Source organism: Corynebacterium sp. HS2168-gen11 (assembly GCF_024834075.1).
Lineage (GTDB): Bacteria > Actinomycetota > Actinomycetes > Mycobacteriales > Mycobacteriaceae > Corynebacterium.
The window spans coordinates 115,343-230,685 of sequence record NZ_JANUXR010000003.1 but is presented as its reverse complement, the minus strand read 5'-3'; the positions used below and the strand labels follow the sequence as shown (position 1 = coordinate 230,685).

At 50.4% G+C, this 115,343-nt stretch carries 96 protein-coding genes, 3 tRNA genes and 3 pseudogenes (2 of these 102 running past the window's edge); 31 read left to right on the top strand and 71 right to left on the bottom strand.

Translation table 11 applies throughout. From position 1 onward, the window contains the following. The 3 genes from NXS99_RS03540 to NXS99_RS03530 form a co-directional block, all read right to left on the bottom strand. Window positions 1-864, bottom strand: partial view of an HNH endonuclease gene (locus NXS99_RS03540; protein ID WP_259287288.1) — the 5' portion only. The gene continues 303 nt to the left of window position 1, outside the view; the window shows 864 of its 1,167 coding nt (coding positions 1-864); the start codon lies at window positions 862-864; its stop codon lies off the left edge, out of view. A gap of 418 nt (window positions 865-1,282) precedes the next feature. Beyond that, window positions 1,283-1,355 (bottom strand) — tRNA-Val (locus NXS99_RS03535). Window positions 1,356-1,863: 508 nt separating this feature from the next. After that, window positions 1,864-2,286: a DUF3052 domain-containing protein gene (locus NXS99_RS03530; RefSeq protein WP_259287287.1), complete on the bottom strand. Its 423-nt coding sequence runs from the start codon at window positions 2,284-2,286 to the stop codon at window positions 1,864-1,866. A gap of 237 nt (window positions 2,287-2,523) precedes the next feature. Here NXS99_RS03530 and aceE point away from each other — a divergent pair, with 237 nt between their 5' ends. Then, window positions 2,524-5,262 (top strand): pyruvate dehydrogenase (acetyl-transferring), homodimeric type, encoded by a 2,739-nt coding sequence (gene aceE, locus NXS99_RS03525; RefSeq protein WP_259287286.1) that lies wholly within the window; start codon window positions 2,524-2,526, stop codon window positions 5,260-5,262. 213 nt (window positions 5,263-5,475) lie between these two features. Here aceE and NXS99_RS03520 read toward each other — a convergent pair whose 3' ends face one another. Continuing rightward, complete coding sequence (locus NXS99_RS03520; protein WP_259287285.1) at window positions 5,476-6,408, bottom strand: alpha/beta fold hydrolase; 933 nt, start codon at window positions 6,406-6,408, stop codon at window positions 5,476-5,478. 76 nt (window positions 6,409-6,484) lie between these two features. Here NXS99_RS03520 and NXS99_RS03515 point away from each other — a divergent pair, with 76 nt between their 5' ends. After that, the gene (locus NXS99_RS03515) at window positions 6,485-6,769 is read left to right on the top strand and encodes an acyl carrier protein (protein ID WP_259287284.1); all 285 of its coding nucleotides are present in this window, start codon (window positions 6,485-6,487) and stop codon (window positions 6,767-6,769) included. On the opposite strand, the gene NXS99_RS03510 is transcribed toward NXS99_RS03515, so the two are convergent. From NXS99_RS03510 to NXS99_RS03500, 3 genes are all read right to left on the bottom strand, one after another. Further along, window positions 6,728-7,033, bottom strand: a complete 306-nt coding sequence (locus NXS99_RS03510) for a hypothetical protein (RefSeq protein ID WP_259287283.1) — start codon at window positions 7,031-7,033, stop codon at window positions 6,728-6,730. The genes NXS99_RS03515 and NXS99_RS03510 overlap by 42 nt on opposite strands. Before the next feature lie 147 nt (window positions 7,034-7,180). After that, window positions 7,181-7,984, bottom strand: coding sequence for a serine hydrolase (locus NXS99_RS03505; protein WP_259287282.1), 804 nt, complete (start codon window positions 7,982-7,984; stop codon window positions 7,181-7,183). 11 nt (window positions 7,985-7,995) lie between these two features. Then, window positions 7,996-8,757 carry a trimeric intracellular cation channel family protein gene (locus NXS99_RS03500; protein ID WP_259287281.1) on the bottom strand — a complete coding sequence of 254 codons (762 nt, stop codon included), beginning with the start codon at window positions 8,755-8,757 and terminating at the stop codon, window positions 7,996-7,998. Window positions 8,758-9,063: 306 nt separating this feature from the next. On the opposite strand from NXS99_RS03500, the gene NXS99_RS03495 reads away from it, so the two are divergent. Beyond that, on the top strand, window positions 9,064-9,315 hold the full coding sequence (locus NXS99_RS03495; protein WP_259287321.1) for a hypothetical protein: 252 nt from the start codon (window positions 9,064-9,066) through the stop codon (window positions 9,313-9,315). A 91-nt stretch (window positions 9,316-9,406) separates the two neighbouring features. Here NXS99_RS03495 and NXS99_RS03490 read toward each other — a convergent pair whose 3' ends face one another. Together NXS99_RS03490 and NXS99_RS03485 are read right to left on the bottom strand one after the other, a co-directional pair. Continuing rightward, window positions 9,407-9,712 carry a hypothetical protein gene (locus tag NXS99_RS03490; protein ID WP_259287280.1) on the bottom strand — a complete coding sequence of 102 codons (306 nt, stop codon included), beginning with the start codon at window positions 9,710-9,712 and terminating at the stop codon, window positions 9,407-9,409. A gap of 402 nt (window positions 9,713-10,114) precedes the next feature. Then, the gene (locus tag NXS99_RS03485) at window positions 10,115-10,804 is read right to left on the bottom strand and encodes a GAP family protein (RefSeq protein WP_259287279.1); all 690 of its coding nucleotides are present in this window, start codon (window positions 10,802-10,804) and stop codon (window positions 10,115-10,117) included. Between the two features lie 142 nt (window positions 10,805-10,946). On the opposite strand from NXS99_RS03485, the gene NXS99_RS03480 reads away from it, so the two are divergent. Next, complete coding sequence (locus tag NXS99_RS03480; RefSeq protein WP_259287278.1) at window positions 10,947-11,576, top strand: TetR family transcriptional regulator; 630 nt, start codon at window positions 10,947-10,949, stop codon at window positions 11,574-11,576. A gap of 536 nt (window positions 11,577-12,112) precedes the next feature. Here the strand turns inward: NXS99_RS03480 and NXS99_RS03475 are convergent. Continuing rightward, window positions 12,113-12,189, bottom strand: a tRNA-Ile gene (locus tag NXS99_RS03475). A gap of 253 nt (window positions 12,190-12,442) precedes the next feature. Between NXS99_RS03475 and NXS99_RS03470 the strand changes: the two genes are divergently transcribed. Further along, a tRNA-Asn gene (locus NXS99_RS03470) sits at window positions 12,443-12,515 on the top strand. 177 nt (window positions 12,516-12,692) lie between these two features. Here the strand turns inward: NXS99_RS03470 and NXS99_RS03465 are convergent. The 6 genes and pseudogenes from NXS99_RS03465 to NXS99_RS03445 all read right to left on the bottom strand — a co-directional run. Then, window positions 12,693-13,652 (bottom strand): annotated as a pseudogene (locus NXS99_RS03465) (phage major capsid protein); the annotation flags it as partial. A 54-nt stretch (window positions 13,653-13,706) separates the two neighbouring features. Further along, entirely contained in the window at window positions 13,707-14,063 is a 357-nt protein-coding gene (locus NXS99_RS03460; protein WP_259287277.1) for a hypothetical protein, read from the bottom strand. Between the two features lie 355 nt (window positions 14,064-14,418). Further along, a complete protein-coding gene (locus NXS99_RS03455) occupies window positions 14,419-14,625 on the bottom strand; it encodes a hypothetical protein (RefSeq protein ID WP_259287276.1) in 207 nt (68 codons plus the stop codon). A gap of 199 nt (window positions 14,626-14,824) precedes the next feature. Beyond that, window positions 14,825-16,258: a phage/plasmid primase, P4 family gene (locus tag NXS99_RS03450; RefSeq protein WP_259287275.1), complete on the bottom strand. Its 1,434-nt coding sequence runs from the start codon at window positions 16,256-16,258 to the stop codon at window positions 14,825-14,827. Window positions 16,259-16,299: 41 nt separating this feature from the next. Then, complete coding sequence (locus NXS99_RS09175) at window positions 16,300-17,067, bottom strand: bifunctional DNA primase/polymerase (protein ID WP_396124806.1); 768 nt, start codon at window positions 17,065-17,067, stop codon at window positions 16,300-16,302. An 89-nt stretch (window positions 17,068-17,156) separates the two neighbouring features. Further along, window positions 17,157-17,498: a hypothetical protein gene (locus NXS99_RS03445; RefSeq protein WP_259287274.1), complete on the bottom strand. Its 342-nt coding sequence runs from the start codon at window positions 17,496-17,498 to the stop codon at window positions 17,157-17,159. 464 nt (window positions 17,499-17,962) lie between these two features. Between NXS99_RS03445 and NXS99_RS03440 the strand changes: the two genes are divergently transcribed. The 4 genes from NXS99_RS03440 (at window position 17,963) to NXS99_RS03425 (ending at window position 21,135) form a co-directional block, all read left to right on the top strand. Further along, window positions 17,963-18,511, top strand: a complete 549-nt coding sequence (locus tag NXS99_RS03440) for a helix-turn-helix transcriptional regulator (protein ID WP_259287273.1) — start codon at window positions 17,963-17,965, stop codon at window positions 18,509-18,511. After that, the gene (locus tag NXS99_RS03435; RefSeq protein ID WP_259287272.1) at window positions 18,498-19,664 is read left to right on the top strand and encodes a site-specific integrase; all 1,167 of its coding nucleotides are present in this window, start codon (window positions 18,498-18,500) and stop codon (window positions 19,662-19,664) included. The genes NXS99_RS03440 and NXS99_RS03435 overlap by 14 nt, the downstream gene beginning before the upstream one ends. Window positions 19,665-20,324: 660 nt before the next feature. Next, window positions 20,325-20,567 (top strand): hypothetical protein, encoded by a 243-nt coding sequence (locus NXS99_RS03430; RefSeq protein WP_259287271.1) that lies wholly within the window; start codon window positions 20,325-20,327, stop codon window positions 20,565-20,567. Between the two features lie 40 nt (window positions 20,568-20,607). Then, complete coding sequence (locus tag NXS99_RS03425; RefSeq protein WP_259287270.1) at window positions 20,608-21,135, top strand: thiamine biosynthesis protein; 528 nt, start codon at window positions 20,608-20,610, stop codon at window positions 21,133-21,135. A gap of 62 nt (window positions 21,136-21,197) precedes the next feature. Here NXS99_RS03425 and dnaG read toward each other — a convergent pair whose 3' ends face one another. The 3 genes from dnaG to glmS form a co-directional block, all read right to left on the bottom strand. Beyond that, window positions 21,198-23,084 (bottom strand): DNA primase, encoded by a 1,887-nt coding sequence (gene dnaG, locus NXS99_RS03420; RefSeq protein ID WP_259287269.1) that lies wholly within the window; start codon window positions 23,082-23,084, stop codon window positions 21,198-21,200. A 362-nt stretch (window positions 23,085-23,446) separates the two neighbouring features. Next, window positions 23,447-24,292, bottom strand: a complete 846-nt coding sequence (locus NXS99_RS03415) for an SDR family oxidoreductase (protein WP_259287268.1) — start codon at window positions 24,290-24,292, stop codon at window positions 23,447-23,449. Window positions 24,293-24,559: 267 nt separating this feature from the next. Next, complete coding sequence (gene glmS, locus NXS99_RS03410; RefSeq protein WP_259287267.1) at window positions 24,560-26,419, bottom strand: glutamine--fructose-6-phosphate transaminase (isomerizing); 1,860 nt, start codon at window positions 26,417-26,419, stop codon at window positions 24,560-24,562. A 217-nt stretch (window positions 26,420-26,636) separates the two neighbouring features. On the opposite strand from glmS, the gene NXS99_RS03405 reads away from it, so the two are divergent. After that, on the top strand, window positions 26,637-27,218 hold the full coding sequence (locus NXS99_RS03405) for a ribonuclease domain-containing protein (protein ID WP_259287266.1): 582 nt from the start codon (window positions 26,637-26,639) through the stop codon (window positions 27,216-27,218). A 50-nt stretch (window positions 27,219-27,268) separates the two neighbouring features. On the opposite strand, the gene NXS99_RS03400 is transcribed toward NXS99_RS03405, so the two are convergent. Next, the gene (locus tag NXS99_RS03400) at window positions 27,269-28,528 is read right to left on the bottom strand and encodes a deoxyguanosinetriphosphate triphosphohydrolase (RefSeq protein ID WP_259287265.1); all 1,260 of its coding nucleotides are present in this window, start codon (window positions 28,526-28,528) and stop codon (window positions 27,269-27,271) included. A 281-nt stretch (window positions 28,529-28,809) separates the two neighbouring features. Here NXS99_RS03400 and NXS99_RS03395 point away from each other — a divergent pair, with 281 nt between their 5' ends. Further along, the gene (locus NXS99_RS03395; protein WP_259287264.1) at window positions 28,810-30,864 is read left to right on the top strand and encodes a TPM domain-containing protein; all 2,055 of its coding nucleotides are present in this window, start codon (window positions 28,810-28,812) and stop codon (window positions 30,862-30,864) included. Window positions 30,865-31,047: 183 nt separating this feature from the next. On the opposite strand, the gene NXS99_RS03390 is transcribed toward NXS99_RS03395, so the two are convergent. Together NXS99_RS03390 and NXS99_RS03385 are read right to left on the bottom strand one after the other, a co-directional pair. Further along, window positions 31,048-31,554: a hypothetical protein gene (locus NXS99_RS03390; protein WP_259287263.1), complete on the bottom strand. Its 507-nt coding sequence runs from the start codon at window positions 31,552-31,554 to the stop codon at window positions 31,048-31,050. Window position 31,555: 1 nt separating this feature from the next. Beyond that, window positions 31,556-32,941 carry a glycine--tRNA ligase gene (locus tag NXS99_RS03385; RefSeq protein ID WP_259287262.1) on the bottom strand — a complete coding sequence of 462 codons (1,386 nt, stop codon included), beginning with the start codon at window positions 32,939-32,941 and terminating at the stop codon, window positions 31,556-31,558. A gap of 1,223 nt (window positions 32,942-34,164) precedes the next feature. On the opposite strand from NXS99_RS03385, the gene NXS99_RS03380 reads away from it, so the two are divergent. Beyond that, window positions 34,165-34,590, top strand: a complete 426-nt coding sequence (locus tag NXS99_RS03380; RefSeq protein ID WP_259287261.1) for a Fur family transcriptional regulator — start codon at window positions 34,165-34,167, stop codon at window positions 34,588-34,590. Window positions 34,591-34,692: 102 nt separating this feature from the next. Here the strand turns inward: NXS99_RS03380 and NXS99_RS03375 are convergent, their stop codons facing one another. From NXS99_RS03375 to NXS99_RS03305, 15 genes are all read right to left on the bottom strand, one after another. After that, window positions 34,693-35,760 (bottom strand): VIT1/CCC1 transporter family protein, encoded by a 1,068-nt coding sequence (locus NXS99_RS03375; protein ID WP_259287260.1) that lies wholly within the window; start codon window positions 35,758-35,760, stop codon window positions 34,693-34,695. After that, window positions 35,757-36,494 carry an isoprenyl transferase gene (locus NXS99_RS03370; RefSeq protein ID WP_259287259.1) on the bottom strand — a complete coding sequence of 246 codons (738 nt, stop codon included), beginning with the start codon at window positions 36,492-36,494 and terminating at the stop codon, window positions 35,757-35,759. Before NXS99_RS03370 ends, NXS99_RS03375 begins: the two co-directional genes overlap by 4 nt. A gap of 33 nt (window positions 36,495-36,527) precedes the next feature. After that, complete coding sequence (gene recO, locus NXS99_RS03365) at window positions 36,528-37,259, bottom strand: DNA repair protein RecO (RefSeq protein WP_259287258.1); 732 nt, start codon at window positions 37,257-37,259, stop codon at window positions 36,528-36,530. A gap of 11 nt (window positions 37,260-37,270) precedes the next feature. Next, window positions 37,271-38,188, bottom strand: a complete 918-nt coding sequence (gene era, locus NXS99_RS03360) for a GTPase Era (RefSeq protein ID WP_259287257.1) — start codon at window positions 38,186-38,188, stop codon at window positions 37,271-37,273. Between the two features lie 83 nt (window positions 38,189-38,271). Beyond that, window positions 38,272-39,123, bottom strand: a complete 852-nt coding sequence (pdxY, locus tag NXS99_RS03355; protein WP_259287256.1) for a pyridoxal kinase PdxY — start codon at window positions 39,121-39,123, stop codon at window positions 38,272-38,274. Window positions 39,124-39,146: 23 nt separating this feature from the next. Further along, window positions 39,147-39,713: a pyridoxal 5'-phosphate synthase glutaminase subunit PdxT gene (gene pdxT / locus NXS99_RS03350; RefSeq protein WP_259287255.1), complete on the bottom strand. Its 567-nt coding sequence runs from the start codon at window positions 39,711-39,713 to the stop codon at window positions 39,147-39,149. Between the two features lie 3 nt (window positions 39,714-39,716). Then, window positions 39,717-40,613 carry a pyridoxal 5'-phosphate synthase lyase subunit PdxS gene (gene pdxS, locus NXS99_RS03345; protein ID WP_259287254.1) on the bottom strand — a complete coding sequence of 299 codons (897 nt, stop codon included), beginning with the start codon at window positions 40,611-40,613 and terminating at the stop codon, window positions 39,717-39,719. Between the two features lie 309 nt (window positions 40,614-40,922). After that, window positions 40,923-42,245: a hemolysin family protein gene (locus NXS99_RS03340; protein WP_259287253.1), complete on the bottom strand. Its 1,323-nt coding sequence runs from the start codon at window positions 42,243-42,245 to the stop codon at window positions 40,923-40,925. Continuing rightward, window positions 42,242-42,838 (bottom strand): rRNA maturation RNase YbeY, encoded by a 597-nt coding sequence (ybeY, locus tag NXS99_RS03335; RefSeq protein WP_259287252.1) that lies wholly within the window; start codon window positions 42,836-42,838, stop codon window positions 42,242-42,244. The genes NXS99_RS03340 and ybeY overlap by 4 nt, the downstream gene beginning before the upstream one ends. Beyond that, window positions 42,835-43,842: a PhoH family protein gene (locus tag NXS99_RS03330; protein ID WP_396124809.1), complete on the bottom strand. Its 1,008-nt coding sequence runs from the start codon at window positions 43,840-43,842 to the stop codon at window positions 42,835-42,837. Before NXS99_RS03330 ends, ybeY begins: the two co-directional genes overlap by 4 nt. 39 nt (window positions 43,843-43,881) lie before the next feature. Further along, the gene (locus NXS99_RS03325; RefSeq protein WP_259287250.1) at window positions 43,882-44,613 is read right to left on the bottom strand and encodes a 16S rRNA (uracil(1498)-N(3))-methyltransferase; all 732 of its coding nucleotides are present in this window, start codon (window positions 44,611-44,613) and stop codon (window positions 43,882-43,884) included. Further along, complete coding sequence (gene dnaJ, locus NXS99_RS03320; protein ID WP_259287249.1) at window positions 44,614-45,738, bottom strand: molecular chaperone DnaJ; 1,125 nt, start codon at window positions 45,736-45,738, stop codon at window positions 44,614-44,616. A gap of 222 nt (window positions 45,739-45,960) precedes the next feature. Beyond that, the gene (gene hemW / locus NXS99_RS03315; protein ID WP_259287248.1) at window positions 45,961-47,103 is read right to left on the bottom strand and encodes a radical SAM family heme chaperone HemW; all 1,143 of its coding nucleotides are present in this window, start codon (window positions 47,101-47,103) and stop codon (window positions 45,961-45,963) included. Further along, a complete protein-coding gene (locus NXS99_RS03310; protein ID WP_259287247.1) occupies window positions 47,104-47,775 on the bottom strand; it encodes a hypothetical protein in 672 nt (223 codons plus the stop codon). Window positions 47,776-47,893: 118 nt separating this feature from the next. Then, a complete protein-coding gene (locus NXS99_RS03305) occupies window positions 47,894-49,726 on the bottom strand; it encodes a long-chain fatty acid--CoA ligase (RefSeq protein WP_259287246.1) in 1,833 nt (610 codons plus the stop codon). 151 nt (window positions 49,727-49,877) lie between these two features. On the opposite strand from NXS99_RS03305, the gene NXS99_RS03300 reads away from it, so the two are divergent. Then, window positions 49,878-52,001, top strand: coding sequence for a 4-alpha-glucanotransferase (locus tag NXS99_RS03300; protein ID WP_259287245.1), 2,124 nt, complete (start codon window positions 49,878-49,880; stop codon window positions 51,999-52,001). 193 nt (window positions 52,002-52,194) lie between these two features. Here the strand turns inward: NXS99_RS03300 and NXS99_RS03295 are convergent, their stop codons facing one another. The 5 genes from NXS99_RS03295 to NXS99_RS03275 form a co-directional block, all read right to left on the bottom strand. Next, complete coding sequence (locus NXS99_RS03295) at window positions 52,195-53,331, bottom strand: hypothetical protein (RefSeq protein ID WP_259287244.1); 1,137 nt, start codon at window positions 53,329-53,331, stop codon at window positions 52,195-52,197. Window positions 53,332-53,664: 333 nt separating this feature from the next. After that, a complete protein-coding gene (crtI, locus tag NXS99_RS03290) occupies window positions 53,665-55,170 on the bottom strand; it encodes a phytoene desaturase family protein (RefSeq protein ID WP_259287243.1) in 1,506 nt (501 codons plus the stop codon). Between the two features lie 7 nt (window positions 55,171-55,177). Continuing rightward, window positions 55,178-56,008, bottom strand: coding sequence for a squalene/phytoene synthase family protein (locus tag NXS99_RS03285; protein WP_259287242.1), 831 nt, complete (start codon window positions 56,006-56,008; stop codon window positions 55,178-55,180). A gap of 270 nt (window positions 56,009-56,278) precedes the next feature. Continuing rightward, entirely contained in the window at window positions 56,279-56,419 is a 141-nt protein-coding gene (locus tag NXS99_RS03280; RefSeq protein WP_259287241.1) for a hypothetical protein, read from the bottom strand. A gap of 228 nt (window positions 56,420-56,647) precedes the next feature. Then, window positions 56,648-58,684: a M3 family metallopeptidase gene (locus NXS99_RS03275; protein ID WP_259287240.1), complete on the bottom strand. Its 2,037-nt coding sequence runs from the start codon at window positions 58,682-58,684 to the stop codon at window positions 56,648-56,650. A 32-nt stretch (window positions 58,685-58,716) separates the two neighbouring features. On the opposite strand from NXS99_RS03275, the gene NXS99_RS03270 reads away from it, so the two are divergent. Then, entirely contained in the window at window positions 58,717-59,877 is a 1,161-nt protein-coding gene (locus tag NXS99_RS03270; protein WP_259287239.1) for an alpha/beta fold hydrolase, read from the top strand. Window positions 59,878-59,946: 69 nt separating this feature from the next. Here NXS99_RS03270 and idi read toward each other — a convergent pair whose 3' ends face one another. The 3 genes from idi to NXS99_RS03255 form a co-directional block, all read right to left on the bottom strand. Beyond that, entirely contained in the window at window positions 59,947-60,492 is a 546-nt protein-coding gene (gene idi / locus NXS99_RS03265; protein WP_259287238.1) for an isopentenyl-diphosphate Delta-isomerase, read from the bottom strand. A 10-nt stretch (window positions 60,493-60,502) separates the two neighbouring features. Then, the gene (locus NXS99_RS03260; RefSeq protein WP_259287237.1) at window positions 60,503-62,404 is read right to left on the bottom strand and encodes a hypothetical protein; all 1,902 of its coding nucleotides are present in this window, start codon (window positions 62,402-62,404) and stop codon (window positions 60,503-60,505) included. A 216-nt stretch (window positions 62,405-62,620) separates the two neighbouring features. Continuing rightward, complete coding sequence (locus tag NXS99_RS03255; protein WP_259287236.1) at window positions 62,621-63,109, bottom strand: hypothetical protein; 489 nt, start codon at window positions 63,107-63,109, stop codon at window positions 62,621-62,623. An 859-nt stretch (window positions 63,110-63,968) separates the two neighbouring features. Between NXS99_RS03255 and brnQ the strand changes: the two genes are divergently transcribed. The 5 genes from brnQ (at window position 63,969) to NXS99_RS03230 (ending at window position 70,293) form a co-directional block, all read left to right on the top strand. Beyond that, a complete protein-coding gene (brnQ, locus tag NXS99_RS03250) occupies window positions 63,969-65,291 on the top strand; it encodes a branched-chain amino acid transport system II carrier protein (RefSeq protein WP_259287235.1) in 1,323 nt (440 codons plus the stop codon). A gap of 255 nt (window positions 65,292-65,546) precedes the next feature. Continuing rightward, window positions 65,547-67,076, top strand: coding sequence for an ABC transporter substrate-binding protein (locus tag NXS99_RS03245; protein WP_259287234.1), 1,530 nt, complete (start codon window positions 65,547-65,549; stop codon window positions 67,074-67,076). Beyond that, on the top strand, window positions 67,077-68,027 hold the full coding sequence (locus NXS99_RS03240) for an ABC transporter permease (RefSeq protein WP_259287233.1): 951 nt from the start codon (window positions 67,077-67,079) through the stop codon (window positions 68,025-68,027). After that, the gene (locus tag NXS99_RS03235) at window positions 68,024-68,845 is read left to right on the top strand and encodes an ABC transporter permease (protein ID WP_259287232.1); all 822 of its coding nucleotides are present in this window, start codon (window positions 68,024-68,026) and stop codon (window positions 68,843-68,845) included. Before NXS99_RS03240 ends, NXS99_RS03235 begins: the two co-directional genes overlap by 4 nt. Beyond that, complete coding sequence (locus NXS99_RS03230) at window positions 68,845-70,293, top strand: ABC transporter ATP-binding protein (RefSeq protein ID WP_259287231.1); 1,449 nt, start codon at window positions 68,845-68,847, stop codon at window positions 70,291-70,293. Before NXS99_RS03235 ends, NXS99_RS03230 begins: the two co-directional genes overlap by 1 nt. A 200-nt stretch (window positions 70,294-70,493) precedes the next feature. Here NXS99_RS03230 and NXS99_RS03225 read toward each other — a convergent pair whose 3' ends face one another. Then, a complete protein-coding gene (locus tag NXS99_RS03225; protein ID WP_259287230.1) occupies window positions 70,494-71,396 on the bottom strand; it encodes a hypothetical protein in 903 nt (300 codons plus the stop codon). A 267-nt stretch (window positions 71,397-71,663) separates the two neighbouring features. Beyond that, entirely contained in the window at window positions 71,664-72,953 is a 1,290-nt protein-coding gene (locus NXS99_RS03220; RefSeq protein WP_259287229.1) for an alpha/beta hydrolase, read from the bottom strand. Window positions 72,954-73,218: 265 nt separating this feature from the next. Here NXS99_RS03220 and NXS99_RS03215 point away from each other — a divergent pair, with 265 nt between their 5' ends. From NXS99_RS03215 to NXS99_RS03200, 4 genes are all read left to right on the top strand, one after another. Then, a complete protein-coding gene (locus NXS99_RS03215) occupies window positions 73,219-73,965 on the top strand; it encodes a YggS family pyridoxal phosphate-dependent enzyme (protein ID WP_259287228.1) in 747 nt (248 codons plus the stop codon). A gap of 6 nt (window positions 73,966-73,971) precedes the next feature. Continuing rightward, window positions 73,972-74,913, top strand: coding sequence for an AEC family transporter (locus tag NXS99_RS03210; protein ID WP_259287227.1), 942 nt, complete (start codon window positions 73,972-73,974; stop codon window positions 74,911-74,913). Between the two features lie 374 nt (window positions 74,914-75,287). Next, window positions 75,288-76,592 carry an alpha/beta hydrolase family protein gene (locus NXS99_RS03205; RefSeq protein WP_259287226.1) on the top strand — a complete coding sequence of 435 codons (1,305 nt, stop codon included), beginning with the start codon at window positions 75,288-75,290 and terminating at the stop codon, window positions 76,590-76,592. 218 nt (window positions 76,593-76,810) lie between these two features. Beyond that, window positions 76,811-77,917 carry an alpha/beta hydrolase family protein gene (locus NXS99_RS03200; protein WP_259287225.1) on the top strand — a complete coding sequence of 369 codons (1,107 nt, stop codon included), beginning with the start codon at window positions 76,811-76,813 and terminating at the stop codon, window positions 77,915-77,917. On the opposite strand, the gene NXS99_RS03195 is transcribed toward NXS99_RS03200, so the two are convergent. After that, window positions 77,867-78,931, bottom strand: coding sequence for a sialidase family protein (locus NXS99_RS03195; RefSeq protein WP_259287224.1), 1,065 nt, complete (start codon window positions 78,929-78,931; stop codon window positions 77,867-77,869). The two genes, NXS99_RS03200 and NXS99_RS03195, sit on opposite strands and share 51 nt — an antisense overlap. Window positions 78,932-79,477: 546 nt before the next feature. On the opposite strand from NXS99_RS03195, the gene NXS99_RS03190 reads away from it, so the two are divergent. From NXS99_RS03190 to NXS99_RS03175, 4 genes and pseudogenes are all read left to right on the top strand, one after another. Further along, on the top strand, window positions 79,478-81,556 hold the full coding sequence (locus NXS99_RS03190; protein ID WP_259287223.1) for a pyruvate formate lyase family protein: 2,079 nt from the start codon (window positions 79,478-79,480) through the stop codon (window positions 81,554-81,556). A gap of 113 nt (window positions 81,557-81,669) precedes the next feature. Next, the gene (grcA2, locus tag NXS99_RS03185) at window positions 81,670-81,921 is read left to right on the top strand and encodes an autonomous glycyl radical cofactor GrcA2 (RefSeq protein WP_259287222.1); all 252 of its coding nucleotides are present in this window, start codon (window positions 81,670-81,672) and stop codon (window positions 81,919-81,921) included. A gap of 47 nt (window positions 81,922-81,968) precedes the next feature. Continuing rightward, the gene (gene pflA, locus NXS99_RS03180; protein ID WP_259287221.1) at window positions 81,969-82,835 is read left to right on the top strand and encodes a pyruvate formate-lyase-activating protein; all 867 of its coding nucleotides are present in this window, start codon (window positions 81,969-81,971) and stop codon (window positions 82,833-82,835) included. A gap of 370 nt (window positions 82,836-83,205) precedes the next feature. Beyond that, a pseudogene (locus NXS99_RS03175) lies at window positions 83,206-84,702 on the top strand (nucleobase:cation symporter-2 family protein); the annotation flags it as partial. Between the two features lie 209 nt (window positions 84,703-84,911). On the opposite strand, the gene NXS99_RS03170 reads toward NXS99_RS03175, so the two are convergent. Next, window positions 84,912-86,222: a DUF5692 family protein gene (locus NXS99_RS03170; protein WP_259287220.1), complete on the bottom strand. Its 1,311-nt coding sequence runs from the start codon at window positions 86,220-86,222 to the stop codon at window positions 84,912-84,914. A gap of 222 nt (window positions 86,223-86,444) precedes the next feature. On the opposite strand from NXS99_RS03170, the gene NXS99_RS03165 reads away from it, so the two are divergent. After that, a complete protein-coding gene (locus NXS99_RS03165; protein WP_259287219.1) occupies window positions 86,445-87,479 on the top strand; it encodes a hypothetical protein in 1,035 nt (344 codons plus the stop codon). A gap of 42 nt (window positions 87,480-87,521) precedes the next feature. Here the strand turns inward: NXS99_RS03165 and NXS99_RS03160 are convergent, their stop codons facing one another. From NXS99_RS03160 to nrdI, 7 genes are all read right to left on the bottom strand, one after another. Next, entirely contained in the window at window positions 87,522-88,520 is a 999-nt protein-coding gene (locus NXS99_RS03160; protein WP_259287218.1) for a DUF5692 family protein, read from the bottom strand. Window positions 88,521-88,705: 185 nt separating this feature from the next. Then, window positions 88,706-89,365 (bottom strand): hypothetical protein, encoded by a 660-nt coding sequence (locus tag NXS99_RS03155; protein ID WP_259287217.1) that lies wholly within the window; start codon window positions 89,363-89,365, stop codon window positions 88,706-88,708. 171 nt (window positions 89,366-89,536) lie between these two features. Next, window positions 89,537-90,715 (bottom strand): HNH endonuclease, encoded by a 1,179-nt coding sequence (locus NXS99_RS03150; protein WP_259287216.1) that lies wholly within the window; start codon window positions 90,713-90,715, stop codon window positions 89,537-89,539. 182 nt (window positions 90,716-90,897) lie between these two features. Then, window positions 90,898-91,458, bottom strand: a complete 561-nt coding sequence (locus NXS99_RS03145; protein WP_259287215.1) for an NADPH-dependent FMN reductase — start codon at window positions 91,456-91,458, stop codon at window positions 90,898-90,900. Between the two features lie 63 nt (window positions 91,459-91,521). Then, a complete protein-coding gene (nrdF, locus tag NXS99_RS03140) occupies window positions 91,522-92,535 on the bottom strand; it encodes a class 1b ribonucleoside-diphosphate reductase subunit beta (RefSeq protein ID WP_259287214.1) in 1,014 nt (337 codons plus the stop codon). A gap of 19 nt (window positions 92,536-92,554) precedes the next feature. Next, window positions 92,555-94,717, bottom strand: coding sequence for a class 1b ribonucleoside-diphosphate reductase subunit alpha (nrdE, locus tag NXS99_RS03135; protein ID WP_259287213.1), 2,163 nt, complete (start codon window positions 94,715-94,717; stop codon window positions 92,555-92,557). 27 nt (window positions 94,718-94,744) lie between these two features. Next, on the bottom strand, window positions 94,745-95,179 hold the full coding sequence (gene nrdI / locus NXS99_RS03130; RefSeq protein ID WP_259287320.1) for a class Ib ribonucleoside-diphosphate reductase assembly flavoprotein NrdI: 435 nt from the start codon (window positions 95,177-95,179) through the stop codon (window positions 94,745-94,747). Between the two features lie 234 nt (window positions 95,180-95,413). Between nrdI and NXS99_RS03125 the strand changes: the two genes are divergently transcribed. Continuing rightward, window positions 95,414-97,252 (top strand): phosphoenolpyruvate carboxykinase (GTP), encoded by a 1,839-nt coding sequence (locus tag NXS99_RS03125; protein ID WP_259287212.1) that lies wholly within the window; start codon window positions 95,414-95,416, stop codon window positions 97,250-97,252. Between the two features lie 306 nt (window positions 97,253-97,558). Here NXS99_RS03125 and NXS99_RS03120 read toward each other — a convergent pair whose 3' ends face one another. The 3 genes from NXS99_RS03120 to lepA all read right to left on the bottom strand — a co-directional run bounded on the left by NXS99_RS03120 (window position 97,559) and on the right by lepA (window position 102,741). Next, the gene (locus tag NXS99_RS03120) at window positions 97,559-98,251 is read right to left on the bottom strand and encodes a metal-dependent transcriptional regulator (RefSeq protein WP_259287211.1); all 693 of its coding nucleotides are present in this window, start codon (window positions 98,249-98,251) and stop codon (window positions 97,559-97,561) included. A gap of 265 nt (window positions 98,252-98,516) precedes the next feature. Beyond that, window positions 98,517-100,385 (bottom strand): BCCT family transporter, encoded by a 1,869-nt coding sequence (locus NXS99_RS03115; RefSeq protein WP_259287210.1) that lies wholly within the window; start codon window positions 100,383-100,385, stop codon window positions 98,517-98,519. Window positions 100,386-100,893: 508 nt separating this feature from the next. Continuing rightward, the gene (lepA, locus tag NXS99_RS03110; protein ID WP_259287209.1) at window positions 100,894-102,741 is read right to left on the bottom strand and encodes a translation elongation factor 4; all 1,848 of its coding nucleotides are present in this window, start codon (window positions 102,739-102,741) and stop codon (window positions 100,894-100,896) included. A 12-nt stretch (window positions 102,742-102,753) separates the two neighbouring features. Between lepA and NXS99_RS03105 the strand changes: the two genes are divergently transcribed. Both NXS99_RS03105 and rpsT read left to right on the top strand, forming a co-directional pair. Further along, a complete protein-coding gene (locus NXS99_RS03105; RefSeq protein WP_259287208.1) occupies window positions 102,754-103,458 on the top strand; it encodes a growth inhibitor PemK in 705 nt (234 codons plus the stop codon). Window positions 103,459-103,871: 413 nt separating this feature from the next. Continuing rightward, entirely contained in the window at window positions 103,872-104,135 is a 264-nt protein-coding gene (rpsT, locus tag NXS99_RS03100; protein WP_259287207.1) for a 30S ribosomal protein S20, read from the top strand. A 127-nt stretch (window positions 104,136-104,262) separates the two neighbouring features. Here rpsT and NXS99_RS03095 read toward each other — a convergent pair whose 3' ends face one another. The 12 genes and pseudogenes from NXS99_RS03095 to NXS99_RS03040 form a co-directional block, all read right to left on the bottom strand. Continuing rightward, window positions 104,263-106,242, bottom strand: coding sequence for a cation-translocating P-type ATPase (locus tag NXS99_RS03095; protein ID WP_259287206.1), 1,980 nt, complete (start codon window positions 106,240-106,242; stop codon window positions 104,263-104,265). A gap of 117 nt (window positions 106,243-106,359) precedes the next feature. After that, window positions 106,360-106,680: pseudogene (locus tag NXS99_RS03090) on the bottom strand (ArsR/SmtB family transcription factor); the annotation flags it as partial. 87 nt (window positions 106,681-106,767) lie between these two features. Further along, on the bottom strand, window positions 106,768-107,409 hold the full coding sequence (locus NXS99_RS03085) for a LysE family translocator (protein ID WP_259287205.1): 642 nt from the start codon (window positions 107,407-107,409) through the stop codon (window positions 106,768-106,770). After that, window positions 107,406-107,840, bottom strand: coding sequence for an ankyrin repeat domain-containing protein (locus NXS99_RS03080; RefSeq protein WP_259287204.1), 435 nt, complete (start codon window positions 107,838-107,840; stop codon window positions 107,406-107,408). Before NXS99_RS03080 ends, NXS99_RS03085 begins: the two co-directional genes overlap by 4 nt. Before the next feature lie 19 nt (window positions 107,841-107,859). Further along, on the bottom strand, window positions 107,860-108,807 hold the full coding sequence (gene holA, locus NXS99_RS03075) for a DNA polymerase III subunit delta (RefSeq protein WP_259287203.1): 948 nt from the start codon (window positions 108,805-108,807) through the stop codon (window positions 107,860-107,862). An 89-nt stretch (window positions 108,808-108,896) separates the two neighbouring features. Further along, the gene (locus tag NXS99_RS03070; RefSeq protein ID WP_259287202.1) at window positions 108,897-110,618 is read right to left on the bottom strand and encodes a ComEC/Rec2 family competence protein; all 1,722 of its coding nucleotides are present in this window, start codon (window positions 110,616-110,618) and stop codon (window positions 108,897-108,899) included. Next, window positions 110,615-111,700, bottom strand: a complete 1,086-nt coding sequence (locus NXS99_RS03065) for a ComEA family DNA-binding protein (RefSeq protein ID WP_259287201.1) — start codon at window positions 111,698-111,700, stop codon at window positions 110,615-110,617. Before NXS99_RS03065 ends, NXS99_RS03070 begins: the two co-directional genes overlap by 4 nt. 143 nt (window positions 111,701-111,843) lie before the next feature. Beyond that, window positions 111,844-112,707, bottom strand: coding sequence for a DegV family protein (locus tag NXS99_RS03060; protein WP_259287200.1), 864 nt, complete (start codon window positions 112,705-112,707; stop codon window positions 111,844-111,846). 77 nt (window positions 112,708-112,784) lie between these two features. After that, entirely contained in the window at window positions 112,785-113,504 is a 720-nt protein-coding gene (locus NXS99_RS03055; RefSeq protein ID WP_259287199.1) for a histidine phosphatase family protein, read from the bottom strand. Window positions 113,505-113,523: 19 nt separating this feature from the next. Then, window positions 113,524-113,988 carry a ribosome silencing factor gene (gene rsfS / locus NXS99_RS03050; RefSeq protein WP_259287198.1) on the bottom strand — a complete coding sequence of 155 codons (465 nt, stop codon included), beginning with the start codon at window positions 113,986-113,988 and terminating at the stop codon, window positions 113,524-113,526. 224 nt (window positions 113,989-114,212) lie between these two features. After that, entirely contained in the window at window positions 114,213-114,842 is a 630-nt protein-coding gene (gene nadD / locus NXS99_RS03045) for a nicotinate-nucleotide adenylyltransferase (protein WP_259287197.1), read from the bottom strand. Between the two features lie 21 nt (window positions 114,843-114,863). Beyond that, window positions 114,864-115,343, bottom strand: the final stretch of a protein-coding gene (locus NXS99_RS03040) for a glutamate-5-semialdehyde dehydrogenase (RefSeq protein ID WP_259287319.1). It continues 819 nt past the right edge of the window; the window shows 480 of its 1,299 coding nt (coding positions 820-1,299); the start codon falls outside the window, past its right edge; the stop codon is at window positions 114,864-114,866.

Here is a 115,343-nt window from a genome sequence, read left to right as displayed (position 1 = left end):
GATCGCGCGGAAGCGATCGTCTTCGTTCGCGAGTCTTTTAATGTCGAAGATCTCCTGCGGCCGGGCGACGCCGGTGTGATCGCGGTAGATGGCGATGGCGAAGCCCATGTCCGCAATGCGCTCATTAAGAATATCGGCGATATTAATGAGTTCGCCGTCGCTGTTGACCACGGTGCCGTCAATCTGGCTTTCGGCCTCGGCGATCGGCACGAGCAGGCATGGCCGTTGCCGCATGTCACGTGGATTGTCCGGATGATCGGTCTCGCCAATATGCTCTGGAGCAAACTGGCTATACTTTTCGACGCAAGCCGCGAGTGCCAGCGCCAATCCCTCCGAATGCGCAACTGCCTGGCCTTCGCTGACAAGTTGCTTGGCCTGTTGGTCTAATGCAACCTGCATGCGCGTACACATCGTTGATGGAAGCTTAAACAAGCCGTATCGCATACCGTCGGCATCCGCATTGGCAGAAAAGCGCAGCAGCGATTTGCGCGGCTTTTGATGATCCTCATTATAGGACTCGAGAATTTCTTTAATGTGAAGGTGAAAGTCGTAGACCGTCTTTTCCGGCGCGACTGCCAGCAGCTCTTGCCGCAAAACCGCCCGATCAATATTAGGATTACGAAGTTGTTTCTGTGCCTTGGCGATCAAGCGAAATTTTGCGAAGCTAATGGGGTGCTGTTGGGCGTCGTGAAGCTCGGATTCCTCGAAGACCGACGCGACGGCGAGCATGAGGCTGGCGTCTTGGTGGGTGGTGTCGAGTTTCTCGGCGAGTTGCTCCCTATTAAGACCGGAGTTCCTAATAGCAAGCAGCAGCTCGGCGCCGCGCGGGGCGATGCTGGCGAGTTTCTCTAATAGGTCGGTCATAGTGGGCAGCATAAGGAGTTTCGCTGGCACTTTTCAACTGAAAAAGCGTGACATTTCTAACGCCAATTTTGGGAACCGCCGCATCCTGCTTGACGACACTGCGGGCGCTGGCGTTGATTCTACAGGCAGGGAGGGTGGGCGTCGGCACGGTAGGTCCTTCCCTTTCAAGAACTGGATCCACCTGATTGAGGGTAGCCGCGTTGGGCCATCTAGCGATGGGAATCGGCTGAAAGTATTGGGAATCGGCATGCCATCGATTCGTCACAGCCTCCAATGGCGGCTGAGTACCGCGCGTCGTCTCGCACCACCGCGCGCCGGGGCTTCACACAACGATGCCACCGAGCATCACGTTCGCCATTGATGGCTCCAAAACAAAAGGAGCCACATTCTCTAATAGGAATGTGGCTCCTGATATCTGTGCGCCCTGACGGGCTCGAACCGCCGACCTGCTGGGTGTAAACCAGCTGCTCTCCCAGCTGAGCTAAAGGCGCATACTGTGTTGCTCGCTGCAACGCAGATAACATTAACAGCTTCGGACTAACTTTTGCAAAACGCGACGTCAAAGACCATTTTCTCATTGCCTACAACTCGCTCAGCACCAACACTCGCTTAACGACGCCAGACTCCTCCCCGCAACGCAGCAAAGCATGTAACGCAGCAAAGCATGTGCAGCGTTGTCGGCAATACAGTAAAAAACGCGCCTTGCAATATCGCAAAGCGCGTCAAGCGAACTTACAAATCAATATCGACTGCAAGCAGGATCATTGTATATGTACAAAATTGGCAACCAGTCGCATTGCCCCAAAGCATCTTAGCTGGCTCTTGCAGCCATCAAGTACCGTGCCAGCAGCCGGCACCGCACCACGCGACAGGACAGTGCCATGCGTACACTCGCGACAGCACCGGCACCGCACCAGCAACCAATCCCAAGCTCAGCGCACCCTGGCACGCAACACAGGCACACCACAAAGCACGCCCCAGCTGCGCCAAGCTTCGCGATTATTTACTTCCGCGCGGCACGAGGCAAGATCCTTGCCATGCTCCTAATCGTGAGGCCTTGGTTTGAACCATGCCGGCAAGCTGTGCTGATTCTGGAATGACACCAGGTTCAAGCGCACCTGGTTTTCCGGCTCCTGGGGTGAGCAGCCATACTCGGCCGTTGTCCGACAGAGGGCGTACCGCGTCGACCAGGGCGTCGACAAGGTCACCGTCGTCTTCACGCCACCAGAGTAGGACGACATCAACAATCTCGTCGGTGTCTTCGTCGAGAAGCTCATCACCGATGATGTCTTCAATTGCTTCACTCAGCGAGGTGTCTGAATCTTCATCCCAGCCAAGTTCTTGAATGGCCATGCCTTCTTGGAGCCCAAGGTGAGCGGCGTAGGCGAGAGCGTTATTCTCCTTGTTTTCGTTCGTGTTCATCACCGCAAAGAATACAAGCTTTTTGCGAAATCTTCGCGTAATTACGACATTTTTGTGAATTTTTTTTCAGATTATTCCCCCTTTTTGTGCACTATATCGGCCCAAGAAGCCAAATTTGGGTGTTACCACGTACACTAGGAGGAGAAAAACTCGTCTTATTAGGATAACCTTGTTTGGCATTCTCGTTAATAGGAACGAGTATACGAATTTTATCTACAATCACCTTGGAGGTGTCGAATGGCTGACCCAAACAATGAGAAGCACACTGAGGATACAAACTTCGCGTTGATTCGCGATGGCGTCGCATCGTATATCAATGATGCCGACCCAGAGGAGACTCACGAGTGGATGGAATCCCTCGATGGCATGCTGGAGCAATCTAGCCCTGAGCGTGCTCGCTTCTTGATGTTGCGTTTGCTTGAGCGTGCGTCTGCACGTCGTGTGCCATTGCCACCAATGACTTCAACTGACTATGTCAATACAATTCCAACTTCCATGGAGCCAGACTTCCCAGGTGACGAGGAAATTGAGAAGCGCTACCGTCGTTGGATTCGTTGGAACGCTGCAATCATGGTGCACCGCGCACAGCGCCCAGGCATTGGCGTTGGTGGCCACATTTCTACCTATGCTGGCGCTGCCCCACTCTACGAAGTTGGCTTCAACCACTTCTTCCGCGGCAAGGATCACCCAGGCGGCGGCGACCACATCTTCTTCCAGGGTCACGCTTCACCAGGTGTATATGCACGCGCGTTCATGGAAGGCCGCTTAACCGAGGACGATCTCGACGGTTTCCGCCAGGAAGTTTCGCGCCCACAAGGTGGCTTGCCATCGTACCCACACCCTCACGGCATGAAAGATTTCTGGGAGTTCCCAACCGTGTCGATGGGTCTTGGCCCAATGGATGCCATCTACCAGGCACGTTTCAACCGCTACCTGCACAACCGCGGCATTAAAGACACGTCCCAGCAGCACGTTTGGGCGTTCTTGGGCGACGGTGAAATGGATGAGCCAGAGTCTCGCGGCTTGATCCAAATGGCTGCCCTGAACAACTTGGACAACCTCACCTTCGTCATTAACTGTAACCTGCAGCGTCTCGACGGCCCGGTTCGCGGTAACACCAAGATCGTGCAAGAGCTCGAATCCTTCTTCCGCGGCGCCGGCTGGTCGGTCATCAAGGTTGTATGGGGTCGCGAGTGGGATCAGCTTTTCGACGCCGACAAGGAAGGCGCGCTGGTCAACCTCATGAATATCACCCCAGACGGTGATTTCCAGACCTTCAAGGCCAATGATGGCGCTTATGTTCGTGAGCACTTCTTCAACCGTGATCCACGCACCGCCAAGCTGGTCGAAGACTGGACCGATGAGGAAATCTGGCGTCTGCCACGTGGTGGCCATGACTACCGCAAGATTTACGCTGCTTATAAGCGCGCACTTGAGATCAAGGATCGCCCAACGGTGATCTTGGCTCACACCATTAAAGGCTACGGCTTGGGCCACAACTTCGAGGGTCGCAATGCAACCCACCAGATGAAGAAGCTGACCCTTGACGATCTCAAGAAGTTCCGCGACAAGCAAGGCATTCCAATTTCTGATGCCGAATTGGAGAAGGATCCATATCTTCCTCCTTACTACCACCCAGGTCAGGATTCCCCAGAGATCAAGTACATGCAGGAGCGTCGTCGTGAGCTCGGTGGCTATCTGCCAGAGCGTCGCGAAAACTACACCCCACTGCAGGTTCCTGGTCTCGACAAGCTGCGCAGCTTGCGTAAAGGTTCCGGTAAGCAGCAGGTTGCAACGACCATGGCTGTGGTTCGCGGCTTCAAGGAACTGATGCGCGATAAGGAACTGGGCAAGCGCGTTGTTCCAATTATTCCTGACGAGGCTCGTACCTTCGGTATGGACTCTTGGTTCCCAACCATGGGTATTTACAACCCACATGGCCAAAACTATGTGCCGGTTGACTATGACTTGATGCTTTCCTACAAGGAAGCTACCGACGGCCAGATCATGCACGAAGGTATTAATGAAGCTGGCTCCACTGCCGCTTTCATTGCAGCTGGTACCTCCTACGCAACCCATGGCCAGCCAATGATTCCGCTGTACATCTTCTACTCGATGTTCGGTTTCCAGCGCACTGCTGACTCCTTCTGGGCAGCTGGCGACCAGATGGCTCGTGGCTTCATCTTGGGTGCTACTGCAGGTCGTACCACCTTGACTGGTGAAGGTTTGCAGCACATGGACGGTCATTCCCAAATCCTGGCGTCGACCAACCCAGCTGTCGTGTCCTACGATCCTGCATTCGCCTACGAAATTGCGCACTTGCTCCATGAAGGTGTGGATCGCATGTACGGTCCAGGCCGTGGCGAGAACGTGATGTACTACATCACCATCTACAACCAGCCAATTTATCAGCCTGCTGAACCAGAAAACCTCGATGTCACTGGTCTGCACAAGGGTATTTACCTGTGGGATAAGGCTTCTGGCACCAAGACTCACGAAGTTTCCCTGTTGGCTTCTGGTATTGGTATGCAGCAGGCAATTCGCGCCAAGGAGATCCTGGCAGAAGAGTTCGACGTAGATGCCAACATCTTCTCTGTCACCTCTTGGGTTGAACTGGCTCGCGACGGCCACGCAAAGGCCAAGGAGCAGCTGCGTAACCCAGGTGTCGATGTTGAAGAGCCATTCGCAACTCGTCAGCTCAAGCAGGCATCGGGTCCATACATCGCTGTGTCTGACTTCGCAACCGACTTGCAAGAGCAAATCCGTGCCTTCGTCCCAGGTTCGTACACCACCTTGGGCGCAGACGGCTTCGGCTTCTCTGATACTCGTGCAGCAGCTCGTCGTTACTTCAACATCGACGCTGAATCCGTCGTTGTTGCAGCACTGAGCGCATTGGCTAAGGAAGGCAAGATTGACCGCCAGGTTGCAGCTGAAGCTGCTCAGCGCTTCAATCTGACTGACCCAACCAAGGCATAAGCGCACTTGACATAAAAAGTCCAGCTAGGTTCGTTCCTAGCTGGACTTTTTTCGTTCATTTTTCACAGAGCCACTCATTGCTTCACGACGCCGGCACGCAACGTCGCAGATGCGCACGATGCCGGCCGGGCCACAGACTGCAAACACGCACCACCGCAGGTATGCACGACGCCACGGCCCACTACCTACCGCGTCACCCGCACACGCTCATACTTATTCTCCAATAATTTCTTTAATGGAGAGAGTCACTGTCTGTGGCTGCTCCAACTGCAACATATGTGCAGCCCCCGGCAACACTTGAAGGCTCGCAGTCGACCAATGCTGTGCAATAAATTCAGCTTGTTCTTGCGGCGCCATAACATCATTATCACCAACGAGAATGCGTCCCGGGATGCCTTGTAACGCTCGTAGTGCGTCAGTTTCGTCGTGAGTACTGAGATCTTCGAGAAATCCGAGGATGGCTTCGATGGAGGTTTCGCGCATGAGCTGCAGGTGCAGGTTGTAGGTGGTTGGCTCAGTCTTAAATCCAAATGCTGCCGAGGCAAGAAGCGGCATCACGGATTCTTCAATGGTGTCGCGAATAGCCTCGGTTGTAGGCAAGTTTTCAACAGCTGCGCTTTGCAAATATTCCATGACGGGGGTACGTAGCAACTTGGCTACACCCTCAGTCGCAAATGGTCGCGCAGAGGTGGCGAGGAGAACGACACCAGCACAATTGTGCCGAAATTGTGGGTAGCGTCGCAAGAAATTCAAAACGACCATGCCACCGAGAGAATGGCCAACGAAGATGATTGGGCCTCGCAGGTCAGCGTCGTCAAGCACTGCCATGACGTCATCGGCGGCACCGTCAACGGTGCATTCTTCGACAGGGGTAACTGCGGAGTTGCCGTGGCCTCGCAGGTCCATTGCGACACAGCGGATGGTGTCGCTTAGGGCAGCAATTTGGAAGTGCCAGACCGTGGCGGCAAGTGTATAGCCGTGCACGAACACGACGGTAACGGGAGCGTCCTCTGGGCCTTCAACGTAGTAGCGGATGCCGCCAACTTTTCGGCCGAGGGAAAACTGCGGCGGTCGGAATTCTTCTTCTCGAATGTTGTCTAAGCGACGCCATTCGCGATACCGCTTCGCAATGAGCTCAAAAATCATACCTGCAAGCCTACTCTTTTCCCTTGCCTGGAGCGTACTGTTACAGTAGCGATATTGCCCACGTTTAGGAGTCAGTATGTCTTCATTGCACGATCAGCTGCAAAAATTTCATCAAACGCCTGCTCAGCAGCCCGATTCACAGCAAGTACGGCTGGTCGCGTTGTTGGCCAAACTTGCCGATCGCGACCCTGCCACCATCGACGGCTCCATGCAGCTTCTCGACGATCTTGGCTTGCAATCCTTAGACATTATTGAACTTGCCGTTCGGCTTGAGCAGGAGTTTTCCATTCCAGTTGAGCGCGATATGTGGCAGCCACAGTTACGCGTGCAGGAGCTTTTCGACAGGCTGGAGCAACACTAATTCACCAGCAACACCTAACCTGCTACACATGTGCGTCAGTTGTGCTGCACATTCGTGGAGTTCCGGCACAATGCCAACAATCATTTGCCGGCATGAGGTCAAGCCTCCACGACTTCCCCGCTGCCACTGGATGGTTGCAGCAAGATCCAAAGTTGCCTGCGGCAGGGTTGGCAACGTCTCGACGAAAAGCGTTTCGACGCGCTGCCGGTACCGACACGGCAAGTCTTTAATAGTGACGATCGCATAAAAGGCGGTATCTTCCATTGCGTCACAATCCTTTCATTTGAGTTCAGAACGCCAAGTGACGTCTTCCCCAACGGACTTGTGCTCAACGCAAACAAAAGGTGCGATTGCTACTTCATCACATCAGCAATCGCACCTTCAACTGTAAAGTTGGGCTTTATCCCCCGTTTATTCAACCTCAGCTTGAAATATCTCCCCATTAAAGGAATCCCACAGCGGCTTCGCCCATGGCCCAAACGGCCGATCGGTCAAAACAACCGCAGCCTGCTGCGTTGGACGGTGCACCCACACAAACGTACCTGCCTGCCCAAAGTGCCCCACCACGTCTGCCGGCATGTTTGGTGCGAGCCAATGCGGCTGCTTGTGTCCGTGAATTTCAAATCCTAATCCCCACTGACATGGCTTGTGCATGCCATAGCCAGGCACAATACCATCTAGCGTTGGAAATTGTACTTCTAATGCAGCAGCCAACGTTGATTCAGCCAGCAATTGCGGCGCAAGAATTTCATCAGCAAACAACAATAAATCGCGCACGGTTGAGGTGGCTTCATGTCCTGGGCTTCCCCACAACTTGGTACGCTGCATTCCTAATGGGGCGAACACCGCTTCATGAAGATACTCTGCAAAGCTCATCTCGGTTTCGGCCGCAATGGCATCACCTAACAGCTCAAACCCATAAGAGGAATAAATCCTGCGCGTTTCGATTCCTTTAATGGGATCCGTGCGATGAAAGCCCACCCCACCAGCATGTGCAAGCAGGTGACGAACGGTTGCTTGCTCAAAAATTGGGGTGTCGAGTTCAAACACGCCTTCTTCAATTGCAATAAGTACTCCATAGGTTGCAAGGAGTTTCGTCACCGATGCCAATTGGTATTCGCGGTCAAGATCGCCAGTCGTTGTAATAGCTGTTCCGCGACGTACGGCTCCAGCTACATTGAGTACCGGCCAGGTGTGCAAGTGTTCCAGGTTCATAGGTTCTTAGGTTACTCGTGTGTTTCAGTATTGCTGGTAGATTCAGAAATTGCATTGCGCGCCTTGCGGCCGAGCTTCCAGCCTTTGTTTTCCGATCTGCGCACCAAACTTCGCACTTGGGCGGCTGTCATATTCACCGGCGCCCACTCAGCACTGCGGAATAGCACCCAACCTTTCCAATACGACACAATTGCTAAACCACCGCCTAACAGCGGTGAAATAATCATGCCTAGCGCATTGAGGTCGTATTGGTAGAAAATTACCATTGCGGTAGCACTCACGGTCGCAGGTACCGCATACAGGGTGCCACCACCGAAAATAGTTGGGATTTGACCGGTCACCACATCACGAATCATGCCGCCGCCCACGGCTGTCAGCACACCCATGAACACCGCTGGCACCAGTGGCACAGAGTAGGTCAAAGCCTTCACGCATCCAGTTACTGCCCAGACACCCAAAATGATGGCATCACCGTGGACTTTAAAATATTCCCAAGACTTGCCTTTCAGGTCGGTTACCAGTGCGATGGTGGCTCCGATGAGTGCTAGCAGCAAATACGTGGAGTCGGCAATTGCGGCAGCGGTTCCACGCTGCATTAAAACGTCGCGAAGCATGCCGCCGCCTAAGGCAGAAAACAGCGCGAGAAACACAAAGCCAACGAAATCGAAGTTGCGTTGGCGGGCAATCGTGCCGCCGATAATGCCATTCAGGAGCACTCCGATCAGGTCAAATGTTTGATACAGATTCCAAATCAGCGGGTCAACCTGTGACATATGCGTCCTATTCCTTCGCCGTTATATGTTGCAGAAACAAGATTCCACTATAGAGTTTCCATGCTCAAAACTCATACTTGGCACAAGCGCGCTGCTTTTCGACGCTTCGTGCATTTCGCATACCAAGAAAAGTTGCGATGCAAGAGCGATGTACAGAACTCTCATACAGCGCTTCGCAGTACCATCTTGCACCGGCATTGGCTCGAACAGGCGTTTGAACTTAAGAGGTTGGATGTGCATGCAATTGTTTATGATCATTCTCAATTCATCACATCGATCAGAGGAAACGGAATTGGGGTGCAGAATATGCAGGTAGTGATCATCGATGCCGAGACGTCACGCGAATTATGGTTTGGTGAAGATTGTGCCAAGCATTGCAAAATAGCCCCCTCGACGTGGCGCAGTTATGCAACACAAGGCCGCACGCCGGAACGCGTCGCAACGATCTTGAAGAAAGTCCCGCTTTGGGATGCCGAAGAAGTCAAAGCGTGGCATGCACAGCGTCCTGGTTCTTCGACACAACGAGCAAATCATCACACACCTTCTGCCAATGCTTGACGACGCCTACCGCAACCCCACCCACCACCTACCTAGGTAGCGCGAACTAAAAATACCGCCACCAACAGGTGACGGTACTCGTAAGATGAAGTTAATCGTCTTCAGCATAGACCGTAAAATCCCAATACTCTTTGATGAAACGATCTGCTTCATCCATACTGTTTACCAGCCTAGCTTCCCCTGTTTCTTTATTCACAAAGCAACCAGGCAGTCCTTCTGGGCAATACCAATGCGGAGGGCCTTCATAAGGATACGCATAATAAAACTCATCACTTTCCATCCCCTCCTTATCATAAAACCCAATCCCTAACCGTTTATTTGTCTTCACAAAAGGATACTTAGCTGCCAAAGCCTCAAAAGCAATACGACGAGCTTGCGTAAAATTCGTCACCTTCATTGTCTTTACTCCTTCAATAATTGGCACCGTAGCAGCCGCAACATGAAAGCCTTTCAAATTCGTCCACCTAATAGTGCCAGGAATCGATTATTCTAAAAGCAATTCTAGATCGTTCCTCAAAGATTTTGCATCAATCCATGCAATTTTTCCGCACTATAACTTCCGACACCGCAACATGGACATAATCCATAATAAATGTTTCAGAAAACAAAGCTACGCGCTCTACACAGCTTCGCAAGGCTATCAGTACGACAGACCTTCGTCGATAAGCACATAAAATATGAAATTCATCAGAACCGGGTAACGATTACCATTTAAAACGGGAAATTACATAGGTTTTAGCATTCTCAATACTCGCAATATGGAAAATTCCGTGGATTTCTGAAAGCGCGATTCAGATCCTTATGTGTAATTCAAAAGCCCAAGTTGATTGACTGCATTCGCTGTCATATATACCCCAACAAAAGCTGCAATCCACAAAATGGTTACTTTCGCCTCGTACTCCAAACGCGGAATGATGTGAGTCAAACGCGAAAATAATGTTTCTCCCCATTGGTTACACAAAAACCCAATAAGTACAGCCGGGCCGATCATGACACAACAATAGATGGCAAGGATTAGTAGTTGCATAAGAAAACTGACATCCATGGATTGTATGATTCCAACCGCAGCTAAATACGGCAGCATGGTTGCTGCTTCAACCACTGCCGCGCCTACCGCAAGACCTATCATGGCTAAAACCGAGGTTGTGCCCATACCGTCGCAACGCTTGGCGACGATTTCCTCAATCGGCCGTCTCTTTGGATTCGGCGAAAGCACGCCAAAAGCTAGCAGCGCAATGCCAAGTGTCAGACTTACCCAAGCAAACCATGTGGTAGCACCAATGGATCCAATGAGTTCAAAAATCCAGTGCATTCCGAAGAACAGCGCAATCCCAATGCCAAAATACGCGACTGCAATAGTGCTCAAATAGGTTCCATAATGAACAACATGCATGCGGCCCCAAGTAATGAGAAGCACAAGTGGAATTACAAGAGTTCCTGCACTCAAACTATCGACTAAGGACAAGGCTAAAAGTGGGAAAAGTTCCATTGCGTCATACCAATCCTATAGAACATTACTCTCGTACGACCGTACGAGAACTATCGTATCATACAGTCGTATGAGACAATGGGCTTAGTGGAACGCTCCGCATTCATTCTCGAGTCATAGAAATGTCATTCCCTTAGCCATCATGTCTATTTTCAACGATTTCACCGATTTTTCGTCCCAAGAAAAAGCCATCCTAGATGCCGCAATCACGCTAATCGTCAGTCAGGGATTCGATAATGTAAGCGTGCGAAAAGTAGCCGCAGCCACCGGTGTTGCTGCCGGGACTGTCCAATATTTCATGGGCACAAAAGAACAGCTCCTCATAAAAGCACTCTTACGTTCGGTAGGACGCCAAGTCGAGCGCATCAAAAGCCTTGATCTTCCTGAAAACCTTTCTCCTCGAGAGCGCCTTATCCTCATACTGCAAGAACTTTTACCCATCGGTGAAATACAGCGTGAAGACGCAGTCTTATGGATTGTGATGAGTGCTGCCGCATCAACCCGTGAAAAACTTGCCGCTACATACCTCGAAGTTCTCAAAATTTTTCAAACCGAAGTAACCACGGGCATTCAAAGTCACCTTGAGACATTAAAGGAATCTCATCACAATGGAACGGCATTCTCAGCCGAGTGGATACAACAAACTGCACGGTTAATCACAGCATTGGTCAATGGACTCACCGTTGACTACATCAACGATCCAGTTACCACAGATTCCTCAGACGCTCTCATTTTCGATTTAACCGAAGGCTTAACGCGATTATTGCCATAAACAACCAACGCATACGACCAAGAACAGCAACCTAGCGGCTGACAAAACATTCAGCCACGATACAACCTACCCAAACCGTTGCCGCAAAACTCTTACCACCGCGTGAAAGCTCGCCATTCGATTCGCGCATCCCTTCAAAATCGCGGCGGATTCAACAACATCTAACCTCAACATAAACGCTGAAAATCATCACCTGCTTCCTTGAAGAAAAGCTAGAGGAATACGGTGGCCTATATGGGTGAAGCCTTGGGAGAAAGTGCAATTCTCTCGACGATATTGTTCGATTTTCTGGAGACTACATAGCAGCAGTGATCGCTCAAAGTTGATAGCCGTAAACATTAAATTCTTACGTCACAGCACCTAAAGGCACAGTTGTGCGGAATAAGGTACGAAAACATCTCTCGAATGCTCGAATACAACCGCATGTGAACACAATAAATGTCAAGATGCCGGCCAGAGCAAGACAAAAAGACTCCGGCTGCCAAAAACACTAAAAGGACTACTTTCGTGCATGTACATCACAAAAGTAGTCCTAATGGTGGGGCTACCGGGGCTCGAACCCGGGACCAACGGATTATGAGTCCGCGGCTCTAACCGACTGAGCTATAGCCCCAAGGCGATAGGATACAACAAAACAATGCCGTTGAAAAATATCCCACGCGTATTTCCCCTCCTCTCCCCCTTGGCAAGAGGTTGCGGCTCGATATTTTCACAAGTTTTATTTCTCGTTCACTCAATCTACTATCAACTTCTAACTCCAATTCCTTGGGCGAAAACATAGCGCTGCCTGCAAGTTTGCATGTTCAAGCGAATACTGTGTATAGTTTTCTTCGTTGCAAGGGAGCAAACAGGCTTCCAAACAATATTCCCCCATAGCTCAATTGGCAGAGCATTCGACTGTTAATCGAAGGGTTACTGGTTCGAGTCCAGTTGGGGGAGCAGAAACCCCAGCTAGATTGGTATAACACCAAAACTAGCTGGGGTATTTTTTACAAAAGTGTCTAAAAAGTGTCTAAAAACTCCACAACGGTGAAAAAACTGGGAACCCGTACAAACTGCCAAGCCCTATGCCCTCCGGTGGTCTGCCCACTAGGTAGGGGGGTATCCCCCCACCTGCTATTCACCTAGATTAATTTTTGCGATTGCTTCGGCAAAAGTGAAAATGAAACTCACGTGCCATGTCATACGAATAGCTAGGCGGTCACTTGTGAAGTACACGCTCTTATCTGGCTCGATTTCTGGTACACCTCTGAATGCGAATGTGCAGTATTTTCGTGGTAGTGCCCACGCGGTTCCCTTTTCGATTGCTGCAGAGCGTACTACCTTTAGGTTGCCGATTTTGTCTACCGCGCCGCTACCTGTTGGGTCTGACTGGAGTAGGTTGCGTTGGCTGGCCGCGCTTTCTTTTATGATTGATAGGGCCTTGAAGTCGTCGGGGTGTAGGCATAGGTACTTTTCTTCTGCCGCGTAGTCCTCGAGGTGTAGTTCTGCGTCGAGTGCCCAATTCAGGTTTTTGAGGCTACCTTGCATTTCTGTGACTCCCTTTACGGCGGCTAGACCGCGGGGTGCTTGTGCCCCGCCACCGTTGGGGCTAAAGAAGGCTGTGTCTACTTTTGTGCCGATTTTGCGTCCTAGTGAGTAGCCTAGTGCCTTTGTGACTTCTGGTCCTGCGTTGTCTGACATCTCGTTGGAGATGATTGTTAGCGCGGCGATTTTGCGTAGTTGTGTTGTGGCTTCTTTGAACTCTAGGTCACTGGCGGCGATTTCTGCGCCTTCTGCGGTCCATTCTGCGTCTACGTCTTTGGTTAGTAGTGGTACGCGTAGGCCGCGCCCGTGTGAGATTTCAGCCAGTGAGCATACTTGCCCTGCTGCTCCGAATAGTGTTTTACCCGCTGCGTCGACTAAGTCGCTTACTGCGTCTGGTTCTAATAGATGTTGTCCAGTGCCACTCATTAATAGTGCCATGGTTACTTTTCCTTCCTGTTGTTGCTCTGCAACGTGTTGTTGTGCTTCCCCAACGTGTTGTTGCTCTGCAACGTGTTGTTGTTCTGCCCCAACGTGTTGTTGCTCTGCAACGTGTTGTTGTGCTTCCCCAACGTGTTGTTGCTCTGCAACGTCGTGTTGTTGTGCTTATTGAATACGGTCGAATTGGTGCACTTTTTGAGTGTTCCAGTATTGATTTACGACTTCCCCGTTTTTTGTGATTGCTGTTTGTCGCGCGGGGAGTACTTCCCCGTCAATGGTCATTACGGCGGCTTCTACGCGTATGTGGTCGGGGCTGTAGTCACTGCCCACGCTTGTGAAAATGTGTGTAGGGATTCCTTCAGGTGTGTGCGCCGCTGGGTCATCGTGAGGTATTCCTACTGTGAGGTAGCCGACTACCTCGGCGGTTTTGTCTGTGTTTGCATAGTGCGCTTTTACCCCTAAGGAGACAGAAGGGGTAAAAGCAAGTATTTGATAATTGTTAAACGCTTTTGGTTTTTGCATAGTGCTTGTCCTTATGTGTCGAGGTACCAAGCGGGGAATTGCCAAGTGCCCTTGTGTTTGCGCCCGCCTAGTTGGTGCGCTCTTTTTTGTATTGTGCGAACATGCACGCCCTCATGTTGTGCGAGTTGTTTCGCTGTTATCCATTTTGCTTGGTGGCGGTGTTCTGTTGGGCGTTTTGTTCGTTGCTGCTGGCACTGGTAGGCGTTTCTAAGTGTGTTGAGTGCTTCTTGTTGTTCTGGTCTTAGTGTGTAGCCCATTCTGCTGCTGTGGCGCGCGCCTGCTGTGGCTAGAGACAATAAAGCGGGTATGTGTTTGCCTACAAGCGTGATTGTGGGGCCTTCAAACAGGTGGGCGGTCATTCCACTTCCTCGGTTTCGAGTAGGTCGGCGATACGGTTGATTAAGTTGGTGGCCGCCGTGCCCGTTAATTCAATGGTGTTCATGTCTACTGTTAGCCGTATTTTTTTGCGCTTACCGTCCTGCCAAACCATGGTGCGTATGTTGGTATTGTGCCAATTGTTTTTTGTTTGTCGTATGCGGGCGGGGGTGGTTTTGTGTGTCATTTTTCCTCATTTTCTCGATTCTGGCCGTGACCTGTTTGGAACATGTTCCGCGTGTTCCTGCTGGTAGTAGTGTTTTCATTTTTGTTCCAAACTTGTTCCAACTTGTTCCAACTTGTTCCAACTTGTTCTGGAACAAACTTGGAACAGATTAGAAATAGTGCTTGAACTGTTGGAACATATGGAACATGTTCCAAGCAAGTTATGTGCGTAAAGTTCTTTTCACGCCGAATAGGTAGCGGTTCTTTTTTACCCCCGCTGCTGGTATTGTGTTCATCATGACTACACCTCTGTGGGTGTAGGCGGCGGTAAACGCTTGTGCAAAGGTGGTCTGGTTCATTCTTCCCCGTTCCTCCCCGTTAGCCCATAACCTGTATTCCTGGTGCACGTCCCTTAGTGGGACATAATCAGCACGGTTGCCAGTGATTTCAAAACTCTCGCACTCATCAAAAAATACGTTTACTGGCCGTGCCATATCGTCCATTAAGGTGGCTAGTGCTTCTGCGCCTACTGGTTCTGTGAAACTATTGTTTTGGTTTAGGCGGTCTAGTCCTGCTAGTGCCCAGTTGAATATTCCTGGTAGTTCTTTCCGTAGGCGCGCGCCTAAGTGCTTATCTTGCTCATTGTTAGAAAATGACTTCTCTAAGTGGATAGCAACAAAACGTGTAAGAATAGCGCCGCTGCTATCTTTCAGCCGTGGTACCTCGTTGGACACTAGTAGTAGGCGGGTGTCTAGTCTGCCGTTCCAGTAGTCCTTGCCCTTGCGGTTAATGCTTACGGAATCATTGGCAATGATATTGAGTAGTCGTTCCACTACTAGGCCACTATTGGCGCTATCGCCGCGCGCGTCCTCAATTACGGTTAAGGGCTTACCGATAAGGGCGCTTAAACCAAACTCCCCGCCTATATCGTGCAACGTGGTGGTTGCTACATTCTCGTGCCCCATAAGGGCTTGAATAATCCCGCTTATCGTGCCCTTGCCAGCGCGGGAAGGCCCGATAAGCATAAGCCCCTTATGTAGGTGTGTGTTGCCGCTAATAAGGTAGCCACAAAACTCCTGCAGTGCGTCAATTGCTTGTGGATCATGGGAGAAAATAGAGTTAAGGAACTTTAACCAATTGGGGCACTGTGCTTTCTCATCATAGGCAAACGATAATCCCCATGTTGTGAACAACCGTGGTGTTAGTGCTTCGAGTTTGCGTGAATTAAGGTTGAATATTCCGTTAGTCATAGCAATAGTGCCTAGTGCTGGTTGCTGGGTATCAACCCACAACGGTGGTGCTAACACCAATGGTTGCTTGCAGCATATGGCCAATGGTTCCATTAACCCACTTATTTTGCTACTGGTTGGCGCCCATGCTTTATCGTCACCGTCCTTGTCATACGTCACTTGTTCAAGGCGCTTCCAAAGGATTGATTTAACGTCTAGTTCATCCTCAACACGTGCAAAATAGGCGCCGTTGTAGTGCCAATAGTCGCCGCGCCAATAGGCCAACGTGTAGTGCTCTGCTTGTGTGAAACAATCGGCTAGTAATCGTCGTGCTACTGCCATAGGTAGCGCTGGACTAGGGTAGCGGTAATAATCAGAAGGTGCTTCTAAATCGCCGTTGTCTATTAGCTCCCCGATTGGTGGCATAGGCGGTAGTGTGCCTATTGGTTGGTTGAGTTTTCTCCCCATTAGTGTTTTCCTCCCCGTGCCGCTGCTGCTGCACTGCATAGAGTTCTATTAATTTCTGTCTCATCAAGGCCATTAGCCAGTGCTGCTTGTGTAAGTTCATCTGCAATGTCTAGCCCCCTAAGTGCTGCTATATAGGCACAGCGGTTAAGTGTGTTATTCCTCTCCCCGTCAGGGGCGGTACGCACTGCAGTGACTAAACCATTAGCGCTTAATCCACCACGGGGGCGTAAGTTCACGGGCACTACTGCTCTAGGTGCTGGTGGTGCTTTGAAACAAAACCGTCTTAGGTGCTTCGGTAGTGGTGCTAGTCGTGCTGGGTCGCACCAATGCTCTACCGTGTAGTGCTCACCCGTAGCGGGGTGGACACTGCCAGGCATAACCAAATAACCCTTGTGTGTTTTAATGTCGATTCCTGCACCTGCAGTAGCCCTAATCCATGTAGGTGCTATGGCATAGGGCAAACTAAACCACACGTGTAGGCCACCGCTGCCAGTGCGTACAACAAGGGTGTTGTCAATAGGTTGATTGTTGTTAATCTGCTCCCACGTGGTCATACCATCATTGCGGGGGTCTACGTCGAGCACTATGGCATATGCTGGTGGTCGTGCACCAATGTTGGCCGTAGGCCATTTACTCCACCACCTGTGTACCTGTGCCATATCGTTGGTAAAGTTCCTATGGCCGTGTTGTGTCAGTGGTATTTTGCCGCGTAGCGGGCCTACTTCAAACCCCCATGTGGCTAACTCCACTGCTGCATCTTGCTGCATTGTGCCCAATGCTTAACCCCCGCTATTAACGTCACAGTGACAAAAGTACTATTGCGTAACGTCGGTATTACCGACCTCATCGCACGTACTTAGTCACTTTCATATTCCGCCCGTTCCTCTGCGTCGATTGCGGCGACTTTCCGCGCCATTCTCAACGCGTCGTCAATATCGCCTTCTAGTAGTGCATCAGCAATGTCGGACGCTAGTGTTGCGCGGGTCATAGTGCGTTGCTCGAACTTCTTTTCGCGTAGTTTCTTTTCTTCTGCTGCTTTACGCTTCGCGGTTGCTTCCTTATGTCCCTGCAAACACTCCCCGCATAGGTGGATCCTTGTACCCTCAAGTGAGTCATACAGTGCCCCTAACGGGAGTATTACGGTGACGTATTTTTTGCGGTCTAGTTGTTCTGCACCATAGGTGACGAAATTAACCATGGTGGTTTTATCCACTAGTTCAAGGTGGATTGTGCTATGCTTGGTGTGTTGTTTGGGTAGTCTCCCAATTTCTCCCCCTTGGTTCGTGACAGCGGCCTTGGGGGTGTTTTCGTTGGTGCACATATTTACTTCTCCTTAATTTCTTTTTGTGGTAGTTCACTTAATCCAAGCGCGTCTAACAGCGGTGCTACTGGTACCGTGTATCGGCGCTTCCCTGTGCGTAGTACTGGCACTGGGAAACTGTTCGAGCGTATGGCCGCATATGCTCCACTTTCAGACACTCCCATTAGTCTCGCCGCGTAGGCGACACTCACAGTGGTAGGCATGTATCCTCCTGATGTTGTCAAACTGAGCAATTCTTGTTCAGTACATCAACTACTATCACAGGTTTACATATTGTGCAATTTCCGTGTATCTTGTGAACTATTGCAACTACTGCAGCAATCAACCTAAGCTAGATCGACATGAGCACTTGGCAAGAGAAAACAGTGGCTAACATAGGGAAAAAAGTTCAACAAGCGCGCGGCGACCGCTCATTACAGTGGGTCGAACAAAGGACAGAACAACTAGGTTTCAAAGTAGGCCGCGGGGCACTCTCACGCCTAGAAAACGGCAAAAGGGAATCAATAAGCGTTGCAGAGTGGCTAACACTTGCAGCAGCACTAGAACTCCCGCCTAGTCTCCTACTATTCCCCCAGTACCCATATGGGGATACAGAATATCTACCTGAGAAAAATGACTCTGCCTACAATGCCGCCCAATGGGTAGGGGGCAATCGACAATTTCAAAACGACAAAATAGTTAAGTCAGCACACTTAGTAGTTAGCTTGGCTCAACAACTCGAAGAATTAAAAGAACACCAACTCAACAAACTTCTAGAGTTTATGCGCACACCCCATGTCGGTGGGGAAGATGAACTATTAGACGAGTTCGTCTTTACAATCCAGCAACGGATTAATGAAATCAAGCAAACTTTAATCGAACTCACTGGAGAGGAAAATGGCAACGGGTAGAACAGCCACACCACTAGGTACATGGGGCAAAATACACACCGCGCAAACCAACAACGGCAAAATACAAGCAAGTACATACCTGCGGCTACACAACGGCAACACCACCCGTGTACGCGCAACCGCAACAAGCAAAACAGCCGCAATAAACAAACTCAAACAAAACTGCCAACAGCGACTCAACATCACCACCAACACACCACACACACTCACACACACAAGCAAACTCAACGAACTACTCACACACTGGCTACAACAGCGCAACATAGCCCCATCAACACACAAAAACTACACAAGCAGAATCAACAACCACATAGCCCCAAACATAGGCAACGTAAGACTTAACGAACTCACACCACTACTACTAGACAGCTTCATACACACACTCCCACCAGCAACCGCCAAACAAACCCGCGCAATACTCTCCAACGCACTTAGCCTAGCCACCCGCTACCAACTCATACCCAACAACCCCGCCCGCGAAACAACCCCAATCAAACTAACCAAAAACAAACAAACCAGAGCATTAACACCCCAAGAGTTCCAAGCATTCAAAGCACTAGCCACCCACTACCAACACACCTCACCAACAGGCCACATACGCGCCGCAGCGCTCACAAACATACTCGACCTACTAGCCGCAACAGGTGCACGAATAGGCGAAATACTCACCCTCAAATGGCAGGACGTACAACTAACGACAAACCCACCAACCATTACCATTAAGCCCACCAAGGACAAAGGAAAATCCACACGCTACATAGAACTGCCCAACTTCGGCGTACAAGCACTGGAACGACAAAAAACACTCTCGCTACCACACATCTACCCTTATGTGTTCACCACCAGTACGGGCACACACATAGCGGTAGAAAAAGTAGAACTATGGATACGACAAGCCCGCCAAACTTGGACTACATGGCCAGGGCTGCCACAACAGGACGGCACAATATACAAGCCCGATTTAAGCTGGGTAACACCACACTCATTCCGCCGTACCATGGGCACACTATTGGCCAACGCTAAGGGCGAGTACATCGCCAGCCAACAACTAGGCCACGCGGATACAGCCACTACACGGCGGCACTACATAGAAACACCACGGGCGGGGCAAAAAGTGGCCAGTGTTGTCGAAGATTATTACCTTGGAACATGATTTTTGTTCTGGAACAAACTTGGAACAAACTAGAAATAGTGTTTGACCTGCTGGAACATACGGAACATGTTCCAGAGAGGTTCTATGAGAAAAAAATTATTCAAACTCTAATTTAACCCCCGTTAGTGTCTAAAAAGTGTCTAAAAACCACGTGATAACACCTGGACTATTTACAATTAATTGCACTATTTAGACTCGTGACCTGCAGTAATTAGAGAATATAGCACCACTTACAGCACAGGATAGAAAAAATCAAGTCCGAAGGGTTACTGGTTCGAGTCCAGTTGGGGGAGCAAAAACCCCAGCTAGATTGGCATAACGCCAAAACTAGCTGGGGTATTTTTATTGTATTTTCCGGAAAAGTGTCTAAAAACTCAAAAACCCAATTGCCCCCTTGAAGCAGTTTTCCACCTTAAGACATCCACATTGTTGCTTCTCACGTACAACACTCACCGTGTTCTTAATGAGCACTTCCTCAACTACATCGACCGACCAAGCCCCACCCTCCCCTAGAGCACAGCAAACCTTCCTCAACAACCATCTATTCTGGCTCTAAAGCACCCGCTGGCCTGAAAACTCGAATTGTAGGGTACAGTGGAACAACAAGAGTTTTTCCCTTTTGAAGGAAGTCCGCAAGGGAATGCAAAGGAGTGTATCCCTATGATTCAATTCATTATCGGCGCCGCCGCAGGTTACGTCTTTGGTACGAAGGCCGGACGTAAACGCTACGAGCAAATCAAAAAAGGCTACCAGGTTGCCGTATCGTCACCAGTCACGAAAAAAGCTGTTGAAGTGACACGTAAAGTGCTCGCTGACAAACTAGATCCACAGCCACGGATGAAGGAAATTAAAAACCTCCATACTGCTGAAAACACCACGATTTTAGAACCTGATACTGATTAACGCTGCTTTTCGCACTTGTTCATTGAAAGGTAATCATTCTATGTCGCGTGCTACACGCATGTTTATGAGCCTGACAGCTTTGAGCACAGCTATCATCCTCAGCGCTTGTTCGCCAGCACTAGAAGTCGATTCCACCGTAAAAATCGACACGGCTGTCAGCCTCGCTCCGCAGCCCTCTATGGTTGAAGCTATTCCGTACACCGAAACAAGCGAAGTCACGATCAGCTTAGATGCAACCGAATTCGCTAATGGCGATACCTTGACCGCTTCCCTATCTGGCTTATCTCCTAAGATGGGCTACTATGCAGCTATTTGTGCCCAAGATTCTGGCAAAGTTCCAGCGTGCACGGGCGAGCTTACCGACGCAGCCACCGCAGCCTGGATCACTTCCGATACCAAAGGTACTGTTGCACTGACTGAAGAAGGCAATGCCACTGTCACCTTAACAGCAACTGCTGTAGGTGAAGATGTTGATTGCACAACCGAGAGTTGCGTATTTAAGGTATTCGGTGACCACAGCTCTGGTTTTACTCCAGTTGCCGAAGTCCCAATCTCTTTTGCTTCTTAAAACACCTAAAAAACCGCTTGGCCACTGATCATCATGGCCAAGCGGTTTTTTTGATTTCCCCACTATTTAAATGCGCGTTCTAAGAGTTCGCGTCGAACTTGTTCGAGTGCGACAAGGTCAGCGAATAAGGTACTGTACACTTGCTCGTCGTCGCTTGGCCGCATGCGTTCGAGCTGGCTTTTAAGCTTGGCAATATTATTGCTGACATGCTGTTCTTGCAGTCGGGAAAGCGTGCGATCAATATGGGCAGTAATGGCTTCAGGTTCGGCCAACACCGGCTCAACCATCAATTCTGAAACCACGGATCGACCAATAATATCGCCAACGCGCTCTGCCACTGCGTTGACCCACTGCTCAGTTGCCGCTTCTACCCCGCCGAGCGCATCAATGGCCACACGGATCGCTAAATACGTAGGGTGCGTAAATACCTCTTGCGGCAAACCATCAAAATAATCACCTGCGTCTGCCGGATATTGCAAGGCCAACTTCAATGCCTCACGTTGGGCCCACAAGCGCGTGTCTTTGCGGTCCGGCTGCGGCAACATTTGCGGGTCAGCAGCTTGAGGCTGCGTGTGCTCAAACCGCTGTGCCCGCTTCGGAGCTTGACGACGCTGCACCTCCTGGCTTGCTTTTCGGACTTCTTCTAATACTTCGCCTTCGTCGAGCCACCCCACCCAACCTGTCAGCTGGCGAACATACTGCATTTGTAACGTGCGATCTGCAATCGTCGCCACAATTGGAGCAACGCGTCGTAACGCTTGCAAACGCCCTTCAACGCTATCAAGCTGGTATTCCTGCAGCAGCGTGCGAATAATAAACTCCACCATCGGAATCCGCGATGCCACCAGATCTCGCACGGCAGCATTGCCTTTCGCCAGGCGTAAATCGCACGGATCCATGCCTTGTGGCGCCACGGCGACAAACGATTGCCCAACAAAGTTTTGATTGCCTTCAAAAGCCCGGCGCGCAGCTTTCAGACCAGCTTCATCACCATCGAAGGTGTAAATCATTTGCCCATTAAAGTAATTATCGTCAAGCATGAAGCGACGAACGAGCTGCAAGTGGTCTTCACCAAAAGCGGTACCACACGATGCAACTGCTGTATTACAACCTGCTGCATGCATTGCCATAACATCGGTATAGCCTTCGACAATAATGCACTGGCGCTGTGCGGCAATATGTTTTTTCGCACGATCTAACCCAAAGAGCACTTTGGATTTTTTGTACAAGATAGTTTCGGGCGTGTTCATGTATTTGCCCATATTGTCATCGTCGAAAAGTTTGCGTGCGCCAAAGCCAATCACATCACCGGCGGCGTTCTTAATAGGCCACAGTAAACGGCGATGGAAGCGATCAATTGGCCCGCGCGGACCCATTTTAGACAGTCCTGCAGCTTCGAGTTCTTCAAAGCGGAAACGTTTAAGCAGGTGTTTGGTTAATGTATCCCAACCATCTGGGGCGTATCCGCACTCGAATTGGTAGATGATTGCTTTGTCAAAGCCGCGATCAAGTAAAAATTGGCGTGCAACGGCTGCCTGCGGGGTTTCGAGCTGCTGGCGATAGAATTCATGTGCGGCGCGATTAGCTTCGATAAGACGACGTCGCGTACCAGGGGCAAGTGCAGGCGCACCGGTCGAGGACTGTTCATAATTGATGTGGTAGCCGATTTTTTCCGCAACCGTTTGCACCGCTTCGGGGAAGCTCATGTGTTCGACTTCCATTAAGAACTTAAACACATCACCACCTTTACCGGTGGAAAAGCAGTGGAAGTAGCCATGATTCGGACGCACGTGAAACGATGGGGTTTTTTCGTCCTTAAACGGGCTTAAGCCTTTGAGGGAATCCACACCTGCTGGCTTGAGCTGTACGTATTCGCCAACAATTTCCTCGATCTGTGCTCGTTCACGGATCGCCTGAATATCTGCTTCTGGTATGCGCCCTTGTGCCATGCCAATAGCCTAGCAGCGAGTCATAAAGATCACTATTGTGAGTGCGTTATGCTCGCGTGCGTGCTCCTTTCATTGTTCAATTGGGATGCATGCAAAATAGGGATGACGGCATGCCGGTGACGATGGCATCCGCGAAGCTCGTCGCTGACTGGCTTGCCACGCGCAGCGGCTGCCAGCTCATCCTTGCAGCGGATACTACGTCGCCGCAGACGCAGCGGCTGCTAGCTCTCCACAACCACCGCCAACTGCAGCCGCCAGCCGCCAGCGAGCAACCACCAGTGAGCAACCGCAGACGCAGCCGCCAGCCGTCAATCATAACCGCCAGCTCGCCACCTGCTCGCGCTCTCGACAGTCTCCGAGCATCACTTATTGCTTCTTGGTGCAGCACTTCCGCCGGCGAGAATACCGCCATCCACATTAAGCTCAATACCTGTAACATATTTCGCTTCATCGCTTGCCAAATATACTGCGGCGTAGGCAACATCAATTGGCTCACCCATATGCCCCAGTGGAATACCTTTGGCCAGCTGTGCCATCGATGTTTCGCGCGGTACAGTTGGATCAAACATGTCATCCCACATGCGCGTATTAATTGCCGCAGGGTGAATGGAATTGCATCGAATGTTATAGCCTTGCGCTGCACAATATAAGGCCACGGTCTTCGTATGATTGCGCACAGCGGCCTTGGTAGACGCATACGCTGCCGCTGCAGGAACACCAACAATGCCAGAGCGCGATGAAATATTAATAATGCTGCTCTTACTGGTTGGATCAGTAGAGCGATGCTTCATTAAGGCAATGCCCATTTTGCATCCTAGGGCAACGCCATCAAGATTCGTTGCATGTACCTTACGCCAGGCATCTAAATCGAAATGCTCTGGATCGTGCAAACAGGTAGTATCTGCAAGTCCTGTGATACCGGCATTATTTACTAAGACGTCAATGCCATTGTATTTCTCCAGCAAATATTGCTCGATCGCGTGCCAATCGTCTTCACGCGAAACATCCACATGAACATACTCTGCGAATGTGCATCCATCCGTGTGTCCATAGTTTTCATTGATCTGCTTGCACGCGCGTTCGCCGGCGCTATCGTCCTTGTCCGTCATGACCACAATTGCGCCTTCTTGCACGAACAATTCCGCTATTGCCAAGCCAATCCCGTGAGCTGCACCAGTAATGACCGCAACCTTATTCTTGAGCCTCATGATCGTTCCTTATCTTTGAGCTTTCATGCTGAAAGTTCAGCGCTCAACTCAACAACATTCCTGCCAAATATGATACTGCACCCCTGTTCCATCACAAGGGTGCAGTTTCATAGTGCGAGCATGATCATAACGCTTGACGACGCCACCACCGGCACAACTATCGTCAGGTAAAAAACTTCTCTATAGCATCTCATCGCCGCGCGTGTACCGATGCCAACTTCGGCAATCTTGCTCACAGATCACACGCGCGGCCAACTCCCAGCTGGATTATTCAACCGTGACTGATTTTGCCAAGTTTCGCGGTTGATCAACATCATAGCCTTTGGCTTTCGCCACGGTAGCGGCAAAAATCTGCAGTGGCACAGTCGCCAACAGCGGTTGCATCAGACTTGGCGCTTGCGGAATACGAATAATCTCATTGGCATAGGCTGCAACTGCTTCATCGCCTTCTTCTGCCACCACGATCGTATAGGCACCACGGGCACGAACTTCTTGAATATTCGAAACCACCTTGGCATGCAATGAGTCCCGGCCGCGTGGGCTTGGAACCACAATAATCACCGGCTGGCCTTCGTCGATAAGCGCAATTGGGCCGTGCTTGAGTTCGCCGGCGGCAAAGCCTTCAGCGTGAATATAAGCAATTTCTTTCAACTTCAATGCGCCTTCAAGTGCCACTGGGAATCCAACGTGGCGGCCTAAGAATAATACCGAAGGTGCGCTGGAAAGTTGCTGGCCAAGAGCTTGCACATGCGCTTCCGCTCGTAAAATTGAGGCAATTTTTTCAGGAATCGCGCGCAATTCAGCAAGGATTTGGCTCACTTCATCGGCAAACATATTGCCACGCAACTGAGCTAAGTAGAGTCCCAGAATATAGGCAGCCGTAATTTGCGCTAAAAACGCCTTCGTCGAGGCCACAGCAATTTCTGGGCCGGCGTGGGTATAGATAATTGCATCCGATTCACGAGGAATCGTTGCACCATAGGTATTACAAATAGCAATCACCTTCGCGCCTTGTTCCCGCGCGTGGCGCACTGCCATGAGCGTATCCATGGTTTCACCCGACTGCGAAACTGCAACCACTAAGGTCTTTTCATTCACAATTGGGTCGCGGTAGCGGAACTCATGTGCTAGCTCCACCTCAGTTGGAATGCGGCACCAATGCTCAATGGCATATTTTGCCACCTGGCCGGAATACGCTGCAGTACCACAGGCAATCACAATGATTTTATCAATGCGGCGTAACAGGGATTCGTCGATACGCAGTTCATCTAAAGTAATATGGCCGCGCTCATCTACACGTCCTAAAAGGGTATCGCGCACAGCTGCTGGCTGGTCGTGAATTTCTTTTTCCATGAAGGAATCAAAACCACCTTTTTCGGCAGCTTTGGCATCCCACTCGATCTCGAATTCTTTACCGGTTGCTTCCTGACCAGCAAAATCTGTAATTCGATACGTATCGGCATGCAAGGTCACGATCTGATCGTTGCCCAATTCAACAGCATGGGTGGTGTGCTCGATAAACGCTGATACGTCAGAGCCTAAGAAATGCTCGCCTTCACCAACGCCAATTACCAGCGGCGAATTGCGGCGAGCCGCAACAATAACACCAGGGCTTTCGTGATGAATTGCTAATAATGTAAATGCGCCGGTGAGCTGCTGACAGGTTGCTTGCATCGCCGCTGTAAGATCTGACGCGGTACGCATCTCGAGAGCAAGCAAGGCACCAGCAACTTCACTATCCGTTTCTGATTGGAAGCTAAATCCTGCTGCAATCAAACGGTCTTTTAATTCTGCAAAGTTTTCAATAATTCCATTGTGCACAACTGCAATGCGACCATCATCAACCAAGTGCGGATGCGCATTTGCATCGGTTGGCCCACCATGGGTTGCCCACCGCGTATGCCCAATACCAACGGTTGCAACTGGCAATGGATTAGCTGCAATTTCTTGATCCAGCATGGCAACTTTGCCAGCCTTTTTCCGAATTTCAATGCCGTGCTCTCCCAGAATTGCAATACCGGCGGAATCATAGCCGCGATATTCCAAGCGTCGTAAACCTTCGACAACAACTTCCTGAGCACCATACTTATGAACGCCTGAACCGACGAATCCTACAATTCCACACATGCGCATGAGCATAGTCTTTCGCATCCAACGTGTGCGGCACGCCACGGCAAAAACACAGAAATTACATTCCGATTATGTTTATTTGTGCTTGTTTTCAATAACTTTTATGCTTGACGACGCTCACCTGCCTCCCGCACAGTCGAGTGCTATCAAAACTTTTCTCGTTCTGCAATCATCAACTGCTGCTTCTCAGCGTGAATGTGAAACAATAGAACGTATGGCCAAACGTCAATCACTTCCGTATCTTCTTGGTGCTTTAGCACTTGCAGCAGTTACCACCTATTTTGGGTTTGGGAACGCAGAGACTCCTCACGAGCAACAACAGGTAGCGACAAGCACACAACCAAAATCTCACGAACGCACCGCTGAGCCTAAAGGTAAACAACAATCAGATCGCGTCAAGCCAGGTAATACTTTTGACAACCAGGCTCAACCAGATAGAAATTCAAAGCAATCGTCGAAACAACCAGGCGATCAATATTCTCCTAATAATGACTTTGATCTGTGCTATACCAAGGATCTTCCTGCTCAAGCACATGAAACAATCAAAGATATTTTAGCTGGCGGGCCATACGAATATCCGAATAACGATAATCAACGATTCGGGAACTACGAGGGCGTACTTCCTCGCGAACGAGGTGTTTCCTACCGTGAATATACAGTGGAAACTCCAGGTAGTTCCCATCGCGGTGCGCGTCGCATCGTCACAGGTGGCGGCAGTGAAACTGATCCTGATACGTGGTATTACACTGATGATCATTACGGATCATTTTGTATAATTCCAGACGCCGAACAGTAAGTTTGAGTGTTCTTCCAGGCTGCAAGAGCGGTTGGATCGTGATACTTGCGTTATCCCCAAAAGCCGGCGACTTCAGCAGCCTGCTGCGCAATACGTTCCAGACGAGATTCGGTCAGTGATGCAATTTGATCGATAATCACGCGTTGCTGTTGCTGCTGGGTTTCTGCTTGATCCCAGAAATGGTGGAACATCGGATCTAACGCACCGCCTGCTGAGTAGTAGTCATACACGCGGAAAATGCGTTCGCGTTGGCGATCTTGGCGTTCCAAATGCACCGGAGCGTCCATCACATACAGCACAGCGATAGATTTCAACAGTGTGACTTCTGCTAATACTTGCGGCGGAATCACTAAGTTGCCACACATTCTTCCGACTTGCGTTGGATGCGCAGCCTTGGTTGCTGCCACAATCGCACTGACATAGCGCCCCACAAGTGTAGACGTCATCGCCTTTAATGCGGCAAAGCCGAAGAAGTCACCTCGAAAATCAGCAGCGTTGCGAATAACCGCTAATTCTCGTAAGTATCCGGCAGCATCTAATAACGCTTCCGGCGAGCTATGAAATGCTCGCGCACCTTTTTCAGCAAGGGCTGCTAACTCCACGAAATCCCACAGCACTTGCAAATTGATACGCCCAGAAACGATACCGTCTTCCACATCATGCACGGAGTATGCAATATCATCCGAGAAGTCCATAATCTGGGCTTCCATACTTGGGCGCTGATCATTATGGCCGTGGCGCACCCATTCTAAAATATGGCGGTCTTGATCGTAACACCCATATTTCTTCGCATAACTACCGTCTGCATTTGTGCGCACACGAGGATATTTACACGCAGCATCTAATGCCGCACGACTTAAGTTCAACCCAAAAGACTGCCCCGTGCTGCTCACAATTTTCGGTTCCAACACCGTTAAAATCCGCAGCGTTTGCGCATTCCCTTCAAACCCACCACAATCCTGAGCAACCTCATGCAATGCACTTTCTCCATTATGCCCATACGGAGGATGCCCAATATCATGCGTTAATCCCGCTAACTCACACAAGTCAGGATTCACACCTAAGGCGGTACCAATTTCCCGCGCAATTTGTGCAACCTCCAGAGAATGCGTCAATCGAGTTCGCGGGGTATCACCATCGCGTGGTCCAACCACTTGAGTTTTATCCGCTAAGCGTCGTAAAGCAGCACTGTGAAGAACGCGTGCCCGATCGCGTGCAAAATCATTCCGCGGCGGTGCCGCCTGCAGCTCACTTGATTTCGATGGCTCCTGAAATAACCGCTGCGTATCGGCCTCGCTATAGTGATACATGATTCTTACTCTCCTGTTCTCCGCCTACGCACGCCACACTCTATCTCGCGCAGCACACACCCGACACAGCCGCGCTTGCAACCGCCGAAAGCGTTGCGTCTACTCTAACGAGAAATCGTGACCTGCGCGCACAACCCACGCCGTCGATCATCACCTCAGCATGAGCGTATCGACGCACTGCTGCATTCTTCGACAGCATATTTCGCGCACACCCCTCTGTAAACGTGATTGCTCTACGTATAAGTCTGCCATATCCGTCAAGGCTCGCTATTGTGTTAAGTATGAAGAAGAAATTTGCATTATGTTCAGCTGCGGCCTTCATTGGGGTTGGCGCATTTTCCCTCGCCCCTGGCATGCCACCGCAAGCCCACGCATTAACAGTTACCGTTCAAGCTGAACCAGTTGCTGCCTACACTGAAGCAGTCACCGATTTCACCAATCGGATTTCTGCAGATGAACAAGTCGCAATTACTCAAGCTGCTGCTGACTATCACGATGCCACTGGTGGCAATTTCCACCTCGTATTAGTCAATGACCTTGCCGGACTCACGCCAGAGCGATACTCCGCAGATGTTTTAGCCCAAACTCAAAACGGCCCACACGATATTGTGCTCGTCATTGGTCCAAACAGTTTTGGATTTACTGGCGGCAGTGCCTTTTCCGATGCTGATCTCGATGCATTTTGGGAAGCTGCAGTGGGGCCTATGAATAATAAGGAATTTGGGCAAGCCGCACTAGCATTATTAGCCCGTGCTGGTGCACCAACGCTTGGCACCGAGACTTCCGCGTCATCGACGTCGAAAACTTCCGCCGCACCAACAGCGTCTTCATCGGGTGGTGCGGTCTTAGCAGGTGGTGTAGGTGCTTTAGCCCTTGCCGGTGGCGGTTTATTCTTATACTCACGTAAATCTAAGCGCAAGCACACTGCAGCTGTACTACAAGCAGCTGATCCTCAAAATGTTCAATCCTTAGCAGCGCTACCGCTACCAGCGTTGGTCAATCTCGCAGAAGAAGAATTGGTCAGTACCGATGATTCGATCCAAAATGCGAAGGAAGAATTGGATCGCGCTACTGCTGAATTCGGTGCTGAGCGCACCAGACAGTTTAATACGGCGATGAATCATTCCATCACCACGTTGCAAAAGGCTTTCCAGCTGAAAGCCCAGCTCGATGCTCGTACGGTCGCTGGTGAAGCAGCACAACGTGCCATGTTACTTGAGATTATTCAGTCATGTGCTGCAGCCGATGATGCCCTTGATGCGCAAGCACAAGATTTCGCACAGATGCATTCGCTCGTATTAAACGCAGCGGACAAACTTGATACGATTACGCAGCAGTTAGTGGATTTGCATACGCGTATTCCAGCGGCACAGCGTCAGCTGGCAACGCTCGAGCAGCGTTATCCGGCTTCTACTCTGGCAGCGATTGCCTTAAATGTGGAATTGGCAGAAGCTACGTTGCAACAGGCTCATGCGCATGCTGACGCTGGACGCGAGTTACTGAGTAAACCTGCTGGCGAACAAGGCGGAATGGTTGATGCGATTCGGTTAGCAGAACAAGCTATTGCCAAAGCCGATACCATGTTAGCTTCTGTTGAACATGCTGAAGCTGATATTGCCACTGCAGTTGCGAATATCCCAGATTTACATGCTGAAGTTCGTGCAGAGATCGAACATGCGATTCGACTGCGCGAAAAGGGCCAGCAGCTGGGGACGAAAATGGATTGGAACGCGGTTGATGCAACGATTGCGACCGCACGAACGAATCTCGAGCAAGCAACGCAACAGCAAGCCAATGAGCCATTACGTGCATGGTCGTTGCTGACTAATACAGATTCACAGCTCGACGCGATGATTGAGCAGTTAGAAGAAGGCACCACCAACCATGAACGTCTCTTGCAAGTCTTTACTCAGCAACAAGACGTTGCAACCACGCATATTCGTGCTGCTCGTGAGTTTATTTCCAGCCGAGGTCGTGTGGTGAAGGCATCTGCGCGAACACTCCTTGCAGAAGCTGAGCAGTTGCTTGCAAAAGCCACAGTTGCACGAGTTGATCACACTCGTGATGCCATTGAGTTTGCCCGCCTTGCCGCATTAAAGGCCACAGAAGCGCTGCAAGCTGCACAGCATGACGATCAGCGTTATCAGCGCAAGCACCATTCGAGCGGATCGAATATGGGTGGCATGATCGCTGGCATGGTGTTACAAGAAGTACTGCGTTCCCAGCGTCGTGGCGGCGGTTTTGGTGGTTTCGGCGGCGTCGGTGGCGGTGGCTCACGCGGCGGTGGTTCACGCGGCGGCAGCTTCGGCGGTGGTTCACGCGGCGGCAGCTTCTAGGGTACTGGCGCACTCACAGGCTGTACCTTCGCAGGCGTCCTTCGCAAGCGCCCCTCGCAAGCCTCTCGCAGACGCTATGGTCTCAAGCTATCAGCCCCGACGAGTTACCGCGTGTAAATAATAAGCCAGGTCAGAAGATATAAGTTCTGACCTGGCTTATTGCTACGCAATGCTACTTGTTGATTACAGAATCAACGCAAGGATTGCCACCGGCAGCATCAGCAGCAAGGAGGCAATAATTGCCACACTTGTGCCTAATGTTTTTGCCTCCAGCGTGGTGCGACTCACCCACGAGAGGAAAACTTGCTGCTCAAGTGTTAATGACTCATCTTCAAAGGCTGTGATGGATTTACGCACGCCATTATTGCCGCCGGAAAATTGTCCAAGTTTCCGATCCGCGTCATCGACATACACCCAGTCTGTCGCACCTTCATTGATCGCCTTTATGCTCATTCCGGCTGCATCAATCGAGATAGTCTTCGCGCGCCCAAATGGTTTGCCGTCAGCAGTCGCCACAAAGACGTCTCCGCTTGGCAGTTTCGCAGAAAGTTTTTGCTTCTCTGCCGTCAGCTGCCAAGTATCAGCGCCGACAATCGCGTGTGTTTTCTCAAACTTGGCTTGAACTTGCCCGGTTTCGTCGCAAAGCAGCGCCTGTGGTTGCGCTTGATCACGCCACATCGAGTGTTTCATTTTAGCATCCAACCAGTTGTGCACCCAGGTATGCCTGCAGGTCAGCGATCTTCACGCGCTCTTGCGCCATGGTGTCGCGCTCACGCACAGTCACAGCCTGATCTTCCAAGGTATCGAAATCAACGGTCACGCAGAATGGCGTACCAATTTCATCCTGACGACGATAACGACGGCCGATCGCACCGGAAACGTCATAATCAACGTTCCAGAATTTGCGCAGTTCAGCGGCCAATTCCTCAGCAATTGGGGTGAGCGTATCCTTCTTGGAAAGCGGCAACACCGCCACCTTCACAGGGGCAAGACGGCGATCCAACTTCAGCACAACGCGCTTATCGACGCCGCCCTTTGCATTTGGAGCCTCGTCCTCATGGTAAGCATCAGCTAAGAATGCCATCATCGCACGGGTCAAACCGAAGGAAGGCTCAATCACATGCGGCGTGTAGCGTTCGCCGGTAACTTGGTCGAAGTAGCTGAGATCTTCGCCGGAGCTTTGAATATGGCAGGTGAGATCATAATCGGTACGGTTTGCCACACCCATGAGCTCGCCCCACTGATTGCCCTGGAATCCGAAACGGTATTCGAAGTCAATGGTGCCAGCAGAATAGTGAGCGCGCTCATCTTCTGGAACGTCGAACTGGCGCATATTTTCTGGCTTAATGCCCAGATCAATGAACCAATCCCAGCATGCTTGTACCCATTCGTTGAACTTTTCTTCCGCCAACGCTGGTGGCACAAAGTACTCGATTTCCATCTGCTCGAATTCACGCGTGCGGAAAATGAAGTTACCTGGGGTGATCTCGTTACGGAACGCTTTACCAACCTGGCCGATACCAAACGGTGGCTTCATGCGGGAGGTGGTCATAACATTCTTGAAGTTCACGAAAATGCCCTGCGCGGTTTCTGGGCGCATGTAGTGCAGACCTTGCTCATTATCGACAGGACCAAGGTAGGTTTTCATCAGACCAGAGAACATTTGTGGCTCGGTCCACGAACCTGGCTGGCCGGTTTCTGGATCTGGCACATCGGCAAGACCATTTGCTGGTGGATGGCCATGCTTTGCTTCATAGGCCTCGATGAGGTGATCGGCGCGGTAGCGCTTATGTGTATGCAAGGATTCAACCAAAGGATCAGTAAAGGTTGCTACGTGTCCGGAAGCTTCCCACACCTGACGTGGCAAAATGATCGAAGAATCAAGGCCGACCATATCTGCGCGTCCCTGTACGAAGGTACGCCACCATTGCTTTTTGATATTTTCTTTCAGTTCTACACCGAGTGGGCCGTAATCCCATGCAGATCGAGTACCACCGTAGATTTCACCGCATGGATAGACCAAACCGCGACGCTTGCAAAGATTGACAACGGTGTCTAAGACGCTTTGTGGGGCCATGAAAAAAGTTCTCCTTGAATACTGGCAAGAACCGATAAGGCCATGAATGGATATCATGGATGCCGCGTTCTTGTATCGGGAGTACTGTTGCGGCAATTTCAAGCAGCATAGCTGCCTGTGCACGCGTATGCGCAAGCTTTTGATGCTGCCGGCGACAGTACACCGTCCACTTTAGCGCACCTCATGATATGCACATAGGACACGCAGGTGAGACGACCACAATACTGTGACTGCGGCAATCTCTTCCGCTCATATCATCGCATGTACTACGCAAAACTATACGGATGCCCTATGTGCCAGTTTTAGCTGGATACACCAGTTCATCGGCATCGAACGTTGCACTTATGTTCGCACATTGCAGTCCGGCTCATAACGCCAGTGGATGATGCGCACCGGCGTCTATCACTACCTTGCGATAGCCCAAACTTTCAAGGTCAAACGTTCACGAACGAACATTCACAATCAACACTGCACATGGTGCCACAATCGATGTAACACCACCACGTGCAGTAACGTATTCCTCTTTGAAAGCTGCATCACGTCTAACGACCATGCATGAGATATGAGATTTTCGTGCAGCTTGCCCCAATCTGACACGTATCAAAACTGCTTCTTGCAGCAATATATATATCCGTGTAAGGCTATCCAAACAATTCGAACCTCGTTTGAATGTTACAAATATCCTCCATAGATGCACTCAAACAGAGTTTTGCGGAAAAGTGATCACTAGATAGGGGTGACTGAAAAGGTAATTCAGTTCATAAATATGGGGGTAATAGGGGTATTTTTACTCGACCTGCCTAAAAATCTTCAATAACACACCCGCCAATCTTTGGAACTGTTGAACAAACTGGTCAAATTTTTAAAGTTTTCAAAGACGTTAATTGTTTTGATTGCTAAACTGACCAGCACCTATAAAAATCAGCCACCTTCACATTGCAAACCAACCAATCACAAATGTAATACTCGCCACATTTTACAATAGTTTTTTCTTTAAAATGCCAGTTCACGGGCGACATTAAACCTAAAACAGCACCTAAATAATAATTTCCTCCTTGTGTTATTGGAATTGGACACCTACTATGAACCTATAGGCATTTTTCAGATTGAAAACATTATCCCAGCTAAAGCTGTATTTTTAGCGGTAAATGAACATGATTTTAGATAAGTTTTCACAACTTTGTTAGGTGCGTTAGTCTTCACATACATTAAAGGGTAGATCCATGAACCGACTCAAGGAACACAACGTTCCAAAATTGGGTGTCCGCAGCACTCGCCAACGTACAGCTATCGTCTCTGTATTAAAGGACATGGAGAACTTCTCCTCAGCAAAGGCCATTCATCAAGAATTGCTGAAGCGTGACCTTAAAGTCGGTCTTACCACGGTTTACCGCACATTACAATCATTAAGCGAAGTTTCCGCTGTCGATGCATTGCATATGTCGAATGGTGAGACGCTGTATCGCCACTGCCTCAATGGCAAGCATCATCACCACTTAGTTTGCACCGAATGTGGTCGAACCGTTGAAATCGAAGGCGGTCCAATAGAAAAGTGGGCAAAAGATGTCGCCCGCACATACTCATTCCAGCTTACTGGTCACGATGCCGAAATCTATGGCTTGTGCCACGGCTGTAAAGCATCAAGCTAGTACACGCCTGTAACCGCAACACGCGCGAGTGATTTCCATCTTCGAAATCACTCGCGCGTGTTTGTATGTATTCCACACACGTACTGACCCTACATGCAGCCTCTACGCCAGTGCGACACCAAATGCTGCACCTAGCGCATACGTCACGACAGCTGCACCAAGGCCGATAATAAGTTGCCGCATGGCTCTGGCCAGTGGTGGCTTACCGGAAAGAATACCGGTAATTGCTCCAGTACACATCAAGGCAAAACTCACCAGCACTACCGCAGAAATACCCGCAACCACAGCAGATGAAAATACAATAAACGGCAGTAATGGAATCAGCGCGCCACTTGCAAAAAAGATAAAACTTGATGCTGCTGCACCCCAAGCACTTCCCAAATCTTCAGCTTCATAGGTTTCTCCGCCAGTGAAAAAATGCCCTTCTGATTCATGAAATTCTTCCAGGCGTTGTTGTGCTAAGGCTTCAGCTTCTGCCTCATCCATGCCACGAGCTCGATAGACCAGTGCTAATTCATTAGCATCGACATCTAAAAATGGAATGACATTTTGAGCATCATCTCGCGGCACACTCGCTTCAGTTAACTCATTGGCGCTTTTAACCGAGATATACTCCCCCGCCGCCATCGACAAGGCACCTGCCAGCAAACCAGAAACACCAGCTAACAACACAAACTGTAACGAGACACCAGATCCTAAAACACCTAAAACCAATGCCAGGTTCGACACCAAACCATCATTGGCACCAAAGACAGCGGCACGGAAATTCCCGCTGATATTTTGTCGTGCTTGAGTTGCTAATCCGCGTACAACCTCGGCATGAACTGCCTCATCGGCTTTAATTTGCTCGGTTGCATCCTCATCGTGTTCATAGGGGTTACGCGCCTCTGCTGTTTGCAGCATGGCTAATACGAACACCGTCCCGAATCGCGAGGCTAAAAACGCTAGCAATCGGGTTTTCAAATCTGGTGTGCGCGGCAGCCCCACATCGTCGCCAAGCTTCTCGCGCCAATACTGCTCATGTCGCATCTCAGCATGGGCAATCTGCATGAGAATATCGCGCTCTGCGCCTTCCCTGTTGCGCGCCAATTCGCGATACACCACGGCCTCGGCACGCTCATTCGCGAGGTATTGCTGCCAGCGTTTAATTTGTTTTGGTGATGGCGTCATGCAGTGCCTCCGAATCGACGATCACGCTTGGCGTACTCCTCAACCGCCGCAAATAGATCCGCTGGGGTGTAATCCGGGAACAATTTATTCTGATACACCATCTCGGCATACGCCGATTGCCATAATAAGAAGTTAGAGGTGCGCTTTTCACCCGATGGACGTAAAAACAGATCTACATCAGGCATATCAGGCTCGTCAAGGAAGCTTGCGAAAGTATCTTCAGTGATTTGATCTGGTTGCAACGTTCCTGCTTGTACCTGCCGTGCAATCTCGCGGACACCGTCGACAATCTCTGCTCGACCACCATAATTAACACACATATACAGTGTCATCGCGGTATTATGCTGCGTTAACTCTTCAGCCGATTCTAATTCGCGAATCACGCTGCGCCACAGTCGCGGACGACGCCCCACCCAACGCACGCGCACATTGCGCTCATGCAGCCACATTTTTTGCCGCGCCAACACGTCACGATTAAAGCCCATTAAAAAGCGGACTTCTTCGACACTGCGCCGCCAGTTTTCCGTGCTAAACGCATAAGCTGATAAATACGGCACTCCCATGGCGAGGCAAGCTTCAACCATATCAAGCAAAATCGCCTCGCCGCGTTTATGTCCTTCAGTGCGCTTGAGGCCACGTTGGGTTGCCCATCGCCCATTGCCATCCATGACAAGGGCAATGTGGCGCGGTAAAAACTCAGCTGGGATATTCGGAGGAACTAATGGCGCATTCACGAAAGCCATTGTGCCATGAATCCATACCTGACGCTATTGGGCTTGCTCTAATACGTGCAAAGATGCCAGCCTACGCTCCGTGTGCCAATGGAAATGCCGTGTCGCCACCTGATGAATACTCGCCGCAATTGCTGCGCGATGATTCAATAATTGCAGCGCTTTCGCACCATGACCTTCACTCAGCAGCCACATGATGTGCAGCACGTCTTCGTGCACATTCAACGACCCACTTGGCCGGCACGCATGACACACTGCCCCACCCGGCGCTGGATGAAACGCATGATGCGGCCCTGGCGCCTGACACTGCGCACAGGCAAATAAACTTGGCGCCCAACCAGCAACTTTCATTGCCTCTAATAAAAAGGAATCAAATACCAGTGTGGGAAGTTCGGCAGTTTGCAGCGCAATAAGCTTTGCGACGCACAGATCATAAATTTCTGCTTCACCGCCTAGGCGTTCAGCGGCTTCTAATAAAGCGCAGGCTGCGAAATAGCGATCGGTATCATCGACAATTCCTTGGGCAAAAAACCCAACTGTATCTGCTGTGGTAATTGTTGCCAGCTGGCGGCCTGCATATAGCTGCACATCAAGTTCGACAAAAGGTTCGAGTCGGGAACCAAACCGACTGCGACTGCGTCGAACGCCTTTGGCCACTGCCCGAATCAGGCCATGGTCGCGGGTCAGTAACACAATGATCCGGTCGGATTCACCAAAATCATACGACCGGATCACAAGTGCACGAACCTGGAATGATTCGCGGCGCATAAGCCTCCTTCTTAGAAGCCGAGACGCCCTAATTGCTTAGGATCAGACTGCCAGTTTTTCAATACCTTAATACGAATATCAAGATACACATTTGTCCCTAATAGTTGACAAATTTGTGGGCGAGCCTCATACACAATCCGACCTAAACGGCGTGCACCTTTGCCAATAATGATGTCTTTTTGACCCTCACGTTCAACATAAATGATCACGTGCACGTCCATCACACCAGGGCGTTCCTCATTCGGCAAAATTTCATCAACTTGCACTGCCACTGAGTGCGGAAGCTCGTCTTTTAAGCCAGATAACGCTGCTTCACGAACAAGTTCTGCAATGCGAGTTTCAGTGTCATCATCGGTGATGTGATCATCCGGATAAAACTTTGGCCCCTGTGGAAGGTGTTCCACGATGACGTCGATAAGCACATCTTTTTGCTCACCTGTCACCGCAGAAACTGGAATGACTTCCGATTCTGGACCTAACAGCTCGTGCAATGCCATTAACTGCACGGCAACTTGATCGCGTGAAACCTTATCCACCTTCGTCACAATGCCAAGGATTGGGGTTTTTGGTGAAACTTTGCGAACATTTTCTAAGATCCAACGATCACCTGGACCAATTTTTTCATCGGCCGGAACCGTTAATGCAATCAGATCCATATCCGAATAGGTGTCTTTGACAACCTCATTTAAGCGTTCACCTAAAAGTGTGCGTGGACGGTGCAAACCTGGGGTGTCGACCACAATAATTTGGGCATCTGGGCGGTGGACTAATCCACGAATAGGATGGCGCGTTGTTTCTGGCTGATTCGCCGTAATAGCAATCTTTTGTCCCACGAGCGCATTCGTGAGTGTCGATTTACCTGTATTAGGCCGGCCAACGAAACTTATAAAACCGGAACGAAAACCGTCCGGGGTATCGGTGAAATTCACCTGACTCCTTATATAGCAATGGTGCGAGTAGCTTGAATAATCTTCAAGTCTACCAGCACCATCGAAAACTACCCGATTGAGGGTTATGCAATCTTTTCCACAGCAAACTGCAGCTTCGGATTTGCAAAGAACTCTTGTCCTTCAATCAGCAATAATTCGCGCGAATCCTTGCTAAAGGTCAAGTCAATGAGATCAAAGACTGAAGATGCGGTTTTTGCTAGTGCAGCTGCGGCATCTCCATCACGAACATAGTGACCAGTAAACAGTGCCGCGGTGACATCGCCGGAACCATTGCGCTTGACATCCAGGTATGGTGTTTGAACCTTCCAAGCACCCTCATCATTCATAACGATCATTTCAATCGTATGTTCTGGACGATCTGGGCGCAGCACCGAGGTTACCAACACAGTTTTTGGTCCCAGTTTGCGGGCGGCTTCACAGGCACGCAAGGTGGAATCCACATCATGGGCTTCTACACCAGTCAGATAGCTTAATTCGAACTGATTTGGAGTAATGATATCGGCAACTGGTACCACACGCTCACGCAATAATGGTGGAATCAGATCGGACACAAAGCAACCAGACTTCGCATTGCCCATCACAGGATCACAAGCGTAGACAGCCTGCGGATTTTCTGCTTTGACTGCTGCTACAGCTTGAATAATGACATCGGCAATATCGCTGCCGCCTTGGTAGCCAGACACAATCGCCTGAACATCACCAAAGGCACCTCGTGCTTGCATGCCATCTAACACGGATTGAACCTGTGCGGCAGGAATTAATTCGCCACCCCACTGACCGTAGCCCGTGTGATTCGAAAAGTTCACTGTGTGTACTGGCCAGACTTCATGGCCGATGCGTTGGAGTGGAAAGACTGCTGCGGAGTTACCGACGTGACCGTATGAAACGTGCGATTGTATTGAAAGAATGCTCATGGCTCTCATCCTAGACCATCTTGCTAGACCATCTTGAAGAACAACTCGTGCACGGCAGTGTCATCTGTGAGCTCTGGATGGAAACTCGTGGCTAACACGTTGTTTTGGCGGACTGCCACAATAGCCCCATTTGGCGCTGTGGCCAGCACTTCTACATCGTTGCCTACTCGCTCAACCCACGGTGCTCGAATAAACACTGCAGGTACCGGCTTGGCAATGCCAATAATATTCAAATCCGTTTCGAAGGAATCCACTTGCCGCCCAAATGCGTTACGACGCACGGTGATATCCAATGCCCCAAAACTTTTCGCATCTGCTCTGGTGTCGAGTATTTCACTGGCTAATAAAATCATGCCAGCACAGGTACCATAGGCCGGTAAGCCTTCCTGCAAAAGCTTGGAAAGCGGATCGAAAAGACCGCCAAGCTCTAATAGTTTCGAGATCGTCGTGGATTCGCCACCTGGCAAAATAATGCCATCAAGCCCTACGAGGTGCTCTGGCCGACGCACCAATCGTGCTGGAACACGCAGGGTTTCCAAGGTGCGTGCATGTTCTGCGACGCCACCTTGTACTGCCAAAATACCGATCATGAATTACCAGCCACGCTCTGCGAGACGATGGGAAACTGGGAGTTCATCGACATTTAATCCCACCATTGCTTCACCAAGGCCGCGGGAAACTTCAGCAATGACCTTTGGATCATCATAGTTTTGAGTGGCTTGCACAATTGCGCGTGCACGCTTGACTGGATCACCGGATTTGAAAATGCCAGAGCCCACAAATACGCCTTCAGCACCAAGCTGCATCATCATTGCAGCATCTGCTGGTGTTGCAATGCCACCTGCAGTAAATAGCACAACCGGCAATTTTCCAGTTGCGGCAACTTCTTTCACCAGATCATATGGTGCTTGCAGTTCCTTGGCAGCTACATACAGCTCGTCTTGTTCCATTGCGCGCAAACGATTTAATTCCGCGCGAATCGTCCGCATATGCGTCACCGCATTGGAAACATCACCTGTCCCAGCCTCACCCTTGGAACGGATCATGGCAGCACCTTCGTTAATCCGACGCAGCGCTTCGCCTAGGTTCGTTGCGCCGCATACAAATGGCACAGTAAAGGCATGCTTATCAATATGATTTACATAATCAGCTGGTGACAGCACTTCCGACTCGTCGATAAAATCCACACCTAAGGATTCCAAGACTTGAGCTTCGACGAAATGACCAATTCGTGCCTTTGCCATCACCGGAATGCTCACAGCTTCTTGGATGCCTGCGATCATGTCCGGATCGGACATGCGAGAAATACCGCCTTGAGCGCGAATATCGGCAGGCACTCGTTCTAATGCCATCACTGCGGTTGCACCGGCGTCTTCAGCAATCTTGGCTTGGTCAGGGGTAACCACGTCCATGATTACTCCGCCTTTGAGCATATCGGCCAATCCGCGCTTGACTCGATCCGATCCCAATACAGTTGTGTGGTTTGTCATGATGCTCCAATCAAAAAATAAGAATGTTTTGTGCACCTAAACTTAGGGCATGTCAGACGCATCTGCAAACATGCTTATCGGCAGCAACGTCCATCTACATGCATGAAAAGGTGCTCGTGTTGAGCATGAAACTGGCACATACTGTGCGTTTCAGGTCATCTACACGAGCACTTATCGAAACGCTATTTTATTCACGATCTTATAAATAGTGTGGCTTTTATACGTTTAGCACTATCTATCTCTGGAGCTACAAGCACCACAGAAGATATAACACAGCCGCCTTGCGCGCGAAGATCCTTGCCGCGCAACTTATGCGTCAGTGTCTGCATCAATAGCTGGTTTGAGTTCATCGAGAACAGTCACCAGCACCGAAAGCACTCGAACTCGACCTTTTCGATCTCGTCCGCCTTCTGCCACAAGCCGTAAGCCATCGACCTCAATTGTGGTTCCTGGCAGCGGCACGCGACCTTTTTCCAACGCAATGAGGCCGGCAACGGTATCAACATCTTCATCAAACTCGATCTCGATACCATGATCCTCTTGCAATTGTTCTGCCAGCTCCTCTAAGAGCAATCGCGACACCACACGGTAGGTATACGGATCATCAGCAAAAACCTCTACCGGCGCGACTTCTGAATCATCGTATTCATCGGTGATTTCGCCAACAATTTCTTCCAAGATATCTTCAATGGAAATCAGGCCTGCAATACCACCGAACTCGTCGACAAGCAGCGCAATCTGAAAGCTCTCCACCTGCATTTCGTGAAGTAGCTCATCCAATTTCTTCGAATCCGGAATGAATTTCGCATCGCGCATCACCTCATCAACCAACACGCTTTTACCACCGTCAGTGTCGTAATAGGTGCGTTGCACGAGGTCTTTCAAATTCACTACGCCGACAATATCGTCAACGGTTTCGCCAATCACCGGCAGTCGCGAATGCCCCGATCGCACGCATAGACTCGTTGCTTGACCTGCGGTTCTGTTCGATTCAACCCAAATCATTTCCGGTCGCGGCACCATCACCTCGCGCGCGGTGGTGCTTGCGAGGTCAAACACATTTTGAATCATGCGTCGTTCTTCGACTTCCACCACACCATGTTCTTGCGCAATATCAACCATTTCGCGCAATTCAATTTCGGTGGAATACGGACCATCTGAAAACCCTGGACCTGGGGCAATCACGTTGCCGATCTTGATCAGAATCTTTGTCAATGGTCCTAAAATCACTGCAAAGGCATTCAGCACCATGGCAGAGCGCAGGCTCACGCGATACGGGTTCGAGCGTCCAACGGTGCGGGAAAATACGCCAATGATGGTAAAAGAAATCAAGGTCACGCCGACAATTGCAGCTGTCAGCGCCCATTTCTCCATCAGCTGCACCGCGAGCATACCTGCACATACCGCCGCTGCCGCATCAAGGAACGTACGCCCCAGAACCAAGAAGTTAATATGTTGCGCACGGTTGTCGAGCACGCTTAATAAGCTTTTCGACGCTGGCCGGCCTTCATCTTTTGCCATTTGTTCCACGCGGGCGCGTGAAATTGAGGTGATAGCGGCTTCAACGGTGCCCAGTAGACCAGAAAAGAGCAGGGAAATTATTGTCACAGATCCCAACAACAACGGACTCACAAGGTATCAGGCTCCCCAATTGCTGGAATGCCGCCACCTGGAATCAGTTTGTCTAAGGCAGCTCGATCTGCCGCTGATGGAAATGCACCAGGACCAGTTGGTTTTGGCTGATAGGAAATGCCACGGGATTGCACATCTGCGTACCAGTCAGACAGCAATTCATTTTGCAGTGCAAACATTTCGCGTTCGTCGTCTGGTTCAATGTGGTCGTAGCCAAGCAGATGCAAGCATCCATGTGTGGTCAGCAAGCACAATTCATGCGCTAAATCGTGGCCTGCCTTTTCCGCTTGCTTTGCCGCAAATTCCGGACAGAGAATAATGTCGCCTAACATGCCGTCGCCGATCGGTTGCGCATCTGGACGCCCAGAACCAGGGAGAAGTTCATCCATTGGAAAACTCATCACATCGGTTGGGCCTTCCAAATCCATCCACCGCACATGCAAATCGGACATTGTTGGAATATCTACAAGTGAGAGGGTGACTTCTGCTTGCGGATGCACATCCATCTCACGTAACACGAAACTTGCAATATCAATTAAGGATTCTTCGTTGATCCCCTCATAGCCAGATTCGTTTAGCACTTCGATGGTCATTCGTGCTCCTTCTCTTTTTCCGAATGTAGCTGCTGTTCAAACTCATCATAGGCTCGCACGATGCGACCTACGAGTTGATGCCGAATCACATCGGCGGAGTCTAACTCGCTAAAGTGTACGCCTTCAACACCTTGCAAAATCCGACGCACGACCCGCAACCCAGATTTTTGCCCACCTGGTAAGTCTACCTGTGTGATATCACCAGTGACCACCATCTTCGAACCGAAGCCCAAACGGGTCAAAAACATTTTCATCTGCGCAGCTGTAGTATTTTGCGCCTCATCTAAAATCACAAAGGCATCATTTAAGGTACGCCCTCGCATATACGCCAACGGTGCGACTTCCACAATGCCAGCTTCCATAAGCTTCGGAATAATCTCCGGATCAACCATATCGCGCAGCGCATCATGCAACGGACGTAAATACGGGTCAATCTTGTCATTCAACGTACCTGGCAAAAATCCAAGCTTTTCGCCAGCTTCAACTGCAGGGCGTGTCAAAATAATGCGTTGGACTTGCTTCGACTGCAAAGCCTGAACCGCTTTTGCCATTGCAAGATAGGTTTTACCAGAACCCGCCGGCCCTAACCCAAAAACAATCGTGTTCTCATCAATCGCATCCACATAGGCTTTTTGCCCTAACGTTTTTGGACGCACTGCTTTGCCACGACGCACCAAAATATCAGTCGCTAATGCTTTTGCTACCGACTGTGGTTGTTCCAATTGGATCATCTCTAAGGTGTGCTTAACCGCATCGGGGCTAATCACGTGTCCACGCCGAGCAATTGCTTGTAATTCTTTTAATACCTTCAGTGCTCTGGCAACTTCAAAGTCCGGACCGCTAATGGTGACAATATCGCCTCGAACGTGCAACTGACTATCAAGATGATTTTCTAAAATCTGTAAGTTTTCATCGTTGATCCCCAACACGGCTTGCACATAAGCGCTATCAAGTTCAACGGATTGTGTAATGTGCGACAAGGTTGTCCTTCGTGACGATTGTATTCAGGTGGCAAGCAAAGCTCTGCCATATGTCTTCCTAGACTACCAGCGTGAGGTCAGAACTCCGAGAGCTGCTAATGCAACCATGCCGGCAGTTGCAGTGCGTAACACTTCAGGCCCCAATTTAAACGCTTTGGCACCCACGCGCGCAAAGCTTTCCAATTCTTCCGGTGACACGCCACCTTCTGGCCCAATAATCAGCACAATTTCATCAGCATCGAAACTTAAATCCTTCATGCTGCCCACCGCTGACTCATGCAAGACCAACGCCAATGGAGCTGCAGCAATCAGTTCAAGAATCTCACTGGTCTGTGCCAACGGCTCCACAGTCGGAATAGTGGTACGCCTGGACTGTTTCGCCGCAGCAATCGCTGCCGCCTGCCATTTTTCTTGTCCTTTAGCGGCTTTCGGCCCAATCCACTTAGCAACACACCTACTTGCCTGCCACGGAATAATGCGATCAACACCAGCTTGCGTCATCAAATCCACCGCAAGTTCCGAGCGTTCCGATTTCGGCAACGCTTGCACAATGGTCACTCGTGGTCGCGGTGGAGCACACACTTCGCGCGAACGTACACGAGCCACCAGCTGGCTTTTGCCACTAACCTGCTCAACTTCTACCTCGGCGCGCACACCCGTGCCGTCGATAAGCGCAAGTGTTTCACCAACAGTGATGCGTTTGACAGCAACGGCATGGCGTCCTTCACTGCCGTCAAGCACCACAGTTTCACCGACGGCAGGAATCGTAGGGCTGATAAATACTGGCAGCGTCATTTATTTCCAGAACCTATTTCGCAAGCGACTAAACAAAGACTCCTCTTCTTCCCCACTATGCACGCCCGATCGATCATCACGATGCTCTCGCAACGATTCAAGAATCTTCCGCGACTTCTCATCTAATTCGCGTGGAATCACAATATCGATATGGGCAATCATATCGCCGTGTCCTTCGCTGCGCAGTCGTGGCATACCTTTCTCTGGCACAATCAAGCGTTCTGCAGGCTGCGTACCTGCAGGAATAGTAAAGACCACCGGCTGACCATCCAGGCCTGCAACTTCAAAGGTAGAACCTAATGCGGCATCAACCATCGGCACGGATACCGTCAAGTGCAAGTTATTGTCTTCACGTTCAAAAATTAAGTGACGTTTGATCGAAACTTCCACAAATAAATCACCTGCTGGACCGCCACCGTGCCCGACTTCACCCTGGCCGCTCATGCGCACGCGCATGCCGTTGGCAATACCTGCTGGAATCTGCACTGAAGTAGTGCGACGTGCTTTGACTCGACCTGCACCATCGCATTTATGGCATGGATCTGGGATAAGATCGCCGAAGCCGCGACATTTTGGACACGTCGCAGTGGTCATCACGTTGCCTAAGAAGGAACGCTGTACTTGCTGGATTTCACCAGCGCCGCCGCAGTGATCACAGGTGATTGGCTTGGCATGCGATTCCGAACCGGAGCCTTCGCATACGTCGCAGACAATTGCGGTGTCGATGGTGATTTCATGTTTTACGCCTGTATAGGCTTCTTCTAAAGTAATCGAGGTGCGCAGCAGCGCGTCGTTACCGCGTTGCACACGGCTGATCGGGCCGCGACCTGATCCGCCGCCGCCGAAAAACGCCTCGAAGATATCGCCGAAACCGCCGCCGTACGCAGCTGAGGATTGACCGCCGCCTTGGGACATTGGGTCGCCACCGCGATCGACGATGCTGCGTTTTTGTGGGTCGAGCAGGACTTCTTGGGCGATGGAAATCTCACTAAACTTCTCTGCAGCTTCAGGGGTGTCATTAACATCTGGGTGATACTTGCGCGCTAGTTTACGATAGGCCTTTTTAATGTCGTTATCAGAAGCGTCGCGGCTCACACCAAGAATGCCGTAATAATCTTTCGCCATATGTGTTCATCCTCGCAGATTCGTATGTGGGTTTCCTATTATTTTTTCTAAGACCGTCATTCTACCTACCGTGTCCAATTACTGCTGAGGAACGGCACCGGCGAGAAATCGAAAAACAGGTGTTTACCTCGTCTTTTGACCTAAAACAAGTGTCGGGAACTTCGCTACCAGCGAACAAAGATGCCGATGCGTCCTCGCAATCAGTTCGAACACGAGACACACTCAGTCGACATCGTGGGCTAAGAGGATATCAGTGATCATGCCGTCGGCAAGCAAGCGCCCCTTTTCAGTTAAGGCCACCTGCGTGTTCATTGTTAATAACCCTAACTCAACGAAGCGCTGAATCACCGCTTGCTCGGAGGCTGAAAACGTTGAGGTTGACAGGCCTTCACGTAGCCTTAAGCCGAGCATGACTCGTTCTTCGTGCCGTTCCACTGCCGTGAGTTGTTCTTCTTCCGCAATCGGGAGTTGCCCGGTGGATAATTGTTGCGCGTAGCGGGCTGGATGTTTGACGTTTGAAAAGCGCTGTCCTTGCAGGTGAGAGTGTGCACCAGGGCCGGCACCCCACCAATCAAAATTGCGCCAATAGCCGAGGTTGTGCTGACACTCGCCACCAGGACGCGCCCAATTCGACACCTCGTACCACTGCATTCCCGCAGCTTGGAGCTCACGATCAATCATGGCGAAGCGATCAGCATAGGTATCTTCCTGCGGCGCCGGGATTTCCCCCTTGCGCACTTTGCGTGCCATCCGCGTGCCGTCCTCGACTATTAAGGAATACGCACTGACATGGTCAACACCCGTTTCCAGTACCTTTTCCAAAGTCAGGCGCACATCATCATCGGTTTCGTACGGCGTGCCGTAAATCATGTCCAGATTGACATGCGAAAACCCTGCTTGTTGAGCTTCGCGAGCTGCGTCGAAGGCGCGTCCTGGAGTGTGGGCACGTTCTAGAATACGGAGCACGGTTGGGCTTGCCGATTGCATGCCTAAGCTAATGCGCGTGTAGCCGGCTTCGCGTAATGCGGCGAAGAACTCAAGCGAGGTCGATTCTGGATTCGATTCGGTGGTGATTTCTGCGTCGCTGGCGATGCCGGTGGTGTTACGAATTGCTTCTAAAATGCGCGTTAAGCCACGTGCTCCCAGCATAGACGGCGTGCCACCGCCAATAAAGACAGTATTTGCTTGACGACGATCACCACGGCTTTCGCGAAGTGCTGCCGCAAGTTCTAATTCGTGCTCTAATGCATCGAGGTAGCTTGCAAAAGAGGCAGAACTGCCGAGTTCACCTGGGGTGTAGGTATTGAAATCGCAGTATCCGCAGCGCGAGGAGCAAAAGGGAACGTGAATATAGACGCCGAACATTTAAGATACGTTAGCGCGTTTCTTCGCTTTGACGCGAGCCACGACTGCATCGATGCGCGCGCGTTCATTCAAAAACGCAGGTGGGCATGTGCCACGCATGCTGTGTGCGAAACGAGGGTGTTCCTCAGCAACGGTTGCTAACCACGCACGTGCAGCACCAACAACGGCATCTGAGGTACGTGCATATAGCAATGGCAACGAGAGCGCATCGGTATCGCGGGCGGCACGTTCAGTTTCCGAAAGTTCCCATTGCACGATATGGGCGAGGTACTCCCCGACTAATTCAGTGCGTGCCTCGAGTGCGCGCGTGACTTCACCGACGACCACGGGGGAAGCTTGAATTGGGAAGCGTTCACGAAGGCTTTCTGGAGTGATGCGTACTGGTTTGGAAGTTTCTTTGACTCGTGATCCAGCCATGGAAACTGTGCCAGAGGCAATGCCTGAGGTTAATGCTTGGCGCAAACCAATGAGTTCGGCGATAACCTTGCGAGAATCGATCTTGGCGTCGTCGATAATTTCTTCAAACTCTGCTAGGCAGTCTTCGACGAGTTCAGCATCCCAGTCGGCGATCGCTTCTGCAAGATTTTCAATATACGTTGCCACTTCATCACCAATAAGAAAGACCTCTTGGGTGAGCTCACGATGGCGCATTGTTGCGTCAAAAACTTGCATTGCGAGCTTCACCCCCACGGTCAATATTTCTCATTGCTTTGGTACAGGATTTGACTCTAAAACATCGCATAGAAAAAGGTGCCACGGCTCGCCGTGACACCTGAAGTTTTGTCGAAAATTACCGCTTGTAAATATGCGCGATGGCGTCGGCATATCGACGTGCAACTACGTTGCGTTTCACCTTCATTGTTGGGGTGAGTTCATCGGCTTCTTCGGTCAGATCTCGATCTAAAATATAGAACCTCTTAATGGCTTCAGTATGCGAAACCATCGAGTTGGTTTGATTAATGGCATCTTGAATTTCAGCGCGCAACACAGGATCTGAACTTAATTCATTAATGGAACGAGATGCTGGAATATCATGCGCTGCTTTCCAACGATTCATCGCATCTTCATCCAACGTGATGAGCACGCCGACAAATGGTTTACCATCGCCAACGACCATCGCTTGAGAAATCAGTGGGTGCGAACGCAGTGAGTCTTCCATTGGCCCTGGAGAAACATTTTTACCACCGGCAGTGACAATCAGATCTTTCTTGCGACCGGTAATCATTACATGGCCGCTGTCAAGAATTTCGCCAAGATCACCGGTGTTAAAATATCCGTCTTCATCGAAGCATTCTGCAGTTGCTTCTGGGTTATTCCAATAACCATCAAAAACAGTGTTGCCTTTAATTAAGATCTCGGAATCGGCATTAATGCGAACACTCACGCCTCCGATCGGTGGGCCGACAGTGCCAATTTTTTGGTCTGCGAAATCAACCGTGGCAGCCGCTGCTGTTTCAGTCAGGCCGTAGCCTTCATAAATTGGTGCGCCAATGCCGCGGAAGAAGTGCATAATCTCTGGGCTCATAGCCGAACCACCTGAAATTGCGTAGTGTACTGAATTGCCCATTGCAGCCCGAATCTTGGAATAGACCAATTTATCAAAGGCCTTATGGCGAAGTTTTAAGGCGCGAGATGGCCCTTCAGCGGTATCCAGGGCGTAGGAATATTCCATCGCGGTGCGTTCAGCTTGGGCAAAAATTGCTGCCTTGACTGGACCACCTTCAGCCGCATTGGCTGCCGCTGAGTTACGAACTTTTTCAAACACGCGGGGTACACCCAAAATAAGGTTCGGGCGGGCACGCTGGAATTCCACGCCGAGGGTGGAAAAATCCGACCAGTGCGATTGTGTAGCACCGCCAACGGCCACTGCTAATGACACCGCTCGAGACAACACGTGCGCCAGCGGCAGAAAAGTCAGCACACGAGAACCAGGGACTGCAATGCCGCCAATTGGGTTTGTTAAAAGACCGTAGACTTCACTCAGCCAGTTTTTATGAGTTAAACGGCAACCTTTCGGTCGCCCTGTAGTGCCAGAGGTATAGACCAACGACGCGAGATCATCCGAGCGCGTCTGCGCGATGCGCGCATCAACTTCAGCGTCTGTAATCTCTCGACCTTCGAATTTCAACGTCGGGATAGCCGAGGCATTGATTTCCAAAATGCGGCGAAGTTGCGATTCAGAATTCTGAAGTGCCGGGCGTCCGTCGTCACGCAAGACAAGGTGCTTCATTAATTCCGAATGGTCACGAGTTTCTGTCACTGCGAACACGGCGCCAGAATCTTCAATAATCCATTCGATTTGGGATAGTGACGATGAGCCGTAAATTGGCACGCTCACCGCACCTGCAGCCCAAATTGCGCAGTCAAGTAGTGACCATTCATAGCGGGTTTCGGAAAGTAACGCGATGCGATCACCTTGCTGAACGCCATTTGCGATGAAACCTTTTGCAACTTCATACACCTCGGCGATGAATTCTGCTGAGGTTACGTTGATCCACTCAAAATTCTGTGGACGGGTAAACATAACCCCATATGGGCGTGCTTTAGCACCAGCAATCAGCGCGGTTAAACAAGTGTCGTGTTCACCAATGGTGTACTTAGCTGGCGTGGTGATTTCTTGCATCAAGTGCCTCTCGCAGTTAGAAAAGATTTCAAACGAATAATGATTCAATGTTTTCTTACAGTGAACCTTCTTCAAAACACTACATCGTTTTAGCTCACAATGAGGGAAATAATTACGCGTCAGGGCACAAATCGTGGCACAATAACGTTTTGTGGGATATCAAGAATCATTGCGCGAGTTAGCCGCCGCATACGCTATTTCTACTGGCTACACTGATTCCGAGGGACACCCAGTTGAGGTTTCCGAGGACACGTTGCTCAAAACCTTGCATGCGCTCGGTGTTGATCTTGGCGAGTCTCCCTCTGAAGCAGATATTCATCAAGCATTAAGCAACCGTTATGACCAGGAATTCACCCGGCCATTGCCGCGTTGCATCGTCACTTCAGATGAGTCGAACTACGTTGTGCATGTTCACGTTCATGACGGCGCTCCTGCTGAAGTTTCCATCGAATTAGAAGATGGCACGTTAGCAAAAGTTGATCAGGTTGAGAACTGGACTCCTTCGCGGGAGATTCACGGCACACATTGGGGTGAAGCATCCTTTAATATTCCAGCTGGTTTACCACAAGGTTGGCATACGCTCAAGCTGGTATCTGAAGGTATTGCTGCACAATGTCCATTAATTGTCACGCCTGCTCGTTTGAGCACCACCCAGACATATATTGAAAAGCCTGTCGCAGGTGTGATGGCACAGATCTATTCTGTTCGCAGCGAGAAAAGCTGGGGCATCGGAGATTTCCATGATCTTGGCCAATTGGGAGCATTTATTGCGCAGCAAAACGCTGGCGATTTCTTGCTTATTAATCCAATGCATGCCGCTGAGCCTTTTGCACCTATCGAAGACTCCCCTTATCTGCCAACTACCCGCCGATTCACCAACCCAATCTATATTCGAATCGAAGACATCCCTGAATATCACGACCTTGAGGCAGATGTCCTAGCTGCGGTAGAAGAATTGGCACAGAAGTTCCAAGCCACTAACCGTGATGCTTCGATGATTGATCGCAATCCGATCTATCAAGCAAAATTAGAAGTGCTGCGCGAGATCTTCCATGTTGCACGTTCTTCTGCGCGTGAAGCTGAGTTCCGTAATTATATTGCTATGGAAGGCACTGGCCTTGAAGAATTCGCTGCATGGTGTGCTCGCCAAGAAGCTGCAGCGATGTCAGCAAATCATGCTGTCGTTGATATGGACGAGCTGGCTGAGTTCTACATGTGGTTGCAGTGGATTTGCGATGCTCAGCTTGCTGCAGCACAACAGGCATGTACTGATGCTGGTATGAAGATTGGCATTATGGCAGATCTGGCTGTGGGTGTTCATCCTGGTGGTTCTGATGCTGAGACCTTAGCTGCAGTATTAGCGCCTGAGGCTTCGGTGGGCGCTCCACCTGATGCATATAACCAGCAGGGTCAAGACTGGTCGCAGCCACCTTGGCACCCAGAAAAGCTCGCTGAAGTTGGTTATAAGCCTTGGCGCGATATGTTGCGCACGGTTTTGCGCCATTCTGGCGGCATTCGTGTCGATCACGTTTTGGGTCTGTTCCGTTTGTTCTGGATTCCGCGTTTGCAAAGCCCAACTACTGGCACCTATGTCAATTACGATTACCGTGCTCTCGTGGGCATTCTTGCCTTAGAAGCTGAGCGCGCTGGCGCTGTTGTGATCGGTGAGGATCTGGGCACCTTCGAGCCTTGGGTACAAGAGGCGTTGGCGTCTTATGGCATTATGGGTACGAATATTTTGTGGTTCGAGTCGGATTATAACGGCCCTCGCCATAAAGAGGATTATCGCACTGCTGCATTAAGCTCGGTGACCACCCACGATTTGCCACCAACTGCTGGATATCTCGAAGGTGAGCATATTAAGTTGCGTGAGCGTCTTGGATTGCTGCTTTCCGACGCTAACGAGGACATCGCACAGGATCTGCACTGGCAGGCGCAGGTGCTCAATCGCGTGTTGGAACAAGGCGGCTTCGCTGGCGAAGAGTTCAACGTGGATAATTTCGAAGGCCGCGGCCGTGATGATCGTGGCGAGACTGAAACATTAGTTGCTGCGATGCACCGTTTCATTGCCCAAACGCCTTCTGCCTTAACGTGTACTGCGTTGGTGGATATGGTTGGCGATCGTCGCGTGCAAAACCAGCCAGGTACCACCAAGGATTTGTATCCAAACTGGTGTGTGCCGCTATCGAATGCACAAGGTGAAGTAGTGCTCATCGAAGATCTAGCTTCGAATAACACATTTGCGCATATTGCTGCTGCTTCTCGACGCAGTTAGTACCGCTTATTCAGAACGAAATTCCAAAGGTTTGCTGTGAGCATTATGCTCACGCACCTTTGGAATTTTTATATCACTATGCTTTCATGAGCTTCGCGCATAGACATTAAAACAGGAAAACGGGCTTGAGAACGTAGATTGTTCTCAAGCCCGTCGTTATAAACTTTAACAAGCGTTATGCTTGATTAAAGATTTATGCGTTCTTAGGAATGCCCTTTACTGGGGTCTTATTTTCCTCGTGCTTCATCATTGGCTTTGCTTCATGCTTCTGGTGAGCAGATGAACCCTGTGGCAACAACGAGGTGATAAAGCTTGGCAGACGCAACTGAGGCATCTTGAAGTTCAACTTCTTGAACAAGGAGTTGAACAGAGCAAATACTGGCAATGCGATCAGAGGAATCAAGACTGCAACAGCGCCGACCCAAGTGGCTTCTGGGGTCTTGTCGTTGTCGGTAGCTTCATCATCTTTCTTTGGAGTTGCTGGCACAGCAGCTGGGATGAACTTTGCTTCAGCTGCCTTACCATCCACAGTTGCCTTCACGGTAATACCCTTAGGCTGACCAGTGAAACCTTTTTTAGCAGTGAACTTCACAGCAATAACTGCACCCGAAGCGTTCTTCACAAGGGTATAGACACCTTCGTCAGTTTCGAGCGTATCGTTCTTGGCGCCTTCAACAACAACGTCCGTGATCTTAGCCTTCTCATCAGCACTGAAGATATCAGCAACCTTCTTCTCTTCTGGCTTTGGAGCTTCAGCAGGCTTGGTGGTATCAGCAGGCTTGGTGGTATCGGTACCAGCGGTGTCGCCACCAGCAGGCTTCGTGGTATCAGCAGGCTTGGTGGTATCGGTACCAGCGGTGTCGCCACCAGCAGGCTTCGTGGTATCAGCAGGCTTCGTGGTATCGGTACCAGCGGTGTCGCCACCAGCAGGCTTCGTGGTATCAGCAGGCTTCGTGGTATCGGTACCAGCGGTGTCGCCACCAGCAGGCTTCGTGGTATCAGCAGGCTTCGTGGTATCAGCAGGCTTCGTGGTATCGGTACCAGCGGTGTCGCCACCAGCTGCACCAGCTTCAGTGGTACCAGCGGTGTCGCCACCAGCAGGCTTCGTGGTATCAGCAGGCTTCGTGGTATCAGCAGGCTTCGTGGTATCAGCAGGCTTCGTGGTATCGGTACCAGCGGTGTCGCCACCAGCTGCACCAGCAGTTGGAGCAGTTGGAGTAGTTTCAGTACTCTCCTGAGCATTTGCACTGACGACAGCGCCAGAAATTACTGCAGTTGCAGTAACGGTAGCAATTGCTGAACGCATCCAAGCACGGTTATTACGAATCATTTAAAAAACTCCTAGATATATCTCGATCACGATTGTTTCCGTAATCGATGAATAAGTTAAGCTTAACACACATCTTCGTAATAAGTTAATAGTTTTTTAATGGTAGTCTGAGAATATTGCCAATTTCACCCATTGTGCGAGGTCAGGGCCGTGAATAAAACTTACAATTTTTTAGCCACACACCCCCAACAATAGGTACGCATACTCAAAGTAATAGGCAATTGGCTAACACGCAGTAGAGAATTACTATCAATAAACCGACTGCTGCAACCAGAAAAGCGTCGACAAGCAGAGTCACGCTTGTCGACGCTTTTGTCGTTCTCAAAATGTACTTCACGAATCTTTCAATCGGCCATGAGATCGATCGCCGTGAATCCGCTTGACAATGTTTTCTGCAGAAATCAAACACATCGGAACGCCAACACCAGGTACGGTGGTTGCGCCTGCATAATAGAGGCCCTTTATTTTGCGAGACATATTACGTCCACGGAAAAACGCTGATTGCCGCAGTGTGTGGGCAGGCCCGATGGCACTGGCTTGATGAGAATGATAGAGCGTCACAAAATCCTTTGGGCCAATCGTACGTCGAACCACAATGCGTTGCTCAAGGTCTGGCACAATTTCTGCCAGCTGTTGAATGGCAGCATCAGCAATGGCTTCTACCTTTGGAGTTGCATCACCATAGGCTGATCCATCGCCAATCGAGGGGTCGGCTGCAGTTGGAATCAGAATAAAGATGTTCTCATCGCCTGCTGGTGCAACACCTGCATCAGTCGCCGATGGCATAGAAATATAGATGGATCGTGAGGCTTGCTGGGCTGGGTCATGCTCAAAGACAGCTGCAAAATCAGGACCCCAATCCTTGCTGAAAATCAGATTATGGTGCGTAAGCTGCTCAATTTTGTCGCGCACCCCAAGCAGTACCAGAACTGCGCTGAGCCCAGGATCACGCCGCTTGAAATAGGATGCCGAATAACTTCGCACATCTGGGTCAAGTAACTGCTGCTCGGTATGGAACAAATCAGCGCTCGAAACAACTGCATCAGCGGCAATGAACCTATCATCGGTATAAACGCCGGTGACAACGCCTGCATCGTGCGCAATTCTTTCAACCGCCGCATCATAGATAAACGTCACTCCTTTTGCTTTCGCAATTGATGCAATGCTGTTCACAATTGCATGGAACCCACCAACCGGATAAAACACGCCTTGGGTTAAATCGGTATGACTCATTAAGTGATACAACGCAGGGGTGCGCTTTGGATGCGACGCTAAAAATACACTTGGATAGGTCAGAATCTGCCGCAGCCGCGTATCGTGAAACTGTCGATTCACAAACGATTGCATCGACTGCACCAACAACCGTGGAAGTTTCAGCAGATCACTTGGGCGGATAAACGATGCGTTGCTAAAGGTGGTGTACAAAAATCGATCGATACTACGTTGATAAATATCAGCTGCACTACGCAAATAATCCTCAAGTACCATGCCTGCACCAGGTTCAATGGACTCAAATAGTTCCAATACCTTTGCTGGATCAGCAGGCACATCCACAGGCTCATGACCTTCCGGGAAGATGCGATACCCTGGATCAAGCTGCACGAGCTCCAATTGTTCAGCAACGCTGGTGCCAAGCAGGCGGAAGAAATGCTCGAAAGCATCCGGCATCAAATACCACGAAGGGCCGGTATCAAATCGAAAACCATCGATAGCCAGTGATCCAGAACGTCCACCAGCCTCGCTATTCTTCTCCACGACAGTCACTGTATGACCATAGTGCGCTAATAGCGCTGCGGTTGCTAAACCGGAAAAACCTGCACCAATAACGACGATTCTCATCTCTGTGCTACCCCTTCGTCAGAATTGCTCGTGACACAATCGCCAATTTTTCATGGCGCGGCACGCGGATACGTTGGCGATAAATCTGTGCAATCGTGGCGTTTTCTAACCTGTTGGTCAACGCTTCAAATAAACCCGCGGCCGCAGCCACACCTCTACGCGCCCCTGTAGGCAGCAGCGGAATAGCCTCGTGGGCACGCGCTAAATCGTTGCGAATATCTGCAATAATCACTGCCTTTTCAGCTTCATCGAGGCGCCTTGGGAAATAGCTGCGCCCTAAGACTGCAGAGTCTTCGGCAAGATCGCGGAGAAAGTTGATTTTTTGAAATGCTGCTCCGAGCGCGCGAGCGCCTGGCTCTAATGGCATAACTGCGTGAGTGTCGCCGGCAAAAAACACGTGGAGGCATAGGATCCCGATGACTTCCGCAGATCCGTAAATATACTGCTCAAAGCTGGTGCCGTCATGCACACTACGTAAAAGGTCTTCGCGCATCGAGCGGAAAAACGCAGCGATATGTTCCTCTGGGAATTTGCAGCGCCTCGCGGTTACTGCATATGCATGTAACACTGGATCAGTATGAAATCGCTTGTCAGGTGCGGCAAGGACTACGGCTTCATAGTCTCGCAGAGCTTGGACTGGATCATCATGCGCAGCTTGGGCAGTGCCGTCGACAATTTCATCGGCGATTCGCACCATTGCATACAGGTTGCGAATATCAGCGCGAATGGTGGGGCTGAGCAGTTGCGTCGCAAGGCAAAAACTCGTGGAATAGCATGAGATTATTTGGCTGGCAGCTTTATGCGCTGCATTGTCATACCGCTGTAAATAATTGCTCATGATTCCCCAAGCCACATCACTTTTATGGTCGTATAATCCAAAGACTAGCTGGTTCTACGCTGATGATTCAACAACCTTCGGTTGCCAGCTGCTTTACGACGACACCACCATAACAATCTGCGTTTCATCGTCACGACTATCGCCATCACTTGCATGATTCTGGCAGCACCAACCTCATACGGAAGGTACATACGCGCACATCAAGGCTTGGGATCAAACTCCCCTAGCTGTGTGCCAGGTGAAACATTGCTGATCCCAAGCCTTGATGTTCTAGAACATGCTGATAATCCAGGCCAATACCACAATGGCAAGCAACACATACAGTGACTGTGTGACTCGTGATTGTGGATATTTCCGTTTCGGTTTTGGCAGCCGCTGATCTTGCTTACGAAGCTCTTCAGGATTTGCCATCCGTATCATTCCTTTGTGAGACAAACATTCGTTGATTGAACTTAGCGTGCATACCTTGTTGTACTCGAATGATGAACACTCCAGCAATATCAACACTTCGCAGTACGATCATCGCTAATATCGCGCACAACGGTACGACAACGACAAATACTACACTGACTTGCAACCAAAATGGCCACGTCGTCAACAGTTGCGAAAGTTCGTTGCTCAATGAGGATTGCATGAGACTTACAGTGTTCCGTCTAACCCACGACGCTTCAACAACGGTGCAAGATCAATACTGCGACCTCTGAGCTGCTCAAATGCCAATGTGTAATCATCTGCACCACCGCGTGAAAGGACGAGATCACGGAAGCGTTGCCCCGCCTGGCGAGTGGTTTCAGCCGTTGCCTGTGCACCTGCAGCATTGACTTCTTGGAACCAGTCGAAACCATCCGCATCGAGTGCTTCTGCCCACAGGTAAGAGTAGTACCCTGCTGAATATCCGCCACCGAAAATATGCGCAAAATATCCGGTGCGATATCGCGGTGCCAGCTGATCGACATCCAAGCCAGCGTCGAGAAGCGCTTGTGCCTCAAAGGCATCGATATCAGACACGCGAAGTGCTGCTGCTTGTTCGGTAGTAAGCGAATGCCACGCTAGATCGATGATTGCAGAAGCCAGGTATTCACTCGTGCCAAAACCTTGGCCAAATTTTCGCGCACTTTCAATGCTGGCAACCAGCGCATCTGGAATTGGTGCACCTGTTTCATAATGACGGGCATAGTTGCGCAAAATCGTTGGATCAAACGCCCAGTTTTCATTAATTTGCGATGGGAACTCCACATAGTCACGTGGCACATTCGTACCGCTTAAACTTGGATAGCGGACATTCGAAAGCAAACCATGCAGGCCATGACCGAACTCATGAAAAAGTGTGCGCAATTGATCCAAATTCAGCAGCGGCTGGGAACCATCAGCTGGCTTTGGAATGCCCATCACATTAATCACCACAGGCTTGGTACCCAAGAGTTCAGATTGATCGACAAACGAACTCATCCATGCACCACCACGCTTGGATGCGCGGGCATAATAATCAGTCAAAAACAGACCAATGCTCTGGCCGTCTTCATCTTTCACTTCCCAGACCTGCACGTCTTCGTGGTATCCGAGCAGATCATCACGCGGTTCCACGGTAATGCCATAGAGACGATTTGCAGCATAGAACACACCGTCACGCAGCACCTGCTCTAATGGGAAATAGTGTGAAAGCGCTTCTTCGTCAATGGCATAATCACGCAGGCGCACCTGTGATTCCCAATAGGACCAATCGGCACCAGTGATATCAGAATCTGCAGCTTCGACTAATAATTTATATTCATTGCGCGCATTCGTTGCCGCAGCTGGGGCTAATCCATGCAATAATCCGCGCACTGCTTCAGGGGTCTTGGCGGTTTCTTCAGAAATCACGAACTCTGCATGCGAACTATAGCCTAATAATTCTGCCTTTCGTGCTCGTAGCTGCACGATCTCCAACGCATTGGCAAGATTATTCACACCGCGCTGCTGGGATGCTTGATAGATCTTTGCACGAGAAGCAGGATTCGTCAGCTCTGCTTGAATCGACTGCACAGTTGGCAATTCTAAGGCAATCACATACCCGGCTTTCCCAAGATCCTCAGCAGCCTTTTTCGCACTGGCAATACGCGCTGGGCTTAAGCCATCAAGTTCGTCTTCCGTTGCAAATTCCACCGCCAGCTTACGCGTGCTCGCACCAAGCTCGGAGGTAAATGCTTGCGACAGCACTGATAAACGCTCATTGAACGCTGAAAGCTGTGTCTTTTGCTCCGCTGTGAGATTCACGCCCTTACGAGTAAAGCGCCGCAGTAGAAGATCATATAAACGCTGTGATTCCGGATCAGTTGGCACTGTGACTGCCTGAATACGCTGGTACAACTGCTCATTGAGATAGATAGCATCGGTATGAGCCGCGAGTACAGGGGCGATTGTTTCGGCAATGGCCTCCATCGCGTCATTGGTATCGGTTCCCAAGAGGTTAAAAAAGACGTTGGAGACGCGCGCCAAATATTGTCCTGAACGCTCGAGCGCTTCGACAGTATTTTCCCACGTTGGAGCAGCTTCGTTGCGCACAATTGCAGCAATTTCTTCCAGCTGTGCAGCCATCGCTTCCTGAAATGCTGGTTCAAAATGCTCAAGCTCGATCTGCGCAAATGGTGGAAGTTCAAATGGTAATTCAGAAGGTTGAGAAAACGGATTCAGTGTCATGTTCACTCATGCTAGTTGCTACACTACTGCTTATGCACGCCGAGTCCGAGAACCCTGAAGTCTTCACTGCCGGATTCCACGTTATTGGCACAAGCGACGGTAGCGTAGATTTTTTCGACGAGATCCGCTACACCACCGTTGACCTGCTCGATGGCACCCAAACCCCGTTGCACCTAAGTGTGACACGGCCACACGGCGCCAAAGAGTTCGACGATTTGCCGGTCGTGGTTTTTATTCACGGCGGCAGTTACGTCAGTGGCAGCTACCACGACCCAGATTTTCAAACTTTCGCGCTCGCACGTGCAAATGTCATCACCGTGAGTGTGGAATATCGCCTTGGATTAGATGGCTTTGTGCAATTTCATAATGAACCGGCATCGTCGTATCGTGGAGTCACTGATTGTCTAACCGCCCTACAGTGGGTGCAAAACCATATTGAAGCCTTCGGCGGCGATCCAACCAATGTCACCTTAACTGGACAATCTGCAGGTGGCGGCATTGTATTGTGGCTGATGCGCAAAGATCATTACAGTGGATTATTCCGCCGAGCATTTGCCATGTCCCCTGCGTTTCCGGCAAAAGGTTTTCCTGCGCGCAAGAAATTCTTGCGTTTTGCACTTGGCACTCCAATTACCAAACCAGCACTTCGGGCACTTTCGCGTCAGCAATTAGATCGTGGCTATTCCCGCATGAATGCGATGATTCCATTCGATTTAACTTTAGGACCCTACCCCTATGATCCTGCTGAATTAGCAGATATCCCACTGGCAATTAGCACTACCCGGGAAGAAATGCACCATATCGCGCGCCCGAAATTGCCACGTCTATTCTTACGCTACGCTTTTGGCATCACCAAGCACTGGCAACCAGCGATGCCAGAAAACCAGGTTGGCTCAGCCATTAGCGATAGCAAAATTCGCCAGCATGCATATCGCACCGCTTCCATGCGCCCACAAACGTTTTTGCTCGAACACCGGGGTCACAGCCCAATTTTGCACTGCGAAGACATGCCGTGGATCGCTGGCAATACTGCCGATCAAGCACATGTATTTGAACTATTTTTAGACTTTGTTCGCGGAAACTACTGGCAATCTTATGGTGAGCACAAGCAAGTATTGATCAATACCACCACTGAATTGACCTACCATGCAGGTGCATTCGACCACTTTAAAAACGCGTTAAAACCGCACTAATACCAGATCACAACCTCCACAACTGCCTGAACACTGGCTGATTAGCCCCACAATTGCTTGGCCAATACCTTATACCCGCACAACCTGGAGTAAGGCTTGCTGCAATGCTTCATGCTGGAGTTGTTCGACCATCCACGGACTAAAGGCAAATGGTGCCGCAAGCACACTGGTAATGCATGCTTGCGGATCAACCCAGATATAATCATCAACCTCAGCTTTTGCAGGAGCGATCTCATCATCAATACGCGCCAAAAACACTGGACAAATCTCCCATTCCACGATCCCACGTGAATCAACCGCACGATAACGAAAATCTGGAAGCACCATCTCAACCTGCTGCACACCAGCAATCCCAAGCTCATGCGGCACCCACCGACGGACAGCATCAGCAAAGGTTTCATTCGGTGCCACATGTCCACAGGCAGAATTTGTCCATACTCCAGGCCAAGTCTTTTTCTCTAATGCGCGCCGGGTAATTAACAATTGCCCTTCACGGTTAAAGACATAACACGAAAAGGCCAAGTGCAGCGGGGTATCAGTGGTGTGTACCTCGGCTTTTCGTGCGGTACCAATTCGATTGCCCTGTTCATCAGCAAGTACGACTATATCTGTCATAACCCCTAGCCTACCTGTTTTCACCTCCAATGACTCTCGGCACAAATTGTTGCATCGGACCGATTAGTTGTTCAATATTGTTCTCTCGCTCTAAAAGTGAAGTAATCGTGGAAGATTGTCGCTTCGTTTTCTCCTTGGTTGCTGCCCGCGCACCGAAACCATGCGCTGCTACAGGAGCACCGGGGCGTCGTAAAGCTTGCTCTTGCGAGGAGCTCTGCGGTGCCGCTAAAGGATGCGTTGCAACACGTGTTCCTCGTGACTCAGTATGTGGCATCGAATGTGCACTACTACTCCCGGCCCGGTGAGCTCGCGAATCTGATGGCAGCTCCACCTGCTTCGGGGCCAGATGCGTCCCAGGTATGTGCTTGCCGATGGCATGTTTGATCGAGTTGCTAGGGTGCTGCTGGATCTTATCGGTGGCGCTCAACGCGGCAGTATTGCGTGGTTGTGCGATTCCCAAAGCCTCGAGCTGGTTTGGCGTAGTGTGCGTTGATACACCAGTTGTGCCACTCTGGAGACCCTGAATGCCTCGCAGTTTTGAGTGTTCAAGGGCACTGATCTGGGTTGGCTGGACGTGTTGGCGCAGGTGCAGTTTGTCAGATAGCAGTGCAGGTGGCACCAAGGATCCTGGAGTATGGCCGCTGTGTGTAACAGAACCAATTTGGGAAAGCGTTGATGGCAATGCACCAAAGGCTTGCGCGATTGGTTGGATGGTTGGTTGCACGGTTGGTTGCACGGTTGGAAGCGCATGGGCAGACATCGTTGGCATATTCCAGCTTGGCTGATGGTTCAAAGCAGACGATGCCAGATTCTGGTGCGAATCCAGGTGCGAGGAGTACGCATCATGCAGTTGCGAGGCATCTGCAAGCCCTTCAGATTCAGCTGCTAACGATGGTGCGTGTGCAAACCCAACGTGAGTCCGCTCGAACGTACCGATAGTACGAGTCAGTGCTGCTGAGGGGTGTATGGCAGCTTGATTCGAACCAGCGTTCAATGCAGGGCCAACATGGTTGCCACCAATAGTGATACTACCGGCAGAAGCCTGTGTTGTGAGCGAAAACAGCGTATAGCTACCGCATTCTGCACGACTTAAACTACCGCTAAGACTGCCTAATACCTGTGAAAGCAGCATCTGTTCAGTAGCCATAAGCAGCTCAAATTCAGTTCCTGCAGCACGTAGCTCTTCGATCTCTTGGTATGCCTGTGTTGCTTCTGCAGTAGCATCTTCTACGATACCTGCCAGTTCAGCGACCACCGTACCGATTTCACGGAATGTAACGCTGGAGTTCAGTAAGGCTGCAGCAACGGCCTGAAACGAAGTTGCCGCTTTTTCAAAAACTATGCCTTCATTGCTACGTAAGAGATCATCTGCACTGGCGCGCACATGAGTTGCAGTAGTGGCAAGCTCGGAACCAACACTGTTCCAAACTTCTGCTGTCATTAATGCATCTGAAATTTGCGTTGCTTGCAAAGAATCACAAAGCTCATCCAACGATCCCGCTTGCGGTGCACTTGTAGCACTCACAGCACTACTGCTGACGTCAGTTGCTGGTTTAGTTGGGAATTGCACGGTCTGGTTCATAACCGTACGCTCATCTGCAGCGCGTTCAACAATATAGCCATTGAAGTCATTTTGCCCAGTTAACGCCTGCACACTAGCTGCCAATGCTCCTTGCAACCACTGAATATGCGCCAGTATTAAATTAAGGGCGTGCTGCGCACTGCTGTGTGAGCCGGATAATAATTGGCGATGTTGTTCTGCAAGATCGTCAATTGCAGCAAGTGATGAGAATCCATACGAGAGATGCTCTTGTTGGGTTGTTGAAATGAGTTGTTCGACATCGCTGCATACAGTGTCGAGATTCGCGAGGACCTGACGGATACTGTCAGCGTCGATAAGCAAACGCTTCATACTTCCTCCTTGAAGCATGTGGAATCGTTGTAACAAACACGTGGTAAGGCCACCAGTTGCTCCCAACGATCAAAGAACAAACCAATGTTTCCTTACGTATTGGTTAGTCTTTTTTCGCGACGTTTTGGTTCCCGAAAGCCTGTGACAAGGGAAAAGGACCTACCGATTGGTAGGTCCTGAAGAATCTTGTTTGTAAAACGTACAGTCAAGTTGAGGCTAAAAGCTGCGGAGATCGCCTTCGTAGACAAGATTTCCGATGGTCAGGCGGGATTCTCGTACTTTGCTGTAGTCCACATTGAAGCCGTATTCGAGGTTCGTGGCAGCACCTGGGCCGAGTGGCAAGTCGAGTGGAATTGTTGCCTCTGGAACAGGTGCGCCGCCATCGAAAAAGACTGCAATGGCGTCCACTGGAAGTGGCACGGTGTTGTGATTTTTTATCAACAGATAGAACACCGATGCATTGTGTTCATAATCATAGGCAGTTTTAAGAATTTGCACGTCAATATTCAAGCCTTCGTCATAGTGGATTTCTTTCAAATCCTCTGTGATGATCACTGGGGCAATATCGCGCGGAGTAAATACTGCTTCAGGTGCATCAGTTGTGATTGCTGGCGCTGGTGCTGGCAACGTCGCGGTTTGCTCTACCTCTGTGGCACACCCAGTGAGCATTAAGGCAGCTGCTCCAAGTCCTAGTATGCGCTTCATGAATCCTTCTTCCCGAATATAACGACCGTGCACGATATTGCTGTATATTACAGTGCCATCTTAACCGCAAACACAACACACGCAATATTCCAAGAGTTGCAACCATGCCAGATGCTTGACGACGCTGCCATTGCATACCTGCTCAACCATGCATATGCACACAGCTGGCAAATGCTCTGGTAATTGCTTGCGTCAGGCCAAACTTGCAATCCACGCTTGCAGCAGACGCACGCTTGCAGCAGGCCACGTTTCTGACAAGCCAAGATGCGAGCCGCAACTCGACACCAGCAAATACATTCGCTACCGTTATATTCGCGATTGAGTCAATGTTTTGGAACACAGTGCAGTTTTATTTGCGCTTTTCTCACTCATGGTCTCGACTGTTTGCCTTACTTTCTTGTTCAACCAACATAAGAAGTATTGTGCTGTCTGAACGGCAACCACCATATCGCTATCAGACAGTTTTGTATGAACACACCTGCTTCATACAAGCACATCTTGATTCTTCGGCTGTATCTGCCTCGCACACGACCGCGGCACCGCACGTTCAACCACAACAGCGGCATCGCAGACTCGACTGTGTCAATGGCACCGCACGAGCACAGCAGAAAGAGTTTTTCATCACAGTTATACGTGATGATCATGTTTTGCTGCTGAGGTATTCACAAAGGTAACGGCCATAACGATCACTTTGCAACATTTATAAGAACTTTCATGAAATTAAATCTCAATTTATTGCCCTTGCGCATTCTGGTTAAGGTACCTAAGAGTACCTAGGTACCACGTGATTGTTCTTCTTCACCGCTTGCAAAGCACTATCATTTACATTTTCTTCAATACCAAGGAGCATCTGAAGCTCATGACTCATAAAAATGGCACCAGCAGCATCTCTTTCGCAGCAATTGTGCCAATCGCACTGATGCTGTTTTCTATGCTATTCGGTGCTGGCAACTTAATTTTCCCACCAGTCTTAGGCGCACACGCTGGCCAATCCTTCACCCCTGCGATCATCGGCTTCTTAATCGGCGGCGTTGCGCTACCGGTCATCACAATTATCGCCGTAGCACTTTCTGGCCAAGACATCCTCTCATTAACCGCTCGCGGCGGTAAAATCTTCGCCGTCGGTTTCTCCATGGCAGTCTATCTCTCCATCGGTGCATTCTTCGCAATCCCACGTACCGGTGCAGTAAGTTTCGCCACCGCCATTAGCCCAATTACCGGCTGGGAATCCACCTTTGCCTCAGTGATCTTCAACCTGATCTTCTTCGGTATTTCTTTCTTCTTGGCATTAAACCCACAAGGCATGGTAGACAAACTGGGCAAGGTCCTCACCCCTATGCTGCTCATCCTCTTAGCACTATTGGTCATCATTTCAATGATCAGCTTGCCAAACGATCCAGCACCTGCCATCGGTGAATACGCGACCTCTCCACTGACCACCGGTTTGTTCGAGGGCTATATGACCATGGACTCCATTGCAAGTCTGGCATTCGGTATCGTGGTGATCTCGGCAATCCGCCGCAAGCAAACTGATCCACACGCACCAATTTTGAAAGCTACCTCGATTGCTGCAATTATCTCAGGCGTACTGCTCGGCCTGATCTACTTAGGTCTCGGTGCTATGGGTATGCGCATGCCAGAAGCACAAAGCTTTGACGACGGCGCCTCCTTATTATCAGCTGCAGCATTAGAAACCCTAGGATTCCCAGGCCAAATCATTTTCGGCGGCATTGTTTTGTTGGCATGTTTAACAACTGCTGTTGGTTTGTTAGTCGCAACCAGCCAATTCTTTGAAACCTTGGTACCAAAGATCAACTACACCATGTGGCTCACTCTTTTTGCCATCACCAGTTTCATCTTTGCTTCTGCAGGATTGGAAACTGTGCTGTCGATTGCTGTGCCAATTATCATTGTGCTCTATCCAATTGCCATCACGTTAGTGGCAATTACCATTTTCTCTGCCCTGACAAAGCTGCCAGTTTTCTTTGGCTTCCGTTTTGGTGTCTGGGCTGCAACTGCCTGGTCAGTGACCACCGCTGCTGCTCCACAACTACTTGCATGGGCACCACTGCAAGCAGCGAACTTCGGTTGGGTCATTCCAGTTGCCATCGTCTTTGCAATTGGCCTCAGCATCGACCTTTCCAAGCGTGAGACCACCCTTGAGCGCTTAGCCGCATTATAAGAAACTGCCGCGTAAGCGTGTTTCAGCTGCTGAACTTGCAGGTCGCGTCGTCAAGCATGCACCTGTGAGGCTGGCTTCATTAATACTCAACAACCTAGTTCCTTTCAAGATTAAAGGAGCTAGGTTGTTTGCTTCAGAGAAGTAGTTGTACGCAAGTGTGCAAACATGCATTCCGATGAACCAATCTGAGCTGGGGAAATATGATCGCTTTATGTACTTTCGCAATTCTTGGAAAATATCACTAACCTGTTGAGCATGCTTATAACCAGTCGATGTTTTCTCGCTGGACTCCTGCTTGCAGTCGTTCCAATGAGCGCCGGATGTTCTGCCGGGATTACAGCATCTCAATCAGCTGACTTTTTCACCAACACCCCAGGCACAGTTGTCATTGGCACCACTGCTGCTCCGGCAAGCCTGGATTTCACGACCACAGGTGGTGCGGCAATTCCGCAAGCACTGATGGGCAATGTGTATGAAGGATTAGTCGAGATCACCCAAGATGGTGAAATTCAGCCACTGTTGGCAAAACATTGGACCGTCAGCGATGATGGGCGCAGCTATGTATTTGAGCTACGCGACGATGTGACCTTTAGCAATGGGGATACATTTAATGCCCACACTGCAAAGTTCTCACTTGATCGCGTACGCTCTGAGAGCTGGACGAATGGTTTGAAAAAACAAATGGATGTGGTGGAATCCGTTGAAGTTTTAAACGATTACACCTTGAAAGTTGTACTCACGCAACGCTCCAACTCATGGCTATGGGCAATGGGAACCCTCGTGGGTGCCATGATGAGCCCAAATGGTGTTGCCGATCTCGCGCAGCAGCCAATTGGTACCGGACCATATGTGGTGGAAAACTGGGCAATTGGCACTTCCCTCTCCTTCCAAGCCCGCGAGGATTATTGGGGCGAGCAACCACTGAATCAGCGCGCCCTGTTTCGGTATTTCACCGACGCCATTGCGCTGACTAATGCCGTGCGCAGCGGCAATATTGATGTTGCGCTCGGCGTACAATCGCCAGAGCTTTTGGATAATTTACGTGCTGATCACACTCTTGATGTGCACGTCGGCACCACCAATGGCGAAGTGTTGCTCTCGATGAATCATCGCCGCAAAATCTTCCAAGATATTCGAGTCCGCCAAGCAATTCTGTATGGCATTGATCGGCAAGCCATTTTAGATACCACCTGGGAGGGCTACGGCGTTGATACTGGTGGCACGCCGGTTCCACCAACGGATCCATGGTACGAAGGACGTTCCCGGTACACCTATGATCTTGCCAAAGCGCGTCAGTTGCTGGCGGAATCTGGATATGCCGGTAGCGAAATTGTGCTCTCAGTGCCATCGCTGCCATATGCGCAAGCAGCCGCGGAAATCTTATATTCGCAGTTACGCGATATTGGTTTTAGCGTGCGGATTGAATCCACCGAGTTCCCGGCTGTCTGGTTAGCCAAAGTGTATAAAGGACACGATTACGATCTCTCCTTAATCGCGCATGTGGAAGCTCGCGATATTCCAAATATTTTCGGCAATGCTGAGTACTACCTGGGAGTGGATAACCCAGAGATTTCTCAGCAGCTCAAAGAAGCCGATGCTGCAGCACCAACGGAATATGCCGCCAAGATGAAGCAGGCAGTTCACACAATTATGGAGTATGCGGCCGCCGATACGCTGTATAACTTGCCATCGATTGTGGTCACGCGCACTGGAATCTCTGGAGTCCCAGTCAATTCCGTTGCCGATGGTTTCCATTTGGATACGATTGCGAAGAAGGAGCGGTAAATGGTTATTCGAGCTGCACGAACGCTTGGAAAATACTTTCTGACCCTAGTTGTCGCCAGTATTGTAATTTTTATCGCTTTAAGAATAATCCCTGGTAACCCTGCTGAAATCGCACTCGGTGTTACTGCATCACCAGAAGCTATTGCCCAATTAGAAGCTGAGATGGGCCTTGATCAACCCTGGCATGTCCAATACGGCAGCTGGATTGGTGGCTTGCTCACCGGAAATTTTGGGACCTCATTAAGCTCTGGTGCTGATATTTCACCACTTGTATTCGATCACGTGCAGGTCAGCTTGATTCTTGTGGGCTGCGCTATGGTACTAGCCCTCTTAAGCGCGTTACCGCTTGGTGTATGGGCTGCAGCCCGCGCACAGCGTCTCGACGGTGTCATTATTGCCGCTGGTAGCCAGCTTGGTGTGGCGGTTCCAAGCTTCCTTGCTGCGGTGTTGTTAGTTGCAACATTTTCCGTGCACTTAGGGTTACTTCCGGCAAATGGTTGGCATGTACCAAACCAAGACCCAGTTGGTTTTATGCTGCGCTTAATTTTGCCGGCAGTGTCATTAGGGCTTGTGCAAGGTGCCATTATGACTCGCTATGTGCGCAACGCTGTGCTTGATGTGATGAATGAAGATTTTATGCGCACTGCGCGTGCGAAAGGTTTAAGCCCAGCACGTGCATTATGGATGCATGGCTTACGCAACGCTGCGCTGCCAGTGATCACCGTTTCTGGCCTGCAACTAACATCCATGCTTATTGGCGCGGTTGTGATTGAAAAGGTATTTGTGCTGCCAGGGCTTGGTTCAATGCTACTGGCTGCTGTCACGAGTCGTGATTTACCAACAGTTCAAACCATTGTCATGGTGTTGGTGGTCATTGCGGTGGTGGTCAATATTCTTGTCGATCTCGCCTATGTCGTTGTTGATCCGCGTACTCGGAGGAAAATCTCATGAAACGCTCCCCTGCTACCGTCATCGGCGGGTGCATTGTTATCAGCGTCATTGTGATGGCACTGATCTCCTTGGTGTGGACTCCCTATGACCCACTTCAGGCATACCCTGCTGATCGCCTCCAAGGTTCAAGTTGGGAACATATTTTGGGAACCGATCGCTTAGGCCGCGATGTGCTGTCTCAAATTATGGTGGGTGCGCGAATCACATTATTAGTCGGCGTAGTTTCGGTTGCAGTTGCGTTACTTTTTGGCGTACCACTTGGCATCATCGCAGCTATGCGACGCGGCTGGATTGAATCCTTGATCATGCGCACATCTGATTTATTGCTAGCGTTTCCGGGTTTGCTCTTAGCAATTTTGGCAACAGCAATGTTCGGGGCCACCACAGTTACCACCATGATTGCCATTGGTGTTGCGAGTATTCCAGCTTTTGCTCGCGTCTCGCGCGGACAAGCCTTAAGCATTATGAGCCGCGATTATGTGGCTGCAGCGCAAACCGCAAAGCGATCAAAATGGTATATTGCCACCAAGCATGTCTTGCCGAATATTTTAGGTGTCATCATTGTGCAAGCATCGGTTTCTTTCGCCATTGCAATTTTGGCCGAAGCTGGTCTGAGCTTCTTAGGCCTTGGCACGCCACCACCAGATCCAAGTTGGGGTCGGATGCTGCAAACCGCACAATCTTCACTTGCAACCGCACCAACCTTAGCGTTGTGGCCAGGTCTTGCCATTGCGATTACGGTGCTTGGCTTTAATTTACTCGGTGATGGACTGCGTGATCTGCATGATCCGCGTTATACGCTCAAGGGGAACCGCTAATGCTTGAAATTAAAGGTCTCAATACGCTCAATATTGTACGCGATGTGAGTTTCACCTTGCAGGCAGGCAGTCGCGTGGGTCTGATTGGCGAGTCGGGTTCGGGGAAAACTCTCACCGCGCTGTCCATTATGCGACTTGTGGATGCAACCGGTGAGATTACTTTAGATGATCTTGCGATTCATCAACTCACCGAAACAGGCATGTGTCAGGTTCGCGGTAAGCGCATTTCGATGGTGTTCCAGGAGCCAATGTCAGCGCTGAATCCACTGATGAAAATTGGTGCGCAACTGCGAGAAGCCATCCGGATTCATCGACCGATGTCGAAGCGTGCGGCGAATACAGAAATGCTGGAATTGCTTGATGATGTGGAATTAGATGCAAGCCTTGCAACTCGCTACCCACACGAATTATCCGGCGGACAGCGCCAACGCGTACTCATTGCGATGGCACTCGCCCATCAACCAGATATTTTAATTTGTGATGAACCAACCACAGCACTCGATGTCACAAGCCAGCGTGCAGTGTTGGATCTGATCTTAACGTTGGTTGCTCGCCACGGCACTGCGTTGCTGTTTATTACCCACGATCTTGGCCTGATTGCGCAAGCCTGCGAAGAAGTGCTCGTGATGCAAAACGGCGCAATTGTTGAATCCGGTACCGTTGAACAGGTTTTACAGCATCCGAAACATCCTTATACCCAAATGCTTCTCGACGCCTCCGATCTGCCGGCGGCAAGTCCTGCAAGACAAACCGATGAAGTATTAGTCAGTGTTGATCATGTGTGGAAACGCTATAACCGGCACACCAGTGTGCTGCGAGGAATTAATCTTTCGATTACGCGTGGCCAACGCTTAGGAATTGTCGGTGGCTCAGGATCTGGCAAAACAACATTATTAAAGCTTCTTGCCGGATTAGAAAAGCCGTCGAAGGGCAAAGTGCACGTTCATGGCGATTTGCACATGGTGTTCCAAGATCCGATGGGATCATTAAACCCACGCATGCGGGTTGGCGATATTATTGCCGAAACATTAGCGAGCTATGATTCAGCTCGTATTGCGGAGGTTCTCACTGAAGTTGGGTTAGTCCCTGAAATGGCGAATCGTTTCCCACATGAATTTTCAGGTGGGCAACGCCAACGAATTTCTCTCGCACGTGCGTTAGCGCCATATCCAGAATTGTTGTTAGCGGATGAGCCTGTTTCAGCACTCGATGTTTCAGTGCGGAAAAAAGTACTCACGCTGCTCGATAGCTTGGTACAAAAACGTGATCTGACATTGGTGTTCGTCTCGCACGATATTCATGTTGTGCGTAGTGTGTGTACCGATGTCATTGTGATGCAAGATGGTGAAATTATTGAATCCGGTACGGTCGCAGAAGTACTGGATAATCCGCAGACTCAATATACAAAGGACTTAATTGCAGCAGTTCCGAAGTTATATCGTAATTAAGGAAACTGCGTAGGGTAACGCCAGTCTGGGAAACTGTGCATCCCATCCGTGCGCATTCATATCGGTAGTGTCGAAAAGCGCTCAGAATATTGACAGTTTCTTAATATGCCTATGCAAAAGGCCGTGAACTTGAAAGGAAACCAAGTTCACGGCCTTTTGTATTCAATCATGCGGCAGCTCGTACAGCTGCTCGGATGATATTAACGTGGCAAACGAATCAAGTTATGCTGTTGTGCCCACTGGAAGATTCCGCCTGCTATTGCAAGCAGCACACCAATAATGCTGGTAATAATTAGTGGCCATTTCCAGCCAGACGCCTTTGGTGGATTCGGCTGTGGATCTACAGGCTTCGTAGGTGTTGAAGTACTTGGGGTTGTGGTCTTCTGGCTCGAAGTTGCAGAAGGTTGCGTCGTTGTAGGCTTTGCAGGCGCTGGCGTAGTTGGGGTCGTTGTAGGCTTCGCGGCCTCTACACACAACTGCAAGCTGGCATCAACTGGAGAAAGAATCAAATGCTTATTGATGATATCGCGCTCGATCAGTGGTAACGCGATAGTATGCAGCAAATCTTTGGTGGTGCGGTGTTCGGCAAGATCTGCATTGAACTTGGCATATGCTCGAGTTTTCGCATCTGCAATTGTCACCGCATGTTCCAAACCAGAACGTAGATTTGTCAAACGAATCTCACTGTGCAGGCCTGGCTCAGCAGCAAAACCAATAAAGCCCTTCACTGACCGGTATTGTTTCGTAACCTCTTCAACTGTCGCATCATCAACGGCACCATGTTTGGCCGCTAACCGTTGCTTCAGGATTTCGAAACTATCGTCTTCAGCTTTAAATATTTTGTTCGCTTCTTCGCTCGTAATGCCATAACGACGTTCAAAAGTATCAAGAACTTTACGAGTTTCGCTCGCATGGTCTGCAAGGATCTTGCGTTCCTGCGCCTCGTCTTGACGCACCGCATCCACATCAAAGGTGCAGACCTTATCAACAACAGTCGGCTTTGCTACCAGATATTCCTGAGAGGAAGCTGGCTGAGCCACGCTTATAATTCCAGAACCCAGTGTCGTTGCTGTCAACGCAGCAATCAACAAGCGTCGTGACACGATCATTGCAGTTTTCCTTTGTATATCTGTATATCGAAACTTTCGGTGACATTTTTGCACCACAGGACAACATAATAACCATCGAAATGTTTAGCAACACGAAAGCTTTCATAGCATTTGCTTTTCGACGCCAACCGGCATGCCGGAGACGTCGAAAAGCAAGCATAGCGTGCAGGTATTATGCCTTCACGGGCCAAAAGGTGCAATTGATCACAACTGAAAACTTGTGCCATTCCACTGCACTACTTTTGAGCCATGACGTATTCATTAATGATCCCGCAGTTTTGCTAATAGGCGCTGGTAAATTCCGCTGCCATCATGACCAATACCATCATGCTGGAAGAAATTGGTCACATCTACTCGCGCATCAGCAAAACTCTGTGCGGTGTGCATCGAATATTCAAACGGCACAAAAATATCGTCAAGGTAGACTTCTGCAGCCACTGCTGGTGCAGTTGCCAACACTTGCGCATCATATGGCGACTGCTGCCAAGTATGCTCGGCAAGTTGCTGGGCGGCTTGTTGGAAGCTGTGTAGCGCTGGATCTTCTTCAAACTGCCACGGGAAAATATGCTCGCCTGTCAAATAATATGGCTCTGAACTGCGAGGATCCGCAGCTTCGGCAAATCCAGGGATTTCTTCCCGAATCCGATGCGCAGACCAGTTCGTTACCTGCTGTCCACCAATACCACCATAGATAGATTCATGAATCGCGGCATAGAGTGGACCGCGCTCATAGCTCAGATGCTCGCCAACAGCTGCTAAAAATTCACGGGTTAATCGCTTTTCACCACGGTGTTGCACAAACGGTGATTCCAGCAAATAACCCAAGGTAGCAAAGCCGGTACCTCGCCCAAGATTAATACCAAGCATGCGGAATCGACGTGAGCTTAAGCGTTCACCAGTTGGCAATAGTTCAGCGGACTGATCGAGGTGATGGGCGATTTCACGAATGCGCTGCTGAGCAAATGGCACTTGGGCATAAAACTGATCGTGGCGATAGCGCAATTTCGCAAAGGTGGTGCGATAAATATCGTCCGCAGATGCTTCCAAACTTGGTAATCCACCGGTTAAGAAAGCCTCAGTAATTGAGTCTGGATATAACGACAGATAGGTCGTGATGCAGAAACCACCAAAACTTTGACCAAATAATGCCCATTGCTCAACACCTAGGGCGCGTCGTAAAGCTTCGGCGTCTTCGACGATAAACTCTTGGCGCAGGCAGCGTAAACGCTCGACGGTGCGATCAACTTCCGGACTTGCTGCATCAATGCGATGCGAGCGTCCTGTACCGCGCTGGTCCAATAATAAAATACGGTGGGTACGCAGAGCTTCTTGCATCCAACCGCTGATTGCCGTTGGTCGAGGCGATGGGAAGCCTGGGCCGCCTTGTAGATACACCATATAAGGGTAATTCTCGCCACCATCTGGGATGATCTCGCGAGCAAATAATTCAAAGGTGTCATCTGGCTGCTCAGGAGTCCATGGCCGCTCTAAAGTATGTTCAATAAACGTATGGCCTAACATGCGCACAGGCGCGCTACTGTGAAACGTCATAGTGTCTAAGTGTAGGGCAGATTGGCACGCAAAAAAATGGTTCGGGCGTGAATATCGGCTAGGCGATGGTTATGAGGCGGTGGCCAGCGCGCTGACTCTGCACGACGGCGATCATGCAGAGTCAGCGCGCAATACTAGGACGCAGTCCTCTCACAGCAGCACAGCACAACCCACGCGCAAGTAGCACGAATGCTAACGGCAATTGTCTTTAACACCTGTCCGCTACACTAACCAATTTTTAACACCTGTCCGCTACACTAACCATATGCATGCCTCGATTTCGCAATCAGATAGCCATGATCTCACCGAAGCCGATTTTCGCGATCGCGTTGCAGCCTTAACCGCAACCATTGCTGAAACTGCTGTACAAGCAGAACGCTCACCAGAAGAAGTGCGACTGTTACCGGTCTCAAAATCATTTCCTGCCGATGTTGTTGCCACTGCGGTTCGCGCAGGGCTGACTGTTCTTGGCGAAAACCGACCACTTGAAATGGCCGAAAAAGCGCAAGTCATTCCAGGCGTGCAGTGGTGCATTATTGGTCCAGTGCAGCGGAATAAAGCCCGCGAAGTTGCCCAATATGCTCACGAATTGCACTCATTGGATTCCTTGCGGCTTGCTGAAACTTTAGAGCAACGTTTGCTTGCAGCAGATCGTCACTTGGATGTGTTATTGCAGGTTAACGCTTCTCATGAGCAGGCAAAACACGGTTTGCACCCAGATGAGGTCGCTCCATTACTCGACCAACTGGCGCATTTAGAGCGCGTGCATGTACGCGGTCTTATGACCCTTGCAGCCTATTCCACCGAAGAAACTATTGTGCGAAGTGCCTTCCAGGAACTGCGCGAGCTGCGCGATCGATTAGTCCCAAATCTGCCTGATGGTATGTCCTTACATGAACTTTCAATGGGCATGTCCAGCGATTACCGATGGGCAATTTTAGAAGGCTCAACCACGGTACGCATCGGCACTGCAATTTTCGGGCATCGCTCAAACTCGGTCTACCTGAAGTAACACTCTATGCTCGGAATTCTTGAAGTCTTCACACTCATCTTCAGTGTCATTGGAGTCGGCTATGTCTTAGCACGTACGAAGATCATCGCCTCGGATGCGCAACGACTAGTCTTTAATAAGGTCGCATTTTTTGCCGCAACACCAGCACTTATTTTTCAAGTTGTGGCAACTTCGCAGCCTGCAGCCTTGATTAGTCCAATGATTCTGACCTCCACCTGTGCAGCTTTGCTCACCGCAGCATTGTATGTAGCATGCTCCCGAATCTGGTTTCCTGCCAATTGGGGCACAACTGTCATGGGCGCAGCAAGCAGTGGATATGTCAATTCCAATACTATTGGGCTGCCAGTTGGCATCTATGTCCTCGGCAATATTGCATATATGCCCCCACTATTATTGATGCAGATCACAATACTGACGCCAATTATTTTAGGACTCATAACCAGACCCTCGAAAGCTTCTCGCATACGGCAAATCTTCGCAATTGTGCGACAGTCTCTGTTTACCCCAATTGTGCTGGCGGCTTTTGCAGGTTTCATCGTCAGCCTGGGACAATTCGAGATCCCCGATCTGCTGCTTAACCCGATTGAATTACTTGGCGGAGCCTCAATTCCTATGGTCTTGATCAGTTTTGGAGCTTCTCTGTATAGTTCACAGGCCTCACACACTTGGGCACTTGACCGTGCAACTGTGACGGTTATCTGCTTAAAAACCTTCGTCATGCCTGCCTTAGCATTTGTGATCGGATTCTTGATCGGCCTTGATTCACAGCAACTCTACGCAGTAGCTATTCTCGCGACACTGCCAACTGCACACAATGTTTATAATTACGCCGCAACCTACCAACAAGGTGTCGAAATTGCACGCGACTCAGTCTTAATCACCACATTCTTAGCACTGCCCGCCATGCTTGGAATTGCGGGGATCGCGCATCTTGCACAAGCCTTCTAACCATCACAACACCCAAGCTTTTCGACGCCGTAGCGTATTCGTGTTGGGCATATACGAACCTTGCATCTTGGGTTGATTGCAGGTCATCTAACACATGCTGATCACGGAGTTTCCTGATCGTTTACTCCAAAACAGACGCAGAATAAATTGCAAGTCTGAGCAATGAGCACCATGATTTTCCAAACACGAATAATGTGATTTCGTCGTCGAAAAGCAAGAGCTAGCGACCAAAGGTACTAGGATAAATACGGTTACTCTCAGGAAGTATCCGTCACAGGATCGTTGGTGCTCCAGTATTAGCCTGGTTGCAGGCTATCGAACACCTTCGATACAGACGGCTACCACTGCAAACGTATAAGGAGATTGTGTTGACTATGAAAACCTCAGGATTACGACGTGGGATCATAGGCTTGGTTGCATGCCTGAGCCTGACCGGATCGTTCAACCCTGCAGTACTAGCTCAGCCACACATACCTCTTGCCGGTTCCAGCGAATCCGCTGCTACAGCACCAAATGTTGCAGGTTCGAGCGATATCTCTGCAGCAACGCCAAGCCTTCCAGGTTCGAGCGAGCCACGGCTGCCGAAAGCTCCAATTGATGTGTATCACCAGCTTGTAGGTGCTGTGATGAATGCGCCTGGCGTACCACAATTTCTTGAACACACCTTTCACCAATTTCAACAAAACCCGCACCTTAGTGCCTTGCGCGCGCCATCGTTTTTCGCCAGTGACGCTTGGTATAACCCACTGCCACCAATAGATTTCGCGCAACCTCGTGTGGTAAAAATCGAAAACGACGAAGGTCTTCGTGTTGAGCGCTGGTTTATTGAATCACCAGCGATGCGACGCACTGTAGAAATACAAGTCATGCGCGCATATAATAGCGCGGCGCCTGCCCCAATGATTTATCTGTTTGATGGCGCAACCGCCCCAAGTCGCAACGGCTGGTTACGCCGTGGTGAAATTGAAAAAACGTTTGCTACCGAACAAGTCACCGCGATTATGCCCACACAAGCATCGGGCAGCTCCTATATCGACTGGACGTATGAAGATGCCAAGATACAAAAGCCGATGTGGGAGACCTTCTTAACCAAAGAGTTGCCTCCACTGCTTGAAGATCCTGCTCGCGGCTTGAATTTTAATGGCAAACGCTTCATCGGTGGCCTGTCCATGGGCGCAGGTGGTGCAATCCGCTTGGCGAATGCCAATCCTGACATGTTCCACGGCGTCATTGGCCTGTCCGGATGCTATTCCAACAGCACCCCAATGGGCCGTTTTATGGTCGAAGCCATTGCACACTCTGTCAATGCGGATCACTCGAATCTTTTCGGCTCAGGCCCAAATCCAATGCGTCAGCGCTACGATGTTGTGAAGCATCCTGAAGGTTTGAGCAAGATGCCAGTGTATCTGTTCAGCGCCGATGGACATGTCACCCAACGCGATATTGATGCCTACCGCAATGAATCACTCGAAGGCCTACCTGGTGCAGTGCTACTTGAAACCGCAACATTTAAGTGCACACACGAGCTTGACGACGCACTCAAGGCACACAATCACCAGCAATACAAGGTTGTCTACCAGCATGGCGGTGTTCATGATTGGGCGTATTATGCTGAACAAATGCCACTTGCCTGGAAATATATTTCTGAAGCTGGCGATGCGTGGAATCAACGTCGATAAGCACGTGTTAGCCGTTCATCTGTGAAATCATGCGTATTTCGCAGATGAACGGAAAACTTTTTCGAGAAAATACTCTCCTACACACGTGCAAGTATCGCAAAACAATCAAGCTGTACTAGTATTAAGACTCTTGTAAGCTGTACTCACACGATATTGAAATAATTATGCCTTTTGTCCGAACACTACAACGAAAACGAACTCGATCAGCTCACGTCACTATGAATCATCATTCAGCAGCAGACCGCCGATACGGCACACTCATGGCTGTCCTGTTCAATTTTCCAATCACTCAATGGACAATCGGGGTAGTTATTCGCAACCTGCAAAAGTATCCTTGGCTATGGCGTAAGATTCCACCTTTGTACGGCAATCTGGTCGACGATTTACCTGAGTTGCAAGATTTCGATTGTCCCCGTGTCATAGACAAACAAGACGAACCAAACCACCCAGGCGTACAACGTTGGTTTATTGCTTCTCCGGCTATGCGACGCATCGTAGAAGTCCAGGTTATCCCTGCAAAAGGTAGCAATGGTCCAGCACCTATGCTGTATCTCCTCGACGGTGTTTCTGCACCACGGACATCTGGTTGGTTACGCGAAGGCCAACTTGAGCAATTCCGGTCACGCTTTGATGCCACCATTGTGATGCCAACCCAAGCACCAGGTTCTCTATACACCGACTGGGTTGCTGACGATCCGAAAGTCGGCAGACATCAATGGGATACGTTCTTAAGTCAAGAACTCATTACTGTGATAGAAGATCCCGAGCATGGATTGCCATATAACGGCAAACGCGTCATTGGCGGATTATCAATGGGAGCTTCCGGTGCGATACGCGTTGCTGCTGGACACCCTGAACTCTACGATGGTGTCATTGGACTCTCTGGCTGCTACTCCAATACCAGTCCAATGGGACGGGGCATGACGTTAGCAATTTTGCGCTCAGTTGATGCCGACCCTGATAACGTGTGGGGACCAGATATTAATGGCCAGTTCAATCCTGCAGCATATGCAGCAGATATTCTGCAAAATCCAGAAGGTTTAAGGAATTTGCCACTGTATCTGTTTGCCGCCAATGGTCTCATTACACAGCATGATATTGAAATCCATATCGGGCATCCGCGTCATGAAATCGTAGGTGCAGTGTTCTTAGAATATGCGTCGTATCGTTCTACTCGTGAACTGGTCGCTGAAATGGAAGCACGCGGCATGCACCACCACACTGTTCATTTGCAAAAAGGTGGTGTGCATGCGTGGAACTATTATGGCGCAGAATTAGTGCGTGGTTGGGAAGTCGTAACTTCTCATCCAGATTTCGCCAAGTGATTCATAGATCACGACTAGGCGATCTTCCACCAACAATGCTTCTACATAACCACAGGCACCAGTGGTAAATGTAGCCAGATGTGACCAAGCATTGTTGCGTCGTAAAGCAATGTGCCCGCCTTGGCGACCCGCACCTGGATAGCACAACACTAATCCCAATGGTGTTTCCACCAGCGCAGCATTCGCAGCAGCAACCGGAGGCTCAGCGTGAAACTTCAAATCTTGCCAGGTTGCACCAGCATCATCGCTGATCGCCCACCAACGACCAAGCTCTTGAGTAGCGTAAGCAGAAGTTTTGCGCCCTGAAAGATAGAGACGACCTGCGCTTGCACCATACGCAGTTTCATCCATGTCTGTACCAATTGGTGCACCTGGATGCCAAGACTGACCTTCATCTTCACTACGCGCAGTAAAATGTAGCGTCTCACCAGCAATTGTGCGACCAACAACTGGTAACGCCCAGGTCTGATCGATGCGTACGCCGTGTCCTGAAGTGACAAAAATGCCGGCACGATCGCCTGCCAGTGCTTGCGTAATATCTTTCGCAGTATCCCACGTGCGACCACCATCATAGGAATGTGTGATTTCCACATGCAGGCTGTGTGCGTCTGTTTCTCCAGTACATGGTTGAGAACCGAAGAAACCTACCTCATAACTGCGCGCGTAGGCGACCATGACATGTTGTTCGGCAGCGATCACGCAAGGATCCGAGTATCCAGTTTGCGGATCAACTTGGCCTTGACGGAACACTTCTAGGCCACTGAAACCATCGACTGTACCGCGCAGGAGGAGGAGAGAGTTTGGATTTGGCAGATCTTCTGCCATCGCACCGCCCGTTGCTTCCCAGTTCTCTCGCATTGCCGTGGAGCGAACATCGAGAAATAGCAGCAATTCTCCTCTACCAACATGCGCTAAGGCAGGGACTCGAACCTCAGCGGCCTGCGGGAAAAGATGGTGAATAGTTGTGGGAGAAATTACCTTTTGAGCAGGATGCGGATGTAGTGCAGGATGCATGATTTCTTTTATATCACATTACCTATCAGTGCAGTTGGAACCCCTTTTTGGGGGCATATCATTGTTCTAAAATTTCAAAAACTCAACAGATTCAAAACGGTTTCAGTGTTCTGGAACAACTGCAAACACTACCCCCGATATGATGAAAATAATTGTTCCTATAAGAGTTATAAGTTTGTTTCACTCCAGTGGAAATAAAAAAAGACCCCCAGAAAGAGAGTACTCAGTCGACACAATGAGTTTTTCGACACAACTTGCAGATGCACCAATCGTTGCATTCAAGCGTGAGATGACTTCAGTAATTTTCGCCACAGCAAGCAAACTGTTATTAATCACACACCTTCCGAAGTTTCTGCATGCTCTAGCCGAGAGTACTCTTGAGATTGGATTCGCATGAAGGAAATTTCTCCACATAGCGACGCAAAATATCACATATCGATATTTTCTAGGGGCGTCGAGAGACGGAGAATATATGAAGAAATTTCCTTTTTGCGCATTGTTTGACCTAGTTTGATAAAACTTATGCAGAAAGGCTAGTGACTACACGTGAGCACTACAGCATGGCAGGGATTTACCCCTGGCAATTGGCAAGAATCAATCGATGTTCGTGAGTTTATTCAACTCAACTACACCCCATACCTCGGAGATGCATCCTTCCTTGCCGGCCCAACAGAGAAAACTCTGCGCGTCTGGGATCACCTTGAAAAGAACTACCTCTCTGTTGAGCGCGCGAAGCGTGTATTCGATGTAGACACCCACACCCCAGCGGATGTGGACGCGTTCCCAGCAGGCTATATTTCCGAAGATGACGACGTTGTTGTCGGTCTGCAGACCGATGTTCCACTCAAGCGCGCAATGATGCCAAATGGTGGCTGGCGCATGGTGGAAACCGCTATTCGTGAAGCTGGTTTAGAGCCAGAGCAGGCTGTGAAGGACATTTTCACCAAGTATCGTAAGACCCACAACCAGGCAGTCTTCGATATTTACACCCCACGTATTCGTGCGGCTCGTTCTTCCCACATTATTACTGGTCTGCCAGATGCTTATGGCCGTGGCCGCATTATCGGTGATTACCGTCGCGTGGCACTCTATGGCGTTGACGCACTGATTGCTGAAAAGAAGGCTTCTAAGGATAAGGTTGCTAATCAACCATTCAGCGAGCACTGGGCACGTTACCGCGAGGAGCACTCAGAGCAGATCTTGGCTCTGGAAAAGCTTAAGAAGATGGCTGCAAGCTACGGTTTCGACATCTCCTTGCCAGCAACTAATGCAAAAGAAGCCGTCCAGTGGACCTATTTCGCATACTTGGCATCCGTCAAGAGCCAAGATGGCGCGGCAATGTCCATCGGCCGTCTGTCCGCATTCTTGGACATTTACTTCGAGCGTGACTTAGCTGCCGGCACCTTAACCGAGGCAGAAGCACAGGAAATTATCGACGCACTGGTCATCAAGTTGCGTATCGTTCGTTTCCTGCGCACCATTGATTACGATCAGATCTTCTCCGGCGACCCATACTGGGCAACCTGGTCTGACGCTGGTTTCTCCGATGATGGCCGCCCAATGGTCACCAAGACCGGTTTCCGTTTGCTGCAGACCCTGCGCAACTTGGGCCCTGCACCAGAGCCAAATATCACCATTTTCTGGGATCCAAAGCTTCCAGAAGGTTACAAAGAGTTCTGTGCTGCTATCTCCATTGAGACCTCTTCTATCCAGTATGAGTCTGATGAGCAGATCCGTAACCGTTGGGGCGACGACGCCGCTATTGCATGCTGTGTGTCTCCGATGGCAATCGGTAAGCAGATGCAGTTCTTCGGCGCTCGTGTGAACGCTGCTAAGTCTCTGCTCTACGCTATCAATGGTGGTCGTGACGAAGTTTCCGGCAAGCAAATCGTCGAAGGCTACGAGCCAATCAAGGGCGATGGCCCACTTGATTTCGACGAAGTTTGGGCAAAGTACGAAGATATGCTCGACTGGGTTGTTGGAACCTACGTTGAAGCACTGAATATCATCCACTACTGCCACGACCGTTATGCGTATGAGTCCATCGAGATGGCACTGCATGATTCCGACATCATTCGTACCATGGGCTGCGGCATCGCAGGTCTATCCATCGTTGCCGACTCCCTGGCTGCTATTAAGTACGCAAAGGTCACCCCAGTACGCGATGAAACCGGCTTGATTGTTGATTACATCACCGAAGGTGACTTCCCAGTCTATGGCAACGACGATGACCGCGCTGATGATATTGCAGCAACCATCGTTCACACCGTCATGGCAAAGATCAAGGCAATCCCGCTGTACCGCGATGCAATTCCAACCCAGTCTGTGCTGACCATTACCTCGAATGTGGTCTACGGTAAGGCAACTGGTAACTTCCCATCCGGCCACCGCGCAGGTACTCCATTCGCTCCTGGTGCAAACCCAGAAAACGGTATGGACTGCCATGGCATGGTTGCTTCCATGCTGTCTGTCGGTAAGCTGGACTATGAAGATGCTCTCGACGGTATCTCCTTGACCAACACCATTACCCCATCCGGTTTGGGCCGCAACAAGGGCGAGCAGGTTACCAACCTGGTCGGTATCCTGGATGCCGGTTTCATCATGGAAACCTCCGAGCTCAACTAATCAACTTTCATCGTCGTGCGGGAAGTTCTCCTTCCTTCTTTCCAATAACTCACAACTTCCCGCATGATGATGTACCCACAAACTTTCCCACCGTCTAAAGAAAGGCAAACATTATGTCATCCAAAACCTTCGAAGAGCGTTTGGCTTCCATGAAAGCTGCTCGTGCAGAGCACAACATGGGTTCTGGTCTCTACCACGCAAATATCAACGTTCTCGACCGCACCACCCTTGAGGATGCAATGGAGAACCCAGAGAAGTACCCTAACTTGACTGTTCGCGTTTCTGGTTACGCTGTGAACTTCGTCAAGCTCACCAAGGAGCAGCAGAAGGACGTTCTCGCACGTACCTTCCACCAGGATGCTTAAGCCTTCGCTTAAACAAACTGCATTTCTAATTCAGGAGTAAAACACATATGGCCGACGGTATTAACTCAACAGTGACACTCGCCCCAGAAGAAGGCCCCCGCATTCGTGGAGTGGCCCAAGGCTTAGGCGATGGCATTGAAATTAATGTCGATCGGCCAGAATTGTTTGAAGCCCGTCGCACCGGTGACGTTGGACTCGTGCATTCATGGGAACTTGTCACCGCTGTCGACGGACCTGGTACCCGCATGACATTGTTCATGTCTGGGTGTCCACTACGCTGCCAGTACTGCCACAATCCCGACACCATGGGGATGAAAGAGGGCACGCTGCATCGCGTCGGAGATATTGTGAAGAAGATCAAGCGATACTCTGCGGTTTTCCGCGCCTCTGGCGGCGGCTTGACCATTTCTGGTGGTGAACCGCTGTTTCAGATCGCATTCACACGTCGTGTACTCAAAGAAGTACATGATGCTGGTATTCACACCTGTGTTGATACCTCAGGATTCTTAGGTTCTCGTTTAACTGATGAAGACCTAGAAAATATTGATTTATTCTTGCTGGATGTGAAATCCGGTATCCCTGAAACCTACTTAGAGGTCACCGGGCAGATTCTTGCCCCGACTATTGAATTCGGTAACCGTATTCATAAGCTCGGGAAAAAAGTTTGGATTCGTTTCGTGTTGGTTCCGGGTCTGACCGATGCGCCTGAAAATGTGGAGGCTGTGGCCGACATTGTGGAGCAGTGGAAAGATACTGTAGAGCGCGTCGAGGTCCTGCCGTTCCATAATATGGGCCAAGACAAGTGGAAGAACCTCGGCATGAAGTATCCACTGGAGGATGTTCGCCCACCAACAAAAGAATCTGTTGAAGCAACGCGCAAGATCTTTGCTGACCGCGGCTTGACCGTCTACTAATACACAATTTCATAGCACAACGCTGATCTGACAAGGACCAATCCTTTGTCCGGTCAGCGTTTTTGGTTGTGCGAGGTCTGTGCTCCCCCTGCCCGGCGCGGCACGTTTTCTACGTACAGTGAAGAAGCTCTGTATCAGGACCACTGCCCTACGCGACTTGGCACAGATATTTGGAGCAATCTTTGTAATTCTTTGAGATTGAAGAACGTGGTCAGCGTCGTCAAGCAATCGTGCCATGATGCCAGCATCGGAATCGCTGAGCAGCAGCGACAATATCACAACGTGCTCGATTGATCCCGCATGCCAGCCTTATTAAGATCACATAAGTACCTATTTTTATGCTTTCTTCATTCATAAGGAGCTTTGCAAAGTGGAATCCTCCCTTGCTGTTCACCCTGTCGATCAAGTCCCCGCAGCGCCAAAGCTCGTGGCTCTTGGTCTGCAACACGTTCTCGCCTTCTATGCTGGCGCGGTGATCGTGCCGCTGCTGATCGCGAACTCGTTGAATCTCGACGCCGAGACCACCATTCACCTGATCAACGCCGATCTTTTGACGTGCGGTATCGCAACTTTGATTCAGTCAGTTGGTATTGGCAAACATATTGGCGTGCGCCTGCCGATTATTCAAGGTGTGACCACCACCGCTGTGGCCCCAATTATTGCCATTGGTATGTCGGTGAGTGATGGTCAAGGTGGCGTTGAGTCGCTGCCAACCATCTACGGTGCGGTGATTGTTGCAGGTCTGTTCACGTTTTTTACTGCCCCACTGTTTGCAAAGTTCTTGAAGTTCTTCCCACCAGTTGTCACAGGTAGCGTGCTGCTGGTCATGGGTACCTCGTTGCTGGCGGTCTCGGCAAACGACTTCACCAATTATGCAGCCGAAGCGCCGCTGGCAAAAGACTTGGCTTACGCAGGCGGCACCTTGCTGGTAATCATTTTGGCGCAGCGTTTCTTCAAAGGCTTTTTGGGCACCTTGGCAATTTTGATTGGCCTGGTTGCCGGCACCACCGTTGCAATGCTGCTTGGCGACGCTAACCTGGACAAGGTCGCGGAGGCTGCGCCAGTTGGCATTACCACCCCATTCTATTTCGGTATCCCACAATTCCAGTTCGCCGCAGTTTTCTCCATGATTATCGTGATGATCATCACCATGGTCGAGACCACCGGTGATGTGTTCGCAACTGGTGAAATCGTGCAAAAGCGAATCGAGCGCCACGATATTCGACGTGCCCTGCATGCCGATGGCCTCTCCACCTTCCTCGGCGGCGTGATGAACTCGTTCCCATACACGTGCTTTGCACAAAATGTTGGTCTGGTTCGCATTACCAATGTGAAGTCTCGCTGGGTGGCAGCAGCCGCAGCTGGCTTTATGATCGTGCTTGGCCTGTTGCCAAAAGCCGGCGCAATTGTGGCATCTATTCCTTCGCCAGTACTTGGTGGTGCATCGTTGGCCATGTTCGCAACTGTTGCCTGGGTAGGTATGCAAACCATTGCCAAAGCCGACCTTAATGACAACCGCAATGCCGTCATTGTCACCACCGCATTAGGCCTGGCAATGCTGGTGACCTTCAAGCCAAGCATTGCTGAAACCTTGCCAGAATGGGCACGTATCTTCGTTTCCTCTGGTATGTCCACCGGCGCAATTGTGGCAATCCTGCTCAATATTTTGTTCTTCCACCTCGGTGGCGCCAAAGACGAAGATCAGCAGTCTTCCCCGCTTTCGGGACTGAGCCTGTCTGAAATCAACACCATGGACCGCGAAAAGTTCGACCTCGAGTTCGGCAAGATCACGTCCCAGCGCGAAGGCCTGGATCAACTGTGGTCCATGCGCCCATTCGAAAACACCGAGCAGCTGCTAGAATCCATCTACCAAACCGGCAAGCACTCCGCGCAGAAATAGCGCACATAAGCAAACCACCTTCGTGTTCTTCACGAAGGTGGTTTTTTCATTGCTTTTTGGCTTTACGCCTCGCGCTTGACGACGTTGCCTTGCAACCCGCTGGATACGAACTTGCAAGGCAGGTGTCGGCCTTTGGTGCGTCGTCAAGCATGTGCCATGTCAGCTACGCAATTTCCTTAATAGCGTTGGGCGACGACCGGATCAGCGCTTACCGGCGTGCGCGACTTATCCCACCGATGATCGCGCTTCCACCACGGCATGGAGCCTACCCAGCCGTCTGCAGGAGGTGTGTCGCGTTCCGGCTCAAAGCCAAGTTCTGCTGGAGTTTCAGGGATCATGTCGGTGACGAAGTATTTATCCTTATCATCGGCATGTTCTCGCATAATGGTGCGGAATTCACCGAGCTCGAAATACAGCGCGTTGGTCAATGGGTTGCGCTTCTTCGTGATGATCTTCCGGAGCCAGTAGATGAACAATCCTACGTTGAACAGGAATGCGGCCCACGCGCAGACTTGGTTGGCGAGTGGATTCATTGTCGCAAAGTTGGTCATTGCTGATGGCGGCACGAGGAACTCTGGGAAGATATTATTACATGCGATCCAGAACATTAAGGTAAAGCACCTAAACCAGATCCATTGACCTTTGGCCCACGTAAACGCTGGGATTGTGCAGGCCAGCAGCAGCGCAAGGGTGCAATACCAGGTGTAATCGGCCAGCGCATTGTACAAAAACGCGTGATTCCACAGGTCATAGGCGATGACCCACGGCCACACCATATCGACCCAGATTAGACCACGCACCTTCTGCGCAGGATTCGACGTGATGAAAATCTTGCCCAGCCCGGTAATGGTGATGATATTTAACACACCAGCTGCCGCCGTGAGCAGATTCCAATAGCCACCAATGGTACGGAACCCAGTTTCAGGGTCAATACCTACCCCACGGGCCTCGAAGTTCGCCGCAACGGCCTGATACCACGCGTCAGTGCCAACCTGTGCGGTAACGCCGCGAGTTTCTGGTAGACCATTAATCATGTCGATACCAACGTGCGCGTCGTTAATAGCCTTCAGGCAGCTTGGATCCGCCGCACAGCGCAAGTATTCATCGGCCTGGAAGAAGATCGTGACGTCTCGAATATTGGCCTCCATAATATTAAGGGCCAACCCGATCCACAGCGCCACACCAAACCAAATCGCATAGCGGTGCGCCTTTAATGGCTGACGCTTGCCATACCACAACAAAAAGCCAGTCATCGTGGCCGTTGCGACCATAATGGCATATTTACCAAACGGGAACCATCCCACCATTGGTGTGCCATGAATTGCCGCGTATGGCATTAAGGCAATGCCGCCGACGGTCCATAAAGCGAAAATAGTCCAATTCCAGCGGCGATTGACCTCAGCGATCGCCACTTGGGCGACGAATACCAACAACCACATCCAATACACCGTGGGAGTGCCAATCTCCCACAAAAACAGTGATGACATCCTTGTCTCCTTCGGACAAACGGAACTGTGTTACTAACCATAATTTTACTCCTTTAAAAGTACTTCCAAACCCCATATTGGCGGGAGTATTATAAAAGTGAGAAAGCACTCAATATTTTATTGAGAATCGCTTGAAATAACGGTGGAAATTAATTTAGATAGGGAAACAAATGTATCTGGATTGGTGATTTCCGCCACCCGCCCCTATTAAGGAGATTGATCATGTCGCGATGCAAAAGGCTCTCTGCCCTCCTGGGCCTCGGCGCCCTCGCAGGCACAGCTCTGACCGCCGGCCTCTACGGCTTCAGCCAACTCTACGGCCAGGCCACCGAAGCCGAAAAGAACTGGCGTTACCCTGCCGATGATCTTATCGACGCAGAATACAAAAACGCCTATTCATCCACCTACGCCATCACGATCGACGCACCAGCGTACGCCGTCTGGAGGATCTTCAAGCAAATTGGCGCAGATAAATCAGGCTCATTCTCTTCTGAATTCCTCGAACGAAATTTCGCGCGCTTGCCATTTTTCAATTCCTACGAAATGCAAGAAGAATTCCAGCAACCCGACTCCTTAATGCCAGGCGATATTGCTGCCTTCGACTTCCACGGCATGTCAATGGAATGGGCTGACGTGGTTCCAGGCAAATACCTCGTGCAATGGGTCGACACCAAGCACCCACCAGCAGCACCAGGCTCGTACGCCTTCCGCTATCCAACCATGAAACACTTTGCCGCCGCATGGTGCTTCTACGTCGTCCCGCTCTCGGGCGAACGCACCCGCTTGATCAACCACTGGCGTATTGGCTACGAACCTGATGCCCCATTGCCAAAGATCATCAACTGGGTCAATATTGAGCTCATTGGCGGCGTGATGACCCAACTGCAAAACATCTACGTCAAGCGGCTTGCCGAATTCCGAAAGAAGGAACAGCACACAGGCAAATTCATGCGCGGCTTCCTCGGCGGACGCTACTTCAACAGCGAAACCCCAGCCGGCCGTTGGGACGGCACCCCACTGTTCGAAGATACCTACACCCAGTGGATGCGCTACGGACGCCAAAATCCAGCGGTTAAAGAAATCCGCGAACCAGTCACCGACAACCCAGCATGGCCACCAGTAGGACCAGGCACCCCATGGGAACACGAAGTCGACGCCGACTACTTCACCGGATGGGAAGAACCAGCCTTTAGCTGGGAAGAACAAATCCGCCAGAAGAAAGAGCGGACGTACCTCAAGAACTGGGGCAAGGCGTAAAAAATCGGGGCCGGATCTATTAAGGAAACCGGCCCCGTTTTCTTATGCATTTATCTTTTGGATTCTCTCCTTATCTTCCTCCGAAGCATGCTCGTGAAGCAGCTGCTGATTCATTGGAAGATCGGCATACAGTTCTTGGCGCAGCGGATTCTTGCGGGTTTGCGCAATGCGTCGTAAATGCCAAATACACACACCTATATTAAGAAGCAGTGCAAGCAGCGACAGGATAAACATCGCGGTAGGATTATGCGCGCTGCGGTGCGCGAACATCGAATCTTGCATAAAATGCGGGAATGTCAGCACAACCGCGGACCATAGCGTCAACGTGTATGCGCGATACTGAATCCACGCGCCACGACCAAACGGCAGCAGCACCGGAATCGTACAAGCCGCCAGCAGCGCCACGCCCGAATACCACGCACGATCCGCAAGGCAGTTATACACATACGCCAAATTCCACGCGTCGTAGGCAAGGATCCACCAGATCGTCAGATCCGGCCACAGCACCGCCTTCGACGAGCCTCGCGAAACATAAATGCCGGCCCAGCCGCTGATCGCGACTATATTAAGGAGACCAGCAATGCCGTTCATAATGTTCCACGGTCCGCCCCACGTCACCATGCCTTGCGACGGATCCACCCCATGTATGAAATAGCACTGGAAATCACGAATCACGGCTTCCAAAATATTCACCGACAAAATCAGCGGTGGGATGCACAAATACCAGTACTTGGTGCGCAGTTTGGGGAAATACTGGAGGGCTACCAAACTCAGCGACCCTATTAAGGCGGAATATTGCTTCACAATCGGGAACCAACCCGCAGAATTCGTACCCTCAGTCGAATACGGCCACCAGAAAATCGTGAGCAAAACAGGCATCACAATAAACACTGCCAGTACAACCCACTTGTTGCGCTGCGCAAGCCACGCAGTTAATGCCAATGCCGCTGTGACCAACACAAGCATGGCATAGTCCCACCACTGTCCTTGCTCAAAGAAGAACAACGTGGCATATTCGGGAGATGGAATTGATGGGATCATTTTCGATCACGGCCTCTCTACCAAAACGTTATTCAGGGGGCCGTATGAGCTTGCGGGCGCCCCTACATTTTTGAGAGTACACCTATTAAGGATGTATGACCGCCTTATTAAGTGATAACAAGGTCACATTAAGAGTGGGGCAAAAACAACGCTCTAGCTGGGGAATTGTTTTTGAATACAAAAACTTATTGGCGCAATGTATTCACGATTTCGCCTATCGTGGAAGCCATGTCAAGTTCATGGTTCGTCACAAATGGCATCAGTTCAAAATCCGGTACATTGCTATTAGCGAAATCCTGCAACAAGCCAATGTAGCTGCCATCGGCGTATTGGATATAGTCGCGCAGTGACTCAGTCGGCGTGGCGGCGTCGACAAGCAATAAGCAACGTTCAAAACCATACATATTTGTGATGGAAAATGCATTTGGATTATGACGCATATAAGTTTTTAGGCGTTGCTTTGCGAATTTCAGCGTTTCGCGATCGTGCGACATGCTATTCGGGGACCAGATGTAGCGCATCCAAAGCGATTGCTTGTCCATAACTCCCCCTGCCGACTGAATACAGCAATCGGCAAAGAACTGCGGAATCACATCCCGGGCGTCACCGTAACCACGATATTTGGCAACCAGCGCACGTAAATTGCGAACGGTACCAGCAAACTCCTTGCCGCATTTCCAGATCGCACCTTCATACGCAAAAATGCCCCATTCAAAGCGCGGTATGCCAAATTTTTCATGCTCAAGTAGCACACGTAATCCCATTCGGGTGACTTCGGCAGATGCTCCCGAACCATAATTGCGTATTAAGAAAGGCGTGGAAAAATCTTGATCCTCGTCAGTCATATGCCAACAGCCCCTTCCTCACTGGTTGTATTTACTACATTCGCTATTAAGTCTACCTGTGTAATTAAGCGATTATGGCGAATTGCTCAAAATAAGTGTTTATTTGAAGCCTAGATCTTTTCCTTAATAGGGCATGGGACAACAGCGCGGCCTTTCCTCAACCGCGCTCATCTATTCTGCCTGGTGCATCCTGGCAGCCGTAGCAAGCCCATTGTATTCTTGGGCGCGATGTTTGTTGCGTCTTTGCCGACCTTTATAATCATCAAACCAGACCATTTTCGTGACTGGGTCCTTCATAACCCTGCCGTGTTTCTTTTTCGCCGGATCATCGTCGTTTTGCAGATTATGTTCTCGACACAATGGGCAAAGATTCTCTAATTCAGTCTTTCCACCCTGGGCGAATGCTTGAATATGATGGATTTCGCATCGCACGGCCGGGATGTCACAGTCCGCGTGCTGGCAAACGAGGTGGCTAATAATCGTGAGGAATCGATCCTCGGCATCGGCAAGTCTCTTAATACCGAAGACTTGTTGTGGCCGCGGCACCCCATCACGATCCGGGTACGTCGCCACGGCAAACCCGAATTCAGCGACTTTCGCGTCGACGAGGCTGCGGATATCAATGATTTCGCCATCCGAATTCGCGATCTCACCGTTTTCAAGGAAGTGCGTGTCCTTAATAGGGATAAGGAAACAAGGCCGATGCCGCAAATCCAACGGATTATCCGGATCTTCATGCTCATCAACGTGCTCATATCGCGCCAGGTCAGCACTTGTCGTGTGCGGCAAGCAGCGCTGCGCCAAGGCCATAGCATGTCCCTCGGCCTCGCCTCGCGCATGCCCGTGTACCACCAAATCGCGCGCCTGCGGCGTGAACGAAGCGTGAATCCGCTCAATATATTCCGCCGGCATCTTTGCGATCATATACTTCATGCCATCGGCATCGGCCGTCTTGGAATATCGCACGTACCACGACCGATGCGCTTCATACCCGTCATTGAGTTCCTTAATAAGGTGACGAATGTGCGCGCGGAGTTCACGATGCGTCATCTCCGCACAGTCGCAAATCAGCTGTTGCCGCAGCTTTTCGACGTTCACCTCTGGGTTCTTCAGCCGTTTGGCCAAGCTTGACAGTTCATGGAGTCGATCCAGCGAGTAACGACGCTCACTGGCAAGCGATAAATCCTGCAACGTCAGCGCCTTGCCAATCGCAATCAGCATCGACGCAGTCCGATCTGAGCAGTCCAGCTGATCGGCAAGCTCGGTGACAGTTGGTTCCAACTTTTTCACAGCCTTAATGAACTCGGCATCGTGAAGTGCGAGTTCTGCGCGCTGTTGAAAAAGATCCATACCCCGATGAAACCCTACTTCAGCCGCACTTTCAACTGAACTTCATGTGAATAATCTCAAGGGAAAAATGGGAACCGATCGCGTCGAAAAGCAGTCTAATAAGGTGGAGCTCTCTGCCAAAAATTTCCTTAATAGGATGGGCCCTGACGTTGCGCACGCCAGGGCCCCTCTCCGCTACTGTCTTACTGCTGCTTTTCGACCAGCGCTACGAAGCGGTTGATGTAGTCTTGCACGAAGGCAATGGTCTTTTCTGGCTCGAGCTTGCCGTCTTCGCCAATAAGGGTGTCGGATTGGCCGAGGAATACCTCAGGTTGCCCTGGCATTGGCATGTCGAAGTAGCTCAGCGCGAGGCGCAGGTTCTTCTGGGAGGAGTAGCCGCCCATACGTCCAACAGAGTGGCTGATGATGCCGGCGACCTTGTTCTTCCATGCAACATCAGCGTTTGGCTTGGATCCGATGTCGACCGCGTTCTTCAAGCACGCAGGAATGGTGCGGTTGTTTTCGCTGGTGACGAACAAGATGCCGTCGGAAGCCTTAATAGTTTCGCGGAAGTCGGTGTACTCCTGCGGAGTTGGCTTGTCGACGACAGCTGGATCATCGTAGTCGAAATCATAAAGTGGCAGGTCGCGGATCTCAACGATTTGAGCGTCGACACCTTCTGGGAACATTTCCAGGGTGTGCTGCGCGATTTTGCGGGCGATGCTGCCGCGACGCAGGGATCCAACAAGAATTGAGATTTTCATGAAATCTGATCTCCTTAATAGAATTGGACATGATTATCTTTAGGATACCGTCTTTCAGACTTTTTAGAAGTCCCAGTCATCATCGTCTGTATCGACGGCCTTGCCGATAATATATGACGATCCCGACCCTGAGAAAAAGTCGTGGTTCTCCTCTGCCCCCGGCGCTAGCGCAGCCAGGATTTCCGGATTGACTTCACACAAATCTGGCGGGAACAGCCCCGGATAGCCAAGATTCATCAATGACTTATTGGCGTTGTAGCGCACGAACACCGCAACATCGTCCATCAGACCCAATGGTTCGTAGAGCTCACCAGAATATTCCAGCTCGAGATCGTAGAGTTCCTTAATAAGAGTGAAAGTGAAATCCTCCATCTCTTCCCTACGCTGCGGGCTTGCATGATCCAACCCGCGCTGGAATTTATAGCCCGAGTAATAACCATGCACAGCCTTGTCTCGCAAAATGAGCCGGATCATATCCGCGGTGTTGGTCAGCCGGGCGTGCACGCTAAAGTGCAATGGCAGGTAGAAGCCTGCATACAGCAGCAGGCTGCTTAATAGGGTGGCGGCTACTTTTCGCTTGAGCGGATCATCTCCGTAGTAGTGCACCAGCACTTTTTTGGCGCGCTGTTGCAAGATGTCGTTGTTTACGGCCCACTCGTAGGCATCGTCGATTTGTGGAGTGGTGGCCAGGGTGGAAAAGACCGATGAGTACGACCTCGCATGGACTGCCTGCATGAAGGCGATGTTGGTGTATACGGCTTCTTCGTGTTCGGTGCGGGCGTCTTGAATCTGGCTGATTTCGCCGACTGTGGCTTGCACGGTATCAAGCATGGTCAAGCCGGTGAATACTCGCATGGTGAGGGTTTGTTCTTCCTCGGTGAGGTTGCGCCAATCATTCAGGTCGTTGGAAAGTGGCACTTTTTCTGGCAACCAGAAATTCGCGGTGAGCCGGTTCCAGACTTCGAGGTCTTTACTGTCTTGGATGCGATTCCAGTTGATTGGGCGCAGTGGCGTTGCCGCATTCAGGCGGAAGCCTGGCGGGGTTTGAGATTTGGCTAAAACATCGTCATAACTCATGAGAAATTTCCTTAATAGGCTAGAGTGCACAAGATACGCAGCCCGCAACCTCGGTCCCCATTAAGGCCGGTTGCCGTAGGCGCACGTAGTAGAGGGTTTTGATGCCTTTCTTCCAGGCGTAGATTTGGGCGCGGTTGATATCGCGGGTGTTGGCTTCGTCGGTGAAGAAGAGCGTCAGCGAGAGGCCTTGGTCGACGTGTGGCGTGGCCGCCGCGTAGGTGTCGATAATTTTTTCGTAGCCGAGTTCGTAGGCGTCTTGGAAGTATTCGGCGGTGTCGTCGGCAAGGTGCGGGGCGGCGTAGTAAACACGCCCAAGTTTGCCTTCTTTGCGGATCTCGATTTGCGCGGCCACTGGGTGAATCGAGCTTGTCGAGTGGTTGATGTACGAAATCGATCCGGTTGGTGGCACTGCTTGGAGGTAGGCGTTGTACATGCCGTAGCGTTGGACTTCCTCGCGCAGTGTTGCCCAATCTTCATGGGTGGGAAGCTGGTGGGCGTCGAAAAGCTTGCGTACTTTGGCGGTTTTCGGCTGGAGGTCCCTATTCAGGTAATAGTCGAAGTATTCGCCGGTTGCGTATTTGGAGGTTTCGAAGCCGTCGAAGCGTTCCCCGCGCTCTTTGGCGATGCTTGTCGACGCTTTGACCGCGTGGTATGCCATCGTCATGAAGTAGATATCGGTGAAATCGAGGCCTTCTTCACTGCCGTAATGAATATGCTGGCTGGCAAGGTAGCCGTGCAAGTTCATTTGCCCCAGGCCAACTGCGTGGGAGGTGGCATTGCCGTGGGCGACCGAAGGCGCGGAGGCGATATTGGTGATGTCGGAAACTGCGGTCAAGGCGCGAATTGCGGTGGCCACGGTTTCGCCAAGATCATCACTTTCCATTGCTTTGGCGATATTCAGCGAACCCAAATTGCAGGAAATGTCTTCGCCCATATGCGCATAGGAGCCGTCTTCGGCGAAGGTTGAGGCACTGTTGCGCTGCAGAATCTCAGAGCACAGGTTGGACATATTAATATAGCCATCCAATTGATGCGCCTTATTTACGGTATCTTCGAACAGCACGTATGGATAGCCGGATTCAAATTGCAGCTCAGCAAGTGTGGTGAAAAACGCACGGGCGCTGATTTCGCTTTTGCGAATATTTGGGTTTGCCACCAACTCGTCGTAATGCGCGGTTACGCCAAGATCTGAAAGTGGCACTCCGTATTCGCGCAGCACGTCATATGGGCTAAACAGCACCATTGGCTTATTATCGCGCGCAAGCTCGAAGGTGATATCCGGGATTACCACGCCAAGGGCGAGGGTCTTAATACGGGTTTTTTCATCGGCGTTTTCCCGCTTGGTATCCAAAAATCGCAAAATATCTGGGTGATGAGCATGCAAATACACCGCACCTGCACCTTGGCGGGCACCGAGCTGATTGGCGTAGGAGAAAATATCTTCAAAAATCTTCATCACTGGCACCACGCCAGATGCCTGATTCTCGATTTTCTTAATAGGGGCGCCAACTTCACGCAGGTTCGTCAGCAGCGTCGCCACGCCACCACCACGCTTGGACAGCTGCAACGCATTGCTCGCCCCCTGCGCGATGGACTCGAGGTTATCTTCCAGCCGCTGTAAGAAGCACGACACGAATTCGCCGCGCTGGGCTTTGCCTGCATTCAGAAATGTTGGGGTGGCTGGCTGGAAGCGACCACTTAAAATTTCCTCCACATAGCGCAGCGCCCACTGCTGGTCGCCTCTGGCCAAGGTCAATGCGGTTGCGACCACGCGATCTGGGAAGGTTTCGAGGTATTCGGTGCCGTCGAAAGTTTTCAGCGCGTAGGAGCGGAAGAATTTCATCGCGCCGAGGAAGCTTTCGAATTCGTGTGGGAGGTCGTGCGCACGCTGATACACCCTATTAAGGAAATCTTTCGGGTACGCGTCGAAAACTTCCTGCTCATAGTAGTGCTGCTCGATCAGCCAATTGAGTCGATCTTCAACGCTGTCGAACTGCTTGAGTTTTGGCAGCACTTCGTCTGCTAGGTAGGCATCACGGGCAGCAATGTCTTTATCCAGCTGCAGTTTTCCGTCTTTATCGTATAAGTTCAGCTCTGCATTTAATGCGTGGTAGCGCTTACGCTCTCCGATGCCTACGCTTTGCGACGCTGCTACCTGCTGGTTCGTGTCAGTTTGAGTCATAAAAATTCCTTGAATACTTCAAAAAGGTCAGACATAAAGATTCGTTGCGAAGAACTTTTGTAATCCAGCTTTCACCACTTCGACATCGCGGCTGGTGCCAAGCAGTTCAAAGCGATAAAGCTCTGGCACGCCGCATTTTTGTGCAATCATGGGGCCGGCTGAACAATACGCTTCGCCAAAATTAGTATTTCCTGAGGTGATGACACCTCGCAGGAGTGCGCGATTTTCTGGAATATTCAAAAATGCGCGCACTTGTTTAGGAATGGCGGCTTTCGGATTTCCACCACCGTAGGTTGGCACGATTAAGACATAGGGCTCATTGACGAAGAGCATGCCTTCTTTTGCAGGGCGCAGTGGAATACGAGCAGCTTCAAAACCAAGTTTTGCAACGAATCTGTGAGTGTTCTCACTTACCGATGAAAAGTAAATGAGATTGGGAGTTCGTGTGGGTGCAGGATCGATGAGATATCACCTCCTTATTGGTATTGTGATGCAATTATCAAGGGAGAAAGTTAGGACGCCCTAAGCAGGGCAAATAATGAGAAAAATCACTCTTACCAGTACTTTTGTTCAATAAATGGTGAGAAATCTAACAAATTACGCACAAGCGTAACATACAACTACGTGCTAACGTAGTTCTTGGGAAAAATCCTTTCCCCCCGTACCATTTTCTGAACTAAGGTAGGCCCAGAAATTATGACTACTGAAGTAGCCGTTTCCGAAGCCCTCGACGCTGCAAACGTCGACATCCCAGCTGTACGCGAATTCGTTGCAGAATGGGCAGCAATCACCACCCCTGATCGCATCGAGGTCGTTTCTCCAGAATCGGAAGAGCGCCTGATCGCTGAAGCTCTCGCAGCTGGCGAATTGCGCCCAGTTGGTGAAGGTCGCTATTTAGCTCGCTCTCACGTGAAGGACACTGCACGTTCCGAAGAACGCACTGTTGTTGCGACCAACAATGAAGCTGATAAGGGTGTCTACAACAACTGGCGTCCAGCAGCAGAAACCAAGGCAATCCAGATTGAGCACATGCGCGGCGCTTCCAAGGGTAAGACCATGTATGTTCTGCCATACCTGATGGCTCCACTTGGTTCCCCAGTTCAGCGTTTCGCTGCAGGTGTGGAACTGACTGACGATCGTCTTGTGGTGCTGCAAATGCTGCGTATGGCACGCGTTGGCATGGATCTGCTCAAGGCACAGGATGACCCTTCATTCTTCGTTCGTGGCGTACACGTCACCGGCGATCTGAATGCAATGGGACATGGCACTCCAGAAGACAAGCGTCTGTTCGCAACCATTGCTGACGAGCGCATGATTTTGCACTTCGGTTCTGCATACGGCGGAAACGCATTGCTCGGTAAGATCGCTCACGCTCTGCGCTTGGCTGCGTTCGATGGCTATGCATCGAATGAGTTCTTGGCTGAGCAGTTCTTGCTGCTGGCTATCGTCGATAAGCAAACCGGCGAGCGCTTCACCGTCTGCGGCGGCTTCCCATCTGCTTCCGGCAAGACCAACCTGGCAATGACCAAGGCCCCAATTGCACTCGATGATCGCTACTCTGTTGAGTTCTACGGCGACGATATTGCATGGCTGTGGCCAGGTGAAGACGGCCGCCTCTACGGCATGAACCCAGAATTTGGTGTCTTCGGTGTGGCAAAGGATACCAACGAGAAGACCAACCCAGAGGCTATCGATTCCATCGTTCCAGGCTCTGGCGTGATTTTCACCAACGTTGCATACAACGAAGAGCTTCACGACGTATGGTGGGAAGGCAAGACCCCAGAAAAACCAGCTGACCTGACTGGTTGGCGCGACTGGACGGGCAAGCTGATCACCGAGCGCACCGAAGAAGAGAAGGATCTGCCATGGGCGCATCCAAACTCACGCTTCACCACCAATATGAAGAATGTTCACTCCGTGGCTTCTGACTATGAAGATCCAAAGGGTGTTGCAGTTGATGCTGTGATCTTCGGTGGTCGTACCCGCGATCGTGAGCCTTTGATCCGTGCAATCCCAACGCTGCCAGGTGGCGTCTACGACGGTCTTACCCTCGGTGCAGAAGCAACCTTCGCAGCAGAAGGCCTGGATGGCACCTTGCGTTATGACCCAATGTCCATGCGCCCATTCATGTCTTATCCAGAAGGCAAGTATGCAGAGCAGTGGCTGAAGATCATCGGTGCTTGCGAGAAGCAGCCAGTCTTCGCACACGTGAACTGGTTCCAGCGCGATCCAGAAACCGGCGACTTCCTCTGGCCAGGCTACCGCGATAACTTGCGTGCGCTGCTGTGGCTCAAGGACTTCGTACAAGGCAAGGTTGAGGGTACCGATACCCCAATCGGCGTTATTCCAAAGCCAGAAGAACTCAACCTGGAAGGCTTGGACGTTTCCGCTGAAGATCTGGACAAGCTGCTCTACGTGAATGTTCCACGTTGGCAGCAGGAGTTGAAGAACCGCCGCGAGCACCTTGAGCAGTTCGCAGATCTCCCAGAAGCAATTTGGGAAGCACACCGTGAGATGGAAGATAAGCTGAAGTAATCACTTCCTGATTCTTTCCACCCACATGTTTAGAGGGCGCCATCAACTCGTTGTGCCTGGTGGCGTCCTCTAGTTTCTGAACTATGTCTGCCTCGAAAACTGTCTCAACACACGTCGAGCATTTTGAAATGCCAGACGCTGAAGCTACCTAGTTCTAGATTTTGTGAAGGAGGCTTAACTATCCAACATTTCTTCTGAAATTTTATGTGTTTCCATTCGAGCTTGTGTTTCCAAATTAACAAGCTTGGCACCGGCAGGATCATGCCGCAAGAAGTCACAAATACATATCAGTTCTGGTGTCGACTACTAGCGAGGTCGTACCCACACTGCGCGAAGCGCTGCTTCGCCTAAGACAACAGGGGTGTCCTTTCCCCCAATGCTGATATTTTGTGCTTCTGTGAATTGACCTGCTGGTGCCTTTTCAATTTCAGCACCTACAACTAGCCCCTCAGCCTGGAAGAACTGTAATAATTCAGGATCGGCATCATCAATACGCTCGATCACAGCAGGATCATCCGCTGCAAGATCGGCAAGCATAATCAACTCCACATTGGAAGGAGAAACTGGGAAGGTGCCTTCTTTCGATGGAATTAAATCACCATGCGGATCTTTTTCCGGGAAACCTAAATATTTTTCAATCCGGTCGATCATAAAATCACTCACGGCGTGCTCTAAGTGCTCGGCTTCTTCATGCACTTGATCCCATCCATAGCCCAACGCCTCGACAAGAAACGTCTCTAAAAGTCGGTGCCTGCGAATCATTTGCACCGCGTGTGCACGACCAAGCTCGGTTAAGGTAATCGCACCATATGGGGTGTAATCGACGAGTTCTAAGGCGCCTAAACGACGCACTGCATCAGATGCCGATGATAATCGTACTCCCACTGCTTCTGACAACGCTTTCGCGGTGACCGGAGCATCAGACCACTCGGTAAGCGCATAGAGCGCTTTGACGTAATCTTGATTCGCAGATGAAAGTTGGGAAACATCGACATGCATACCAATTATTTTACGCCCATCACATGCAAAGTGACTTATTTCTCATAGAAAAATCCTGTTGAATCAACAGGAAAACCTTGATCCAACAGGATATTTCTTTTTTAGAATCTGTGTTGTGCTGCAAGCGTGTCACGTCCAGCGGATATGATCGCCGCTTACATAAGCAACACGCGTGGCAGCAACGCACACGCAGCGCAGGCAGCAACGCACACGCAGCGCAGGCAGCAACGCACACGCAGCAACCTAGGCCACCAGCACCAACAACTTAGGAATTTGTCGTATCCGTGCTGTCACTGACCTCATCGATGACATCACCGGTGACGTCCAGATCGCCTTCAATAACCACGTTTGCCGAGATCACAATATTGCCGTCAGCATCTTGCTCGAATTCCGGTACTGGCAAAATATTGCCATCTTCGTCATAACCAGGTGCTGGCATTGCTTCGTGAGCTTCCAGCTTCTCTGGAGTATCGGTCTTTTCCCAATGACGTGTGACCAGTGGAGCTTCTGCAGCCTTATCATCATTCATACCCTTTAATAAGGAGTACATCATCACGAACTGCATGAAGAAGAATGGCAGAGCCACAATAATCACGACTTGTTGCAAGACATTAATGCCGCTATCTGGTGAAACGATCAGCAATGCAGCTGCGACTGCGCCAATGGTTACAGCCCAAATTACGCGGTAGAGCACTGGAGATTTATTTTCTTCACCGGTACAAATCATGTCATTGACCATTGCAGATGAATCAATCGAGGTGATGAAGAAGATAACCACGATCAGCAGCGCAAAAGCAGAAATCGCTGTTGGGAATGGATACGCCTCTAAGAACTTAAACAAAGCGGCAGACACATCGCCTTGTTCCACCACAGGAACTGTTAAATAGCCAGGGTCGGCAGCTTCGAGTTCCAGGCCTGCGCGACCAAAGATCGCAAACCAGATCACAGAGAAAATTGTTGGCAGGATCAAGACACCCGCAATATATTCACGAACAGTACGACCACGCGAAATGCGTGCGACGAACATGCCCACGAATGGCGACCAACAAATAGTCCATGCCCAATAGAACACCGTCCACATGCCCTGCCAGCCAGGATTGTCATTATAGGCATCAGTCCAGAACATCAATTCCGGTAACCAGCTGGCATAAATACCAAATGCCTGTACCACCGAGCGCAACAGCGCCAAAGTAGGACCAGTAATCACGATGAACAGCATGAAGGCAACCGCCATGCCGATATTGATATTCGACAGAATCTTAATACCTTTATCAAGGCCAGATGCAACCGAGAAACATGCGGCGACTGTGATTACTAAAATAATGAGCAGCTCGACCCATCCGGCAAGAGGCACACCCCAAAGTTTGTTCAAACCGGCGTTGACCTGCAAGGTACCTAACCCCACTGAAACTGCGATACCAAATACGGTACCGATGATCGCCAACGCGTCGATAAGCTTGCCTGGAGTGGAGTAAATGCGCGCGCCTAGTAATGGTGCGAAAATCGAGGAGACGCGTGGTGGCAATTTACGCTTATAGATAAAGTATCCCAACGCAAGGCCAGGCAATGCCGCAATTACCCACATGTGGATGCCGAAATGGTAGAACGTAAACGCTAGTGCTTGTTCGGTTGCGGCGGCGCTGAGTGGTTCCACGTTATTCATTGGTGGGTTGTAAATGTGGTTGATTGGCTCAGCCACGCCCCAGAACATCAACACTGCGCCGATGCCACCGGCAAATAACATGGAAAACCATGCCAAAAGGGAGTGTTCTGGCTCGTCATCGTCGTCGCCGAGGCGCAGGCGGCCGTAGGACGACATGAAAATGCCTATTAAGAAAATAAAGACAAACGAAACGCCGCCAATATATAGCCAGCCAAGGTTGGTCAGCAGGCTTTCGGCGGTAGCGGCGAAGTGTGGCTGAATGCTCGTGCCGAATGCGATTGTGGTCAGCACAAAGGCGATAATGACGCCAATGCCCACAATAAAAATCATTGGATCGGTTTTTAAGCCAAACGCATGACGCTTATGTCCAGCCAGATCGGATGTCTCAGTTTGTAGTTGAGTCTCATTATTTGTCCGCAAAGAATGAGATTTCTTCGACGCAGAATCCTGCGCCTGTGAAGGGGTTTCCATATAATACTTTCCCTTTGAATTTGAATATCTCTTTCAAATAATACGCGGATTGATTAGTAAACTCAAATGTACTTACGGATCAGACCCGCATCGATATCAAGCATAAATCTCAACACGATGGATATTCATGCAGTTCAGAGATATTTCAATCACGCAATATCACACACACCCTCATGACAATATTTATTATAGCTATATATAAATATGGATTATTTTTACCCGAAAACCATCTACTACTCATGACTCACGTCACATGCTTGACGACGCTTCGCGCGATCCACATGGTGGCGCACAAAACGCTTTGTTCTCTGTGCCAGCCACAGCCTGCGTCGTACAAACCGCTCACAAACACACAAACGGCCCGATATGTGCACATCAACGTGTGCTCCATATCGGGCCGTATGCTTCACGCAAGCGGCAGCACCAGCACCAACACTGCGAGCGTGACGCCGGCACCAGCGCCACGCTCACATAGACACCAGCGCCAGTATGCCTGCTGCCAAATCGTTTACTTATCGTCTGTACTCAAAGCCGCAACGAAAGCTTCCTGCGGTACCGAAACGCTGCCTAAGGACTTCATGCGCTTCTTACCTTCTTTTTGCTTTTCCAGCAGCTTGCGCTTACGAGAAATATCGCCACCGTAGCATTTCGCCAACACGTCTTTTCGCATGGCGCGAATATTTTCACGGGCAATCACCTTCGAACCAATAGCCGCCTGGATTGGCACTTCGAACTGCTGACGCGGAATCAGTTCTTTGAGTTTCTTAGTCATCTTATTGCCATACCACTGTGCCGAATCACGGTGCACAATTGCAGAAAACGCATCAACTGGATCGCCGTTGAGCAAAATATCAACCTTCACCAGATTTGCTTCTTGCTCACCTGCTTCTTCGTAGTTCAAAGAAGCATAGCCTTTTGTTCGCGACTTCAAATTATCGAAGAAGTCGAAGATGATTTCGCCTAATGGCATGGTGTAGCGCAGTTCCACGCGGTCTTCGGAAAGGTAATCCATTCCGCCCATTTGACCGCGCTTGGACTGGCATAATTCCATGGTGGTGCCCACAAATTCGCTTGGCACAATAATGGTGGTTTTCACCACTGGTTCCCACACCTCGCGCAGCTTGCCGCCAGGCCAATCAGCTGGGTTATGGACATGCGTTTCTGTACCGTCTTCGGCAATCACGCGATAGGACACCGATGGTGCGGTGGAAATCAGATCCAACCCAAATTCGCGCTCCAAGCGGTCGCGAGTGATCTCCATGTGCAACAGGCCCAAGAATCCACAGCGGAAACCAAAGCCCAAGGCAACCGAGGTCTCTGGTTCCCAGCTTAAGGACGCATCGTTGAGCTGAAGTTTTTCCAGGGCTTCACGCAAGTCAGGGAAATCAGCCTGCGAAATTGGGAACAAACCGGAATACACCATTGGTTTTGGATCGGCATAGCCTTGCAATGCATCTTCAGCGCCGCCAACTGCCCAGGTAACAGTATCGCCAACCTTCGACTGGCGAACATCTTTCACACCGGTAATCAGATAGCCTACTTCACCAGGCCCTAAGCCTTCACACTTCTTCGGTGTTGGGCTGACGATACCAATTTCAAGCAATTCGTGCACTGCCCCAGTAGACATCATTTTAATGCGCTGACGTGGGGTAAGTTTGCCGTCGATCATACGAATATATGTCACCACACCACGGTAGGTGTCATATACCGAGTCGAAAATCATCGCACGCGCTGGCGCATCCAAACTCTCTTCTGTCACTGGAGCAGGGATCAGCTCGGCAATTTTATCCAGCAAAAGTTCCACGCCTTCACCGGTCTTACCAGACACACGCAAAACGTCTTCCGGTTCGCAACCAATGATATTGGCAATTTCTAAGGAATATTTGTCAGGATCGGCTGCAGGCAGGTCGATTTTATTCAGCACTGGAATGATTTCCAGATCATTTTCCATGGCCAAATAGAGATTCGCCAGTGTTTGTGCCTCGATACCCTGGGCGGCGTCGACAAGCAGCACAGCGCCTTCACACGCCTCAAGCGCGCGGGAAACCTCGTAGGTAAAGTCCACGTGACCTGGGGTGTCAATCATCTGCATGACAATTTCTTCGCCCTTGTGCTTACCTGTGCGAGGAATCCAAGGGAGACGGACGTTTTGCGCTTTAATCGTAATGCCGCGCTCACGCTCAATATCCATATTGTCCAGGTATTGGTCGCGCATATCGCGAGCATCAACGACGTTGGAATATTGCAAGATACGGTCGGCAAGCGTGGATTTGCCGTGGTCAATGTGCGCGATAATGCAGAAGTTGCGAATCTTCGATAGATCCGTAAACGTCTTCTCCGCGAAGTTGTTGGCCATTATCTCCCTTTCATGAATCAATCCCCTCCACATTACATGAATGCCCCAGCAGTTCCTAGTGCTTACGTACCAGTTGCCGGCAGAGCCTGCGAAGTTTTCACCATCATTTCTGCTTCCCTCTTACCCCTTAAGATTTTGTTCGCTATTGTGAAAGGTATGACTTCACCAGCGCGCAGCTCGCGAGGGTTTTTTCACACCCTGATAGACAAGCTTCTCGGGCGCGATCAGGATACACTTGTCGACGAAGGCATCAGTAGCCTTTCATCTCGACTCGGGCTTATCGACGACACCACCTTGCCAGTTGCAGACCTGCAACCCGCAGTATTTGAAATTGTTGAAGCCACCGCCTGCGCCCGAAACTTGTTTTATGCCCCAAATATGGACGGCCAAGTGGACCCTGGTGAAGTCGTGTTTTTCCTCGCCCAAGGCGATAACGTCTCGGACCAGCCCCAAGAACGCGCCTTAATTGTAGTCGGGCGCAGTGGCGACCAGATTACTGGCCTACTGACCTCACCGAATCCGAATAATCAATGGAAGAAGACATGGATTGATATTGGCGCAGGGCCGTGGGATACGCAAGGCCGCCAGGCTTGGGCGCGTATGGATAAGGTGATTCGGATTTCAGAAAGTGATATCCGCAGGCAAGGCGCTGTGATTCCACCGGCACGGTTTGAGCGCATTGCGATGCGACTACGCGACGAGTACGGGTGGGCTTAGAACTTCAGTATTACTGCTTGCGTGGGAGATACTGGGGCGCTGGGTGCTGGGTCGAGAGCGTGAGCGCGCATGCGGGAGATGTTGGGTCGCCGTAACGAGGCCTGCGGGAGTAAAGCAAAGTTCCTCGCGCGGCATGAATACAAGGTTGCTGCACTGCGTACTTGCAGGAGCACCGCACTATGATAAAGAACACCTCGCACGTGTTTACACATGCATCAGTTTTGAATATTTCGCACACAACGCTTGCATGCAGGGCGTTTGAACTGGTAAGATTTTTGCTCGTTGTCCTATACAACAGCATTTTGATGGCATCTCGGCAGTTCAGCGGTCAGGACCTTGGGATCGCGATCACACTCCGATGTTAGTAGCAGTCGAAATGCATCTTTGACTATCAAGATCAAGAGGTATTTGAAATGGCAAATATTAAGTCCCAGAAGAAGCGCGTTCTCACCAACGAAAAGGCTCGTCAGCGTAACCAAGCTGTTCGTTCCGCAGTTCGTACCGAGATCCGCAAGTTCCGTGCACTTGTAGCAGAAGGCGACAAGACCGCTGCTGAAGCACAGCTTCGCGTAGCTTCTCGTAAGCTGGACAAGGCTGTTACCAAGGGCGTCTACCACCGCAACAATGCGGCTAACAAGAAGTCCAAGATGGCTCACGCCCTCAACAAGTTGGCTTAAGCTTTCAAGTACAAAACCCTCATCATGGTCTGACTATGATGAGGGTTTTGTACTCTCTACGGTGATATCTACGGCTCACGTGCATTTCAATTTCGGCTGCCACACTCACTCAACGCCAGCCACACCCTCAAGCATGTATTTCCTTAATAGGAGAATCTGAAGGCGTGTGGTGCGAGGTTGGAATCACTAGGTTTTGTCCGGCCCGCAGACCATTGAGAATCACAATCACCTCAGCACATTCGTGGATCACAACAATCGTCGCTAAGCCAAATACACCGAATAATGCTAATGGCAATAATACGGCGATCAACGCGGCAGAAATCACAAGGTTTGCCATCATAATCCGATATGCCCGGCGCGCATGGGCTAGTAAGGAGGCCAGAAGGCGAAGATCCTCACTTCCGAAAGTCACATCTGCAGATTCAATTGCGACATCACTTCCCCGCAGCCCCATTGCGATACCGGTGGTGGCTGCCGCAAGCGCTGGGGCATCGTTGATCCCATCGCCGACCATTGCAACATCGCCAAGCTGCGCGAATTGCTGAATATGCGAAACTTTCTGGTGTGGCAACAGCTGCGCATAATACTGATCAATGGCAAGTTCTTCCGCAACATTTTGCGCCGCTTGTTCGTGATCCCCAGTGAGCATGACGGTGCGAATACCCATATGCTGGCATTGCTGAATCGCTGCATACGCTTCTGGCCGAATTTGATCACGAATACCGCAAATACCAGCCAAAACGCCATCTACCTCAACACCGATGACAGTCATACCGGCTGCTTGCATTTCCGCGATGTGTGTCGTTGCAGTATCGCTGAGCTCAAACCATTGAGGCTTGCCGACGCGCACTGCATGCCCTGCAACAATCCCTGCAATACCCCAACCGGTAGTTTCAGTGACCGCTTCGGCAGGTGCGAACGCAGATTCAACGGCAAAATCGCGAAATGCTTTCGCTAAAGGATGGCTACTTTGTGATTCTACGGCTGCTGCGAATGCGATGACCTCGGATACTGGCACATCTGCTAGTCCAACGCTTTTGACAATTATTGGCTGATTTTGGGTTAAGGTGCCAGTTTTATCAAAGGCAATCGTGCGGATTTTCCCCAAGTTTTCAAAGGTCGCACCTGATTTCACAACAATTCCTGCGCGCGATGCTGCACCGATTGCCGAAATAACAGTCACCGGCACCGAAAGTGCTAATGCACATGGTGAAGCAGCCACAAGGACCACTAACGCGCGTTCAATCCACAGCGCACTATTATCACTGAGCAACATGCCACCGCCAGCAATCAGCGCTGCCAGGACAACGACTGCTGGTACTAAAGGCCGCGCGAGGCGATCGGCTAAACGAGCGCGCTCACCTTTGTCATATTGAGCTTGTTGGACAAGGGTCACAACCTGGGTTAATGAGTTATCGGTTCCAGGTGAAGTCGCTTCTACTATTAAGGCGGCATCAATGACACTGGAACCTGCAAAAATTGCATCCCCTGGCCTAACCGCAACCGGCAAGGATTCACCCGTAATCGCTGAACAGTCAAGATATCCCTCGCCTTGGAGCACAGTTGCATCGGTGGCAACGGTTTCACCTGCGACAACCTGTAGGCGCATGCCGGTTACGACTGCCTGACGACGCACTGTGGTGGTTCTACCATCAGCATCAATCACACGAACTGTTTGTGGGATTAATGCTAATAAGGATCGCAAGCCTTCGGTGGCAGTTTGCATTGCACGATGTTCCAAGGCTTCTGCCAGGGAATATAAAAATGCCAATGCTGCGGCTTCTTCGACATGTCCTAATGCGATGGCACCAATGGCGCTAATCGTCATTAAGGTGCCAATGCCGATACGACCTTTGTAGACAGCTGCTAGAGATGCCGGAATAAATTGTGAACCGCCAATGAGCAAACTTAGCCAATACAGCCCGCTGGTCATGGTGGCAGAAAAGTCTAAGACCTGTGTCAGGATCGCCAGTATTAAGGCCGCGCCGGCTAGTAGTGGTATGACGATCGTGCGATCTTGCCACCAGGTTGTGGTGACAGGTGGTTCGAAGGTATCAGGGGTATCCGTTGGCTGGCAGGTCGATTGCGAGCAGCATGCATCAGCCATGAGTTATACCGTCTTTGTGATCGTTGTGGACTGTGCGGGTTGCGCGGGCTGCTCCGGCTGCGTGGACTGTGCACTCGTTGTAGCTTGCGCGCTTGCAGCATTTTCATGGTTTGCAGCGCATTGTGCATCCTGGCATTGGCAGTCTTGGAGTACCGCATCGCAAGTCTCAATCAGTGTTCGAAGTGCAGTTGCAACAGAAGGGTCGATAATTTCATATCGGTTCTTTCTTCCTTCTGGCACGATTGTCACAATGCCGCAACCTTTCAGGCAGGCTAAATGGTTTGAGACATTTGCGCGTGTGAGGTTCAGCTCTGCAGCAAGATCGGCAGGATAGCTGGGCTGCTCTAAAAGTTTGAGTAACAGTGCAGCTCGATTGGGATCAGCCATTGCCCTGCCCAAACGGTGAGTAATATCTAATAAACGCTCATTAGTCAGCATGTACTGAACTATACAGCAACTGCTGACCAATGACGAATGTGTGTACAGCACACTTCTGCGTATGTGCTTGATGCACGATATTGTTCTCTAGAGCAACGAATATCCCCCAACGAGAGCCAAGGAGGTTCCAGCGACAATAAAAAATAGTCCTGCACCTGCATCAATAAACGGCCCGGCGCGTAAAAACTTCGCCCGCACAACCGCCGTCGATAAGCCGAAAACAATGGCTGAGAATCCAATGATGACACTGCCAATCACCACCACAATAATGGCAAGCGCCAGCAGCAAACTGGGATTTGGCGGCATATTTGGGGCAATAATGGCGGCGAAATACAGCACGACTTTCGGATTCGACAAATTCGTCAGCGCGCCTTGTCGGTAGGAATGCCACGGAGTCCCTAATACGGCAGTGATATCGTCAACGACAACTTTCGTGCGAAATTGATCGCGCGCGGCAAGTAACATGCCGCGTCCCATCCACACTAACCAACAGCCACCAACAAGTTGAATGATTCCGACGAGCTTGGGGTACGCCGTGAGTACCACGGATGCGCCAAACACAGTCAGGCTCACCCACAGCAATAAGCCAGTGGCAATGCCGAATACGCCGGCAATTGCATGCTTTCGAGATTTCAGTGCAATGCGGGTGAGCAATAAAAAATCTGGCCCAGGAGTGATCATGCCGATATAGTTCAGCAAGATTAAGCTCCCCCATTGGGCAAGGGTCATTGATGCGTACCTTGTGTCATACGCTCTGCAAGTTCCTGCTGGCCGAACATCATTGCCGTATCGACTGCAGTTGGATGACCGAGGAGTGGATCAGCACCTGCAGCTAGCAAGGCTTCCACAACCTCTGGCTCTTTTTTGAAAATTGCGCCGGCAAGTGGTGATTGCCCACGATCATTGAGCTTATTAACATCAGCGCCTAAGCTTGCCAAGCGGCTGACTAAGGATGCATGTCCAGCATACGCAGCCAGCATTAAGAAGGTATTGCCCTCATGGTTGGTCAAATTCGGATTTAAGCCTGCTTGAATATACTGCTCAAACTTGTCAGCGGCATCATCACCGCCAGTGCGTGCAAGTTGGAATAGCTCAGCAACAAAAGCGGCTAATTCCTCTGGAAGTTCAGGAGATGCATTAGTTACAGAATCTTCACTCATAGTTTCTATCCTAGTGTGTTTAACCAGCGAGTTGTGAAATTTTCCGAACAGCATCTTCTAACGCGAATGCTGGATCGCCACTTTGACCTTTCACCGCCAGATCAAGGGCTTCCATAAGAATCACCGCTTCACTAATCGCATCACTTGACCAGCGCCTTGCAGTTTTCGCAGTTTTTTCAAGCGCATACGGTGACATCCCTAATCGACTCGCCAACGCCAATGACGGCTTTCCACGCGTTGAATATAACCGCGCCAACGCAGAGACTTTCATACTCAACGCCGCTGCCAAAGCAGCAGGTTCAACACCGATATGCAATGCACGTCGCATACTCGCTAACGCCTTTTGAGTTTGGCCTGCACATGCGAGATCCGCAACATCGAATCCAGATACTTCAGCAACCCCTGCATAGTACTCACGTACTTTCGACTCTGTAATTTCGCCTTCAATATCTGCAACGAGCTGCTCGACTGCACTGGCAAGTTCACGTAAATCGGAACCGACACCTTCTACCAGTGCAATCATGACATCTGGAGTTGGCTTCAAGCCATAGCGACGAAACTCTTGGGTCACCCATCCCACACGCTCATGCGCTCGTGGGGCAACAACTTCATGCACCTGCGCCAATTTCTTCAATTTCGGCACCAACGCTTTTTGTCGCCCACCACCTGAATGCACGATAATCAAGCGAATCCCCATGCCCGGATCCTGAGCCAATTGCATGACAACATTTGCAGGTTCTTTGCCAGCTTCATCCATTTTGTGCAAGACGATCACACGGTCTTCTCCGAATAAGGATGGACTACATAAATCAAGCAGTTCTGATTGTGTTATCTCCCCGGCGCGCACCTGTGTCACATCTACCTCAGTTTGCGTGCCCAGCGACTCACGAATCTCACCAATAATGGCTCGAATCTCACGTTCAATTAAGAATTCATCTTCGCCAAGAATCAGGTGCACGTTGTTCATAGCACTCAACTTTAGTAAGCAATGGTGATCTTTGGCTAACAAGCCTGCAGTTGCTACTGCCCGAAACTGCCATCAAACGCAAGGATCTCCTATTGGAAATATCCTAATCGCGCATATTGCTGGCCATTCGTATATACATCAACGATGCCATCTCGATTGGGGTATAACAGTGGAATACCAGTGTCCAGCCACTGCGGATACTGGTGTGGTTTGCCATGTTCATGCACCACAACGGCGTGAATGTGCGTTGGAATCCCTGCTGCAATCCATTGCTGCAAATGTGCATCATCACGTACATGCAAGATTTCCTCAGGCGTATAGTGGATCGGACGCTGCAAATACCATGAGGCGCTTAGCGCGATCATCACACTGATTCCAGCTACCCCGACAACACCATGGAGCTGCTGTGAAAAGCCATAGAGCAACCAGGCCAATCCAAGTATCACTGCCCACACCAGCGCAGGTGAATCCCAATACAGTTGAGCCCCTGGAAAACTTGCGGCTGTGGTTGCAACTTTCACAATCACACGTGCACATGGCCCCAGAAGATATAGTAATCCTGCTGCAAGATCTACGAACACCGACCACCCAGTCAGTAATGAACCCGCCAGCAATACGCATGCGAGAAGCCCGATACATGTAATGGGGGCAACTAAAGGTTCAACCAACATATTCGCCACAATTGAAACCAAAGACACTCGATGCGAAAATGCAGCAACAATTGGTGCTGTGGCAAGCGTTGCAGCAACTGTCACGGCAAGCGGCAGCACAACCATGCGCGGCATGCTTGGCGACGCCCATCTGTGGTACAACCTAGGGCTCAGCAAAATAATGCCTGTAGTAGCTGTCACTGATAACCAAAAACCGATCGAAAACGCCAGTTCGCTGTCCCAGATCAGCATCCCGATCATGCTCAGACACAAACTATGCATCGCATAGCTACGAGTATGTACGCCCAATGCGGCAATACCAATACTGCCCATAATCACTGCACGGATCACCGATGCTTCTGGGCCAACCACATATCCAAAGCACACAATCGCCAAAGTAGTAACGCCAAGCCTGACTTTTCGCGGCGCCCATCTGAGTATTCCCAACGTACTTGCAGCTACTAATGCCACATTTGCCCCACTGACTGCACTTAAATGTGCCAGGCCTGAAATCATAAAACTTTCTGCCAAATATTGGCTATAGCCGTGGGTTTCTCCCAGTACCATTGCGGGAATCACAGCAGCAGCATCTGGGTCGAAGGTTTGTTGTGCAAGTGCGACAAAACTCGATTTTAAGGCGGTGGTCAACGACGCTGCAGCATCTGGATCTGCACGCACAGTGACGTTTTTTGCGATAAGTAACTGCGCCGCTACTGCCATACGATCGCTCTCACGAGTCGTTGCTTCAAGCAAGATGGTCGTGCCTGGACTAAGTGAGAGGTGATCATGGCTAAACACTGTCAGCGGTGCAGGTGAAAAAGATGTGTGGATATCGAATATTGTTCCGCGTGAAATGCTACGGATCCGGTGTTCCACTACTGCTTCGAACACGGTTGGTATGTGTACGTGCTCTGCCTGGAAGCGTCGAAAAGCAGTCAGCACTAACCCTGTTATCGCCGTTCCTGCTGTCAGACATGCTTGTCCAAGGCCAAACTGCAAGTAGAGGATCACTGCCACCACAGCTATGCTCAGTACTCCCACGATACTGATGGCTAACCATGTGTACTGCTGCAAACGCAGCCACACCACCGCTACCGTTATTGCCCATATCGCAACAGCTGGCGGCACCAAACGATACTCTGCTACCGATTGCTGATTCATATGCGAATATGCGGTGCTAATGCCTCATATTTGGCAGCACCGATGCCTTTGACTTGTTGTAGCTCAGTGACATTTTGAAACGGTCCATGCTGTTGGCGGTATGCCACTATCGCGGCGGCTGTTTTCGCACCAACTCCAGGCAAAGTCGTTAATTCAGTCTCAGAGGCAGTATTAATATTCAACTGCGCACTATCTTGAGACTGCCGATCTTCCTGCACTATTGGGGTAGATGGGCCCTCGAGCGCTCCAACGGTGTGTGCAAGTTGTGCATCACTTCTATGCGGAATCACAATTTGCATGCCATCTTGCAATTTCGCTGCCAGATTCAGCCCTTGCAACTGCGAATCTTCGACAATCCCGGCGCGTTCAATCGCATCGAGAACGCGTGCATCAGGTGTTAAGAACCGATAAATGCCAGGGTTTTTCACCACACCCACTACTGCCACGGCAATTGCACGTCCTTGCTCGGCACTTGCAGGTATGTGCTCCTGAGTGACAGGCAAGCTCGCGTGCAGTTCTCGATTTGCATCTATGCCGGCATCACCCTGAGACGGAATGCCTGATGCACGCTGTGAAGTTGTAGATTCTGAGGTGGTTGTGTGCTTCATGTGGTGAGCATCTGATGAGATCGTACTCATTGCCACTTGCGGAGGCTCGTGAGTCGGCATTGCAGATTGTAAATAGCCAGCATTTGGCACCACAGGTGAAGAAGTCAATACTTGGCTGAACACGAATACTCCACAACACACCAATGCCACAGAAACAAGCGCCACTGCTGCAGGTACGGACACCTGCCATCTTCGAGACGTGGCTGGAAACTCAACGTCGAGTTGGTCTTCTGTCCCGCTTGGTCGCAGCATTTCTGAAACACGTTGGCGTATTCGGTGTTTCGCCGCACCGCGAAATGCAAGCCACGACAAGCGTTGCTCGTTCTCGCATGCAGTGACAGGCCGCTGACTATGAGCATCAAGTGCCTGCGTGAGCTGCTGCGTGGAAGACAGTTCATCTGCTGCATGTGGTGATGCTATGGCAACATGTGCAAGAGGCTGCTGTGAACTGGTGCGCGTAGACGTGGTATTCATAGCCTTAGAGGCTAAGGACTATCCCAACAGTTGAAAAGACCGCAGATGTGCTACCGCTGGTCAAAGCTAAGATTGGCCAGCATCCAGAACGTTCATGGAACGAGCCGTAATTGGGAACTTACCTGCCTGCACTCGCGACTAGCCTAGTCGCGTGGTGTCTCTGATTCGGCAGCAGTGCTAGTTGAATCAGCAACGTTATTGCGTGGTTGCTCTGCTTCTTCCCGATTTAAAGAAAATACGGTTGAAACGCCAATGGCTCCAATGCCAGTATGCACCGCGAGAGTTTGTTCCATTGGCACGATCATAATTGACGAACCTTCAGGAAGTTGTTCAAGTAAGAGTTGCTCTAATACCCGAGCAGCTTCGCGCGCCTCATTATGTTGTAAGGCCACAAAAACTGGAAGGCCTGCCGCACGTTTGACTACCAATTCGGTAAGTTTTGCAAACGCTTTCGTTTGCGTGCGCGTTTTCACCGCGAGCTCAATATAACCATTGACGACTCGCATAATAGGTTTCGTTGCAAGCGCTGTTGAGAGCATTGCTGTTGCAGTAGAAATACGGCCAGATTTGCGCAGTTCATCAATGCGATGCAAATAAATCCAGGTTTCAGAGCGTTGCAAAGTATCTTCTGCAAACTCCACACATTCAGTCAGGCTGCCACCATCTTGGGCAATTCTTGCAGCTGCCATCGCTGCTGCACCTACGCTCATCCCGACACTACCAGTGTCAATCACAACCACTTGATCATTAAAGACTCCAGATGCGGTTACTGCAGCAGACCAGGTTGAGGACAGTTCTTTCGACAGATGCAAGGCAACAACACCTTCGTCACCGCCGCGTTCTAATTGTCGAGCATAGGCTGCCGCAAGCTCTAATGGCGATAACCCAGAAGTCGAACGATCTGTGTCGTTGCCCAAGACATGTAAATCAATCACGGTAATGCCAAGATCATTCGCGACTTGCGGTGGGATACCAGCAGAAGAATCAGTGACGATACGTACTGCCATATGCTCTCCTGTCTTTCTCCCTCACCGTGTGTTTCACCTTTGCCATACAACCAATACATGCGCGTGCCGGTTTGCGGTTATGCTTCACCCATATCCGCATTGGCAATGGATGTACGCCCCAACGCTACACCCATATTCCAACCATCAAGATACCATTTCGCAGTATCGATATTTGCTGGTGTAAAGCGATCTGATTGATCAGAGACAACGTCGTCAAGCAAAAATTGCGGGCGGGCGGTCAGTTGCGCCCAGCACGTATTGCCAATGCCTGATAACAGTGGGAATTGCGCGACTTCAAAGCCTAATAAACTGCCAGTCAGTGCTGAAATTGTGCCGCCATGTGCCACAATCAGCACGGTTGAATCGTCCCATTGCTTGTATGCTTCCATGAGTTCATCAACCACAGCGCGGGCACGTTTTGCCACGTCGATGCGAGATTCGCCACCTGGTGGCGCCCAGGTTGGGTCGTGGCGCCAATAAGCTCGTAGACCTGGGAAATCCGCATCGAGTTCTGCATGCGAACGCGCTTGCCACTGGCCGAGATCAGTTTCGCGCAAACGCGGATCTTGTTGCACGCTCACATTCAGACGCTGGCCAACGGCCACAGCGGTGTCATAGGCACGGCTTAAGTCAGAAGCCACAATTTTCGTAATATGCAGGGTTTCTAAAAAGTCTGCTGCTGCTTCTGCCTGCTGTCGCCCAATCGGAGAAAGCTGTGTGTCTAGGTGTCCTTGCATCCGGCCAGTGGCATTAAATTCCGTCTGGCCGTGGCGCAACAAGATCAATCGACGAGTCATAGGAGGATCCGAAGGTATTTTAGTACTCGTCTTCTGGCTCGTTCTCAGCCAATGGAATTTCATCGAGTGATGCCACGTTACGAATATCGATATCGTTGTTCCACTCTTCGGGGCGCTCCATTGTTTCAATACCTTCGACGTCAATCAGTGGACAGTCGCGGTATAACCGGTCCAAACCATAGAAATCGCGCTCGGTATTACGTTGAACGTGGATCACTAACATTCCGTAGTCGAGCAGCACCCAACGGTTTTCGCGATGGCCTTCACGACGCTTTGGTTCCCAACCTTTTTGGGTAAGCTCGTCCTCGATCTCTTCAACAATGGAACGCACTTGGCGCTCATTATCAGCGGATGCGAGCACAAAAATCTCAGCAATTGCCATCACGTCAGAAACGTCAATAACGGCAATATTACTTGCCAGCTTTTCGTTTGCTGCCAAGGCAGCGGTGCGGGCAATCTCAATGGTTTCTACAGTTGCAGTCACAAAAATCCTTCATCTGCTCAAAGCCTCATACTGATAAGGACAACATCCTATCAATTGGCTTTTCAAAATAGTGTATCTTTTAGTTTCTCACGTTTGTCTAGCAAACGCCAACGTTGCATGCGTCTTAACCGTGCCGACACACAGCGTATCGTTGAGATACCACCCAGAAATATTCCCTCACCTGACGCATAGAGCTGCTACTCACCGATTGGTGAATAGAGTTGCTACTCACCGATTGGTGCATAGAGTTGCTGCTTGGCAATATATTGCACTACCCCATCCGGCACCAGGTACCACACAGGTTCGCCTTTACGCGCGCGGTTGCGACAATCGGTCGAAGAAATCGCCATTGCAGGAATTTCAATTAACTCCACGCGATCGCGATACTGCACTGGAATATTGTCCTCTGCCAGGGCATATCCAGGACGCGTGACACCCACGAACGTCGCAAGGCTAAACATTTCTTCCCAGCGATGCCACGATGTAATCTTTTCCAGCGCATCTGCACCGGTAATAAAAAACAGTTCCGCATTCGGATATTGTTCATGGATATCCTGCAGCGTCTCAATCGTGTAGGTAGGGCCATGACGATCAATATCGACACGGCTGACATGGAAACATGGGTTGGAAGCTGTTGCAATTACTGTCATCAAATAACGATGCTCCGCTGCAGTGACCTCCCGATCGGCTTTTTGCCACGGCTGGCCAGTTGGCACAAACAACACCATATCCAGCTCAAACTGCGCAGCAACCTCACTACCAGCAACCAAATGCCCATGATGAATCGGGTCAAAGGTGCCACCCATAATGCCAATCCGACGCGGAGTGTGCCCTTGATTTCCCTGAATTTCCATGCTGTCTATCCTTGTGTGCTATTAATCGCGAGTATGTCCCTGACCAGTCAAAATCCACTTTGTACTGGTCAATTCAGGCAATGCCATTGGGCCACGCGCATGCAACTTTTGGGTCGAAATGCCAATCTCAGCGCCCATGCCATATTGTTGTCCATCGGTAAATGCTGTCGAAGCATTAATCATCACTGCCGCTGCGTCCACATGCTGGGCAAAATACTGTGCGGTGACTAAGTTCGTTGTCGCAATCGCCTCGGTATGGCCAGTGGAATACTTGCGAATATGCTCCACCGCGCCTTGCACACCAGCAACAATTTTCACCGCAATGTCCATGGACAAGTATTCTGAATCCCAATCGGTTTCCGTAGCCGGAATAATTTCCGCCGTCGTCAAAGGAGCAAGCTCGGAAACTTCACCATGCAGGCGCACACCGGCGTCGACAAGCGCTTGCAGCACTGCTTGCTTTGCGACGCTATCCAGCTCAGCGTCCAGTAATAACGTTTC

What these genes read in the sequence shown, in the direction of transcription:
- NXS99_RS03530 (WP_259287287.1), bottom strand. Translation starts at nt 2,286, where the DNA reads ATGAACACGAACGAAAACAAGGAGAATAACGCTCTCGCCTACGCCGCT.
- aceE (WP_259287286.1), top strand. Translation starts at nt 2,524, where the DNA reads ATGGCTGACCCAAACAATGAGAAGCACACTGAGGATACAAACTTCGCG.
- NXS99_RS03520 (WP_259287285.1), bottom strand. Translation starts at nt 6,408, where the DNA reads ATGATTTTTGAGCTCATTGCGAAGCGGTATCGCGAATGGCGTCGCTTA.
- NXS99_RS03515 (WP_259287284.1), top strand. Translation starts at nt 6,485, where the DNA reads ATGTCTTCATTGCACGATCAGCTGCAAAAATTTCATCAAACGCCTGCT.
- NXS99_RS03510 (WP_259287283.1), bottom strand. Translation starts at nt 7,033, where the DNA reads ATGGAAGATACCGCCTTTTATGCGATCGTCACTATTAAAGACTTGCCG.
- NXS99_RS03505 (WP_259287282.1), bottom strand. Translation starts at nt 7,984, where the DNA reads ATGAACCTGGAACACTTGCACACCTGGCCGGTACTCAATGTAGCTGGA.
- NXS99_RS03500 (WP_259287281.1), bottom strand. Translation starts at nt 8,757, where the DNA reads ATGTCACAGGTTGACCCGCTGATTTGGAATCTGTATCAAACATTTGAC.
- NXS99_RS03495 (WP_259287321.1), top strand. Translation starts at nt 9,064, where the DNA reads ATGCAGGTAGTGATCATCGATGCCGAGACGTCACGCGAATTATGGTTT.
- NXS99_RS03490 (WP_259287280.1), bottom strand. Translation starts at nt 9,712, where the DNA reads ATGAAGGTGACGAATTTTACGCAAGCTCGTCGTATTGCTTTTGAGGCT.
- NXS99_RS03485 (WP_259287279.1), bottom strand. Translation starts at nt 10,804, where the DNA reads ATGGAACTTTTCCCACTTTTAGCCTTGTCCTTAGTCGATAGTTTGAGT.
- NXS99_RS03480 (WP_259287278.1), top strand. Translation starts at nt 10,947, where the DNA reads ATGTCTATTTTCAACGATTTCACCGATTTTTCGTCCCAAGAAAAAGCC.
- NXS99_RS03460 (WP_259287277.1), bottom strand. Translation starts at nt 14,063, where the DNA reads ATGCAAAAACCAAAAGCGTTTAACAATTATCAAATACTTGCTTTTACC.
- NXS99_RS03455 (WP_259287276.1), bottom strand. Translation starts at nt 14,625, where the DNA reads ATGACACACAAAACCACCCCCGCCCGCATACGACAAACAAAAAACAAT.
- NXS99_RS03450 (WP_259287275.1), bottom strand. Translation starts at nt 16,258, where the DNA reads ATGCCACCAATCGGGGAGCTAATAGACAACGGCGATTTAGAAGCACCT.
- NXS99_RS09175 (WP_396124806.1), bottom strand. Translation starts at nt 17,067, where the DNA reads ATGCAGCAAGATGCAGCAGTGGAGTTAGCCACATGGGGGTTTGAAGTA.
- NXS99_RS03445 (WP_259287274.1), bottom strand. Translation starts at nt 17,498, where the DNA reads ATGGTTAATTTCGTCACCTATGGTGCAGAACAACTAGACCGCAAAAAA.
- NXS99_RS03440 (WP_259287273.1), top strand. Translation starts at nt 17,963, where the DNA reads ATGAGCACTTGGCAAGAGAAAACAGTGGCTAACATAGGGAAAAAAGTT.
- NXS99_RS03435 (WP_259287272.1), top strand. Translation starts at nt 18,498, where the DNA reads ATGGCAACGGGTAGAACAGCCACACCACTAGGTACATGGGGCAAAATA.
- NXS99_RS03430 (WP_259287271.1), top strand. Translation starts at nt 20,325, where the DNA reads ATGATTCAATTCATTATCGGCGCCGCCGCAGGTTACGTCTTTGGTACG.
- NXS99_RS03425 (WP_259287270.1), top strand. Translation starts at nt 20,608, where the DNA reads ATGTCGCGTGCTACACGCATGTTTATGAGCCTGACAGCTTTGAGCACA.
- dnaG (WP_259287269.1), bottom strand. Translation starts at nt 23,084, where the DNA reads ATGGCACAAGGGCGCATACCAGAAGCAGATATTCAGGCGATCCGTGAA.
- NXS99_RS03415 (WP_259287268.1), bottom strand. Translation starts at nt 24,292, where the DNA reads ATGAGGCTCAAGAATAAGGTTGCGGTCATTACTGGTGCAGCTCACGGG.
- glmS (WP_259287267.1), bottom strand. Translation starts at nt 26,419, where the DNA reads ATGTGTGGAATTGTAGGATTCGTCGGTTCAGGCGTTCATAAGTATGGT.
- NXS99_RS03405 (WP_259287266.1), top strand. Translation starts at nt 26,637, where the DNA reads ATGGCCAAACGTCAATCACTTCCGTATCTTCTTGGTGCTTTAGCACTT.
- NXS99_RS03400 (WP_259287265.1), bottom strand. Translation starts at nt 28,528, where the DNA reads ATGTATCACTATAGCGAGGCCGATACGCAGCGGTTATTTCAGGAGCCA.
- NXS99_RS03395 (WP_259287264.1), top strand. Translation starts at nt 28,810, where the DNA reads ATGAAGAAGAAATTTGCATTATGTTCAGCTGCGGCCTTCATTGGGGTT.
- NXS99_RS03390 (WP_259287263.1), bottom strand. Translation starts at nt 31,554, where the DNA reads ATGAAACACTCGATGTGGCGTGATCAAGCGCAACCACAGGCGCTGCTT.
- NXS99_RS03385 (WP_259287262.1), bottom strand. Translation starts at nt 32,941, where the DNA reads ATGGCCCCACAAAGCGTCTTAGACACCGTTGTCAATCTTTGCAAGCGT.
- NXS99_RS03380 (WP_259287261.1), top strand. Translation starts at nt 34,165, where the DNA reads ATGAACCGACTCAAGGAACACAACGTTCCAAAATTGGGTGTCCGCAGC.
- NXS99_RS03375 (WP_259287260.1), bottom strand. Translation starts at nt 35,760, where the DNA reads ATGACGCCATCACCAAAACAAATTAAACGCTGGCAGCAATACCTCGCG.
- recO (WP_259287258.1), bottom strand. Translation starts at nt 37,259, where the DNA reads ATGCGCCGCGAATCATTCCAGGTTCGTGCACTTGTGATCCGGTCGTAT.
- pdxY (WP_259287256.1), bottom strand. Translation starts at nt 39,123, where the DNA reads ATGAGCATTCTTTCAATACAATCGCACGTTTCATACGGTCACGTCGGT.
- pdxT (WP_259287255.1), bottom strand. Translation starts at nt 39,713, where the DNA reads ATGATCGGTATTTTGGCAGTACAAGGTGGCGTCGCAGAACATGCACGC.
- pdxS (WP_259287254.1), bottom strand. Translation starts at nt 40,613, where the DNA reads ATGACAAACCACACAACTGTATTGGGATCGGATCGAGTCAAGCGCGGA.
- ybeY (WP_259287252.1), bottom strand. Translation starts at nt 42,838, where the DNA reads ATGACCATCGAAGTGCTAAACGAATCTGGCTATGAGGGGATCAACGAA.
- NXS99_RS03325 (WP_259287250.1), bottom strand. Translation starts at nt 44,613, where the DNA reads ATGACGCTGCCAGTATTTATCAGCCCTACGATTCCTGCCGTCGGTGAA.
- dnaJ (WP_259287249.1), bottom strand. Translation starts at nt 45,738, where the DNA reads ATGGCGAAAGATTATTACGGCATTCTTGGTGTGAGCCGCGACGCTTCT.
- hemW (WP_259287248.1), bottom strand. Translation starts at nt 47,103, where the DNA reads ATGTTCGGCGTCTATATTCACGTTCCCTTTTGCTCCTCGCGCTGCGGA.
- NXS99_RS03310 (WP_259287247.1), bottom strand. Translation starts at nt 47,775, where the DNA reads ATGCAAGTTTTTGACGCAACAATGCGCCATCGTGAGCTCACCCAAGAG.
- NXS99_RS03305 (WP_259287246.1), bottom strand. Translation starts at nt 49,726, where the DNA reads ATGCAAGAAATCACCACGCCAGCTAAGTACACCATTGGTGAACACGAC.
- NXS99_RS03295 (WP_259287244.1), bottom strand. Translation starts at nt 53,331, where the DNA reads ATGATTCGTAATAACCGTGCTTGGATGCGTTCAGCAATTGCTACCGTT.
- crtI (WP_259287243.1), bottom strand. Translation starts at nt 55,170, where the DNA reads ATGAGAATCGTCGTTATTGGTGCAGGTTTTTCCGGTTTAGCAACCGCA.
- NXS99_RS03285 (WP_259287242.1), bottom strand. Translation starts at nt 56,008, where the DNA reads ATGAGCAATTATTTACAGCGGTATGACAATGCAGCGCATAAAGCTGCC.
- NXS99_RS03280 (WP_259287241.1), bottom strand. Translation starts at nt 56,419, where the DNA reads ATGGCAAATCCTGAAGAGCTTCGTAAGCAAGATCAGCGGCTGCCAAAA.
- NXS99_RS03275 (WP_259287240.1), bottom strand. Translation starts at nt 58,684, where the DNA reads ATGACACTGAATCCGTTTTCTCAACCTTCTGAATTACCATTTGAACTT.
- NXS99_RS03270 (WP_259287239.1), top strand. Translation starts at nt 58,717, where the DNA reads ATGCACGCCGAGTCCGAGAACCCTGAAGTCTTCACTGCCGGATTCCAC.
- idi (WP_259287238.1), bottom strand. Translation starts at nt 60,492, where the DNA reads ATGACAGATATAGTCGTACTTGCTGATGAACAGGGCAATCGAATTGGT.
- NXS99_RS03260 (WP_259287237.1), bottom strand. Translation starts at nt 62,404, where the DNA reads ATGAAGCGTTTGCTTATCGACGCTGACAGTATCCGTCAGGTCCTCGCG.
- NXS99_RS03255 (WP_259287236.1), bottom strand. Translation starts at nt 63,109, where the DNA reads ATGAAGCGCATACTAGGACTTGGAGCAGCTGCCTTAATGCTCACTGGG.
- brnQ (WP_259287235.1), top strand. Translation starts at nt 63,969, where the DNA reads ATGACTCATAAAAATGGCACCAGCAGCATCTCTTTCGCAGCAATTGTG.
- NXS99_RS03245 (WP_259287234.1), top strand. Translation starts at nt 65,547, where the DNA reads ATGCTTATAACCAGTCGATGTTTTCTCGCTGGACTCCTGCTTGCAGTC.
- NXS99_RS03240 (WP_259287233.1), top strand. Translation starts at nt 67,077, where the DNA reads ATGGTTATTCGAGCTGCACGAACGCTTGGAAAATACTTTCTGACCCTA.
- NXS99_RS03235 (WP_259287232.1), top strand. Translation starts at nt 68,024, where the DNA reads ATGAAACGCTCCCCTGCTACCGTCATCGGCGGGTGCATTGTTATCAGC.
- NXS99_RS03230 (WP_259287231.1), top strand. Translation starts at nt 68,845, where the DNA reads ATGCTTGAAATTAAAGGTCTCAATACGCTCAATATTGTACGCGATGTG.
- NXS99_RS03220 (WP_259287229.1), bottom strand. Translation starts at nt 72,953, where the DNA reads ATGACGTTTCACAGTAGCGCGCCTGTGCGCATGTTAGGCCATACGTTT.
- NXS99_RS03215 (WP_259287228.1), top strand. Translation starts at nt 73,219, where the DNA reads ATGCATGCCTCGATTTCGCAATCAGATAGCCATGATCTCACCGAAGCC.
- NXS99_RS03210 (WP_259287227.1), top strand. Translation starts at nt 73,972, where the DNA reads ATGCTCGGAATTCTTGAAGTCTTCACACTCATCTTCAGTGTCATTGGA.
- NXS99_RS03205 (WP_259287226.1), top strand. Translation starts at nt 75,288, where the DNA reads ATGAAAACCTCAGGATTACGACGTGGGATCATAGGCTTGGTTGCATGC.
- NXS99_RS03200 (WP_259287225.1), top strand. Translation starts at nt 76,811, where the DNA reads ATGAATCATCATTCAGCAGCAGACCGCCGATACGGCACACTCATGGCT.
- NXS99_RS03195 (WP_259287224.1), bottom strand. Translation starts at nt 78,931, where the DNA reads ATGCATCCTGCACTACATCCGCATCCTGCTCAAAAGGTAATTTCTCCC.
- grcA2 (WP_259287222.1), top strand. Translation starts at nt 81,670, where the DNA reads ATGTCATCCAAAACCTTCGAAGAGCGTTTGGCTTCCATGAAAGCTGCT.
- pflA (WP_259287221.1), top strand. Translation starts at nt 81,969, where the DNA reads ATGGCCGACGGTATTAACTCAACAGTGACACTCGCCCCAGAAGAAGGC.
- NXS99_RS03170 (WP_259287220.1), bottom strand. Translation starts at nt 86,222, where the DNA reads ATGTCATCACTGTTTTTGTGGGAGATTGGCACTCCCACGGTGTATTGG.
- NXS99_RS03165 (WP_259287219.1), top strand. Translation starts at nt 86,445, where the DNA reads ATGTCGCGATGCAAAAGGCTCTCTGCCCTCCTGGGCCTCGGCGCCCTC.
- NXS99_RS03160 (WP_259287218.1), bottom strand. Translation starts at nt 88,520, where the DNA reads ATGATCCCATCAATTCCATCTCCCGAATATGCCACGTTGTTCTTCTTT.
- NXS99_RS03155 (WP_259287217.1), bottom strand. Translation starts at nt 89,365, where the DNA reads ATGACTGACGAGGATCAAGATTTTTCCACGCCTTTCTTAATACGCAAT.
- NXS99_RS03150 (WP_259287216.1), bottom strand. Translation starts at nt 90,715, where the DNA reads ATGGATCTTTTTCAACAGCGCGCAGAACTCGCACTTCACGATGCCGAG.
- NXS99_RS03145 (WP_259287215.1), bottom strand. Translation starts at nt 91,458, where the DNA reads ATGAAAATCTCAATTCTTGTTGGATCCCTGCGTCGCGGCAGCATCGCC.
- nrdF (WP_259287214.1), bottom strand. Translation starts at nt 92,535, where the DNA reads ATGAGTTATGACGATGTTTTAGCCAAATCTCAAACCCCGCCAGGCTTC.
- nrdE (WP_259287213.1), bottom strand. Translation starts at nt 94,717, where the DNA reads ATGACTCAAACTGACACGAACCAGCAGGTAGCAGCGTCGCAAAGCGTA.
- NXS99_RS03125 (WP_259287212.1), top strand. Translation starts at nt 95,414, where the DNA reads ATGACTACTGAAGTAGCCGTTTCCGAAGCCCTCGACGCTGCAAACGTC.
- NXS99_RS03120 (WP_259287211.1), bottom strand. Translation starts at nt 98,251, where the DNA reads ATGCATGTCGATGTTTCCCAACTTTCATCTGCGAATCAAGATTACGTC.
- NXS99_RS03115 (WP_259287210.1), bottom strand. Translation starts at nt 100,385, where the DNA reads ATGGAAACCCCTTCACAGGCGCAGGATTCTGCGTCGAAGAAATCTCAT.
- lepA (WP_259287209.1), bottom strand. Translation starts at nt 102,741, where the DNA reads ATGGCCAACAACTTCGCGGAGAAGACGTTTACGGATCTATCGAAGATT.
- NXS99_RS03105 (WP_259287208.1), top strand. Translation starts at nt 102,754, where the DNA reads ATGAATCAATCCCCTCCACATTACATGAATGCCCCAGCAGTTCCTAGT.
- rpsT (WP_259287207.1), top strand. Translation starts at nt 103,872, where the DNA reads ATGGCAAATATTAAGTCCCAGAAGAAGCGCGTTCTCACCAACGAAAAG.
- NXS99_RS03095 (WP_259287206.1), bottom strand. Translation starts at nt 106,242, where the DNA reads ATGGCTGATGCATGCTGCTCGCAATCGACCTGCCAGCCAACGGATACC.
- NXS99_RS03085 (WP_259287205.1), bottom strand. Translation starts at nt 107,409, where the DNA reads ATGACCCTTGCCCAATGGGGGAGCTTAATCTTGCTGAACTATATCGGC.
- NXS99_RS03080 (WP_259287204.1), bottom strand. Translation starts at nt 107,840, where the DNA reads ATGAGTGAAGATTCTGTAACTAATGCATCTCCTGAACTTCCAGAGGAA.
- holA (WP_259287203.1), bottom strand. Translation starts at nt 108,807, where the DNA reads ATGAACAACGTGCACCTGATTCTTGGCGAAGATGAATTCTTAATTGAA.
- NXS99_RS03070 (WP_259287202.1), bottom strand. Translation starts at nt 110,618, where the DNA reads ATGAATCAGCAATCGGTAGCAGAGTATCGTTTGGTGCCGCCAGCTGTT.
- NXS99_RS03065 (WP_259287201.1), bottom strand. Translation starts at nt 111,700, where the DNA reads ATGAATACCACGTCTACGCGCACCAGTTCACAGCAGCCTCTTGCACAT.
- NXS99_RS03060 (WP_259287200.1), bottom strand. Translation starts at nt 112,707, where the DNA reads ATGGCAGTACGTATCGTCACTGATTCTTCTGCTGGTATCCCACCGCAA.
- NXS99_RS03055 (WP_259287199.1), bottom strand. Translation starts at nt 113,504, where the DNA reads ATGACTCGTCGATTGATCTTGTTGCGCCACGGCCAGACGGAATTTAAT.
- nadD (WP_259287197.1), bottom strand. Translation starts at nt 114,842, where the DNA reads ATGGAAATTCAGGGAAATCAAGGGCACACTCCGCGTCGGATTGGCATT.